The sequence below is a fragment of the Ollibium composti genome (genome assembly GCF_004801285.1).
GTDB lineage: Bacteria > Pseudomonadota > Alphaproteobacteria > Rhizobiales > Rhizobiaceae > Mesorhizobium > Mesorhizobium composti.
The window spans coordinates 1-91,962 of sequence record NZ_SSNY01000014.1; the positions used below are offsets into that span (position 1 = coordinate 1).

At 66.1% G+C, this 91,962-nt stretch carries 90 protein-coding genes; 40 read left to right on the forward strand and 50 right to left on the reverse strand.

Features of this window, described 5'->3' with window-relative positions:
- Nucleotides 1-123: 123 nt before the first annotated feature.
- Nucleotides 124-1,071 (reverse strand): DMT family transporter, encoded by a 948-nt coding sequence (locus tag E6C48_RS19750; protein WP_136359904.1) that lies wholly within the window; start codon nucleotides 1,069-1,071, stop codon nucleotides 124-126.
- 103 nt (nucleotides 1,072-1,174) lie between these two features.
- Between E6C48_RS19750 and E6C48_RS19755 the strand changes: the two genes are divergently transcribed.
- Nucleotides 1,175-2,041 (forward strand): LysR family transcriptional regulator, encoded by an 867-nt coding sequence (locus E6C48_RS19755; protein WP_136359905.1) that lies wholly within the window; start codon nucleotides 1,175-1,177, stop codon nucleotides 2,039-2,041.
- A 67-nt stretch (nucleotides 2,042-2,108) separates the two neighbouring features.
- Here E6C48_RS19755 and E6C48_RS19760 read toward each other — a convergent pair whose 3' ends face one another.
- The 11 genes from E6C48_RS19760 to E6C48_RS19810 all read right to left on the reverse strand — a co-directional run bounded on the left by E6C48_RS19760 (nucleotide 2,109) and on the right by E6C48_RS19810 (nucleotide 12,490).
- Nucleotides 2,109-2,540 carry a hypothetical protein gene (locus tag E6C48_RS19760; RefSeq protein ID WP_136359906.1) on the reverse strand — a complete coding sequence of 144 codons (432 nt, stop codon included), beginning with the start codon at nucleotides 2,538-2,540 and terminating at the stop codon, nucleotides 2,109-2,111.
- A gap of 327 nt (nucleotides 2,541-2,867) precedes the next feature.
- Entirely contained in the window at nucleotides 2,868-3,773 is a 906-nt protein-coding gene (locus tag E6C48_RS19765; RefSeq protein ID WP_136359907.1) for a S1C family serine protease, read from the reverse strand.
- A 90-nt stretch (nucleotides 3,774-3,863) separates the two neighbouring features.
- Entirely contained in the window at nucleotides 3,864-4,751 is an 888-nt protein-coding gene (locus tag E6C48_RS19770; protein ID WP_168734596.1) for an amidohydrolase family protein, read from the reverse strand.
- Nucleotides 4,751-5,932, reverse strand: coding sequence for a vWA domain-containing protein (locus E6C48_RS19775; RefSeq protein WP_136359909.1), 1,182 nt, complete (start codon nucleotides 5,930-5,932; stop codon nucleotides 4,751-4,753). The genes E6C48_RS19770 and E6C48_RS19775 overlap by 1 nt, the downstream gene beginning before the upstream one ends.
- Before the next feature lie 381 nt (nucleotides 5,933-6,313).
- Complete coding sequence (locus E6C48_RS19780) at nucleotides 6,314-7,222, reverse strand: AAA family ATPase (RefSeq protein ID WP_230978878.1); 909 nt, start codon at nucleotides 7,220-7,222, stop codon at nucleotides 6,314-6,316.
- Nucleotides 7,223-7,378: 156 nt separating this feature from the next.
- Nucleotides 7,379-8,383 (reverse strand): xanthine dehydrogenase family protein molybdopterin-binding subunit, encoded by a 1,005-nt coding sequence (locus tag E6C48_RS23065; protein WP_136359910.1) that lies wholly within the window; start codon nucleotides 8,381-8,383, stop codon nucleotides 7,379-7,381.
- Nucleotides 8,384-8,385: 2 nt separating this feature from the next.
- A complete protein-coding gene (locus E6C48_RS23070) occupies nucleotides 8,386-9,753 on the reverse strand; it encodes a xanthine dehydrogenase family protein molybdopterin-binding subunit (protein ID WP_136359911.1) in 1,368 nt (455 codons plus the stop codon).
- A gap of 12 nt (nucleotides 9,754-9,765) precedes the next feature.
- Nucleotides 9,766-10,248 (reverse strand): (2Fe-2S)-binding protein, encoded by a 483-nt coding sequence (locus E6C48_RS19795; protein ID WP_136359912.1) that lies wholly within the window; start codon nucleotides 10,246-10,248, stop codon nucleotides 9,766-9,768.
- Nucleotides 10,249-10,280: 32 nt separating this feature from the next.
- A complete protein-coding gene (locus tag E6C48_RS19800; protein ID WP_136359913.1) occupies nucleotides 10,281-11,078 on the reverse strand; it encodes an FAD binding domain-containing protein in 798 nt (265 codons plus the stop codon).
- Between the two features lie 46 nt (nucleotides 11,079-11,124).
- Nucleotides 11,125-11,568 carry an SRPBCC family protein gene (locus E6C48_RS19805; protein WP_136359914.1) on the reverse strand — a complete coding sequence of 148 codons (444 nt, stop codon included), beginning with the start codon at nucleotides 11,566-11,568 and terminating at the stop codon, nucleotides 11,125-11,127.
- A gap of 100 nt (nucleotides 11,569-11,668) precedes the next feature.
- Nucleotides 11,669-12,490: a helix-turn-helix domain-containing protein gene (locus tag E6C48_RS19810; protein ID WP_136359915.1), complete on the reverse strand. Its 822-nt coding sequence runs from the start codon at nucleotides 12,488-12,490 to the stop codon at nucleotides 11,669-11,671.
- A 181-nt stretch (nucleotides 12,491-12,671) separates the two neighbouring features.
- Here E6C48_RS19810 and E6C48_RS19815 point away from each other — a divergent pair, with 181 nt between their 5' ends.
- Genes E6C48_RS19815 through E6C48_RS19825 form a run of 3 tightly spaced genes read left to right on the forward strand, consistent with a single transcriptional unit; the run spans nucleotide 12,672 to nucleotide 15,703 of the window.
- Complete coding sequence (locus E6C48_RS19815; protein ID WP_136359916.1) at nucleotides 12,672-13,592, forward strand: ribokinase; 921 nt, start codon at nucleotides 12,672-12,674, stop codon at nucleotides 13,590-13,592.
- A gap of 1 nt (nucleotide 13,593) precedes the next feature.
- Entirely contained in the window at nucleotides 13,594-15,075 is a 1,482-nt protein-coding gene (locus E6C48_RS19820) for an amidase (protein ID WP_136359917.1), read from the forward strand.
- Between the two features lie 16 nt (nucleotides 15,076-15,091).
- Complete coding sequence (locus E6C48_RS19825; protein WP_136359918.1) at nucleotides 15,092-15,703, forward strand: LysE family translocator; 612 nt, start codon at nucleotides 15,092-15,094, stop codon at nucleotides 15,701-15,703.
- A gap of 131 nt (nucleotides 15,704-15,834) precedes the next feature.
- On the opposite strand, the gene E6C48_RS19830 is transcribed toward E6C48_RS19825, so the two are convergent.
- The gene (locus E6C48_RS19830; protein ID WP_136359919.1) at nucleotides 15,835-16,788 is read right to left on the reverse strand and encodes a nucleoside hydrolase; all 954 of its coding nucleotides are present in this window, start codon (nucleotides 16,786-16,788) and stop codon (nucleotides 15,835-15,837) included.
- A gap of 154 nt (nucleotides 16,789-16,942) precedes the next feature.
- Between E6C48_RS19830 and E6C48_RS19835 the strand changes: the two genes are divergently transcribed.
- Together E6C48_RS19835 and E6C48_RS19840 are read left to right on the forward strand one after the other, a co-directional pair.
- On the forward strand, nucleotides 16,943-17,368 hold the full coding sequence (locus E6C48_RS19835; protein ID WP_136359920.1) for an Hsp20 family protein: 426 nt from the start codon (nucleotides 16,943-16,945) through the stop codon (nucleotides 17,366-17,368).
- 62 nt (nucleotides 17,369-17,430) lie between these two features.
- The gene (locus tag E6C48_RS19840; protein ID WP_136359921.1) at nucleotides 17,431-17,685 is read left to right on the forward strand and encodes a BQ00720 family protein; all 255 of its coding nucleotides are present in this window, start codon (nucleotides 17,431-17,433) and stop codon (nucleotides 17,683-17,685) included.
- Nucleotides 17,686-17,827: 142 nt separating this feature from the next.
- On the opposite strand, the gene ptsN is transcribed toward E6C48_RS19840, so the two are convergent.
- From ptsN to lptC, 6 genes are all read right to left on the reverse strand, one after another.
- On the reverse strand, nucleotides 17,828-18,292 hold the full coding sequence (gene ptsN, locus E6C48_RS19845) for a PTS IIA-like nitrogen regulatory protein PtsN (protein WP_136359922.1): 465 nt from the start codon (nucleotides 18,290-18,292) through the stop codon (nucleotides 17,828-17,830).
- 58 nt (nucleotides 18,293-18,350) lie between these two features.
- Entirely contained in the window at nucleotides 18,351-18,935 is a 585-nt protein-coding gene (gene hpf, locus E6C48_RS19850) for a ribosome hibernation-promoting factor, HPF/YfiA family (RefSeq protein ID WP_136359923.1), read from the reverse strand.
- A gap of 289 nt (nucleotides 18,936-19,224) precedes the next feature.
- Entirely contained in the window at nucleotides 19,225-20,742 is a 1,518-nt protein-coding gene (rpoN, locus tag E6C48_RS19855) for an RNA polymerase factor sigma-54 (RefSeq protein WP_136359924.1), read from the reverse strand.
- Between the two features lie 301 nt (nucleotides 20,743-21,043).
- Nucleotides 21,044-21,844 (reverse strand): LPS export ABC transporter ATP-binding protein, encoded by an 801-nt coding sequence (gene lptB, locus E6C48_RS19860; RefSeq protein WP_136359925.1) that lies wholly within the window; start codon nucleotides 21,842-21,844, stop codon nucleotides 21,044-21,046.
- Nucleotides 21,845-21,849: 5 nt separating this feature from the next.
- Entirely contained in the window at nucleotides 21,850-22,398 is a 549-nt protein-coding gene (locus tag E6C48_RS19865) for an LptA/OstA family protein (protein WP_136359926.1), read from the reverse strand.
- Nucleotides 22,385-23,098, reverse strand: a complete 714-nt coding sequence (gene lptC / locus E6C48_RS19870; protein WP_136359927.1) for an LPS export ABC transporter periplasmic protein LptC — start codon at nucleotides 23,096-23,098, stop codon at nucleotides 22,385-22,387. Before lptC ends, E6C48_RS19865 begins: the two co-directional genes overlap by 14 nt.
- A 396-nt stretch (nucleotides 23,099-23,494) precedes the next feature.
- Here lptC and sppA point away from each other — a divergent pair, with 396 nt between their 5' ends.
- From sppA to E6C48_RS22640, 5 genes are all read left to right on the forward strand, one after another.
- Nucleotides 23,495-24,445 carry a signal peptide peptidase SppA gene (sppA, locus tag E6C48_RS19875; RefSeq protein ID WP_136359928.1) on the forward strand — a complete coding sequence of 317 codons (951 nt, stop codon included), beginning with the start codon at nucleotides 23,495-23,497 and terminating at the stop codon, nucleotides 24,443-24,445.
- A gap of 76 nt (nucleotides 24,446-24,521) precedes the next feature.
- Nucleotides 24,522-24,806 carry an integration host factor subunit beta gene (locus E6C48_RS19880; protein WP_136359929.1) on the forward strand — a complete coding sequence of 95 codons (285 nt, stop codon included), beginning with the start codon at nucleotides 24,522-24,524 and terminating at the stop codon, nucleotides 24,804-24,806.
- 43 nt (nucleotides 24,807-24,849) lie between these two features.
- Nucleotides 24,850-25,191, forward strand: a complete 342-nt coding sequence (locus E6C48_RS19885; RefSeq protein ID WP_136359930.1) for a DUF1049 domain-containing protein — start codon at nucleotides 24,850-24,852, stop codon at nucleotides 25,189-25,191.
- A 192-nt stretch (nucleotides 25,192-25,383) separates the two neighbouring features.
- Nucleotides 25,384-26,346, forward strand: coding sequence for a bifunctional Delta(1)-pyrroline-2-carboxylate/Delta(1)-piperideine-2-carboxylate reductase (lhpI, locus tag E6C48_RS19890; protein ID WP_136359931.1), 963 nt, complete (start codon nucleotides 25,384-25,386; stop codon nucleotides 26,344-26,346).
- A 233-nt stretch (nucleotides 26,347-26,579) separates the two neighbouring features.
- The gene (locus E6C48_RS22640; RefSeq protein WP_168734592.1) at nucleotides 26,580-26,798 is read left to right on the forward strand and encodes a DUF982 domain-containing protein; all 219 of its coding nucleotides are present in this window, start codon (nucleotides 26,580-26,582) and stop codon (nucleotides 26,796-26,798) included.
- A gap of 16 nt (nucleotides 26,799-26,814) precedes the next feature.
- Here E6C48_RS22640 and E6C48_RS19900 read toward each other — a convergent pair whose 3' ends face one another.
- The 3 genes from E6C48_RS19900 to E6C48_RS19910 are packed head-to-tail and all read right to left on the reverse strand — an operon-like array spanning nucleotide 26,815 to nucleotide 28,381.
- Nucleotides 26,815-27,249 carry an EVE domain-containing protein gene (locus tag E6C48_RS19900; RefSeq protein ID WP_136359933.1) on the reverse strand — a complete coding sequence of 145 codons (435 nt, stop codon included), beginning with the start codon at nucleotides 27,247-27,249 and terminating at the stop codon, nucleotides 26,815-26,817.
- Entirely contained in the window at nucleotides 27,246-27,632 is a 387-nt protein-coding gene (locus E6C48_RS19905; protein WP_136359934.1) for a VOC family protein, read from the reverse strand. The genes E6C48_RS19900 and E6C48_RS19905 overlap by 4 nt, the downstream gene beginning before the upstream one ends.
- A gap of 47 nt (nucleotides 27,633-27,679) precedes the next feature.
- Complete coding sequence (locus tag E6C48_RS19910) at nucleotides 27,680-28,381, reverse strand: helix-turn-helix transcriptional regulator (RefSeq protein WP_136359935.1); 702 nt, start codon at nucleotides 28,379-28,381, stop codon at nucleotides 27,680-27,682.
- A 127-nt stretch (nucleotides 28,382-28,508) separates the two neighbouring features.
- On the opposite strand from E6C48_RS19910, the gene E6C48_RS19915 reads away from it, so the two are divergent.
- The 7 genes from E6C48_RS19915 to E6C48_RS19945 all read left to right on the forward strand — a co-directional run bounded on the left by E6C48_RS19915 (nucleotide 28,509) and on the right by E6C48_RS19945 (nucleotide 36,927).
- Entirely contained in the window at nucleotides 28,509-29,594 is a 1,086-nt protein-coding gene (locus E6C48_RS19915) for a class I SAM-dependent rRNA methyltransferase (protein WP_136359936.1), read from the forward strand.
- Between the two features lie 166 nt (nucleotides 29,595-29,760).
- Nucleotides 29,761-30,615, forward strand: a complete 855-nt coding sequence (locus E6C48_RS19920) for a TrmH family RNA methyltransferase (RefSeq protein WP_136359937.1) — start codon at nucleotides 29,761-29,763, stop codon at nucleotides 30,613-30,615.
- A complete protein-coding gene (lspA, locus tag E6C48_RS19925) occupies nucleotides 30,612-31,094 on the forward strand; it encodes a signal peptidase II (RefSeq protein ID WP_136359938.1) in 483 nt (160 codons plus the stop codon). The genes E6C48_RS19920 and lspA overlap by 4 nt, the downstream gene beginning before the upstream one ends.
- A 50-nt stretch (nucleotides 31,095-31,144) precedes the next feature.
- Entirely contained in the window at nucleotides 31,145-32,137 is a 993-nt protein-coding gene (acuI, locus tag E6C48_RS19930) for an acrylyl-CoA reductase (NADPH) (RefSeq protein ID WP_136359939.1), read from the forward strand.
- 1,099 nt (nucleotides 32,138-33,236) lie between these two features.
- Entirely contained in the window at nucleotides 33,237-35,534 is a 2,298-nt protein-coding gene (locus E6C48_RS19935; protein WP_136359940.1) for a response regulator, read from the forward strand.
- Between the two features lie 169 nt (nucleotides 35,535-35,703).
- Nucleotides 35,704-36,579 carry a GNAT family N-acetyltransferase gene (locus E6C48_RS19940; RefSeq protein ID WP_136359986.1) on the forward strand — a complete coding sequence of 292 codons (876 nt, stop codon included), beginning with the start codon at nucleotides 35,704-35,706 and terminating at the stop codon, nucleotides 36,577-36,579.
- 3 nt (nucleotides 36,580-36,582) lie between these two features.
- Complete coding sequence (locus tag E6C48_RS19945; protein WP_136359941.1) at nucleotides 36,583-36,927, forward strand: MmcQ/YjbR family DNA-binding protein; 345 nt, start codon at nucleotides 36,583-36,585, stop codon at nucleotides 36,925-36,927.
- Nucleotides 36,928-36,952: 25 nt separating this feature from the next.
- Here E6C48_RS19945 and E6C48_RS19950 read toward each other — a convergent pair whose 3' ends face one another.
- Together E6C48_RS19950 and grpE are read right to left on the reverse strand one after the other, a co-directional pair.
- The gene (locus E6C48_RS19950) at nucleotides 36,953-37,585 is read right to left on the reverse strand and encodes a trimeric intracellular cation channel family protein (RefSeq protein WP_136359942.1); all 633 of its coding nucleotides are present in this window, start codon (nucleotides 37,583-37,585) and stop codon (nucleotides 36,953-36,955) included.
- Between the two features lie 249 nt (nucleotides 37,586-37,834).
- The gene (grpE, locus tag E6C48_RS19955) at nucleotides 37,835-38,566 is read right to left on the reverse strand and encodes a nucleotide exchange factor GrpE (protein WP_407941027.1); all 732 of its coding nucleotides are present in this window, start codon (nucleotides 38,564-38,566) and stop codon (nucleotides 37,835-37,837) included.
- A 140-nt stretch (nucleotides 38,567-38,706) separates the two neighbouring features.
- Between grpE and E6C48_RS19960 the strand changes: the two genes are divergently transcribed.
- Nucleotides 38,707-38,907 (forward strand): hypothetical protein, encoded by a 201-nt coding sequence (locus E6C48_RS19960; RefSeq protein WP_136359943.1) that lies wholly within the window; start codon nucleotides 38,707-38,709, stop codon nucleotides 38,905-38,907.
- Between the two features lie 46 nt (nucleotides 38,908-38,953).
- Here the strand turns inward: E6C48_RS19960 and E6C48_RS19965 are convergent, their stop codons facing one another.
- From E6C48_RS19965 to cysG, 3 genes are read right to left on the reverse strand one after another with little or no spacing between them, the layout of a single operon-like run.
- Nucleotides 38,954-39,718, reverse strand: coding sequence for a phosphoadenylyl-sulfate reductase (locus E6C48_RS19965; protein ID WP_136359944.1), 765 nt, complete (start codon nucleotides 39,716-39,718; stop codon nucleotides 38,954-38,956).
- Nucleotides 39,693-40,388, reverse strand: a complete 696-nt coding sequence (locus E6C48_RS19970) for a hypothetical protein (RefSeq protein ID WP_136359945.1) — start codon at nucleotides 40,386-40,388, stop codon at nucleotides 39,693-39,695. The genes E6C48_RS19965 and E6C48_RS19970 overlap by 26 nt, the downstream gene beginning before the upstream one ends.
- Before the next feature lie 13 nt (nucleotides 40,389-40,401).
- Complete coding sequence (gene cysG / locus E6C48_RS19975; protein WP_136359946.1) at nucleotides 40,402-41,901, reverse strand: siroheme synthase CysG; 1,500 nt, start codon at nucleotides 41,899-41,901, stop codon at nucleotides 40,402-40,404.
- A 324-nt stretch (nucleotides 41,902-42,225) separates the two neighbouring features.
- On the opposite strand from cysG, the gene E6C48_RS19980 reads away from it, so the two are divergent.
- A complete protein-coding gene (locus E6C48_RS19980) occupies nucleotides 42,226-42,675 on the forward strand; it encodes a baeRF12 domain-containing protein (protein ID WP_136359947.1) in 450 nt (149 codons plus the stop codon).
- A 22-nt stretch (nucleotides 42,676-42,697) separates the two neighbouring features.
- Here the strand turns inward: E6C48_RS19980 and E6C48_RS19985 are convergent, their stop codons facing one another.
- Nucleotides 42,698-44,944: a transglycosylase domain-containing protein gene (locus tag E6C48_RS19985; protein ID WP_136359948.1), complete on the reverse strand. Its 2,247-nt coding sequence runs from the start codon at nucleotides 44,942-44,944 to the stop codon at nucleotides 42,698-42,700.
- 283 nt (nucleotides 44,945-45,227) lie between these two features.
- On the opposite strand from E6C48_RS19985, the gene E6C48_RS19990 reads away from it, so the two are divergent.
- Both E6C48_RS19990 and E6C48_RS19995 read left to right on the forward strand, forming a co-directional pair.
- Nucleotides 45,228-45,896: a DUF1236 domain-containing protein gene (locus E6C48_RS19990; RefSeq protein WP_136359949.1), complete on the forward strand. Its 669-nt coding sequence runs from the start codon at nucleotides 45,228-45,230 to the stop codon at nucleotides 45,894-45,896.
- Nucleotides 45,897-46,116: 220 nt separating this feature from the next.
- Nucleotides 46,117-46,416: a DUF982 domain-containing protein gene (locus tag E6C48_RS19995; protein WP_136359950.1), complete on the forward strand. Its 300-nt coding sequence runs from the start codon at nucleotides 46,117-46,119 to the stop codon at nucleotides 46,414-46,416.
- 62 nt (nucleotides 46,417-46,478) lie between these two features.
- Here the strand turns inward: E6C48_RS19995 and E6C48_RS22645 are convergent, their stop codons facing one another.
- The 5 genes from E6C48_RS22645 to E6C48_RS20015 form a co-directional block, all read right to left on the reverse strand.
- Nucleotides 46,479-46,625 carry a hypothetical protein gene (locus E6C48_RS22645; protein WP_168734593.1) on the reverse strand — a complete coding sequence of 49 codons (147 nt, stop codon included), beginning with the start codon at nucleotides 46,623-46,625 and terminating at the stop codon, nucleotides 46,479-46,481.
- A 28-nt stretch (nucleotides 46,626-46,653) separates the two neighbouring features.
- The gene (locus tag E6C48_RS20000; protein WP_136359951.1) at nucleotides 46,654-46,908 is read right to left on the reverse strand and encodes a GlsB/YeaQ/YmgE family stress response membrane protein; all 255 of its coding nucleotides are present in this window, start codon (nucleotides 46,906-46,908) and stop codon (nucleotides 46,654-46,656) included.
- Nucleotides 46,909-47,018: 110 nt separating this feature from the next.
- Nucleotides 47,019-47,216 (reverse strand): hypothetical protein, encoded by a 198-nt coding sequence (locus E6C48_RS20005; protein WP_136359952.1) that lies wholly within the window; start codon nucleotides 47,214-47,216, stop codon nucleotides 47,019-47,021.
- A 57-nt stretch (nucleotides 47,217-47,273) separates the two neighbouring features.
- Nucleotides 47,274-47,897, reverse strand: a complete 624-nt coding sequence (locus E6C48_RS20010) for a ribonuclease D (protein WP_136359953.1) — start codon at nucleotides 47,895-47,897, stop codon at nucleotides 47,274-47,276.
- A gap of 10 nt (nucleotides 47,898-47,907) precedes the next feature.
- Entirely contained in the window at nucleotides 47,908-49,293 is a 1,386-nt protein-coding gene (locus tag E6C48_RS20015; RefSeq protein WP_136359954.1) for a M20/M25/M40 family metallo-hydrolase, read from the reverse strand.
- Nucleotides 49,294-49,717: 424 nt separating this feature from the next.
- Between E6C48_RS20015 and polA the strand changes: the two genes are divergently transcribed.
- Nucleotides 49,718-52,708, forward strand: coding sequence for a DNA polymerase I (gene polA, locus E6C48_RS20020; protein ID WP_136359955.1), 2,991 nt, complete (start codon nucleotides 49,718-49,720; stop codon nucleotides 52,706-52,708).
- Nucleotides 52,709-52,772: 64 nt separating this feature from the next.
- Here the strand turns inward: polA and E6C48_RS20025 are convergent, their stop codons facing one another.
- Nucleotides 52,773-53,177 (reverse strand): Fur family transcriptional regulator, encoded by a 405-nt coding sequence (locus E6C48_RS20025; RefSeq protein ID WP_136359956.1) that lies wholly within the window; start codon nucleotides 53,175-53,177, stop codon nucleotides 52,773-52,775.
- Nucleotides 53,178-53,391: 214 nt separating this feature from the next.
- On the opposite strand from E6C48_RS20025, the gene E6C48_RS20030 reads away from it, so the two are divergent.
- The 5 genes from E6C48_RS20030 to amrB all read left to right on the forward strand — a co-directional run bounded on the left by E6C48_RS20030 (nucleotide 53,392) and on the right by amrB (nucleotide 61,543).
- A complete protein-coding gene (locus E6C48_RS20030; protein ID WP_136359957.1) occupies nucleotides 53,392-55,593 on the forward strand; it encodes a caspase family protein in 2,202 nt (733 codons plus the stop codon).
- Between the two features lie 107 nt (nucleotides 55,594-55,700).
- Nucleotides 55,701-56,075, forward strand: a complete 375-nt coding sequence (locus E6C48_RS20035) for a hypothetical protein (RefSeq protein ID WP_136359958.1) — start codon at nucleotides 55,701-55,703, stop codon at nucleotides 56,073-56,075.
- Nucleotides 56,072-56,800 (forward strand): DUF4760 domain-containing protein, encoded by a 729-nt coding sequence (locus E6C48_RS20040; protein ID WP_136359959.1) that lies wholly within the window; start codon nucleotides 56,072-56,074, stop codon nucleotides 56,798-56,800. Before E6C48_RS20035 ends, E6C48_RS20040 begins: the two co-directional genes overlap by 4 nt.
- Before the next feature lie 10 nt (nucleotides 56,801-56,810).
- A complete protein-coding gene (locus tag E6C48_RS20045) occupies nucleotides 56,811-59,819 on the forward strand; it encodes a caspase family protein (protein WP_230978881.1) in 3,009 nt (1,002 codons plus the stop codon).
- Between the two features lie 26 nt (nucleotides 59,820-59,845).
- Complete coding sequence (gene amrB, locus E6C48_RS20050) at nucleotides 59,846-61,543, forward strand: AmmeMemoRadiSam system protein B (protein ID WP_136359961.1); 1,698 nt, start codon at nucleotides 59,846-59,848, stop codon at nucleotides 61,541-61,543.
- Nucleotides 61,544-61,564: 21 nt separating this feature from the next.
- Here amrB and E6C48_RS20055 read toward each other — a convergent pair whose 3' ends face one another.
- The 3 genes from E6C48_RS20055 to E6C48_RS20060 form a co-directional block, all read right to left on the reverse strand.
- Nucleotides 61,565-62,959 carry an MORN repeat-containing protein gene (locus E6C48_RS20055; RefSeq protein ID WP_168734594.1) on the reverse strand — a complete coding sequence of 465 codons (1,395 nt, stop codon included), beginning with the start codon at nucleotides 62,957-62,959 and terminating at the stop codon, nucleotides 61,565-61,567.
- Complete coding sequence (locus tag E6C48_RS22650) at nucleotides 62,910-63,272, reverse strand: hypothetical protein (protein ID WP_168734595.1); 363 nt, start codon at nucleotides 63,270-63,272, stop codon at nucleotides 62,910-62,912. Before E6C48_RS22650 ends, E6C48_RS20055 begins: the two co-directional genes overlap by 50 nt.
- A 314-nt stretch (nucleotides 63,273-63,586) precedes the next feature.
- Nucleotides 63,587-64,705: a trypsin-like serine peptidase gene (locus tag E6C48_RS20060; protein WP_136359962.1), complete on the reverse strand. Its 1,119-nt coding sequence runs from the start codon at nucleotides 64,703-64,705 to the stop codon at nucleotides 63,587-63,589.
- A 315-nt stretch (nucleotides 64,706-65,020) separates the two neighbouring features.
- On the opposite strand from E6C48_RS20060, the gene E6C48_RS20065 reads away from it, so the two are divergent.
- A complete protein-coding gene (locus E6C48_RS20065; RefSeq protein WP_230978882.1) occupies nucleotides 65,021-66,136 on the forward strand; it encodes a S1 family serine peptidase in 1,116 nt (371 codons plus the stop codon).
- 153 nt (nucleotides 66,137-66,289) lie between these two features.
- Here E6C48_RS20065 and mgrA read toward each other — a convergent pair whose 3' ends face one another.
- The 7 genes from mgrA to E6C48_RS20100 all read right to left on the reverse strand — a co-directional run bounded on the left by mgrA (nucleotide 66,290) and on the right by E6C48_RS20100 (nucleotide 73,691).
- Nucleotides 66,290-67,336 (reverse strand): L-glyceraldehyde 3-phosphate reductase, encoded by a 1,047-nt coding sequence (gene mgrA / locus E6C48_RS20070; protein WP_136359963.1) that lies wholly within the window; start codon nucleotides 67,334-67,336, stop codon nucleotides 66,290-66,292.
- Between the two features lie 192 nt (nucleotides 67,337-67,528).
- Nucleotides 67,529-68,668 (reverse strand): Gfo/Idh/MocA family protein, encoded by a 1,140-nt coding sequence (locus E6C48_RS20075; RefSeq protein ID WP_136359964.1) that lies wholly within the window; start codon nucleotides 68,666-68,668, stop codon nucleotides 67,529-67,531.
- A gap of 12 nt (nucleotides 68,669-68,680) precedes the next feature.
- Nucleotides 68,681-69,427 (reverse strand): sugar phosphate isomerase/epimerase family protein, encoded by a 747-nt coding sequence (locus E6C48_RS20080; RefSeq protein WP_136359965.1) that lies wholly within the window; start codon nucleotides 69,425-69,427, stop codon nucleotides 68,681-68,683.
- Nucleotides 69,428-69,458: 31 nt separating this feature from the next.
- Complete coding sequence (locus tag E6C48_RS20085; RefSeq protein ID WP_136359966.1) at nucleotides 69,459-70,562, reverse strand: ABC transporter ATP-binding protein; 1,104 nt, start codon at nucleotides 70,560-70,562, stop codon at nucleotides 69,459-69,461.
- Nucleotides 70,563-70,566: 4 nt separating this feature from the next.
- Nucleotides 70,567-71,481, reverse strand: a complete 915-nt coding sequence (locus tag E6C48_RS20090; protein WP_136359967.1) for a carbohydrate ABC transporter permease — start codon at nucleotides 71,479-71,481, stop codon at nucleotides 70,567-70,569.
- The gene (locus tag E6C48_RS20095) at nucleotides 71,478-72,374 is read right to left on the reverse strand and encodes a carbohydrate ABC transporter permease (protein ID WP_136359968.1); all 897 of its coding nucleotides are present in this window, start codon (nucleotides 72,372-72,374) and stop codon (nucleotides 71,478-71,480) included. Before E6C48_RS20095 ends, E6C48_RS20090 begins: the two co-directional genes overlap by 4 nt.
- Before the next feature lie 72 nt (nucleotides 72,375-72,446).
- A complete protein-coding gene (locus E6C48_RS20100) occupies nucleotides 72,447-73,691 on the reverse strand; it encodes an ABC transporter substrate-binding protein (protein ID WP_136359969.1) in 1,245 nt (414 codons plus the stop codon).
- A 257-nt stretch (nucleotides 73,692-73,948) separates the two neighbouring features.
- On the opposite strand from E6C48_RS20100, the gene E6C48_RS20105 reads away from it, so the two are divergent.
- Together E6C48_RS20105 and E6C48_RS20110 are read left to right on the forward strand one after the other, a co-directional pair.
- Complete coding sequence (locus tag E6C48_RS20105) at nucleotides 73,949-75,001, forward strand: LacI family transcriptional regulator (RefSeq protein ID WP_136359970.1); 1,053 nt, start codon at nucleotides 73,949-73,951, stop codon at nucleotides 74,999-75,001.
- 90 nt (nucleotides 75,002-75,091) lie between these two features.
- Nucleotides 75,092-76,387 (forward strand): amidase, encoded by a 1,296-nt coding sequence (locus tag E6C48_RS20110; protein WP_136359971.1) that lies wholly within the window; start codon nucleotides 75,092-75,094, stop codon nucleotides 76,385-76,387.
- On the opposite strand, the gene E6C48_RS20115 is transcribed toward E6C48_RS20110, so the two are convergent.
- Genes E6C48_RS20115 through E6C48_RS20135 form a run of 5 tightly spaced genes read right to left on the reverse strand, consistent with a single transcriptional unit; the run spans nucleotide 76,384 to nucleotide 80,626 of the window.
- The gene (locus E6C48_RS20115) at nucleotides 76,384-76,752 is read right to left on the reverse strand and encodes a hypothetical protein (protein WP_136359972.1); all 369 of its coding nucleotides are present in this window, start codon (nucleotides 76,750-76,752) and stop codon (nucleotides 76,384-76,386) included. The genes E6C48_RS20110 and E6C48_RS20115 overlap by 4 nt on opposite strands.
- A 39-nt stretch (nucleotides 76,753-76,791) precedes the next feature.
- Complete coding sequence (locus tag E6C48_RS20120; RefSeq protein WP_136359973.1) at nucleotides 76,792-77,772, reverse strand: hydroxyacid dehydrogenase; 981 nt, start codon at nucleotides 77,770-77,772, stop codon at nucleotides 76,792-76,794.
- Between the two features lie 6 nt (nucleotides 77,773-77,778).
- Nucleotides 77,779-78,492, reverse strand: a complete 714-nt coding sequence (locus E6C48_RS20125; protein ID WP_136359974.1) for a FadR/GntR family transcriptional regulator — start codon at nucleotides 78,490-78,492, stop codon at nucleotides 77,779-77,781.
- Nucleotide 78,493: 1 nt separating this feature from the next.
- Complete coding sequence (locus E6C48_RS20130; protein ID WP_136359975.1) at nucleotides 78,494-79,663, reverse strand: mandelate racemase/muconate lactonizing enzyme family protein; 1,170 nt, start codon at nucleotides 79,661-79,663, stop codon at nucleotides 78,494-78,496.
- A gap of 60 nt (nucleotides 79,664-79,723) precedes the next feature.
- Nucleotides 79,724-80,626, reverse strand: coding sequence for a sugar phosphate isomerase/epimerase family protein (locus E6C48_RS20135; RefSeq protein ID WP_136359976.1), 903 nt, complete (start codon nucleotides 80,624-80,626; stop codon nucleotides 79,724-79,726).
- A gap of 377 nt (nucleotides 80,627-81,003) precedes the next feature.
- On the opposite strand from E6C48_RS20135, the gene E6C48_RS20140 reads away from it, so the two are divergent.
- The 3 genes from E6C48_RS20140 (at nucleotide 81,004) to E6C48_RS20150 (ending at nucleotide 84,269) form a co-directional block, all read left to right on the forward strand.
- Entirely contained in the window at nucleotides 81,004-82,059 is a 1,056-nt protein-coding gene (locus E6C48_RS20140; RefSeq protein ID WP_136359977.1) for a sugar phosphate isomerase/epimerase family protein, read from the forward strand.
- A gap of 134 nt (nucleotides 82,060-82,193) precedes the next feature.
- Nucleotides 82,194-83,381: a Gfo/Idh/MocA family protein gene (locus E6C48_RS20145; RefSeq protein ID WP_136359978.1), complete on the forward strand. Its 1,188-nt coding sequence runs from the start codon at nucleotides 82,194-82,196 to the stop codon at nucleotides 83,379-83,381.
- A 36-nt stretch (nucleotides 83,382-83,417) separates the two neighbouring features.
- Complete coding sequence (locus E6C48_RS20150; RefSeq protein ID WP_136359979.1) at nucleotides 83,418-84,269, forward strand: sugar phosphate isomerase/epimerase family protein; 852 nt, start codon at nucleotides 83,418-83,420, stop codon at nucleotides 84,267-84,269.
- Nucleotides 84,270-84,293: 24 nt separating this feature from the next.
- Here E6C48_RS20150 and E6C48_RS20155 read toward each other — a convergent pair whose 3' ends face one another.
- Nucleotides 84,294-85,799 (reverse strand): UxaA family hydrolase, encoded by a 1,506-nt coding sequence (locus E6C48_RS20155; RefSeq protein ID WP_136359980.1) that lies wholly within the window; start codon nucleotides 85,797-85,799, stop codon nucleotides 84,294-84,296.
- A 162-nt stretch (nucleotides 85,800-85,961) separates the two neighbouring features.
- On the opposite strand from E6C48_RS20155, the gene E6C48_RS20160 reads away from it, so the two are divergent.
- The 6 genes from E6C48_RS20160 to gndA all read left to right on the forward strand — a co-directional run bounded on the left by E6C48_RS20160 (nucleotide 85,962) and on the right by gndA (nucleotide 91,651).
- Nucleotides 85,962-86,873, forward strand: coding sequence for a GntR family transcriptional regulator (locus E6C48_RS20160; RefSeq protein WP_136359981.1), 912 nt, complete (start codon nucleotides 85,962-85,964; stop codon nucleotides 86,871-86,873).
- A gap of 162 nt (nucleotides 86,874-87,035) precedes the next feature.
- A complete protein-coding gene (locus E6C48_RS20165; RefSeq protein ID WP_230978885.1) occupies nucleotides 87,036-87,410 on the forward strand; it encodes a DUF2946 family protein in 375 nt (124 codons plus the stop codon).
- Nucleotides 87,411-87,508: 98 nt separating this feature from the next.
- Nucleotides 87,509-88,012 (forward strand): copper chaperone PCu(A)C, encoded by a 504-nt coding sequence (locus tag E6C48_RS20170; RefSeq protein ID WP_136359982.1) that lies wholly within the window; start codon nucleotides 87,509-87,511, stop codon nucleotides 88,010-88,012.
- Nucleotides 88,005-88,529 (forward strand): YcnI family copper-binding membrane protein, encoded by a 525-nt coding sequence (locus E6C48_RS20175; RefSeq protein ID WP_136359983.1) that lies wholly within the window; start codon nucleotides 88,005-88,007, stop codon nucleotides 88,527-88,529. Before E6C48_RS20170 ends, E6C48_RS20175 begins: the two co-directional genes overlap by 8 nt.
- A 10-nt stretch (nucleotides 88,530-88,539) precedes the next feature.
- Entirely contained in the window at nucleotides 88,540-90,144 is a 1,605-nt protein-coding gene (locus E6C48_RS20180; RefSeq protein WP_136359990.1) for a copper resistance CopC/CopD family protein, read from the forward strand.
- A gap of 85 nt (nucleotides 90,145-90,229) precedes the next feature.
- Nucleotides 90,230-91,651, forward strand: coding sequence for an NADP-dependent phosphogluconate dehydrogenase (gene gndA, locus E6C48_RS20185; protein ID WP_136359984.1), 1,422 nt, complete (start codon nucleotides 90,230-90,232; stop codon nucleotides 91,649-91,651).
- The last annotated feature ends 311 nt before the right edge of the window (nucleotides 91,652-91,962 follow it).

The window sequence follows — 91,962 nt, forward strand, 5'->3', positions numbered from 1 at the left end:
ACAGAGGGAAATGCGGCGATATCCGCGCCATCTGGCGCTCGCTCAGCAGAAACAAATCACCCATCACGGTCTCCTTCTCGGAGCCGTGAATCACATCTCAATCCAAATTAATAGGTCCTGAGCCTAGCTGCGGGCGTGCAGGCCGGGCAATTTGCCGCTTGCCAGCAGGATGCCGAAGATGGCGACGGCGACGCCGGCGACCTGCATCGCATCGGGGGTCCGGCCGAAGATGGCGGCGACGACCAGCGCCGAAACCGGCACGAGGTTGAACATCACCGACGTCGCGCCGGGGCCGCGCCGGGCGATCCCCACCTGCCAGAAGATGTAGGCGAGGACCGAGCCGACCAGCGCCATCCACACGACGGACGCCCAGGCGATGGCCGGGGCATGGGCGAAGGTGGCGATCGGCGTTTCCAGCCGCAGGGCGGCAAGGGCGAGCGCCAGCGTGCCGACGAGCATCGTCCATGCCGAGGTTTCGAGCGGCGTCGCGTCCCTGACCCAGCGGCGGCAGCCGATCGTGTAGAGCGCCCATGCAATGCTGCCGAGCAGGATCAGTATGTCGCCGGAAGCGAAATGCGCGCCGGAAAAGGCGCCGACCGTCAGCGCGACGCCGAACAGGCTGATGACCATGCCCACGACGGCGAGCAGCGACGGCAGCCGCCGCAGCAGGATCGAATCGAGCAGGTTGGTGGTGAGCGGGCTGGTTCCCATGATGAGCGCCGCCGTCACCGGGCTCGACGTCTCCATGCCGAGGAACAGGGCGGCGTTGAAGCCGGCGACGCCGATCACGCCCAAGGCCGCATAGGCGAAAAGATTGCGCCGCAGCACGCGCCACGAAATGCCTTTGGTGAGAGCCAGCCACAGCATGATCGCGGCGGCGGCGAGAACGAAGCGACCGGCGGCGGCCGTCCACGGCGGCAGGTCGATGAGGGCGAGGCGCGTCGCCTCGAAATTGGTTCCCCAGAACACGGCGGCCAGGGCGCTCAGGACGAGCGCTCCGCCATCGCCGCGGGCGGCGGGAACAGGCGCAGAAATATGGGCAGGGGCGTGAGTCGGATTCGAAAGAGACATGGCATCCTCTCTGGACGATTGAAGTCCGCCGCAGATAGCCTTATCGGAATTGTAAGGTATATGGATAATGACGGCAATTCGATTTCCAAAAATGGAAAGGCTAATGAGCGCGCTGAACTGGGACGATTGCCGCATCTTCCTCGCCCTGGCGCGGGAGGGAACGCTGTCGGGCGCCGCCAGGCACCTCAAGACCGGCGTGGCGACGGTCTCGCGCCGGATCGAGCGGATGGAGCACGGGCTCGGTTTGCCGCTCTTCCTGCGCACCCAGAACGGCTATGTGCTGACCGATCAGGGCGCGACCATGCTGCCGCGCGCCGAGGCGGTTGAGCTGGCGATGGCTGAAATGCGGCAGGAAGCGCGCGACCACGCGCAAATCCGCGGCGTGGTGCGGCTGACCAGCATAGAAAGCCTCGTCGTGCCGTTCATCGTGCCCGCCCTTGCGCCGCTGCTGAGCGCCAATCCGGGACTGGACGTGGAAATCCTGTTTTCGACGGCGACGATCAACATGCATCGTCACGATGCCGACCTGGCGCTGCGCATGGTCCGGCCGGAACGGGGCAACCTGCGCGTGCGCCAGTTGGCGACGATGGGATTCGGCCTCTACGGCCCGCCGGACGGCCCTGTCCCGCGGCGCGTCGTCGCCTGGCCCGATGCCATGAGCCTCGGAACGCTGCTGCAATGGACCGAGGCGTTCGCCGGGCCGCAGGCGCCGAGACTGGCAGTGAACACATTGCCGGGCCAGATCGAAGCTGTCCGGCTGGGCATCGGCGTCGCCGTGCTGCCGCACTTTCTGGCCCGCGAGGCAGGGCTGCGCCTTCTCGACGACCGCCTGCCCGCCGGCGGCCCGATGCAGCGGCCGATCCTCATCGTCACCCATGCCGATCTCGCCGCCTCGCGCCGGGTGGTGAGCGTGGCCGACGCCGTGAGCGAGGAAATCCTGCGGCAGCGCCACAGCCTTGCGGAACCTTGATCGAACGACAGCCAGGCTCGTGCGCTGCCGTGAAGCGCGCGCAAGGGAAAACAGGATTTCGCGACGATCACTCCGGATCGAGTTCGAAGATGGTGTAGCCGTTGCCGCGCTCCCGCTCGCGAAAACCCAGGATGCGGAACCATTTGGCGACCTCGGGCCGGTCGGACCAGCTGTAGGAATCGATCGGCAGGTTGCCGCACACCGCCTGGATGCGCCTGATGTGCTGCTTGCAGAACCGCACTGACAGTCGCGAAAAGAAGCTGTCATGGGCCGCGAACGCGGTCTGCGCCGCATGCCCGACCTCCCGCCACGCGATGATGGCGACAGGCTTGCCGTCCTGCACCAGCGTGTGGGCCCGGCCTTCCTTCAGGCTCATCAGGAATTCGTCCTTGGCCTCCTCGATGTTGAGCCCGGCGGCCGAATACTGGTCGGCCATGCGCAGGGACAGGTCCCGGAAGATCGCCGCGAGGTCGAGTGATGTCGCTGTTCGGTAATCCATGATCCGCTCCCAAACGTCGAGACACAGGCGCTACCGGCGTGCCGGCCTTCGATGGTGTCACACGCCGGCACTCGGCCGGCCGATCCCGGAATCATTCCGGGAACGCGCGAGCCGGCGTCCGAAACCGTCGGACTGAAGGAATGAACCCGGATGGTTCCGTGCGATTGCGGCCGGCGTCGGGCGCAAGGTCGATATGGCGGCGAGAACAAGCGTCAATGCCCGCTTCCTCGTTTCGGCGCCCCGCCGGTCAGGTAAACACACATGGCGCCGGGCGGCAAGGCACGCCGCCGCAAGCGCCGAAACGCAACGGTTCGGTTGCCGGCAGTGCTATTGCAGCTGCGGGCGCTTGAGGAAATCGTTGCGGTCCGCCGAGCGGATTCGCAGCCAGGCCTCGCGGCCGTCGCGCACCACCCGCATGGGGATCTCGGTGCCGGCCGCGCCGCTGTCCCACACCTTGCGGTAGAAGTCGGCGAGCCCCTCGACCTCCTCGTTGCGGATATCGGAAATGACGTCGCCGCGCCTGAGGCCGGCCTTTTCGGCCGGGCTGCCGTCGGCGACGCTCATCACCACGACCGCCCCATTGCTTTCGGCCGAAAAGGCGCCCAGCCACGGTCGCGGCGGCCGGTCGGCGCGCCCGCGTGTGAGCAGATCGTCGAGGATGGGCACCAGAAGATCGATGGGCACGACCATGTTGATGTCGGCCACCTCGCCGGCCCTCGCCATCTGCAGGCGCAGCGAGCCGATGCCCAGCAGCCTGCCCCTGGCATCGATCAATGCGGCCCCGCCCCAGGAGGGATGCGCCGGCGCGGTGAAGATCGCGTCGTCCAGCAGATATTCCCAGTAGCCCGCGAATTCCTGCCTGGCGACGATCGCCGCCTGCACCGCATGCCCCTGCCCGTCCGCCAGCGTCACGGCGTCGCCTACCCCCGCGGCGGCGGCATCGCCGAGCGGCAGGGCGGGCAGACTAAGGTCGCCGAGCGCCTGCACCAGGCCGAAGCCGGTTTCCTGGTCGTAGGCCAGCGCATGCGCCGGCACCACGCGCCCGGCATGATCGGTCAGCCAGATTTCCTCCGCCTCGGTGATGAGATAGCCGATGGTGAGCACCAGCCCGTCGTCGCGGATGACGACGCCGCTGCCTTCCCGCATCGTGCCGAGAGCCTCCGCGGTGAAGGCATCCTCGGGCACCGAACTGCGGACGGCGACGATGGAACGAAGAAACGGAGCGGCGGTCATGCGGTCATCCCGATAGTGTCAGGGTGGATTACCCCTCTACCTATGACGCGCCGTACCGGATGCAAGACCGCCGGCGGATTTCCCGGCCCCTCACGCCGGCCGATAGACCCTTTCGGCCGTGTGCCGGAACAGGTCCGCCTGCTGGGCGGCGCTGTATTTCGCCGCCGCCGCCCGGTGCGCGGCGATGAGGTCGGCATGCGTCGTCCACAATTTCTCGATCGGGAAGTTCGAGCCGAACATCAGCCGGTCGCTGCCGAGGATTTCAATCGCCACATCGTAGATCAGAGAAACCAGCGCCGGGTCGTTGCGATGGACGAAGGTGCCGAGCCCCGAGAGCTTCGCATAGAGGTTCGGCGCCTGCGCAAGCGTTCGCAGCCCTTCCTTCCAGGCCTCGACCGTGGCCGGGTCCGTTCCCGTCAGCATGCCGCAATGGGTGAGGATGAAGCTCGTTTGCGGATTCTCCGAGACGAGTTCCAGCCCGTCGCGCATCTGCGCCGGGAAAAGCTGCAGGTCGAAGGACAGGCCGTAATCCTTCAGCCGCGCCACGTTCGCCTTCACCGCCGGATCGATCACCTGCCTTGCATCCGGCGCGAAGCGGTATTCCGGCACTTCATGCCAGTGAAGCTGCATGCGCACACCGCGCAGCAGCTTGTATTTCATCAAACGGTCGATCTGCGCCCGCACGTCGTCCACCGTCATGTCGGCATAGCCGACGATGGCGTGCGGCCAGCCGGTCTCGTCCGCCGTCTTCTGCAGGAAGGCCACTTCCTTCTCGAAATCCTCTTTCGCCCAGTTGGTCTGCACGTAGATGCCCTTTTCGACGCCGGAACCGGCCTGATCCTGAAGGAACTCGCCGATCGGATAGTCGCGCCGGATCGGCTCGTACGGGCCGAAAATGCGCGGCACCATCGGCCCCATCAGCCACGGCTGGTCCTTTTGCCGCCAGATATGGAAATGCGAATCGATGATTTTCTGCATCACGCTATTCTCCGCCAGACGGTTGCCGCCGCCGGCGCAGGCCGTGCAAGCGACAGGATGAAAGGAGCGAGCACGGCAACGGACGAGCCGTCCACCAGATCGTCGAGCACCGGCAGGATCGCCTGCAAGGCCGCCGTTCGCGGCGCAAAGCGCGGATCGCCGGCAAGCGGTGTCGCCAGCGACAGCCGGAAGGCGCGCGCGCTGAGCCGCCGCATCGCCAGTTCCATCTCGGCATGGCCGCCGCGCTCCAGCCCGTCGGACAGCACGATCACCGCAGCACCCCGCGCGAAGGCGGCGAAACGCGGGATCGAAAGCAGCGCCAGCAGGGCCGGGCCGATGCGCGTGCCGCCGTCCCAGTCGTCGACAAGGGCGGCCGCCCGCGCCAATGCCTGCTCCGCGTCGCGGATCCGCAGCGCCGCCGTGACGCGCGTCAGCCGCGTGCCGAAGGTGAAGATTTCCGCGCGCGGCGCCGCCTGCACCGCCGCATGCGCGAGCCTGAGGTAGTCTTGCGTATGCTCCTTCATCGAGCCTGAGACGTCGATGAGGATGAGCAGCGGCCGCGCCACCGTCTGCCGCCGCCGCAGCATCGGCGCCGGCACGTCGCCGTCGGCTGCGACCGCAGCGCGCAAGGAGCGGCGCAGGTCAAGCCGGCCGCCCGCATGGGTGCGCACATACCGGAACGAGCGCCGTTGCGGCAAGGCTGCCGGCAAGGCCCGCTGGAAGGCATCGAGCCGCGCGGCATCGGAAACGAAGGTGCGCGTTCCAAGCTGCTCCAGCGCCGAAGCGGCAGCGCCGCTCTCCTCGTCGCGCAGCACCGGCATTTCCTCCTCGCGCACGGCGGCGTCGTCCTTCACCACCGTTTCCTCGTCCTCCTCGCCGCCCTCGACCGTGATCGTTCCCTCGCCGTGGAAGAAGACGCGGAACAGCGCCTCGAAGGCGGCCCGGCGATCCGGCGGCGGCGCCAGCGTCGCCAGCGCCGCCTCGCGAATGTCGCCCATCGAGCGCGGCCCGAGCAGCGTCACCCCGGCCATGAAGGCGCTCACCTGCTCCGGCGCGACGACAAAGCCGTCGGCCCGCAGCAGACGCGCGAAATGCAGGAACGGTGCGGCCGCGCGGGGCAGCGTCTCCTCTCCCCGTTCACGGGGGTGAGAAGCCGGTTTCGAGCGAAGCGAGAAAGTCATGATGCCGGTGACATCATGACAGGCTTCGAACGCCCCGAGCTTGCGAGGGGTCGAGCCGGCACGCAGATGAGGGGCGGCACCGGCATCAGCGACTAGCCTGTTCCAAGGGAAGCCAGATGCTGCCCCCTCATCTACTGGGGCACCTTCTCCTCGCAAGCGGCGGGGTCGTCGCATATGGCGTCCCCCCTCTCCGTCTCGGGCTTCGCCCTCGCCACCTCTCCCCCACTTCGTAGGGGCGAGGATGGGAGCCAGGCTGGACGCCCATCCTCTCCACCCGGGACGGGGGGAGAGGTGGCGCGCGAAGCGCGACGGAGAGGGGGGCAAACGCCGTGTATGAGAGCCCTGATGCAGGCGGAAAGAAGAAAGCAGCCGCTACCATCCTCACCCCAGTGCCTCCTCGACGATCCTCGTCAACTCCGGCGTCAGGTACGAAAGGTCCTCCTCGTCCTTGATGAGCACGCCGATGGCGCGGCGGAAGGCTTCGGGCCACGGGCTACCGCCCTTTTCCAGCACCGTCGCCGCATTCGCCCATTCCACCGCCTCGGCGATGCCCGGCGGCTTGGCCAGCGGCCGGGCGCGGATCTCGCACACCGCCTTCGCCACCGCCTGCGCCGTCGCCTCCGCCACCTCGCCAACCCGCAGCATGATGACGGCGGCCTCGCGCGCGACGTCCGGATAGCCGATCCAGTGGTAGACGCAACGCCGCCTGAGCGCCTCGGCGAGCTCGCGCGTGCGGTTGGAGGTGAGCACCACGACCGGCCGGCTGGCGGCGGCGAGCGTGCCGCGCTCGGGGATGCTGATCTGGAAATCGGACAGGAATTCCAGCAGCAGCGCCTCGAATTCGTGGTCCGACCGGTCGATCTCGTCGACCAGCAGCAGCCGCTTTTCCGGTGCCCTGAGCACCTGCAGCAGCGGCCTGTCGATCAGGAAGCGGTCGCCGTAGATGTCGACCTCCTGCTCGGCGCTCTGGCGGATGGCAAGCAGTTGCCGCTGGTAGTTCCATTCGTAGAGCGCGTGCGCGGCGTCGATGCCTTCGTAGCATTGCAGCCGCACCAAATCGCGGCCGAGCGCGTCGGCCACCGCCTTGGCGGCTTCCGTCTTGCCAACGCCGGGCGCGCCCTCGATCAGCAGCGGCTTGCCGAGCCGGATGGCGAGGAAGATCGCGGTGGCAAGGCTGTCGTCGGCAAGGTAGCGGCTCCGCGCCAGCGCCGCTGCAACGGCTTCGGGGGATGCGAGTGTTTCGGAGTGAGCGATCATGGCGACGGCCTTGCGCTTCCGGAAATGGCGCATCCCCCCTCTCCGTCTCGGCTTCGCCGAGCCACCTCTCCCCCCGTTCCGGGTGGAGAGGATGGGAGCCAAGCTTGACGCCTGTCCTCTCCCTCACGAAGTGGGGGAGAGGTGGCGCCGCGGAGCGGCGACGGAGAGGGGGAATGCGCCATCTGAAATTTACACCCGCCTCTGTTCCTTCAGCGCCCTCAAGATGCGCTCCGGCGTGATAGGTAGATGGTCGATGCGCACGCCGACGGCGTCGAAGATCGCGTTGGCGAGCGCCGGAATCTGCGGATTGGCGCACATCTCGCCCGGCCCCTTGGCGCCGTACGGGCCGTCGGCGGAGGGCCGCTCCAGAACGATGATTTCGGTGTCGGCGAGGTCGCCCGGCCCCGGCATCAGATATTCGTTGAAATCCGACCCACCATGGTCGCGCGCCGGATAATAGGGCTCGGTCGTCTCGTAGAGCGTGTGCGAAATGCCCATCCACGACCCGCCGACCAGCTGCTGCTCGACCATCTTCGGGTTCAGTGCGCGGCCGATCTCGAAGACGTTCTTGACGGTCAGCACCGTCACCTCGCCCGTCTCGTCGTCCACCTCCACCTCGGTCACCGTGCAGGCATGCGCATAGCAGGTCGCCGGCTTCATCGCGCCGGTCTCGGTTTCGGGGAAGGAGCGCGGCACCAGGAACATGCCGCGCCCGGAGATCGAGCGGCCGCGCGTGAAATGCGCCGAAAGTGCCGTGTCAAAGATCGAGATCGCCTTCTGCGGCGCGCCCTTGACGTGGATGTTGCCGGCGCCGTCCGTTTCGAGGTCGGCGGCGTTGACCTCCAGTTCCTCGGCCGCCACCTCCAGCATCACCTGCCGCGCCTCCTTCGCCGCCTGGATGACGGCGTTGCCGATGCGGTGCGTGCCGCGCGAGGCGAAGGTGCCCATGCAGTGCGGCCCGGTGTCGGTGTCGGCGGTGTCGACCACCACCCGGTCGGTCGGCACGCCGATCGTCTCGGCGCAGATCTGCGAGATCACCTGCTTCAGCCCCTGGCCGAGGTCGACCGAGGAGAGCGTCACCATGAAATTGCCGGTCGGGGTGGAATGCACCAGCGCCTGGCTGGGATCGCCGCCGAGGTTCATGCCGGTCGGATAGTTGATGGCGGCGACGCCGCGCCCGCGCCTGACGGCCATGCTCAGCCCTCCCTCGGATGCGACGACAGCGCGAAATATTTCTCCGCCACCGGCCAGTTGGCGGCGCGCGCGGCCTCCTGCATGCACTCGATCAGCGCCGCGCCCTCTGTTGTTTGCCGATGCGCCTTCATGTCGCCGTCGCGATAGGCGTTGATGAAGCGGAATTCCAGCGGGTCCATGCCGATTAGCCGCGCCAGCTTGTCCATCTGCACCTCCAGCGCGAAGTCGGCGATGGTGACGCCGAAGCCGCGCATGGCCGAGGACGGCGTTCGGTTGGTGTAGACGCAGTAGGTGTCGGCCCACACGTTTGGGATCGTATACGGCCCCGGATAGTGCGCCGCGCCCTTCTGCGCGCCGTAGGGCGAATGGCGTGAATAGGCGCCGGCGTCGGTGTAGCCTTTGACGTAGCGTGCGACGATGCGCCCGTCCTTCATGACGCCGTCCTTGATGGTGATCGTCTCGGCCGCGCGCGGCGAGGAAATCTGCATCTCCTCGTGCCGGCTGTAGATGAAGGAGACCGGCCGGCCGGTCAGCTTCGCCGCCAGGATGGCGATCGGCTCGACGATGACGTCGACCTTGCCGCCGAAGCCGCCGCCCGCCGTGCCGCCGACCAGATGCAATTGCGAGCCCGGCATCTGCAAAATGATGGAGGTGTTGTCGAGCGTGAAGAACATCGCCTGCGTGTTGGTGTAGCAGGTGAAGCGGTCGTTGCCATCGGGCACGGCGATGCAACCGGTCGTTTCCATCGGCGCCTGCTCGATCGGCGAGGACGAATAGGTCTGCTCGAGGATATGATCGGCCTCGGCGAAACCCTTCTCGACATCGCCGAAGCGCACCTTGCGGCAGGCGCCGCTGTCGTACATGTAGTAGTTCTGGCCGTGGTGCTCGTTGACCAGCGGCGCACCGGGCTTCAAGGCCGCTTCCATGTCGAGCACGGCCGGCAGCACCTCGTAGTCCACCTTGACCTTGGCGGCCGCTTCCTGCGCGGCGCGCTCGGTCTCGGCCAGCACCGCCACCACCGCCTCGCCCTTCCAGCGCACCTTGTCCTCGGCCAGCACATGTTCGTCTTCCGGGCCGATCTGGATGAGGATCAGGATGGTGTAGGTGTTATGCGGCACGTCCTTGGCGGTCAGCACGCGCACGACGCCCGGATGCTTCTCGGCCTCCGACGTGTCGATCGACCTGATGCGCGCATGGTGATGCGGGCTGCGCACCATCTTCAGGTGCAGCATGCCCGGAAAGTTCCGGTCGGCGAAATAGGTCGTCTTGGCCGTCACGTGACCAGGCACGTCGGCGCGCGGCCGCCCCTGGCCGATCTCGTTGAGGTCGTCCCTGCGCTCGTCGGCGAAGTAGTTTTTCGCAAGCCGCATGATCGTCTCCTCCTATGCCGCGTTGTGCGAATTGGCGCGAGCGGCCGCGAGGATCGCCTGGATGATGGGCTCGTAGCCGGTGCAGCGGCAGACATTGCCGGAGATCGCCTCGACCACGTCCTCGCGCGTCGGGTTCGGCGTGCGGTCGAGTAGCGCCTTGGCGGCCATCAGCATGCCCGGCGTGCAGAAGCCGCATTGCGCCGCGAAACCGTCCATGAAGGCGCGCTGCAAGGGATGCAGCACACCGGCCTCCGCCAGCCCCGCCGTGGTGGTGATCTCCGCACCCTCGCAGGTTTCGGCAAGCGTCAGGCAGGACAGCCTGAGTTCGCCGTCGATCAACACAGAACAGGCGCCGCAGGTGCCCTGATGGCAGCCGCCCTTGGGCGAGGTATCGCCCGCCTTGCCGCGCAGCACGGCAAGCAGCGTCGCGCCGCTGTCGACGAATTCGGCCTTCTCGCTGCCGTTGAGCGAAAATTGCACAGGAACCTTGGCCATCTTTCCTCCCGGACCGCGGCCGTGACGCCGCACTATCGAGCAAGAAGCAGTCTTTTCAGATGCACCGGCAGCACCTCGGCGCGATACCAGGCGCTCGCCACCGCATCGGTCGGCGGCACTGTGCCCTCGCCTGCGACGGCGAGCGCGGCGGCTATCCCGTCCGCCGTCAGCCTGTTGCCGACCAGCGCCTTTTCTGCCGCCTTGGCCCTGATCGGCCGGTCCGCCATGCAGCCGAGGCCGATGCGCGCCGCCGTGACGCGGCCGTCGCCGTCCTCCTCGACGACTGCGGCGATGCTGAGGACCGAAACGCCCTTCGGCTTGACGCGCGACACCTTCAGGAAGCGGAAGCCGCCGTCGCGCGGCATAGCGAAGCTGACGGCGGTGACGATGCCGGTGAAGCCGTCGCGTCCGGCGAGAAACTCTTCCACAGGTATAGCGCCTCCGCCGGCATGAACGGTAGCGTCCAGCGCCAGCAGTGCGACCGTGAAATCGCCGTAGGGCGAGGCGGCGAACAGATTGCCGCCAACGGTGGCCTGGTTGCGGACCGCCGGTCCGCCGACGGCGCGCGCCGCCCTGGCGATCACCGCCAGACCCGGATGGGCGGCGACCGCCGCCATCGTGACGCCGGCGCCGATGGTGGCGCGCGCGCCCTCGACCGCGATGGCCGACAGCGCTGGATCGGTTGCCCGGACCAACGTCGAGAACGACAGGTCGCCCTCGTTGGCGGCGCGCACGGCGAGCGTCCCGCCGCCGAGATAGCGCGTGCCCGACGCCTTCAGCGCGGCGCCGGCATCGGCAATGGTGGAAAAAGTCTGGAGCGTCAGCGGCATCGTGTCCTCCCGCTTGCCACTGCCCGATGTCAGGACTTGCCCGAGATCAGGCCTTTCCCGAGAAATGATCCTTCAGCGCGTTGAAGCCGCCCTGGAAGACATTGGCGCCCATGCCGCTGGCCACCGCGTCGGCCTGGTCGGCCGGCGCTTCGAAATCGGCGCTCCACTCGGCATAGGTGCGCTCGCCGTCGGTGACGCGCCGCAACTGCAGCGTCGCCGTGTGGTTGGAGATCGGCTGCGGCGTCTCGATGATCGAATAGGAAACGCGGAAATCGGCGTCGGAGAAGTCCAGCAGCTTTTCGCGGATGGTGGCGCCGCTCGCCACCTTGAAGTTGCGCACGCAGCCGATGGCCTCGGCGTCCTTGCCGTCTTCGATATGGCTCTCCACCATGCGCGGATGCCACGACGGCAGGCCGTTGAAATCGCGGATGCGTGCCCAGACCTTCTCGACCGGCGCATCGATGACGCTGGAGACTGTGATTGACGCCATGGCTGGGTGCTCCTCGCTGACCAATGGCGAAACAATAGAGCCGGGCAAAAGCCGCCGCTTATCAAGGCGTCTTGGCGCCTTATCGAAGCGTCTGAAAAATTCAGCCTGCCAGCCGGGCCGCCTCGCGATAAAGCGTCGGCGGCACGCCGGCATGATCGCGAAAGAAGCGGGTGAAATTGCCCTGCGTGGTGAAGCCGAGATTGCAGGCCACCGCCGTCAGCGGCTCCTCGCAGCATTGCAACTGGCGCAGCGCCTCCTCCATGCGCAGCGTATTCCAGTAGACGTTGGGCGTCAGGTTCGTCTGCGCCTTGAACAGGGTGAAGAAATGCGGCCTCGACAGGCCGACGCTGCGCGCCACCTCGTCGAGGCTCATGCGCTCGCATATGTTGGCCTTCATCAGGTCCATGGCCTTGCGCACCCGGAAATCGTGGCCCTGCCCGGCCTGCATCGACGCTCTGACCGGGCCTGTGCCGGCGGCATCCAGCAGACTGTCGATCAGCCGCTCGATCTCGTAGGCGATCAGGTCGTCGGCGTCCGGCGCATCCGTCAGCCGCGCGAACAGCCCGGCGGCAGCCTCGCCCAGCCAGGCATCGAGCACGATGGCCGCGTTGCGGAACAGCCGCGCGCCGGCCGGCAGGCCGCGACGCCGCAAGGCCCATTCCGGCCGGATGTAGAAGCACAGGAACAGGCCGGGCAGGCTGCCTTCGGCGAAACTGTGGCTGTGCGGCTCGAAGGAATTGACGCCGGCGGCGACCTGCGGCCCCAGCGCGACGTGGCACTCGCCGACCTGCATGGTGCCCGGCGTGCCGTCCAGCCAGACGATGAGATGGGCTTCGGCATGCGCATGCGTGACCAGGTCGCTGGCCGCATTGAGCACCGACACATGCCCGAACTCGCCCCTGAAGAGCTTGATCGAGGACATTTCTCCTCCTGGACGCTTCTGCGCGCGTCTTGATACGCCAATTCTGGTCCGACCAGATGGCGGCGTCAAGCGGCAGGTCGCCGGCCCACACGGCAGCGCGGGCAGGAGCTTGTCCCGTGGCCCATTTTCAATCCCGTCCGCACAGGCTAGCTTCCCGCATCGGTTCGGAGTCCCGCCCTTCATGATCATCGTCATCGGCTCGATCAACCTCGACCTGATCGCCACCGTCGAGCGGCTGCCGGCGCCGGGCGAGACCGTTCCCGGAAATGGTTTTTCCACCGCGCCCGGCGGCAAGGGCGCCAACCAGGCGCTGGCCGCCGCGCGCGCCGGAGCCAAGGTGCGCATGGTCGGCGCCGTCGGCAAGGACCCCTTCGCCGCGCAGGCGCTGGAATTGCTGAAGGCCGGCGCGGTCGACCTCTCCGGCGTCGCCGAGATGCACGCCTCGACCGGAACCGCGCTCATCCTCGTCGGCGGCGCGGGCGAGAACATGATCGCCGTGGTTCCCGGCGCCAACGCCTCGGTCGTGCCGGGCGACCTCGCCAAGGCGTTTCTCGCGAAGGGCGACGTGGTCCTGCTGCAGCACGAAATCCCGCTGGAGACGGTGGAAGCCGCACTCGACGCCGCGCGAGACGCCGGCGCCGTCACCGTGCTCAACACCGCCCCCTTCCACAGCGGGGTGACGGCCTGGCTCGCCAAGGCGGACCATGTCGTCGCCAACGAGACCGAATTCGACCTCTATGCGGACGCACTGGCGCTGCCGGCAGGCGACAGGCCCACCCGCATGCGCGCCTTCGCGGAGAAGACCGGCCGCGTCGTCATCGTGACGCTCGGCGGCGACGGCGTTCTGGCGGCGTCGCCTGGCGGTTTCCATCAGGTGCCGGCGCTGAAGATCGAGCCGGTCGACACCGTCGGCGCCGGCGACACCTTCTGCGGCTATCTTGCCGCCGGCCTGTCCTCAGGTCTGCCGCTCGAGGATGCGCTGGCGCGCGCCGCGGCGGCCGGTTCGCTCGCCTGCCTGAAACCCGGCGCGCAGCCGTCGATTCCACTCAAGGCGGACGTCGATGCCGCGCTCGCCGCCGCCCTGCCCGACGAAGGACGCTGATATGGACGCCACCCGCCCCCGAAGCCGCCTTGCCGCTCCGCCGGCCGGCGACATATGCCGCCTTTCCGCCGTCGAACTCGCCCGCCGCATCCGCGAGCGCCGGCTCTCGGCGCGCGAGGTGGCCACCGCCTTCCTCGACCGCATCGAGGCCGTCAATCCGCTCGTCAACGCCGTCGTGTCGCTGCGCGAGCGCGCCGACATCCTCAGCGAAGCCGGCGAAGCCGACGCCCGTCTCGCGGCCGGCGCCGAGCCGGGAGCTCTGTTCGGCCTGCCCATCGCCATCAAGGACCTCGCCCTGACAAAGGGGCTCAGGACGACCTTCGGCTCGCCGATCTTCGCCGACCTCGTCCCACAGGAGGACGACCTGTTCGTCACCCGTATGAGGCAGGCCGGCGCGATCGTCATCGGCAAGACCAACGCACCGGAATTCGGCCTCGGCTCCAACACCTACAACCCGGTGTTCGGCGCCACCTTGAACGCCCTCGATCCGGCGCTCACCGCAGGCGGCTCCAGCGGCGGTGCCGCCGTGGCGCTGGCGCTCGACATGGTGCCGCTGGCCGACGGCAGCGATTTCGGCGGCTCGCTGCGCAATCCCGCCGCCTACAACAACGTCTACGGCTTCCGCCCTTCGCAAGGGCTGGTGCCGAGCCTTGGCATCGAGGTCTTTCACGCGCAAATGGGCGTGGAGGGACCGATGGCCCGCACTGTGCGCGACCTTGCCCTGCTGCTCGACGTGCAGGCCGGCTACCATCCGGCAGCGCCCCTGTCCTATGAAAAGCCAGGCTCGTTCCTGGCGGGGCTCGATCAGCCGGCGACACCGGGCCGCATCGGCTGGCTCGGCGATTTCGGCGGCGTCCTGCCGATGGAAAGCGGCATTCTCGACCTGTGCGAAGAAGCGCTCGGCCGCTTCGGCGATCTCGGATTTTCGGTCGAACCCCTGCTGCCCGATTTCGATGCGGAGGCGCTCTGGCAGGCTTTCTGCGTGCTCAGGCAAGCGACCAGCGGCTCGGCGCTGAAGGCGCTGCTCGACGATCCGGCCAATCGCGGCAAGCTGAAGCCCGAGGCGGTGTGGGAAGCCGAAGGCGCCGGTCGTCTCGCCGCTCCGCAAATCCATGCCGCATCGACGGTCCGCACCGCCTGGTATCGGACGCTGCTGGCCCTGTTCGAGCGCTTCGACCTTCTGGCGCTGCCCACCGCGCAGGTCTTCCCCTTCCCCATCGAAACCCACTGGCCGCGCGAGGTCGCGGGCCGGCCGATGGACACCTACCACCGCTGGATGCAGGTTTGCGCTTTCGCCACCATGGGCGGCTGCCCGGCGCTCAACGTGCCGGTCGGCTTCGACGCGCGCGGCCGGCCGATGGGCATGCAACTGATCGGCCGCCCGCGCGGCGACCTCGACGTGCTGCGCGCCGGCGCCGCCTACGAGACGGCGCTGCCCTGGGTCGCCGGCGCGCAAACCGCCCCGGACGGTTCCACGCGTTAACCGGAGGACTGAACCGATGTCGCCTTCCGTCTATGCCGCCTTTCTCGCCGCCTGCGTCGTCATCATCCTGGTGCCGGGCCCGACGGTGACGCTGATCGTCGCCAATTCGATCCGCCACGGCACGCGCGCGGGGCTGGCCAACGTCGCCGGCGGACAGCTTGGGATGGCCATCGTCTTCGCCGTCGTCGGCATCGGTCTTGCTTCGGTGATCGAGGGCATGGGCCACTGGTTCGAGCTGGTGCGGCTGGCCGGAGCCGCCTACCTGGTCTGGATGGGCGTGCAGATGTTGCGCTCGAAAGGCCATCTCAACCCCGACGGCACGGTCCGGCACCCGCGCGGCGGCTTCTTCCTGCAGGGCCTGCTGGTGGCGCTGAGCAATCCCAAGGTGCTGATCTTCTTCGGCGCCTTCCTGCCGCAGTTCCTCGATCCGGCCGGCAACGCGGCGCTGCAACTGGCGCTGATGGGCGTCACTGCGCTGATCCTCGGCGCGCTGTCGGACGCCGCCTATGCGCTCGCCGCTGGCCGCGCCGGCCACATGCTGTCGGCCCGCCGCGTCAAGCTCCTGTCGAAGATAAGCGGCGGCTTCCTCGTCGGCGGCGGGGTCTGGCTGGCCCTGTCGAGGAGGTGACGGCTTCCCTTTCCTCGCCCCGTTTACGGGGAGAGGGTGGCCGCGAAGCGGCCGGGTGAGGGGCAGCGCCGACTCGCGAAAGTTGGCGCCGCCCCTCATCCGCCTGCCGGCACCTTCTCCCCGTAAACGGGCTACAGCCGTCCCAGCCGCTCCGTCAGCAGGGCGAAAAACCCGTCGGCATCAATGTCGCGCATCACCAGGGCGTTCTTCGGCCGGTCGGTGACGCCCCACCAGTCGACCACCGTCATGCCCATGGTGAGCTCCGAAGTCGTCTCGATCTCGACATTGCAGTGGCGGCCCGTGAACAGTTCCGGCCTGAGCAGCCAGGCGATGACGCAGGGATCGTGCAGCGGCCCGCCGTCGGTGCCGTATTTCTCCTCGTCGAAGCGCTCGAAGAAGTCGAGCAGGGCGGCTACCGCGTCGCCGACCTTGCTGCCCAGCTTGCGCATCGCCTCGATTCGCTTATGCGTCGTCAGCGCCTTGTGGGTGACGTCGAGCGGCATGACGATGATCGGCGCGCCCGAGCGGAACACCACCTCAGCGGCGTGCGGATCGACATAGATGTTGAATTCCGCCGTCGGCGTGATGTTGCCGCCCTCGAAGAAGCCGCCGCCCATCAGCACGATCTCCCTGATGCGCGGCGCGATGCGCGGCTCGCGGATCAGCGCCAGCGCGATGTTGGTGAGCGGCCCCAGCGCGCACAACGTGACGGTGCCGGCCTCCTCGCTCATCAGTGTCTCGACGATGAAGTCGACGGCATACTGGTCCTGCAGCTTCATGGCCGGTTCTGGCAGCGCCGGGCCGTCGAGCCCGGTCTTGCCGTGGACGTGCTCGGCGGTGACCAGCGGCCTGACCAGCGGCCGGATGGCGCCCGAATAGACCTTGATGTCGGGCCGTCCGGCGAGCTCGCAGATCTTGCGGGCGTTTATCTCGGTCAGCTTCAGCGGCACGTTGCCGGCGACGGCGGTGATGCCGACGATATCGAGCTCGGCGCTGCCCAGCGCCAGCAGGATGGCGACGGCATCGTCCTGGCCGGGGTCCGTGTCGATGATGATCTTGCGCGCGGCAAGCCGTGAGGCGGTCATGGCATTTCCTTGATCTGAAAAGTCTTTTTGGGCGGGTGCGGGTTGGCGGTGAATCGGCTTGAACTTGGCCCCGGGGCGGACCATATCAAGGCCATCGGGAAAAATGCCAGTCGGGTTTTTCCGGTTTATGTCGCTCCAAGGAGGACGCTGTAACATGACGCGAATGACGCCCTTTTCCAGTCCGTTGCTGCTCGGCTTCGACACGATGGAAAAGACGCTCGAACGCCTGGCCAAGTCCGGCGACGGCTATCCGCCCTACAACATCGAACGCCTGCGTGGAACCGAAGGCAGCACTGAGCGGTTGAGGATCACGCTGGCGGTGGCCGGCTTCGCCGAAAACGACCTCGACGTCACCACCGAGGAGAACCAGTTGGTGGTGCGGGGCCGCCAGAGCGACGACACCGAGCGCGAATACCTGCATCGCGGCATCGCCGCCCGCCAGTTCCAGCGCTGCTTCGTGCTGGCCGACGGCATGCGGGTGATCGGGGCGGAGTTGAAGAACGGCCTCTTGTCGATCGACCTCGACCGGCCGGAAGCCGAAAGGCTGGTACGGAAAATAAACATATCGGTGAAAGACTGACCTTTGCCGATGGCTCTCACGCGGGACGGCCGGGACCGGCGCTCCGCTGAAAGGAGGCTGAAATGACCAGACTAGACGTAACGCCTATGACCACTGGCGAATTCGCCCATCTCGGCGAAGGCCATGTCGCCTATCTGCGCAAGGTCTCCAGCGACGACCTGCGCGGCCGTTTCCCGGCGCTGAGCGAGATCGCACCCGGCCTTGAGCTGTGGGCGCTGTTCGGGGCCAACGGCCAGCCGATCCTGCTGTCGGATGCGCGCGACCGCGCGCTCGCCGGCGCGATCGAGAACGAATTGACCACCGTCGCCCTGCACTGAGCATTTTGCAGCCAGGCTGTTCCGCCTGGCGTCGCACAAATGCGGCGAAACAATCTTAGGCGCGTCGGGGTTCACCGAAACGAAAGGGCCGCCTGAACGGCGGCCCCGCAAGCCTTATTCCAAAAATCTGAAGCGAACTGAACTACGCCGCGTGCGAGGCCGGCGTCTGCGACAGCAGCGCCTGGATCGCCGCCGCGTCGCGCGTGCCCCTGATCTTGGCCAGCGTATCGGCATCGCGCAGCACGCGCGCGATGCGCGACAGCGCCTTGAGATGGTCCGCTCCGGCCCCCTCGGGCGCCAGCAGCAGGAAGACGATGTCGACCGGCTGGTCGTCCAGCGCCTCGAAATCGACGGGCGTCTCCAGCCGCGCGAACACGCCGGTGATGCGCTTCACCCCGGCCAGCTTGCCGTGCGGAATGGCGATGCCGTTGCCGACGCCGGTGGAGCCGAGCCGCTCGCGCTGCAGGATGGTGTCGAACACCTCGCGCTCCGGAATCCCCGAAATGGCCGCCGCCCGCTCGGCCAGAAGCTGCAAAAGCTGCTTCTTGGAGTTAGCCTTCAACGCCGGCATGATAGCCGGAACGTCGATCAGATCACTGAGATCCATGTGAAAATCCTTCGTTTCGCCCGCCGCGACCGGTCCCCACGCCCGTCGCGGCCGGTCGTTATCCCTGCGCGACCTTGGCGGTCGAGGGGTCGATCCAGCCGATGTTGCCGTCCGGCCGGCGATAGACGATGTTGAGATGGTCGTTCCCAGCGTTGCGGAAAACGAAGACGGGACTGTCCTTGGTGTCCAGTTCGATGACGGCGGACGCGACCGACATGGTCCTCAGCGTCACCGTCGATTCGGCGACGACGGCCGGAGCGAAATTCTCCGGTATCTCCTCGTCGTCGTCCGCCAGCGGCTCCATGATCGCATAGGCGACGTCGGTGTCCTTGCCGTTGGCGGCGCCGTAGGTGTGCGACTTCAGCCGCCGATTGTAGCGCCTCAGCCGCGTCTCCAGCCGCTCGGCCGCGGCGTCGAAGGCCATTGCCGGGTCCTGCGCCTCGCCCGTCGCCTGCAACGATGCGCCCGAATCCAGCCGCACCATGCAGTCGGCGCTGTAGCGCGACCCCTTCTTGACCACCGTCACATGGCCCGAGAATCCGCGATCGAAATACTTGCCGATCGCCTCGCCGATGCGGTCGGTGATGCGCGTGCGAAACGCATCGCCGATGTCCATGTGCTTTCCCGATATGCGCAGCGTCATTTCGAAGATCGACCTTCCCTGCTCAGGTTTCACACTGTTCGGGAGTTTATACCCGTGGCCCGTGCGCACAAGCTTTGCGGCGCCCTTTGCGCCGATTTTACATCCGAACCTGCGGCTGATCACAAGCTGCCCGCCGGTCGCCTTTTGGCAACCGTTTCCAGGTGGCACGCCGACGGACCATCCGCACCGGGCCTCGCCCGTCCTCTTGCGGGCGGGCTTCTAGCCACTTCCCCATGGCTTGTCAACGAAGCCACGAAACTGTGGAAATCTTGGGAGAGAAGGCCGGCTCCTAACGTCCAGCCACGGCGAGCGCCCGCTTTTCCCGGCGCCGCTGCACCGAGGACGGGATGTTCATGCCCTCGCGGTACTTGGCGACGGTGCGCCGGGCGATGTCGACGCCGTCCGCTTTCAGGAGATCGACGATGGCGTCGTCGGAAAGCACCGCGTCGGCCGCTTCCGCCTCGATCATGTGGCGCACGCGGTCGCGCACGGCCTCCGAGGAATGCGCCTCGCCGCCCTCGGCCGAGGCGATCGCGGCGGTGAAGAAATAACGCAGCTCGAACACGCCGCGCGGGGTGAGCATGTATTTGTTCGACGTTACCCGGCTGACCGTCGATTCGTGCATGCCGATGGCCTCGGCCACCGTCCTGAGGTTGAGCGGCTTCAGGTGGCGCACGCCATGGACGAGGAAGGCATCCTGCCGGCGCACGATCTCCGACGCCACCTTCAGGATGGTGCGGGCGCGCTGGTCGAGGCTGCGGGTCAGCCAGTTGGCGTTCTGCAGGCATTCGGAGAGGAAGTCCTTCTCCGCCTGGTCCCGCGCCTTTGCCGACACCCGGTTGAAATAGACCTGGTCGACCAGCACGCGCGGCAGCGCGTCGGCGTTGAGTTCGACCGCCCAGCTTCCATCGCTGGCCGCGCGCACCTCGACGTCGGCGACGATGGCGTCGCTGGCGCCGCCCGAAAAGGCCATGCCGGGACGCGGATCGAGCGCACGGATCTCGGCCATCATGTCGAGCAGGTCTTCCTCGTCGACGCCGCACAGGCGCCTGAGCGCCTGGAAGTCGCGACGGGCAAGCAGTTCCAGGTTGGCGAGAAGCGCGCGCATGGCGGGGTCGAGCCGGTCGCGCTGGGCAAGCTGCAAGGACAGGCATTCGGCGAGGTCGCGGGCGAAGATGCCGGCAGGTTCGAACGCCTGGCATTCTACCAGCACCGCCGCCACCGTCGAAGCGTCAGCGCCCAGCCGGCCGGCGATTTCGGTGAAGTCGACGCTGAGATAGCCCGTCTCGTCCAGCCCGTCGGCCAGTTCGCCGGCGATCAGCCGCGCCGCCGGGTCGGCGAAGGTCAGCGCGATCTGTTCGCCGACATGGTCGCGCAGGCTGACGCGTGCGGCCGTCAGGACCTCCAGGTCGACGCCTTCGCCGCTGCCGCCCCCGGCGCCGACCGACTTCCACTGAGCGGCAAGGTCGGGCGCCAGCCGTTCGGTCGTGCCCGGATCGTCGGGAAAGACGTTTTCCAGTGAGGAATCGAGCTTTTCCGACATCGCCTCGGCGCTCCAGGCCGACTCGCTTTCGTCGAACCAGTCGCCCTCGGCGGCATCGGTCCGTTCCGCAGCCGGCGGCTCGGGCTCGCCCGGCTCGTCCTGCGGTTCGGCCCGCTCCAACAGCGGATTGCGCTCCATCTCCTCCTCGATGAAGCGCTCGAGCTCGACATGGGTGAGCTGCAGCAGCCGGATCGACTGCATGAGCTGCGGCGTCATCACCAGCGACTGGGATTGTCTGAGCTGTAGTTTGGCCGCCAGCGCCATGGTCGGGATACGGTTGCCTTCGTCTGCAAAACCGGCCGGATCAAACTGGCCCGGCTTTTGCTTGTCAAGGCAACAGCTAGCAGAACGGCCTTACCGGAACGTTATGGGCGGATCTTTGGAAAGCTGCCGGCGCGGCACCCCCACCCCTGTCCCCTCCCCACAAGGGGGAGGGAGACGGCGACACCGCTATTTTGTCTAAAACCAGCAAGGTTGGCGGGTTGTAGCAACACCGCAAAGTCCCCTCCCCCTTGCGGGGAGGGGTTAGGGATGGGGGTCTGCGCCATATGCGATAGCCTGCGAACTAAAGCGTGAACGCTTCGCCGAGATAAAGCCGGCGCACGTCCGGGTTGGCGACGATCTCTTCGGCGCGGCCGTGGGTCAGCACCTGGCCGGCGTGGATGATATAGGCGCGGTCGATCAGACCCAGCGTCTCGCGCACATTGTGGTCGGTGATCAGCACGCCGATGCCGCGCGCCGTCAGGTGCCGCACCAGTTGCTGGATGTCGGCGACGGCGATCGGGTCGATGCCGGCGAACGGCTCGTCGAGCAGCATGTAGGCCGGCTTGGTGGCGAGCGCCCGCGCGATCTCCAGGCGCCGCCGCTCGCCGCCCGACAGCGACATCGACGGCGCCTTGCGCAGGTGGCCGATGTGGAACTCCTCGAGCAGTTCGTCCAGCGACCTGTCGCGCTCCTTGCGGCTCTTTTCCACCACCTCCAGCACGGCGCGGATGTTGTTTTCGACCGAAAGCCCCCGGAAGATCGAGGCCTCCTGCGGCAGGTAGCCGATGCCCAGCCGCGCCCGCCGGTACATCGGCATGGAGGTGACGTCGAAGCCGTCGATCTCGATGGTGCCCTGGTCGACCGGGACAAGGCCGGTGACCATGTAGAAGCAGGTGGTCTTGCCGGCGCCGTTGGGACCGAGCAGGCCGACCGCCTCGCCGGCGCGCACGCCCAGCGAAACGCCGTTGACCACGGTGCGGCCCTTGTAGGCCTTGGTCAGGCCGCGCGCGATCAGCGTGCCCTTGAGCCTGGCGGTCCTGTCGGCGGACGACAGCGCCGGCGTCGCCGGTTTGCCGGCCTCTCGTCTCGACAACAACGCCATGGAGATCAGGGCTTCTGCGAATCGGGCGTGATCGACATCATCACCCGCCCGCCGGACCCGCCGCCGCTGCCGCAGCCGTCCACCTGGGCGAGCCCGGTGTTCATCTGCACGGTGAGCTTGCAGCCGACCAGCACGTTGGAGCCTTCCGACAGCACCACCTTCTGGCCCGACAGGGTGAAGACCTGGCTTTTCATGTCGAAGGTGCCGCGGTCGCCGGTGGCGACCTGCGTCTCGGTCTTGATGTAGACCTTGCCGTCGACCTCCAGATGGTCGATGTTGGCCGAGCCGGTGGTGGCCGAGCCGCCGCCCTTGACGTAATAGACCGTCATCTTGCCGGCCTTCATCAGCGTGGCGCCCTGCACCACGTTGACGTTGCCGGTGAAGATCGCCAGGTTCTGCTCCTGCTGGACCTCCAGCTTGTCGCTCTCGATCTGGATCGGCTGGTCGTTGGAAAGCTTCAGCCCGGTCATCTTGGCGTCGGACTGCGCCAGCGCCGGGCCGGCCGCGAGCAGCGCCAGCACGGCCGCCAGCTTCATCACCTCATTGCGCCGCATTGGCCTCTCCGCTCCCCTCTTTCGTCTTCGCGGCGGCGGGATCGATGTCGACGCGCACGCGCTTTTCGAAAACCAGTGTCTTGCCGCCGTTGCTCGCCGACATCGTATCCGACCGGATGTGCGAGCCTTCGCGCGTGATGTCGACCGGATCACCGGTCTTCATAGTGCCTTTCCCCATGTCGAGGAAGACGGATTGCAGTTTCATCACCATGCCGTCGCTGGTCGTCACCAGGATGTCCTTGCTGAGCTGCAGCGTGTTGGCGGTGCGGTCGTAGGTGCCGTTCGCCGCCTTCACGGTCGCCGAGGTCGCAGCGTCGACGGGCAGCGTGGCGTCGATGCCCTCCAGCCCGATGACGCTTTCGTTGGCGACGTCCTGGACGGCGCGCGCCGCGCTCATCGAATAGGGCAGGTTCTCGCTGGTCTGGCCCGACAGCTTGGGGTTGGACATCACCAGCTTGCCGTCCGAGAAGGCGGTGTCGTCGGCCTTCACCTCGACGGCGGGCGGCGTCACCAGATAGGAATAGACCGGAAAGGCCAGCGCGATGATGCCGGCCGTCAGCGGCAGCACGAATTTGAGGGCGCGCACGCGCTGCGAATGCCGCTGCGCCCGTCCGAACGCCGCCGCGCGCGCCGCCAGCGGCTCCTGCCGCTCGGCGGCGGGGTCGCTCTCGCTGCCGGTTTCTGTCGTCCGCGCCAACATGCTCGTTCCCGAATTCTTTGCCCGCCGCAGGCTGTCGAAAGGCTATAGGTTGGTTCGGCCGACCGCTCAAGCAAGCAAAAGCGAAGGAAAACCGCAAAAATGTGACGTCTTGCCGCCGCGTCGTCGCAAAGATAGCGGAAGCCGGACGCCGACCAAACCTTGGAACACCGCGGCAGGACCGCCATTTTACGATCGCGCTACTGCTCCGCGCCACGAAGCGCCGTATAACATAGGCGTTCGCGCCGATCTTGCCAATCGCGGCGCTTTCGGCGGCGACGCCCGTCCGCCGCCGCGCCCGAAAGCGGTAGCCCTCGCCCGGCGCTTGCTCTAAAAGCCCCGCTGGGGCCGCACGCAGACCGACCCCAATGAAGGGCTGGCCCGAACGAAGGACTGACCATGACGCTCAGAGCCGACGACCTCATCGACCGCCGCCGCCTGCGGCGCAAGCTCACCTTCTGGCGCGTCGTCGCCTTCGCCGTCGCCGCGCTCGGCATCGCGGCGCTCGCCGCATGGTTCTGGGGCGACGAGGTCGGCACGGCGGCCGACCATATCGCTCGGGTCAAGATCGACGGCACCATCACCGAGGACGAGGACCTCATCGAGCGGCTGGAGAAGATTCGCAAGTCGGACCGCGTCAAGGGCGTCATCCTGTCGATCAATTCTCCCGGCGGCACCACGGCCGGCGGCGAATCCATCTACGACGAGGTGCGCAAGCTCGCCGCCGACAAGCCGGTCGTCGCCCAGGTCGGCACGCTTGCCGCGTCGGCCGGCTACATGATCGCCTCGGCCGCCGATCACATCGTCGCCAGAAAATCCTCCATCGTCGGCTCGATCGGCGTGCTCATCCAGTTCCCGGACGTCACCGGCCTGATGGACAAGATCGGCGTCAAGCTGGAGGAAGTGAAATCCGCGCCGTTGAAGGCCGAGCCCTCGCCCTTCAACGCCACAACCGAAGAAGAGCGCGCCATGGTGCGCAAGCTCATCATGGACAGCTACGACTGGTTCGTCGGCATTGTCTCCGAGCGCCGCCATCTGTCCAGGGACCAGGTGCTGGCGCTGGCCGACGGCTCGATCTTCACCGGCCGGCAGGCGCTCGCCAACAAGCTGATCGACGAGGTCGGCGGCGAGGACGAGGCGGTCGCCTGGCTGGGCACCAAGGGCGTCGACGCCAAGCTCAAGGTGATCGAATGGAAGGACGGGGGGAGCGGCGGCTGGCTGTTCTCCAAGGCGCTGACGCGCACCGTGGCGCGCGCGCTCGGCCTGCCTGAAGAGAGCGGCGCGGTGCTTGAAGAGATCGGCGCCGACCGCTTGTTCCTTGACGGCCTCGTTTCGGTCTGGCACCCTTGAGCGCTTGCCAAATCCTCGAAAAAGCAAATAAAATCATCCGCATACTTTCGCCAGCATTGCCATCAGGGGACATCGCATGATCAAGTCCGAACTTGTGCAGGTCATCGCCGCGCGCAATCCGCATCTGTTCCTGCGCGACGTCGAGAACATCGTCGGCGCCGTGTTCGACGAGATCACCGACGCGCTGGCCGACGGCAATCGGGTGGAATTGCGCGGCTTCGGCGCCTTCTCGGTGAAGAACCGCCCGGCCCGCACCGGCCGCAACCCGCGCACGGGCGAATCGGTCGAGGTCGAGGAGAAGTGGGTGCCGTTCTTCAAGACCGGCAAGGAGCTGCGCGAAAGGCTGAACGGCGGCAGCTGAGCGGCGCGCCGACCCTGCGACGGGAAAGCCCCACGGGAAAATAATGGTCAACCGCTTCCTTCTCATCGTGGTCTTCGTGCCCCTGGCGATCGTGCTGATCGCGCTGGCGGTCGCCAACCGCGAACTGGTCGCCTTCACCCTCGATCCGTTCAATCCCGGCAATCCGGGGCTTACCGTCACGCTGCCCTTCTTCATCTTCCTGTTCGCCGCGCTGGCGCTGGGCATGATCGTCGGCAGCCTGGCGACCTGGATACGGCAGGGCCGCTACCGCAAGCTCGCCCGGCAACGCGGCGTCGAGGCGGAGAACCTGCGCCAGGCGGTCGCCCGCACACCAGCTCCCACGGCGCCTCCGGCCGGGCCGGCCCTGCCGACGCCGTCGAACTGACCCGGATCGTTTCCACGCAATCCCACAGGAAAAGCCGTTTCGCGCTTTTCTCGGGCATGAATTAAAGGCGTCGCGCCGAAAAGGGATGCCGGTTTTCGGCAGGAAGCGATGCGAAAACAAAAGGTACAACAAGCCGCCCGTTTCCGGTATCGGGCGGTTTGCTGTAGCCGCACATTTGCCGGAGGGGTTCCCATGCTTCACATTTCAGCCGCCGACGTCGACCGCGCCCTGACCTTCCCCGGTCTGGTCGAGGTCCTGCGCGACGCCTTCCGCGACGGCGCCGTGCAGCCGGTCCGCCACCATCATGCGGTGGAGCGTCCCGGCAGCGCCGGCTCGACGCTGCTCCTGATGCCGGCGTGGACGGATTTCAAGGCGGCGGATGGCAAGGATGGCCACATCGGCGTCAAGATCGTCACCGTCTCGCCCGACAACAACGCCATCGGCAAACCCGCGGTGATGGGCCTCTACCTGCTGCTCGACGGCGCCACCGGCGAGCCGGAAGCGCTGATCGACGGCCAGCGGCTGACCCAGTGGCGCACGGCCTCGGCCTCGGCGCTCGCCGCGAGCTTTCTGGCGCGCGAGGACGCGTCGCGGCTGCTGGTGATCGGCGCCGGCGCCCTGTCCTCCTTCCTCGCCAAGGCCCATTCGGCGGTGCGGCCGATCAAGGAAATCCGCATCTGGAACCGCACGCCGGCCAACGCCGAGAAGGTCGCCGCCGCCTTGCGCGCCGAAGGTTTCGCCGCCGAGGCGGCGTCCGACCTCGAAGCCGAACTCGGCCAGGCCGATATCGTCTCCTCGGCCACCATTTCGCAGACGCCGCTGGTCAAGGGCGCGCGGCTGAAAGCGGGAGCCCATGTCGATCTCGTCGGCGGCTTCACGCCGGACATGCGCGAGGCCGACGACGATGCGATTTCGCGCGCCCGCGTCTTCGTCGACACCCGCGCCGGCGCCACGAAGGAAGCCGGCGACATCGTCAAGCCGCTGGCCTCCGGCGTGTTGAAGGAAGCCGATATCGTCGCCGAACTGGCCGAACTGGCGCGCGGCCAGAAAAAGGGCCGCGAAAGCGCGGAGGAAATCACCCTGTTCAAGTCGGTCGGGGCCGCGCTGGAGGACCTCGCCGCCGGCATCGCCGTCTACCGTGCTCTGAAACGTTGAGCCTAACAGTCCGGAATGTAACGACAAAGTGACTTCGCCGACTTTGACGGCTAATGCTGTCGGCATTAAGTTGTTGTTGTTTCTACAGCATTTTGCAGCCAGACGGAATCGTCTGGCGTCGCAGAAATGCGGCTGAGATAAAAAGGTGGAGCGGCAGCCCGGATTTGTCCGGGCTTCCCCGCTCCAAGTTTACCGGACGTGGGACAATGTCTGAAGGCTGGTTTACGAAACCTGTGGCGATTGCCGTTGGCATCGTCGGCGACATCCACAATGTCTTGAGCGCCAAGCAGGCGCTGGATGCCCTGAACGGCCGATGGCCGGACGCCGGCGCGCCGAAATTCAGCGAGGCGCGGCGGCTGTGCCAGCGTGTCCTCAACGGCGGCACGACGAGCGAACAGGCACGCGAGGCCTTCGTCGCGGCCGCGCGGGAAGCGCGCATCCTGGTGGAATAGCGCGCCGCGATCCGTTTCAGGCTGCAACTGCCTTGCCCGCCTCCATCGCCTCGGCGATCAAAGCGAAGTCATGCTTGCTGACCTTCAGCACGCCGAAGCGGAGCTGGTAGCCCCAATGCGGCTGGCCGGCGGTGAGGTCGAGCTGGTCGAGCAGCGGCGCGATGGGCGCCTCGACGGCCACCGCCCAGTCCACGTCGCGCCGGAACGGCGTAGACCCGTCGCCCATGACGCCCGCATAGGGCTCGCCTTCCCTGACCCGGCCGATCGCGGTGAAGGATTGGAGCCCGTCCTTCTGGCGATAGACGGTGGTAGGGGAATAGTAGACCACGCCGTCGCCCGGGCTGATGCGCCGCAAAGGCGCGGCCTTGCCGTGATTGACCTGCATGAAACCTTCGGCCCAGCCGCGCCGCACATGCTCAGCCGATGCGACCGCCAGCCAGCACGCGCTCATGGCTGCGCTCCGGCTTCGTCGCTCAGCCAGTAGACGCGCAGGCGATGTCCGTCCGGGTCGAGCGCGACGAAGGTGCGGCCGAAATCCATGTCGCTCGGCGCCTGCGCAATGGCCAGTCCGCGCGCCGCCCAGTCGGCATGGGTGGCGTCGACCGTGGCGGGCGTATCCACGGCGATGACCACTTCTGCGCCGCCGCCGGCCGCCTGCGCCGCCGGCTCGACCGTATGGCGCGACCACAGGCCGAGCTTGAAGCCGTTGTCGAAGACGAACAGAACGAAGGTCGGCGAGGCCTCGACCGGCTGGCGGCCGAGCAGCGCGGCATAGAAAGCGCCGCTCCTTTCAGGGTTGTCGACATAGAGGATGACGAAGTTGGGGGCGGGCATGGGCGTTCTCCTTGGTTTCGATGCGGAGAATCTAAGGCCGACCACTGTCAATTTCTGGCAGCAGCCTTTTGTCCGATGCCCTGACTTTCGCGCCATTCCTTCAGAAGCGCCTGGCGGCGGCGCGGATAGCGATCCTCCGTAACGTCCAGTTCCTCGATGCGGTCGACGCGGAAATGACGGAAATCCTGCCGCGTCTCGCACCATGCGACCAGCACGCGCACCTTGTCGAAGAAACCGAGCGCGAACGGCCAGACCGTGCGCGCCGAACGCGCACCGCCGGCATCCCGATAGGAAAAGCCGAGCTTGCGCTCGCGGCGGATCGCCTGCCGCACCGCGCCGAGGTCGATCCCCTCCGCCGCCTCGGCGCGCGGGCCCACCATCAGCGCGGTGGCGTCCAGCGTCTCGCGCAGGTCCGGCGGCAGCACGGCCGCAACCTTGGCCAGAAGATCGCTCGCGGCCTCGGCCAGCCGCGCGTCCGGCTGCTTCGCCACCCAGCGCGCGCCCAGCACCAGCGCCTCGATCTGCTCGTCGTCGAGCATCAGCGGCGGCAGGAAGAAGCCGGGCTTCAGCACGTAGCCCAGTCCCGCCTCGCCCTCGATCGGCGCGCCCTGCCCCTGCAAGGTGGCGATGTCGCGGTAGAGCGTGCGGATCGAGACGCCGAGTTCGGCGGCCAGCGCCCGCCCGCTCACCGGCCGGCGGTGGCGGCGCAGCGTCTGGACGAGGTCGAGCAGGCGTTCGGAGCGTGACATGGAGCCTCCTCTTCGCAGGATAGGTCGCTCCACGCGCCCTGCAAAGTTCCGGCCTGCAATCGGGTTTTGTTGCGCCGGGCAAGGCGCTATGGCAGAAGCGGCCGACCACTCCGGAGAACGGAACGCCTTGAAATCCCACCGCGACAGGCGGCGCGACGACCGCCAGCCTTCCCCCCGGCAAGATCGGCCGCGGCAGGCCCGGCAGCATGAGGCTGAGGACCGCCCGGCCCGCCAGCAGGAACCGGCGCCGAAGCCTGCCGCCTCGCAGGAAAGGCCGGCGGCGACCCCGCGTGTGCTTTCCCGCCGCGAGGGCGCACTGCCGGCGGAAAAGCTGCCGCTCGTCCTCGAAGTGCAGCCCAACGCCGACTATGCTCTGCTGGACTCAGGCGCCGGCCGCAAGCTGGAGCAATACGGCCCCTACAGGATCGTACGGCCCGAGGGCCAGGCAATCTGGCAGCCGGCATGGCCCGAGAAGGAATGGAACAAGGCCGACGCCATCTTCACCGGCGACACCGACGAGGAAGGCATGGGCCGCTGGCGCTTTCCGAAGGCGCCGCTCGGCGAGACATGGCCGATGAGGCACGATGGCATCGACTATCTCGGCCGCTTCACCTCGTTTCGCCATGTCGGCGTCTTTCCCGAGCAGGCCTCGCACTGGGACCACATGGCCGAGATGATCCTCAATGCGAGACGGCCGGTGAAGGTGCTCAACCTGTTCGGCTATACGGGGCTCGCCTCGCTGGTCGCGGCGAAAGCCGGCGCCGAAGTCACCCACGTCGACGCCTCGAAGAAGGCGATAGGCTGGGCGCGCGAGAACCAGGAAGTCGCGCGCCTCACGGACAAACCGATCCGCTGGATCGTCGAGGACGCGATGAAATTCGCCGAGCGCGAGGAGCGCCGCGGCTCCCGCTACGACATCGTTCTGTTCGATCCGCCCGCCTACGGCCGCGGCCCCAAGGGCGAGGTCTGGCAACTGTTCGAGCACCTGCCGGCGCTGGCCGACCTGTGCCGATCGATCCTGACGCCGAAGCCGCTCGCCGTGGTGCTCACCGCCTATTCCATCCGCGCCTCCTTTTTCGCCACCCATGCGCTGATGCGCGACACCTTCGCCGGCATGGGCGGCAGGATGGAATCGGGCGAACTCGTCATTCGCGAGACCTCGGCCGGCCGGGCACTGTCGACCTCTCTCTTCTCGCGGTGGGTGGCGTCATGAGCGCTTCCCTGACCAACTTCGGCGCCGCCCCTCACCCTTACCCTCTCCCCGTAAACGGGGAGAGGGAGATTGCCGACGGCGCAACTGCCCTCCTCTCCCCGTTTACGGGGAGAGGATGCCGGCAGGCAGGTGAGGGGCAGCACTGCCCGTATGGGGAAACCACCGCATGAGCGAGCACGAGCACCGCCGCGCCGTCGGCCAGGTCAAGGAAGTCACCAGCCTCGCTAACCCGCTGGTCAAGGACATCAAGGCGCTCGCCCTGAAGAAATTCCGCGACCAGCAGCACGCCTTCATGGCCGAGGGGCTGAAACTGGTCATCGACGCGCTCGATCTCGGCTGGCAGATCAGGACGCTGGTCTTCGCCAAGGCAGGGCGCGGCAATCCGGCGGTGGAAAAGGCCGCCGCCCGCACGGTCGCCGCCGGCGGCACGGTGCTGGAAGTGTCGGAAAAAGTGCTGTCGGCCATCACCCGCCGCGACAATCCGCAGATGGTCGTCGGCGTCTTTTCCCAGCGATTCGCCGCCTTGAAGGATATCCGCCCGAAGCCCGGTGACGTCTGGGTGGCGCTCGACCGCGTTCGCGACCCCGGCAACCTCGGCACCGTGCTGCGTACCGTCGATGCGGTCGGCGCCAGGGGCGTCATCCTGGTCGGCGACACCACCGACCCCTTCGCCGTGGAAACGGTGCGCGCCACCATGGGCTCGGTCTTCGCCGTACCGGTGGCGAAGACCACGCAGGGTGAGTTCCTCGCCTGGCGCAAGGGCTTCTCCGGCATCGTCGCCGGCACGCATCTGAAAGGCGCGGTCGACTACCGCAGCGTCGATTTCTCCGGCAGACCGGTGCTGCTCCTGATGGGCAACGAGCAGCAGGGCCTGCCGGACGAACTCGCTGCAAGCTGCGACCGGCTGTTGCGCATCCCGCAGGCGGGCCGCGCCGATTCGCTCAACCTCGCCGTCGCCACCGGCGTCATGCTCTACGAGATCCGCCGCGACGCGCTGACGCTGGAGGCACGCCCTTCGTGAAATCCCTCATTCCCTACGGCCTGCTCTCGGTCGTCGCCATCGCGCTCGACCAGGGGATCAAGGTCCTGGTCGAGGCCAACCTGCCGTGGCAGCAGCCGGTAGACCTTTTGCCGTTCCTGGCGCTCTTCCGCACCTACAACACCGGCATCGCCTTCTCGATGTTGTCCTCGCTCGGCGACACCGGCCTCATCGTCCTGGCGCTCGCCGTCGCCGCCTTCGTCATCTGGCTGGCCGCCCGCACGGAGCCGCGTCAGGTCGCCGCCCGCATCGGCTTTGCGCTCATCGTCGGCGGCGCGCTCGGCAACCTCATCGACCGCGCCGTCTACGGCCATGTCATCGACTACGTGCTGTTCCACACGCCCGTCTGGTCGTTTGCGGTCTTCAACTTGGCCGATGCCTTCATCACGGTCGGCGCGGCGCTCGTCATCCTCGAGGAATTCCTCGGCTGGCGCAGCCAACCGCGACCTTCGGACGATTGACCCGACACGCGGGGAGCCGCAAACTTCGCCGACATGCGCGAGGAGAAAAAATGCCTGACACCTTCAAAGCCATCCTGGTTTCCCGCGACGAGGACAAGAAGCAGTCGGTGGCGGTGAAAGATCTGACCGAGGCCGACCTGATGGAGGGCGACGTCACCGTCGCCGTCGAGGCGACCACGGTCAACTACAAGGACGGGCTCGCCATCACCGGCAAGGCGCCGGTCGTCCGCCGCTGGCCGCTCGTTCCCGGCATCGACTTCGCCGGCACGGTCACGGCCTCCGACCATCCCGACTGGCGGCGCGGTGACAAGGTCATCCTCAACGGCTGGGGCGTCGGCGAAACGCACTACGGCGCCTATTCGGAGCGCGCCCGCGTCAAGGGCGACTGGCTGGTGCCGCTGCCCGAGGGCATGAGCGCGCACGACGCCATGGCGGTCGGCACCGCCGGCTACACGGCGATGCTGTGCGTCATGGCGCTGGAGCGGCACGGCATTGCGCCCGACCGCGGCCCGGTGGTGGTGACCGGGGCTGCCGGCGGCGTCGGCTCGGTCGCCGTCGCCATCCTGTCGAAGCTCGGCTACCACGTCGTCGCCTCGACCGGCCGCGAGGCCGAAAAGGCATATCTCACCGATCTCGGCGCGGCGGAAGTGATCGCGCGCGACGAGCTGACCGGCCCGGTCAAGCCGCTCGCCAAGGAGCGCTGGGCCGGCGGCGTCGACGCGGTCGGCTCCACCACCCTCGCCAACGTGCTCTCCATGACCGCCTATGGCGGCGCCGTCGCCGCCTGCGGCCTGGCCGGCGGCATGGACCTGCCGTCTTCCGTGGCGCCCTTCATCCTGCGCGGCGTCTCGCTGCTCGGCATCGATTCGGTGATGGCGCCGAAGGAGGTGCGCCTGGAAGCCTGGCGGCGCATCGCCACCGACCTCGACGTCGCCAAACTGAAGGCGCTGTCGACGACCATCGGCTTCGACGGCATCCTCGACGCCGCCCGCGCCATCGTCGATGGCAAAATCCGTGGCCGCGTCGTGGTGGATATGGAATAGACCGTCAGCGTCGCACTCCGTCCAGCACCCCTCATCCGTCTCGGCGCTGCGCGCCGATCCACCTTCTCCCACAGGGGGAGAAGGGAGGGCTTGCGCCTACGTCTCTGCAAATCTCCAACATTGACGATTGGTCGCAAGGGCAGCGCCACCTCACCTTCTCCCCTTGTGGGAGAAGGTGGCCGAGCCGAGCGAAGCGAGAGCGAGGTCGGATGAGGGGTGCTGGACGGAGTGCGGTTCCGAAAGATTTTCTCCCAGAATCTATCCCCGTCCTTTCCGCTCGCCCCATACTGCCCGTCATCTCCTGTGCGGGAACGCGGGTCGCGAACCGGGCGCTTGTGGCAGGAGACGGTGCCGGGCTGGTCGTCTACGGTAGGCGGCTGGGCGATGAACCCCCAAGTCCGGGCCTCGACCGAGCCAGCGGGCCGAAAGGCAGCGCCCCTCGGGGAGGCAAGACACCGGCGGGCGCGGGATGCCGCGCCATACTTTAACTTAGCAGGCACGGCCCCGCGCCCGCTTCCCGACCTCAAACGAGGTCCGCTCTTTGACAATGGCCAGGGCCGAAAGGCAGCGTGGCAATGAAGAAACCCACCCAGGGAGAACCCCTCTCCGTCTCGGCTTCGCCGAGCCACCTCTCCCCAGAGGGGCGAGGAACCGAGCTCGCGACCGTCGCACTCTTTGGATGCCCAAGTTCCGCAACAGTTTTCCTATGGTGTCGGCCTCGCAGGACTTGGGTTCCTCGCTCCTCTGGGGAGAGGTGGCTTGGCGAAGCCAAGACGGAGAGGGGTCGTTGGCCGTAGAGCGAGGGCTTCATAACGTCGGAGCGGTGGAAATGACCCCTCCCGACCGGACTTCGAGGGGGGGCACCCGCGCCACGGCCCTGCGCTATCGCTCCCAGCCCTTCGGGCGTTCAAGACCTTCAAAACGTCCACCGGACGTTTTGATCCGTCCGAGGGCGAACCGGTCTTTCACCGTTCGGCACTCGAAAAGCCACGCAATTGGCTTTTCATCCGCTGCGCGGACCGCTTCTCACCCTCAAACCGCTAAAATGCAAGCAATCCGTCAAAACCTTCCCTAATCGCTTTGTGGCAACGATGGCTGCATGAGCGCGCAGCCCGATCTTGCAGCAGCCGAAACACACGACGAGCCCGGTGAAACCGCGTCGCCCGTGCCGAGGCGCATGCGCATCCAGGCGCCGCCGCTGCAGCCGGACCTGCCGCCTGTCACGCGCGGGAACGGCCTCACCTTCCTGGTGTTCGCGGCAACGATAGCGCTCGCGGCCTTCTCCTGGCTGACCGGCGCCGCGCCCTTCATCCCCGCCTGCCTGGTGGTCATCGGCGTGGCCGGGCTTCTGGTGCATCTGCGCAGCGGCCGGGCAGCCAGGCGCGCGGCCTTCGCCTTCGACGACAGCGCCGCGCGCACGCGCGCCGAGATCGAGACGCTCGCCGACCGCATGTGGGAGATGCAGGAAAGCGAGGAACGCGCGCAAGGACTGATCGACGCGCTGGGCGACCTCGTCGTTCACCGCGACCGCAGCGGGCGCATCGTCTACGCCAACAAGGTGTTCGCCGATCTCGTCCGCATGGACCCGCGCGAACTGGACGGCCGCACGCTGGCCGAGATCGGCATCGACGTCGGCCTGATGCCGGACGCAGCCTTCGCCGAGCGCGACTGCCTCAGCTCCACCGACGTGATGATTTCGACGCCGGACGGCCAGCGCTGGTTCTCCTGGATCGAACTGTCGGTGCGCGAAAAGGACAGCGGCGCCGTCTCGCACCGGGCGATCGCCCGCGACATCACCGCCCGCAAGCGCGCCGAAACCTCGCTCATCGGCGCGCGCGAGCGTGCCGAATACGCCAACCAGGCCAAGTCGCGCTTCCTCGCCACCGTCAGCCACGAGATCCGCACGCCGATGAACGGCATCATGGGCATGGCCAAGCTTCTCGCCGACACCCAGCTGACGCCCGAGCAGCGCACCTATGTCGGCGCCGTCTCCACCTCGGCCAGCGCGCTTCTGGCGTTGATCGAGGACCTGCTCGACTATTCCAAGATCGAGGCCGGCCGCTTCGATCCCGAGCCGCAGCCGATGGCGCCGCGCGAGATCGCCGACAACGTGGTCGAACTGCTCGCCGCCCGTGCCTTCGGCAAGGGCATCGGCCTCGGTTGCCACGTCGCGCCGGACGTGCCGCAGCGCATCAGCGCCGATCCGGGGCGCGTGCGCCAGGTGCTGCTGAACCTGATCGGCAACGCCATCAAGTTCACCGGCGAAGGCGGCGTCCTGGTCTCGATTTCGCAGGTGCGCGACGTGGCGGGCGACCGCATCCGCTTCAGCGTCGCCGATACCGGCCCCGGCCTGGACGAGAAGGACAGGGACCGCATCTTCGAGGAATTCGAGCAGGCCGACGGTACCTCGACGCGCGCCTTCGGCGGCGCCGGCCTCGGCCTCGCCATATCGAAGCGGCTGGCCGCCGCCATGGGCGGCAGCCTCTCGGTGACGAGCCGGCTCGGCGAAGGCTCCGAATTCGCCTTCGAGATTCCGGCCGTCGAGGCGAGCGGACCGCCGCCGGGCCGCGAAGGTATCCTGACGGGCCGCCATGTCGCCATCGTCTCCAGGAACCAGGTGGAAGCCGAAGCCATCGCGGCGACCATCCGCGACCACGGCGGCAGCGCCGTCATCGCCTCCAGCGCCGCCGTGGCGGCGCCGCTCGACGGCCATTGCGACATGCTCCTGGTGGACGCGGCGCTGGAAAAGAGCGACGGCCGCCTGCTCCAGCACCTGCGCGAGGCCGGCCTGACCAATTGCGAGGCCGCCATCTTCATCGCGCCGGCCGATCGCGGCATGCTGGGCGAATTTCGCGCCAGCGGCTACGCGACGTTCCTGGCGAGGCCGGTGCGCGGGGAAACGCTGTTGCGCGTGCTTCTGGCGAGCCAGGCCGCCGCCACGGCGCCGGACGCCCCTGCCGCCGACACTCAAGGCACGGCGAACCTTTCCCGCAAGGGCCACCGGGCCTCGGGCCTGTCGGTGCTGATCGCCGAGGACAACGACATCAACGCCATGCTCGCCCGCGCCACGCTGCAGAAGGCGGGGCACCGGGTGGAAGTGGTGGGCAACGGCAAGGCGGCGGTGGAAGCCGTCATCGAGGCGGGGCACCGCCACCGCTACGATGTCGTGCTGATGGACCTGCACATGCCGGTCATGGACGGGCTGGACGCCATCGCCGCCATCCGCCGCCATGAGGAGGAAGCCGGCGTCGCGCCGCTGCCGATCATGGTCCTGTCGGCCGACAGCCAGGAAAAGACCCGGCACACGCTGCTTGCCCACGGCGCCAACGGCTTCGTGACCAAGCCGCTCGACCCGGAAGCGCTTGTGCTGGCCGTGCAGGAACACACCGCCGCCTGAACCGAAGCCAGTCTTGGACCGGCGGTTTTCCCGCTTCGAATCGGTGCTCCTTTCACCGCGCCATTGCCCATCGGAAGCGAACACGGTACTGTCACAATCCTGTTGCACCCCCATCGTATCCCCGCGCCAGGAGGGATGGCTCGAAGGAGACTCGCTCGTGCACACAGCGATGCCGCAAGGTGATTCGCAACCCAATTCCGGCACCGCCAGGCTTGCCGAGCTGAAGATGGAGGGCATCGCTTCGGGCGCCCTGCTCGGCCGTATCGGCAATCTCGAAGTGCGCCTTGCGCGCAACGAGGCCGAGGTGGCCGCCGCCCAGGAAGTGCGCTACCGCGTCTTCTATGACGAGATGGGCGCCCACAAGGGCGCCTTGCAGGCGCTGGACCGCCGCGACGCCGACCGCTTCGATCCCGTCTGCGACCACCTGCTCGTGCTGGATTCCAGCATTTCCGGCCCAGAACATCGCCGTATCGTCGGCACCTACCGGCTGTTGCGTCAGGAAGCGGCGGTCGCCGCCGGCGGTTTCTATTCGCAGGACGAGTTCGACCTGCCCGGCCTCGTCTCCCGCCATCCCGGCGAGCGGTTCCTGGAACTCGGCCGCTCCTGCGTGCTGCCCGAATACCGCTCCAAACGCACCATCGAAGTGCTGTGGCAAGGCATCTGGGCCTACACCAACCATCACCGCATCGGCGTCATGACCGGCTGCGCCTCCTTCCCCGGTGTCGACCCGGCCGCGCACGCCGAATCGCTGAGCTATCTCGCCCACCATTGCCGCGCCGGCGCCGACTGGGACATCCGCGCCGTTCCCGGCCGTTATCAGGCGATGGACCTGATGCCGGCCGAGGCCATCAACGCCAAGAGTGCCATCGCCGGCATGCCGCCGCTGGTGAAAGGCTATCTCAGGCTCGGCGCGCGCATCGGCGACGGCTGCGTCATCGACCACGATTTCCGCACCGTGGACGTCTTCATCATCCTGCCGGTCAGCGAGATCTCCTCGCGCTACGTCAATTACTACGGCGCGGAAGCCCAGCGCTTCTCCACCTGACCGGTGAGCGACGGCGACCTGTCCCAAACGTTCGAGCGGCTGAAACGGGCCGCCGAATGCCTTCCGGGCGTCGTCGAAGGCACGTCCTACGGCACGCCGGCGCTCAAGGTCGGCAAAAAGATGCTGGCCCGTGTCAAGGATGCCGACACCGTCGCCATCCCCTGCCCGCTCGACGAGAAGGAAATGCTGCTTTCAGCAGCGGACGATATCTATTTCGAGACCGACCACTACAAGGGCTGGCCCACTGTGCTGATCCGCATGGCCGCCGTTTCCGATGAGGAACTGCGCCACCGGATCGAACGCTGCTGGCTGGCGCAGGCACCGAAGGCTCTCGTCAAGGCCAGGTAAGTCCGCGCCGTGTAAAGGTGGATGCTTACGGAATGTCTTCGGGCTTACGCCCCGGCCGGCTCTTGTAGGCCGGAAACGACCAGCCGAAACGCAGTGCCCCGCCGCGCACGATAAAGGCGGCGGCAAAACCGATCAGCGCCGAAACCGGTGCCGGCAGGCCCGCCAGGTCGCCGAGCGTATAAAGCGCCGCCCCGGCGAGGGCTGCCGAGACGTAGATTTCGGGCTTCAGCAACACCGACGGCTCGCCGGCCAGCATGTCGCGCAATATGCCGCCGAAGGTGGCCGTCAGCATGCCCATCACCACGGCGATGATGGGTGAGCCCGTGATGGCGAGCCCCTTGGCCGCGCCCATCACCGAAAAGGCGGCGATGCCCACCGCATCCAGCCACAGGAGCAGCTTGTAACGGGATTCCACCCGGTGCGCGCCGAAGAAGACCACCACCGCGACGACCGCGCAGATCGGAACATAGGCCCGGTTGGATACCCAGAACACCGGCACGCCAAGAATCACGTCGCGCAGCGTGCCGCCGCCGATTCCGGTGACGGCGGCCAGGAACAGGAAGCCGATGATGTCGAGTTGCTTGCGCGAGGCGGCAAGGGCGCCCGTAGCCGCGAAAACGGCGACGCCGGCATAGTCGAGGAGAGTGACGAGGGGCATCGGACCTCGGCCAGGCAGTAGGGCAGTAGGGCAGTAGGGCAGTAGGGCAGTAGGGCAGTAGGGCAGTAGGGCAGTAGGGCAGTAGGGCAGTAGGGCAGTAGGGCAGTAGAAACTGATGCCAGCGCACAGGCTCGTGAAGACACAATGGCCTTCAGAGAAGGCAAAGGCGTCCGAAGCGACAGCCCTTACTGCCTTACTGCCTTACTGCCTTACTGCCTTACTGCCTTACTGCCCTATTCCCCTACTCCCTCACGCGTCCTTCTCGGCCTGTTCGTTGACCGGGCCGGGCTCGGCCGGCGCTTCGCTCGGAGCCTGCTTCGGACCGCCCTTGGAAACCCCGACCATGGCGGGCCTCAGCACCCGTTCGCCGATCGAGTAGCCAGACTGCACCACCTGCACGACCGTATTGGCCGGCACGTCGGCGTTGGGCACCTCGAACATCGCCTGGTGGAAATGGGGATCGAACTTCTCACCCAGCGGCTCGAGCTTCTTCACGCCGTGCCGCTCCAACGCCGACAGCATGCCGCGCTCGGTGATCTCGACGCCGTCCACCAGCGCCTTGAAGCCGGCGTCGGCAGCCGCCTTGGCCTCGGCGGGGATGGCATCGATGGCGCGGCGCAGATTGTCCGACACGCCGAGCATGTCGCGCGCGAAATTGGCGATCGCATAGGCGCGCGCGTCCTGCACGTCGCGTGCCGTGCGGCGGCGCAGGTTCTCCATCTCCGCCGCTGCCCTCAGCGCGCGGTCCTTCAATTCCTCGTTCTCCTTCAGCAGCCGCACCAGCGCTTCGTAGTCGCCCTCGACGCTGCCTTCCGCGCGCTCGGCCGCAGCCTCGGCGGTCTCGTTTTCCTCGGGCGCGTGTTCGTCTTTTGCCTGGTCGCTCATCGCGTTTTCCATCATCTCAACGGTTTGGAAGTTGCGCCCGATATCGAGGTTCGGGCACCAAAAATCAAGAGGCGCGGGACAGTTGCCCCGGCTCATGGCCGCCCGAGCGCCTTCCTATGAATCGCTCGAAATTAAGTCAAATTTTACCGTAACGGCCAATCGGGCTTGCGGCCATGGTGCAATGCGGGAACCATCACCGGTGCGGAGGAGTTTCGGAGCCGACCAAGGGAATACAGATGATGGCCCGCAATACCGCAAACCGGCAGGACAAGCTCGCAGCCGACATCCGCCGCCAGATCGGCGACCGGTCGCTGAACCGCTTTCTCGGCGCCATGCCCGCCTACAAGGTGGTGAACGACATTCCCCGCCACATGCAGGACCTGCTCGAGCAGCTTGAAGCCAGCGAACGCCGGCAGGCAGGCCGTTCCGGATCCTGAGGACGGGACCAATCGAACGACAGGCCCGGAAAGAAACGCGGCGACGTTACAGCGCCGCGTCCGTCAGCGACGCTTCCAGCCCCGAAAGGTGGATCCCGCATTCGGTCTTGGCTTGCCCTGCCCAGCGGCCGGCACGCGCGTCCTCGCCCGGCTGCACCGGCCGGGTGCAAGGAAAGCAGCCGATGGACAGATAGCCGTAGGCGACCAGCGGATTTTCCCGCAGCGCGTGCGTGCGCATGTAGTCGGCCTGATCGGCGGTCGTCCAGTGCGCCAGCGGGTTGATGCGGATGCGCCGTCCCACCGCTTCGAACACCGGCAGCGCTGCCCGCGTCGAGGCCTGGAAGCGCTTGCGACCGGTGAACCAGGCTCCAAAGGGCTCGACGCCGCGCGCCATCGGCTCCACCTTGCGCACCGCGCAGCAGGCGTCGGTGTCTGTCTCGTGCAGTTTGCCGGTCGGGTCGATGCGGGCAAGTGCCGCCGCGTCGGGCGCAACCACGCGCACATCGGTCAGGCCGAAATCGGCAACCAGCGCGTCGCGATAGGCGAGCGTCTCCTCGAAATGCTTGCCGGTGTCGAGGAAGACGATGGGCAGGTGCCGGTCGACGCCGGCGATCAGGTGAAGCAGGACGGCCGAATCCGCACCGAAGGACGACACCGCCGCGATCGTGCCGGTAAACAGGTCCATCGCCGCGCGCTCGATGACGGCCTGCGCCGGAAGATGGCCGTACAGCGCATCCAGACCGGCGGCATGGGCAGCGAGGTCGCTGCCCTCCTCTATTACCGCTTCAAGCGGCCTTGGCTTCGTCAACATGGAACGGCTCCCTGGAAGGCTGCGGGGCGGGCTGGCGGCCGGTACCCATTGGGCGGACGGTTGCAAGACCGGCCGAGGCCAGGGCGGCATGCAAGGCCATGAGATCGGCTGGCACCACATACGGCAGGAACAGGGTCTGCTCGTAGCCGACCCGCACTTCGCCCGAGCCGTAACGTTCGGCAAGGTCCGCTACCACCTCAAGTTGCCCGGTCGAGATGGCGCCCGGCATGCCCCCGGCTGCAACGAGCGAAATCGTCACCGCCCCATCATCGCTGAGTTGGCGAGCAGAATTATTATCGGGAAGACCATCGTCAGAAACCTCGACCGCCTGCATCCGAACGGTTGCGAGATCGGTCAGGATGGCGGGAATATCGATCAGCGACGGCCAGTGGAACTCGACGAACCCATGCGCGGTGAAGTGGCAATAGCCCTTGTCGTATCGGCGCGCGACATGGGCGAGCATGCGAAGCTGGCTGGCATCGAGTGCGCCTTCCGGCACGCCTATGCGCAGCCTATAGGAATGCAGTTCCAGCGAAACGCCGTTCGCCCGCCGAAGCGGCCGGAACTGCTCCTCCGTGATCTCACCTGCCAGCCGCCGCTCCACCTGGCCGGCGAACCGGGCGATACTGGCCTGGACCCGATCGCGGTCGAATGTCTCATGACGATCCATCGGTTCGCCCTCCTCAGGCTCTCGGCTCGGCGCCGGCACGGACAGCTTCCGGCAACAGGCTCGCGGGGACGTTTCCGCGCCGCGCCGCCAGCGGCTCGGAGCGCTCGAAACGACCACCGGCGACGGCATCGCCGATGACGGTCATGACCGGGCCGGTCAGGTCGGTTCGTCCTTCGAGCGAAGGCAGGTCGGCCAGCGTGCCGTGGAACCGGCGGCAGTGCGGCAGGCCGGCGTTCTCGGCCACGGCGACAGCCGTGTCCGGCGAAAGCCCGGCCGCGATCAGCCGCCCGGCGACATCGGCCGCCACCGAGCGCCCCATATAGACGGCGACGGTGGCGCCCGAAATGGCGAGCTTCGCCCAATCCGGTAGGCTGCCGCCCTTGAGGTCGTGGCCGGTGGTAAAAACCATCGACGAGGTGACGCCGCGCAGCGTCAGCGGCAGTTCGAAATCGGCGGCGGCGGCAAAGGCGGCGGTGACGCCCGGCACCACCTCATAGGCGATGCCGGCTTCGCGCAGCGCCGCCATCTCCTCTCCGGCGCGGCCGAACACCAGCGGATCGCCGCTCTTCAGCCGCACGACGCGCTTGCCTTCGCGGCCGAGTGAGACCAGCAGGGCGTTGATCTCTCCTTGCGTCTTCGAATGGCAGCCCTTGCGCTTACCCACCGACAGGCGCTCGGCATCGCGCCGGCCCATAGCGACGACCGCCTCCGGCACCAGCGCGTCGTAGAGGATGACGTCGGCTTCCATCAAAAGACGCTGGGCGCGCAGGGTGAGCAGATCCTCCGCGCCCGGTCCGGCGCCGACCAGCGCGACATGGCCGGCGGCGGACGCATCGGCGCCGAGCAGACCGATCGCGGCATCGCGTGCGCCGGCCATGTCGCCGGCAGCGGCGGCGCGCGCCGGCGCACCGGCGAAGAATTCGGCCCAGAAGCGGCGGCGACGATTGCCCCACGGCAGCAGCCGCTCGGCCGTCTCGCGCATGGACGCCGCGAGCGCCGCCAGCGGCCCGAGCGACGGCGAAAGCATGCGGTCGATGCGGGCGCGGATCATCTGGGCGAGCACCGGGCCTGCCCCTTCCGTGCCGATGGCCACGGCGACCGGCGCGCGGTTGACCAGCGCCGGCGTGAAGAAGTCGCACAGTTCCGGCCGATCCACCGCGTTGACGGCGATGCCCAGCCGGCGTGCATCGGCCGAGACGCGGGCGTCCAGCGTTGCCTCGCCACTGGCGGCGAACACCATGACCGCGCCGACGAGGTGGTCCGGCGCATAGCCGGCCGCGACATGCTCCAGCCCGTGATCGGCGACGAAAGCGGCCAGAGCCGGCTCCGTTTCAGCCGCAACGATGCGCAGCGCGGCGCTCGACTGCGCCAGCAGCCGCGCCTTGGCCAGCGCTTCCTCGCCACCGCCAACGATGACGACGAGACGACCTTCCACCCGCATGAAGACGGGGAAGGCGTTCAGTCTGCCGGATCGAGGATGCCCAGCTTGGCCGAGGTTGAATTGATGGTGCATTGCAAAATTCCGCATGGAACGGAATTTCTACCGGCGGGAGCCGACTTTCAGAAGCAACGGACTCGCGCGGACCGGCATCCAGCACAATCGCTTTTCCGATTGCGGGAAAGGCGGAAGAAAAAATTTCCGTGTTCTCGCGCGAGCCTCGATAATGGCTTGCCGTTCGGCAAGAAGACAGGCCACCGGTTCTAATTTCTACTAGATTAGTAGAATTAAACGACTTCACTCATAGCCGCGCATTAATGGCCGGAACCGTGGCCATGTCCGCACGTTTGGCCAATAGCCGTTCACGGCTTGGACAATCCCGATGCGGAAGGAAAAAACATGAACGATGTCATTCTCAAGCGCGGTTTGTGGGTGGTCGTCGCCGACGGTGAAAAGGCATTGTTCCTGAAGAACGAGGGCGACGCGAAATTCCCGGACTTCCAGCTCGTACAGGAAATGGCGCAGGACAATCCGGCCACGCGCGAACAGGGCGCGGAGCGTCCCGGCCGCTACAGCAACGGCCCCTCCCCGCACAACAGCGCCTTCGCCGAAACAGACTGGCACCGGCTGAGCAAGGAGCGCTTCGCCGACGACATCGCCGAACGGCTCTACAAACTCGCGCATGAAGGAAAGTTCGACGCCCTGATACTGATCGCCCCGCCACGGTTGCTGGGCGAAATGCGCAAGAAGCTGCACAAGGAAGTGCTGGACCGGCTCAGCGCCGAAATCCCGAAGACGCTGACCAACCAGCCGGTGTGGGACATCGAGGCGATACTGAAGGCAGCCTGACGAACGCGTCCGTGCCGTACCTTCAGCCGCCGCTCAGGATGTCGAGGATGGAGGTGCTCTTTTTCTTCAGCGGACCGCCGACGTCGCCCGGCGGCACCGGCCGCCTGATCGACGCGGTCGGAGCCGTATCTTCGCCCGGCATGCCGAAGCCGCCGGCATCGACCGTCTCGGTTGCCGGCTGCGACGGTTGTCTCGACGCCGTCGGAACCGCTTGCCGGGCCTGTCCGGTACCCACCGCGGTGGACGGCACCGGTGCTGGGCCGTCGTCCTGGACGATGGCGTCGGCGGGCGCCCGCTTCCAGCCACCGGGCAGCGGCCTGACCGGCACGCCCTCATGCGCGGCCAGCATGAATTCATGCCAGGCCTGCGCCGGCAGCGTGCCGCCGGTCACCTTCTTCATCGGCGAACCGTTGTCGTTGCCGAACCACACGCCGGTGGTGAGGTTTGCGGTGTAGCCGACGAACCAGGCATCGCGCGAATTCTGGCTGGTGCCGGTCTTGCCGGCGGATGGCCAGCCGAAGGCCGCCTTCTTCGCCGTGCCGCCGACCTGGACCGTGCCCGCCATCATCGAGTTCATCATGCCGACGATCTCGGGTTTGACGACGCGCGGCGTGTTGCCGCCGTCATTGGCATAGAGAAGCTTGCCGTCGGCGGTGGTGATGCGGCGGATGAAACGGATTTCAGGTCGGTAACCGCCGTTGGCGAAGGGCACGTAGGCGGCCGTCAGTTCCAGCGGCGTGACTTCCGACGTGCCGAGCGCGATCGAGGTGTTGGCGGTCAGGTCGGACTGGATTCCCATACGGTGCGCCGCCTCGACGACCGCGTTCGGGCCAACCTCCATGGTGAGCTGGGCGGCGACCGAGTTGAGCGACTTCGCCAGCGCCGTCGCCAGCGTCACCTTGCCGTAATACTTGCCGCCGAAATTGGTCGGCGTCCACTTGCCGATCCTGATCGGCGCGTCGTTGCGAACGCTGTCGGGCGTGCGCCCGGCCTCGAGCGCGGCCATGTAGACGAAGGGCTTGAAGGCCGAGCCAGGCTGGCGCTTCGCCTCCGAGGCGCGGTCGAACTGGCTGGTCGAATAATCGTAGCCGCCGACCATGGCGCGCACCGCGCCGGAACTGTCGATGGAAACCAGCGCGCCCTGGCTGACATTGAGCTTCTTGCCGTTCTGGTCGATCAGCTCGCGGATCGATTTCTCGGCGATCTTCTGCAAGGTGAGGTCCACCGTCGTGTCGACGACGATGTCGCCCTGCACCTCGCCGATCAGGTCGGGCAGTTCCTCCATTACCGTGTCGGCGACGTAGTTCTCCGATCCGGTCCAGTAGGAGGGGGCGCGCGTCGCCGGCGCGCTCATGGCCGTCGCCACCTGCTTGGCCGAGACCATGCCCTCGTCCTGCATGGCGGCGAGCACCAGTTGCGCCCGTTCCTCCGCCGCCTTCGGGTCACGCGCCGGCGACAGCCGGGACGGCGCCTTGAGCAGGCCCGCGAGCAATGCCGCTTCCGACAGGGTGACGTCGCGCGCGCTCTTGCCGAAATAGCGCCGCGAGGCGGCTTCCACGCCATAGGCGCCCGAACCGAAATAGACCCGGTTCAGATACATCTGCAGGATCTGGTCCTTGCTGTCCTTGTGCTCCAGCCACAGCGCGAGCAGCACCTCCTGCACCTTGCGCTCCAGCGTCCGGTCGGGCTTGAGGAACAGGTTCTTGGCGAGCTGCTGCGTCAGCGTCGAACCGCCCTGGCTGAAGCGGCCGCCGAGCACGTTGGTGACCATGGCGCGCGTGAGCCCGATCGGATCGATGCCGAAATGCGAATAGAAGCGGCGATCCTCGATGGCGACGACCGCCTCGGGAATGTAGGGCGACATTTCCTTCAGGGTGAGCGCCTCGCCGCCGCTCATGCCGCGATTGGCGATCAGCTTGCCGTCGACCGAGACGATCTTGATGTTGGGGGCGCGGTCGGGGATTTCCCAGGTCGTCGCGGCCGGCATCTTGGCGCCGTAGTAGACGACGATGCCGGCGGCGGCGATGCCGCCCCAGATGGCGAGCACGAAACACCAGTAGACCAGCCGGCCGAAGATGCCGAGCATGCCCCGCCCGGAACGGCCACGGCGGCGCCGGTCCTTCACCTTGGAGGATTTGCGCTTGGGCGCGGCTTTGCGGCGGCTCGGCACGACGCGGTCCTCCTCGCGCACCGAGAACCCGTCCTCCGGCGCCGTACGCGACGGCTCACCGAAACTCGGCTCGATGCGTCTGTCCCTGCGGCCCGCCATGCGCTGCCCTTTCGTCCCCGTGCCGATGGCGTCCCGGTTGAAGGGTAGATGCGGCGGTTTAAGGGCGGGTTAAGGCAACGGTTTACCAGCACTTTGAAATCCTTGACGAATTCTTAAATTCACGATGGCTCTCGCGACTCCAGGCATCGGCCCCGACAGGCTCCGCGCAAGCTTATCGAGGCCCGCGTCGTCATCCAGCCGAGCTTTCTCGCGGAGCCTTAAAGCAGGAACTAAAAAAGGAAGACCTCGTTTACCCGCCGAGGGATCAACAGGAGACGACGTCATGAAAACACTTCTGCTAGCTTCGGCCCTCGGGCTTTCCATGACCTCTTTTGCGCTCGCCGACACTGCTGTGGTCGCGACGACCGATCTCAATCTGCGCGCAGGCCCCGGATCCCAGTACCCGGTCGTCGGCGTCATCGGCGCGGGCCAGTCCACCATGGTCAAGGGCTGCATCAACCAGGGCAAATGGTGCAACGTCAGCACCGGCTCGGAAGACGCCTGGGCCTATTCGGACTATCTCGCCATGGATTCCAACGGAACGCAGGTCGTCCTTACCGACCGCTCCCCCGATGCGGGGATCGCCGTGGTTGAAGCGCCCGCCCGCATAAGCAACGGCGATGCCGGTGCAATGGCCGGTGGCGTGACCGGCGCCATCATCGGCGCGGTGGCCGGCGGCCCGGTTGGCGCCGCCATCGGCGGTGCCGCGGGTACGGTGGCCGGTGGCGCCGCCGGCACGATCACGCCCCCACCCCAAACGGTCCGCACCTATGTCACGGCGCACCGCACGGAACCCGTCTATCTTGACGGTGAGGTCGTTGTCGGCGCCGGGTTGCCCGACACGGTATCGCTGGCCGAAATCCCCGACTACGACTACCGCTATGCCTATATCAACGGCCAGCCGGTGCTCGTGGACGCGCATTCGCGCAGGATCGTCTACGTCGTCAGGTAACCGGCGTTTTCAGGAAAGACCGCCCGCCAGCCGGGCGGTCTTTTTTGTGTCGGCAATTTCCATGGGTGACAAAAATTCGCCGTCAATGACGCGCAAGGAACTCCGTCATTGATGCGACGAAATTTATCGATGCGAGGGGAACCGGATTTATTCCGGCGCGTTGACGGAGCATTAGCGGACAATCTGCGGCCGTCTTTTCGCAGCTTCTGGGAGGAAGTCGATGAATCGCCTGCAATTCTTTTCTCCGGTGCGGCTATCGCGCGGGCATGGACATCCGGTCGAGGAGATCGACAGCGTGGCGGATGCGATGGTGTTCCTGCGCGAATGGCCGAAGGGACGGCGCGGGCCGGTCTATCGTTGCGCCCTGAATTGCTGCACGGCCGCGATGGCATCCCAGATGAGCGCTGAAGAAGCCCGCAAGTCCTTTGCCGGCTTTGCCCGCATCACCGGCCTTCTGGTCGATGGCGGCCCTTCGCCGGTGGTAGCGGAACGGCGCGGGACAATGCGGCACGCCAGCTAACGGGCGTCAGGGTGCAAAGAGCGGGCTCAGCCGCGCGCCGCCTTTGCTGCCGCTTTGGAAAATCAATTCTTCTGAATCGATATGCCGTTGTCGTCGATCTTGAGTTCGACACCTTCGGGCTTGCTTTCCTGGCGCCAGATATAGGCGCCAAGCACGATGACGACGACGACGAGCGCGCCGATGAGGAGGTAAAGCATATTCCGGCTCACGGCGCGCTCCCTGGTCTGCAGGCCGGCGTCAGGCGGATTTCACCAGCCGGATCAGCACCAGCAGGATGATGGCGCCGATCGCGGCATGAATGATCGCCGCCAAGATACCCGAGCCCAGACTGATATTGAGCGCCGGAAACAGCCATCCGGCGATCAGCGCGCCGACGATGCCGACGACGATGTTGCCGAGCAGCCCGAAGCCGTAGCCCTTGACGATGAGGCCGGCGAGCCAGCCGGCGATGGCACCGATGATGAGAAAGACGATGAGGCTTTCAACGCCCATGGTATTCCCTCCTTGTGCGGAGCGGCGTCGGCGCTTGAAGCACCGAATCGCTCTCCGGTTGCAACGATGCCGAACCTATTGAAAAACGTGCCGGCGCGCCAGCGGCCCTCTTACGCGTCATCGTCGGAAGCCGGCCGCCAGCTCGACGGCTCGATCCGTTTCTTGGTGTCGCTGTCGATATAGGTCCACCAGCCGCCGTCCTCCCAGCGCGCCAGCGACTCGCTGGTCACCCCGTCCCCGTCCGTCCACGAGACGGTGACCTGCGAGCCGTCCTTCGGCGCGCTGGCGATCGGTTTGCGCTCGGTCATGGCAATCCCCTCAAATTCATCCGCGCGACACAACGCGGATGCCGCATCCGGGTTCCGTCAGCTATGGGCGAAGATATCTTCCTCGGCCCAACCCATAAGGTCGAGCTTCGCCCGCGTCGGCAGGAAACGGAAGCACGCTTCCGCCTCCTTCGTGCGCCCATCGCGGGCGAGCCGTCCGGCCAGGACGTCGCGCAGCCGGTGCAGGTAGAGCACGTCCGAAGCGGCATATTCGAGCTGCTCGGGCGACAGCGTCTCCGCCGCCCAGTCGGACGACTGCTGCTGCTTCGACAGGCTGACGCCGAGCAGTTCGTTGCAAATATCCTTCAGTCCGTGCCGGTCGGTGTAGGTGCGCGTCAGCCTCGACGCGATCTTGGTGCAGAACACCGGCTCGGCCATGACGCCGAGGGCGTGGTAGAGCACGGCGATGTCGAAACGGCCGTAGTGGAACAGCTTGGTGATCCGGCGGTTGCGCAGCAATGCGGCGAGGTTCGGCGCCCGCCGCTGGCCGGCCGCGATCTGCACCACGTCGGCGCTGCCGTCGCCGGGCGAAAGCTGCACCACGCACAGCCGGTCGCGATGCGGGTTCAGCCCCAGCGTCTCGGTGTCGATGGCGACCGCCTCGACATCGTAGTGCGAAAGATCGGGCAGGTCGCCCTTGTGGAAGCGGATGGTGCTCGTCATCGCCCGGCCCTCACCGTGTCAGAGCGTCGAGGATGCGCGCCCACGAGCGCTGCCCCTTGTGAAAGGAAGCGAGATCGTACTTCTCGTTCGGCGAGTGGATGCGGTCGTCCGACAGCGCGAAGCCGACCAGCAGCGATTCCATGCCGAGATAGGTCTGGAAATCGCCGACCACGGGGATCGAACCGCCGCTGCCCACCGTCACCGCCGGCTTCGACCACTCCTCGGTCAGCGCATTGCGCGCCTTGGTCAGGAACGGCGAATCGTAGGCAAGCTGGATCGCCGGCGATCCGCCATGCTGGTGGAACTCGATACGGCAGTCGGCCGGCAGGCGCTCGGAAGCGAACTGCCGGAAGGCGGTCCGGATTTTCTTCGGGTCCTGGCTGTGGACCAGCCGGAACGACACTTTCGCAGATGCTTGTGCTGCGATCACCGTCTTGAAGCCCTTGCCCTCGTAACCGCCGGAAATGCCGTTGAACTCGGCCGTCGGCCGCGCCCACACCATTTCCAGAACCGAGCGGCCCTTCTCGCCTGCCGGGATGGACAGGCCGATCGGCTCGAGGAAGCTTTCCGCGGTCTCGCCGAGCGATTCCCAGGCCTTAAGCACTTGCGAGGGCGTTTCCTCCACCCCGTCGTAGAAGCCGGGGATGGTGATGCGGCCGGTCTCGTCGTGGATGTCTGCGAGGATCTTCGAAAGGATGCGGATCGGATTGGCCGCCGGGCCGCCATACATGCCCGAATGAAGGTCGCGATTGGCCGCCTTGACGACGACCTCCTCGCCCACCAGCCCGCGCAGCGAGGTGCAGATGGAGGGCGTCTCGCGGTTCCACATGTCGGTGTCGCAGACCAGCGCGAAATCGGCCTTCAATTCCTCGGCATTGGCCTCAAGGAACGGCTTCAGGGATGGCGAACCGCTCTCCTCCTCGCCCTCGAACAGCAGCGTGATCCGGCACGGCAGCGAGCCATGCACCGCCTTCCAGGCGCGGCAGGCCTCGACGAACAGCATGAGCTGCCCCTTGTCGTCGGACGAACCGCGCCCGGTGATGACCTTGCGGCCCGGCTCCATCTCCTTGACCTTCGGATCGAACGGATCGTCCTCCCACAGCTCCAGCGGATCGACCGGCTGCACGTCGTAGTGGCCATAGAACAGGATATGCGGGCTGCCGGCCGGACCGTCGTGATGCGCGACCACCATCGGGTGGCCGGGCGTCACCCTGACCGAAGCGTCGAAGCCGATCGTCTTCAGGTCGGCCACCAGCCATTCGGCGGCGCTCCGGCAATCCGCGGCGAAAGCCGGATCGGTGGAGATCGACTTGATCCGGAGCAGCTTGAAAAGCCGCTCCAGGCTCTGGTCGAGATTCTGGTCGAGTCGGTCGAGGACGGAGGAAATTGCGGACATGAGCAAAAGGCCTTTCAGATTTGCGGCGCAACCCTAATGGGCCAAACCGCAAACGAAAAGCCCGGCGAGATTAGGCCATGACGGAAAAGCAGAGGCGAGGTCTTTTCGAGGCAAAAAAAGACCGCCGTGGCGGAGGGGGAAACCACGGCGGTCCTACTCGAAACGTTGCGGCAGCCCGGAGAGGGGGATAGGCTGCCGCAGGTGTCCGGTATAGGCGGGGGACGGGCCTTGCTCCGGACTTCGGCGAAAACTGCCGATGCCTGCTATCTGTGTCTGGGAACGTGGCGATTCAAGGGCACGAAGATTACATCTTTGTAATATGCCCGTGAGGTCCTGACGGCTCCTGTCAGGACATTGCTGGAACTGTCCGTTGCCGCGCCGTTAGGCGTGGACCGCGCCGCCCAGCCGCGCTATCGGTGACGCCATGAAAAAAGGCGATCACCTCTTCCTCGTCGATGGCTCCGGCTACATCTTCCGCGCCTATCACGCGCTGCCGCCGCTGTCGCGCAAGTCGGACGGCCTGCCGGTGGGCGCCGTCTCCGGCTTCTGCAACATGTTGTGGAAGCTGCTGCGCGAGGCGCGCAACACCGACGTCGGCGTCACGCCGACCCATTTCGCCGTCATCTTCGACTATTCCTCCAAAACCTTCCGCAACGAACTCTATCCTGAATACAAGGCCAACCGCTCGGCCCCGCCGGAAGACCTGATCCCGCAGTTCGGCCTGATCCGCGAAGCCACCCGCGCCTTCGGCCTGCCCTGCGTCGAGATGGAGGGCTTCGAGGCCGACGACCTGATCGCCACCTATTGCCGGCTCGCCTGCGAAGCCGGCGGCGACACCACCATCGTCTCCTCCGACAAGGACCTGATGCAGCTGGTCGGCCCGACCGTCGGCATGTACGACCCGATGAAGGACCGCCAGATCGGCATTCCCGAGGTCATCGAGAAGTGGGGCGTGCCGCCGGAAAAGATGATCGACCTGCAGGCGCTGACCGGCGATTCGGTCGACAACGTGCCTGGCGTGCCGGGCATCGGCCCGAAAACGGCGGCGCAATTGCTGGAACAGTTCGGCAATCTCGACACGTTGCTGGAGCGTGCCGGCGAGATCAAGCAGGACAAGCGCCGCCAGTCGATCATCGACAACGCCGACAAGGCGCGCATCTCGCGCGAACTGGTGACGCTGAAGACCGATGTTCCGACCGCGGCCGGCGAAGGCCTGGACGACTTCGTTCTCGATCCCGCCGACGGGCCGAAGCTGATCGCCTTCCTGAAAGCGATGGAGTTCACGTCGCTGACGCGGCGGGTCGCCGAAGCGACCGGCACCGAGGTCGGCGAGGTCGAGGCCGCGTCGATCGCGGTCGAACGCGCCGACACCGCGCATGGGCCCGATGTGGGCAGCACCTTTACCTCCCCCCTGAGGGGAGGTCGCGCCGAAGGCGCGGGTGGGGGTACTTCGTCGAGCGCCGGCGCGTCGGAACCCCCACCCCTAACCCCTCCCCTCAAGGGGGAGGGGGATTCTCCGTCCCTCCTTTCCGCCCTGCGCGCCGAAGCCGCCGTCGCCGACAAGATCGACGTCAACGCCTATCATTGCATCCGCGACCTGCCGACCTTGCTGCGCTGGGTCGAGGAAGCACGCGAGGCCGGCATCGTCGCCTTCGACACCGAGACCACCTCGCTCGACCCCATGCAGGCGGAACTCTGTGGCTTCTCGCTCGCCATCCGTCCCGGCCAAGCCTGCTATGTGCCGGTCGGCCACAAAAACGGCCAGGACGATCTCCTCGGCGGCGGGCTGGTCGACGGCCAGATACCGATCCGCGAGGCGCTCGCCGCGATCAAGCCGCTGATGGAGGACAGGTCGGTCCTCAAGATCGCGCAGAACCTGAAGTACGACCTCGTCATCATGCAGCGCCACGGCGTCGACGTCGCGCCCTACGACGACACGATGCTGATCTCCTACGTGCTCGACGCCGGCGTCACAGGCGGCCACGGCATGGATTTCCTGGCCGACAAATGGCTCGGCCACAAGACGATCCCCTTCAAGGACGTCGCCGGCTCCGGCAAGAGCTTCATCGGCTTCCATCAGGTGCCGCTCGACAGGGCGACCTGCTACGCCGCCGAGGACGCCGACGTGACGCTACGGCTCTGGATGGTGCTGAAGCCGCGCCTCGCCGCCAAGGGCCTCGTCTCGGTCTACGAGCGGCTGGAGCGGCCGCTAGTGCCGGTGCTGGCGCGCATGGAGCAGCGCGGCATCTCCGTCGACCGGCAAATTCTCTCCCGCCTCTCCGGCGACCTCGCCCAGGGCGCCGCCCGGCTGGAGGAGGACATCTATCAACTGATCGGCGAGCGCATCAACATCGGCTCGCCCAAGCAACTCGGCGACATATTGTTCGGCCGCATGGGCCTGCCGGGCGGCTCCAAGACCAAGTCCGGACAATGGTCCACCTCGGCGCAGCTTCTGGAAGACCTCGCAGCCGAAGGCCACGAACTGCCGCGCCGGATCGTCGACTGGCGACAGCTCACCAAGCTGAAGTCGACCTACACCGATGCCCTGCCGGGCTTCATCAATCCAGAAACGAAACGCGTCCATACGTCTTATGCGCTGGCCGCGACGACGACCGGACGGCTGTCGTCTTCCGATCCGAACCTTCAGAACATTCCGGTGCGCACCGCCGAAGGCCGCAAGATCCGTACCGCCTTCATCGCCGAGCCAGGCCATAAGCTGATCTCGGCCGACTACAGTCAGATCGAGCTTCGCGTGCTGGCGCATGTCGCGGATATCCCGCAGTTGAAGCAGGCTTTCGCGGACGGCGCCGACATCCACGCCATCACCGCTTCCGAGATGTTCGGCGTTCCGGTCGAAGGCATGCCGTCGGAAGTCCGCCGCCGCGCCAAGGCGATCAACTTCGGCATCATCTACGGCATTTCCGCCTTCGGCCTGGCCAACCAGCTCTCCATCCCGCGCGAGGAAGCCGGCGCCTACATCAAGAAATACTTCGAGCGCTTCCCCGGCATCCGCGACTACATGGACGAGACGAAGGCCTTCGCCCGCGAGAACGGCTTTGTCGAGACCGTGTTCGGCCGCCGCATCCACTATCCCGAAATCCGCGCGGCCAACCCATCGCTGCGCGCCTTCAACGAACGCGCCTCGATCAATGCCCGCCTGCAGGGCACCGCGGCCGACATCATCCGCCGCGCAATGATCCGCATGGACGACGCTCTGCTGAAGGCGGGACTCGGCGCCCGCATGCTTCTGCAAGTGCATGACGAGCTGATCTTCGAGACGGTCGAGGCCGAGGTCGATGCGACCATCCCGGTGGTGAAGGCCGTTATGGAGAATGCGGCGATGCCGGCGGTTTCGCTGTCGGTGCCTCTCCAGGTCGACGCCCGCGCCGCCGACAACTGGGACGAGGCGCACTGAGCATGTTGCAGCCGGATGGTCACGTCCGGCGTCGTACAAATGCGACTAAGAGGATCAAGTGCCGTCAGGCGGCCTCGGCCCGGCATTTTCCGCAGGTGCCGCGGAATTCGATCACCGCCTTCTTCGGCACGAAGCCGCCGGCCCGCACCCAGTCGTCAAGCTGGTGGCCGATGGTGTCGTCGGAAAACTCCTGCACTTGCCCGCATGTGTCGCAGATGGCAAAGGCGGTCATGGAATGGCCGTGATCGTGCGGTTCCGAGCAGGCGACGAAGGCATTCAGGCTTTCCAGCCGATGCACGAAACCTTCCTTGATGAGCGCATCCAGCGCCCGGTAGACCTGCAAGGGGGCGCGAAAACCGCGCTCGCGCAACTGGTCGAGCAGCGTGTAGGCGCTGAGCGGCGCGCTCGCCGCCTCCAGCTTTTCCAGCACGTTGAGCTGGTTCTTGGTGAGTGTCGCCCTTGCCGTCATGGTCCAGTTCTCGCTCCGTCGCCGTCAGGATGAGCGACACCGCGTCCCTGACATAGCGATGATCAGGCGATTTTACCACCGCCGTGCCGATCCGCACGCCAGGCGGGTAAGCTCTTTGCCGCTTGCCGAGTGTGAAAACTTCCCAAATACTGCCAAAATCCTTGTCCAAGCTCGAATTGCTTGGGAAGATTGATGGGTTTCGGGGGAAACGATCATGATTGAACTGACGCGGCGTACGCTGCTCGCCGGTTCGGCGGCGGCGGCAATGGCGGGCATGGTGTCATTCCGGGCGCGCGCTGCCGCGCGCACCTACCACGCACTGCTTGTTGCCTGTACCGACTACGACAACCTGCCGAAGAAGGCGTGGCTGATCGGGCCGAAGCACGACGCCGGCCTCGTGCGCGATTATCTTATCAACAACGCTCCGGCGCCGGTGAAATTCGAGGCGGACAACATCACGCTGCTGGCCAAGGACGTCGAGGGCGCCAGCGGCCCGCCCACTCATGCGGCGATCACCGCGGCCTTCACCGATCTCGCCGCCAAGGTGCAGCGCGACGATTTCGTCTATCTCCACCTTTCGGGCCACGGCGCCCAGCAGCCGGAGCGCCAGGCCGGCGACGAGACGGACGGCCTCGACGAGATCTTCCTGCCGGTCGATATCCAGAAATGGGCCGACCGCGCGAGCGGCGTGCCGAACGCACTGGTCGACGACGAAATCCGCGACGCGCTTGATGCCATCCGCGCCAAGGGCGCCTTCGTCTGGGTCGTCTTCGACTGCTGCCATTCCGGCACCGCGACCCGCGCCGTCCTCGTCGACGACGAGATGGAGCGCAAGGTGGAATTCCCCGACCTGGTCGGCGGCGATGAAGCGGCGCGCGCCGCAGCGCAGACGGTCTACGACGAGGCAAGCGCTGCGGCATCGCGCGCACTCGAAGCGGATGGTGGCCGTCAGGTCGGCTTCAACCTGACGCCGACGGGTGCGGAGCCGAGTACCAAGGGCAAGATGGTGGCCTTCTACGCCGCGCAGACGGTGGAGACGACGCCCGAAATGCCGCTGCCCAAGGGCGCCGAGGGCGCCACGCGCTTCGGTCTGTTCACCTTCACAATCATGGCGAAGCTGGCCGAAAACCCGAACATCACCTATCGCCAGCTCGGTCAGGCCGTGCTGCAGCAATACGCCGCCAACGGACGCACCCGCCCGACGCCGTTGTTCGAGGGTGAACTGGACGCGCCGGTCTTCGGCACCGAAAAGACCGATGCCGCCCATCAATGGCCGATCGTGGTCAAGGGCGATGCAGCCACCATCAAGGGCGGCCTGCTGCATCGCCTCAACCCCGGCAGCAAACTCGCGATCCTCCCCTCGGCGCTGTCGCCCATCGCCGATGCGGTCGGCTATCTCGAGGTCACATCGGCCCGGAACCTGGAAAGCAAGATCAAGCCGATCGAGTTCGACGGCAAGCCGGCACTAAAGATCGCCGACATTCCCAACGGCGCTTATGCGCGTGTGGCCGAACTGGCGGTGGACTACACGCTGGCGGTGGCACGGCCGTCGTCGAGCGACGGACTGGACACCGAGACGGCTCTGGTCAATTCCATGCTCGACGAACTGGCGGCGAAGAAGGACAGCGGCTTCAACATCAAGCTGGTAGAGGCTGGCAAGGCCGCCGAGCTGCGGCTGGCGGTGCTGCGCGAGAACGCTATTGCCGGCACCGCGACCGACGCCACCGACAAGCCGGCGCTGTGGTTCCTGCCGGCATCGGGCGACGTGACGACCAGCAACGGTGCCCGGCCGCCGCTCATCATCATCCATGCCGACGAGCGCCAGAAATTGCTGGAGACGACGGCCAAGAACCTCACCACCATCTTCCGCGCCACAGGCCTGTCGCGGCTCGCCGCGGCCAATGACTACCGTCCTGAAGAAGTCGAGGTCCAGTTCCTGATCAAGCGGGAGGGCGCCGACACGCCGGAGCAGCTGGAAGCGTCCGTCGTGCCGCGCGTCTCGCCCGGCGACGAGATGCACGTGAAGGTTGTCAACAAATCAACCGACCTTATCGACCTGAACGTGCTCTATGTCGGCTCCGACTATTCCATCGCCCATATCGTGTCGGAGCGGCTGGCCCCGCAGGCGGCGCTGGAAGAGGGCCTGTTCGCCTTCACCGACACCAGCTTCGGCATGGAACGCATGATCGCCGTGCTGACCGCGGCCCCGCCGCAGAGCGAAAAGGAGGATCTTTCCTTCCTGGCGCAGGACGGCGTTCCGGCAGCCACGCGCGGCACCGGCCTCGCCGGCTTCTCCGAAATGCTGGCCGACATCGGCATGGCGCCGGCAACCCGTTCTGTCATGAAACTGTCGGACAACAAGGGCTCCAAGGGCGCGGTGATGATCTTCCCGGTGGAGACGATGCCCCGCTCCTGACGCTTTCTGTACCGGTCGCCGGTTGCCAAGACCATCGACATCGATATCGGGCCGTTTGCTGGCGCACGCGGCCCTGACAGTGAAACGAGAGGTGCCTTGTGAAAGCCATGCTCCTATCCCGTATGCGCAGCGCCGGCCTCGGCCTTGCCGTGGCGGCCTTCTGCCTGACAGGTGCCAGCGCCGACGAGGCCTGTGGCCTGTGCGCCCAGTCGATCGTCACCAATTCCAGCTTGGCCGACTGCTTCCTGGAACAGTACGACCAGTTGGAAAAGGGTGATGGAGCGGCCGTCGCCGTTGATCTCTCGCAATGCGGATCGCGCGGCATCGTCGAAGCCCTGCCGACGCCCGAGAGCGGAGCGGTCGAGCCCGATACGCAGTTCATGATCTCGCGTGCGCAGCTCGGCTGCCTCAAGAAGAAACTCGAGGAGCCCGGCCTGGTGCTCGACCCCTCGGCCAGGATCGAACTGGGCAGTTGCCAATGAGCGGATCGGGAACGAAGGAAGCAAGGCGGGATGCGGGCAAGCCGTCGAGCGCGTTGGCGCTGACCATGTCCAAGGAGGCAACCGCCAAGCCGGAAGAGCAGCCCGGCGACGTCGCCGCGGAAAAGTCGGCGCATTCGGCGAAGAAGGAAACGCCGTTCAACGACAGCGACTGGCGGATCCGGGTCGATGCCTGGGCCGGCCTGTTCGTACGCATCGGCCTTGTCGTGGGCGCGATCTTCTCGGTCTACCAGTACCTTGCCCAGCGCGAGGAACAGCGTGTCGCGCAGACCATGCGCATGGTCGAACTGTGGGATCAGGGCGACTACCAGAAGGCGCAGCAGGCCATCAGGGCGCGGCTTACCGGATTGAACGAGAAATACGCCAACCTGCTCGGCCAGTCGCCGACCCGGACCGAGCAGTCGATCTATCGCCAGCGCATCGGCATCCAGGCGATGTCGGCGGACGGCGGCGCCCAGCCCCTGGCGGATTTCGCCGCCGACTTCGACCGCATCGTCTATTTCCTCAACCGTCTGTCCTTCTGCGTCGACGGCGGCCTATGCTCGCGCAAGATGGCCGACGCCTATTTCCGCGATTACGCCGTCTCGTTCTGGAGCTACTTCTCCGGCTACGTCGGCAAGCAGCGGAAGACAGGGGCCGCCACCTACGCCCTGCCGATCGAGAGATATGTCAACGAGGAAGAGCCTTCCTCGTTGTTCGGGCTCTGAGGGCCGCGCCGTGGGAGGCTGGCTAAGACGCATCCTGACCATATGCCTTCTGCTGGCGGCCTCGATCCTGCTTGCCGCCGTGCCGGCCCGCGCCGAGGACGGTGCCGATTTCCGTCTCGACCTCGATGCCGGCGGCCACACCGCGCGCATCGCCGATCTCGCCTTCACGCCCGGCGGCGACGAAATCGTCTCAGCCTCCGACGACAAGACCATCCGCATATGGGACTGGCAGAGCGGCGTGACGCTGCGCACCATCCGCGGTTATATGGGACCGGGGCCGGACGGCAAGGTCTACGCGGTTGCCGTCTCGCCGGATGGTAGAACCGTTGCCGCCGGCGGCTATTTCGGCGCCGGTATCGGCGACAAGCCGCCCTACGGCGACGTGCGCCTGTTCGATTTCTCGACCGGGCGCATGGCCGCGGTCCTGAAAGGTCCGCAATACGAAATTTACGACTTGGCCTTCTCCCCTGACGGCCAGAGGCTGGCGGCCGGCGGTGCCGACGGCATGGTCTATCTGTGGCGGCGCGACGACGCAGCCGCAAGCGGGTGGGCCGAGGACAGGACGCTCGACGCCGATTCCTGGCATCTCGACAAGCTGGCCTTCGCTGCCGGCGGAACGCGGCTGGCAGCGTCAACGACCGACAACGGCATCCGCCTGTGGAACCTCGAGGACGGCGAGGAAATCGCCCTTGCCGACGAGGCCGAACCGTTGCGCGACACGCCGGTTATGGCGCTCGCCGTCTCGCAGGACGGCGCGCAGTTCGCCACCGGTTCGGCCGACGGCACGGTGCAGGTCTGGCGCGCGGCGGACGGCACGCTTGCCCGCGCCATGCCGAAGCAGGACTTCTTCATCGGCTCGCTGACGTTCGCCGCCAGGGGAACGCGGCTCGTCGCCTCCTGCGGCTACCGCTGCGCCGACAGGAACCGCTCCGTCGTCTGGAACGTGGAGAACGGCGAACAGGTGCTGACCTATGCCGGCCATGACGGCACCGTCTTCGCCAGCACCGCCAATGCCGACGGCTCGCTGGTGGCCACCGCCGGCGGCACCCGCCATTCGATTCAGATCTGGGACCCGGCGACCGGCGAGCTGAAGGCGGCGCTGCAAGGCAAGGGCCAGCCGGTGACGGCGGTCGGCATCGACGCGGCGGGCAGTACCGTGGCATGGGGCAACGCCAATCCCTGCCCCGACAAGGTCGCCTGCCCTGCCGAACTCGGCACCCTGACTGCGGCCCTGGCGCTACCGAATGCCGATCGATTCTTCGACAGCCCCATGCCGGTGGAGCGGCAGGAGGGCTTCCTGCGCGCGCAAACGACCGTTGGCCAGTGGTCGCTGACGGCGAAGCCCGGCGGCAAGGAAGGGCTGGAAAACGCCGTGCTGGAGATCGGCAACGGCAGCAAGCCAACCCGCCCGATCGAGAACACGCCCCAGAACGGCTATGCGCATGCCGCCTTCACGCTGATCCGCGACGGCCTCGGCCTGATCACCGGCGGCACGGACGGCACGCTGCTCGAATACCGCACGGAGACAGCGCGCGTGTCGGGCGAGTTCACCGGCCATACCGGCGAGATCCATGCCATGGCTGCGGCGGAGAAGGCCGGCCTGCTGGCCACCGGCAGCGCCGACCAGACGCTGCGGCTGTGGAACCTTAAGACTCGCAAGCTGATCGTCTCGATGTTCTTCGCCGGCTCGGAATGGATCGCCTGGACCCCGCAGGGCTATTATTATTCCTCGCCGGACGGCGACAGACTGATCGGCTGGCAAGTCAACCAGGGACGCGACCGCGAAGGCCGCTACATCCGCTGCGACCAGCTCAAGCGCTATCTGTGGAGTCCCGAGATCGTGCGGCGCGCCATCATCCTGCGCAGCGCCGACGATGCCATCAAGGAACTGCGGCCCGGGGTCGACCGCGAGTTGCAGAAGCTCCTGGAACGCAAGCCGCCCGAGTTCCAGGCGCGTCTCGCCGCCGATCAGTCCGGCGTTCGCGACGGCTTCGTCGCCGTCGAGATCACCGGCGCCGGGGAAGGCGGCGCCGACATCGCCGATTTCTCCATCCTGTCCAACAGCCGCAACGTCGGCGCCTTCACCGCGCGCTCGGCCGACGGCGGCGCCACGACCGTCGTCGAGGTGCCGGTCGAGGACGGCGAGAACACTATTCGCATCACCGGCACCAACGAATTCGGCTATCTCACCGAGCGTTCGGTCACCGCGCTCGCCCGCAAGAAGGAAAAGGCGGCCAACAAGGGCAAGCTCTACCTCGCCGTCATCGGCGTCGACAAATATCCGTTCCTCACCGACGCCTGCGGCGGGCGCCCATGCGACCTGCGCTACCCGGTGGACGACGCCACCGGCTTCCTCAAGGTGGTGATGGAAAAGAGCGCGCCGCTCTTTTCCTCGATGGAATCGCTGGTGCTGGTCAACAAGGACGCGACCATCGACAGCGCCGCGCTCGCCGGCAGCGGCGAGGTGCTGGAGCCGGATTCCGACACCATCGACGACCAGCTCGCCGATTTCCTCGACAAGCCCGGCGAGAACGACACGACCATCGTCTTCGTCGCCGGCCATGGCATCAACATCGACGACGACTATTATTTCATCCCCACCGACGGCCGCAAACAGGACGCCGAGCGCTGGAAACGCTCCTCGCTGGTGGACTGGTCGGACATCCAGAAATCGGTCGAGCGTGCCAAGGGCATGCGCTTCATGCTGCTCGACACCTGCCACGCGGCCAATGCCTTCAACCCGAGGCTGGAGAAGGACGCGCAGGACGCCCGCATCGTCGTCTTCTCGGCCACCGCCGCCAACAACACCGCCGCCGAATTGCCGGAACTCAGCCACGGCGTCTTCACCTATTCCGTGCTGGAAGGCCTGCGCGGCAAGGCCAGGACATCCGACAGCGGCGTCACCCTGTTCGGGCTGGCCGACTACATCTCCAAGGAAGTCGTGCGCCTGACCCAATCCCAGCAGAAGCCGTTCTACTATGTCGGCGGCGTGGAGAACATCGTGCTGGCCGAGCCGTGAGCCGTCCCAAGCCCGGCAATCCACGCATGACCGAAAACCGGCTGAACGCAGCCGGGCTGATCGTCCTCTTCCTTGCCCTTCTGTTTCCCTTGCTCGCGAGCGCTGCCCCCACCTGCCCGCCCGCAGCCGGCAACTTCGGCCCTTTCTACGATGACGCAGGCCAGTTCCAGCAGGCCATCGCCGCCGCCGCCGATACGCAGACATCGAACAGGCGGCTCACCGGCATCACCGTGCCGCACCACCTGCTGGCGGCCGACCTCATGGCGCTCGGTATCCATGCCGCCTCCGGCTTTTCCTACAAGCGCATCGTGCTCCTCGCACCCGACCACTTTCACCGTTCCAAAAAGCCGTTCGCCACCACGCAGCATGGTTTCGACACCGTCCTCGGCCCAGTGAGGACGGATCGCGACGCCGTCACCCTGCTGACGCGGCATGCCGACATGGTGGAAGTGTCCTGCCTGTTTTCCGAGGAACATGGCGTGCTGGCCCTGCTGCCTTTCCTGCGGCACTATTTTCCAGACGCCGAAATCGTGCCCGTCGCTATGTCGGCCAAGGCCAAGCGTGCCGACTGGGACAGGCTGGCCGAGGCGCTGAAGCCCATCGTCGACGGCGAAACGCTTGTCGTCGAATCTACCGACTTCTCCCATTTCCTGCCGCAGCACGAGGCCCGCCGCTTCGACCAGCAGACGCTCAACCTGCTCGCCGCCGGCGCGTTCGACGGCATCGCCGCGCTCAACCAGCCAAGCCATGCCGATTCCGTCGGGGCGCTCTATGTCCAGACCAGGTTGCAGGCCGAACTGTTCGGCGCCCGCCCCCTCGTCGTCGCCAACGAGAATTCGCAGGAGCGTTCACCAGCTCATGAGCAACGCACCACCAGCTACATGGTCGTGCTGTTCGGCGCGTTCGACACCGGTTTCAACAATCCGGCGCGACCGCGGGACAGGCTGACCTACCTTGCCGGCGACGTGAATTTCGGCCGCGCCATGAAGAAGGTCCTGCTGCGCGACGGCGTCGCCGATTCCATCGCCGACAGCGTTCTGTCCATCACCGGCGGATGGCCGCTGGTGGTCAATCTCGAAGGCGTCGTTCTGCCCAACGTGCCGGAGGCGATCGATGGCATGACGCTCGCCATGCCGCGGGAATTGACCATCGATTTTCTGAAGCGTCTGAACGTCGTGGGAGTCGGCCTGGCCAACAACCACGCCTTCGACCTCGGCCCATCCGGCTATGCCGAAACCGTCGCCGCGCTCGATGCCGCCGGCCTCGCGCACTTCGGCCAGGGCGAAGCGCTCGCCCTTCCCGATCTCGACGTCATCGGCCTGACCGACATCGACACCAACGGCTCCGCCTTCAAGGAACTCGTCACCCCTGCCCTGTTCGACCGGCTGGTGCGGCCGGACGCCTCCCGCCCGACCGTCGCCTTCGTGCACTGGGGCCGGGAATACGTCACCGAGCCCTCCGCCCGCGAGGTCGCGCTGGCCGATGCGATGCGACTGCGCGGCGTCTCCATCGTCGCCGGCGGCCATCCGCATGTGTCGAGCGGCAGGCTCATATCGCTCGGCGGCGGCGATACGGTGGAAGTCTATTCGCTCGGCAACTTCCTGTTCGACCAGGGCGCCGACCGCGCGTCTGGCGCCATGCTGGAGGTGCGCGTCTTCGCCCAGGGCACGGTCTTTTGCCGGCTCATTTCCTTGCCGAACTATTTCGACATGGGCCGTAACTGACGCGGCTCGGCCAGCCTTTTGTCAGCCGCAACCGCCGATGACGCGGGGCAGATAACAGGCGTCCGGTTCCGCCTTGCTCTCGAAACGGCTTTCCTTCGGACGGAAGTAGAACAGCGTCACCGGCTTGCTTTCGCGCACCGAACCGTCGGCGAATCCGGCGGCAATGGAAAAGCGGTGAATCGACGACATCGACGACCACATCTTCAGCCGCGCCGTATAGGAACTGATGTTGCGGTTGCCCCTCACCGGCATCGGTATGACATAGTCGTGCTTGTCGATGGGAAACTCGACGTCCTGGTAGCGCGTCGCTTCCGGCGCGCCGCCGAAACCGTCGCCGCATTCGGCCACCTCTTCCGGCGTCTCCAGAAAGGCCAGCATGAGCCGCAACTGGAACGGCTCGCTTTGCCGCGTGGTATTGCCGTAGTCGTCCGCCCAGGAATAGTCGAGCGTGCCGGCGCCGGCCAACTCGATGAAGTTCCCTCCACCTCCCACATAGTCGGCAAGCTCGCCGAAATCGATCTTGTTGAGAACCTGGCGCCGGCAAACGTTGAACGCGTCCTGAGAGGGGCATGGGAAGCGCTCCTTCTCCAGCGCCGCCGTATCAACCCCCGCCTGTAGCAGCACATTCTTGATCGAGACATCCGCGCCGTCGCCGACAGTCCCGACGTCGACCGTATAGGTCGGGCTCGGATCGCCGACGAACTCCATGGTTTCCGCGTCTGATTGTCTGAAGCGGATCGACACCTTCATATCCTTGGCTTCGCCCCAACCGTTGTTCACAATGGAGAAGTCGGGCCGGAAACCCACGCAGCCGCTGTGCTCGCTCAGCGACAGCATCGGCTTGCGATAGGCCTTGCTGGAAGCGACCCGCATTTCGAGGTTCTTGAGCTTCACACGACCATTGCCGGCAGTGTCGAGACTGACCTCGGCGAAGGCCCGTTCGTTCTCCCAGTCCGGGCCTTCATAATAGTCCGTGCCGACCTGAACCTCGCCGCCGTTCCACACGTCTTTGTAATATTGCGGATAGATGGCGATATCTTCGTCACGGACGAGCCCCTCATAAGCGATATTCGACTGCTGGTTCATGCGCTCGTCGACGACGACGCCGATCTCGACCTTGCCAGCGTCGCCACCGCCCGCCTGCGCCTTGATGAGGCCGCCGACGCGCGCGTCGGCCAGCACGTCGGGGCGGTTGGCGCCGATCTCGCGTCCCATCACCCATTGTGATTCATAGACGGTGCCGCCCGCAAGCCGCGTCCGGCCCTTGCCGTCCTTGCGGCCATTGACGAACGCCCCCTCGAAAATCTCGCCCGTGCGCGACAGCAACCGGCCCTTGCCGTTCGGCAGGCCTGCGAGGAAGGCGCCTTCATAGCGATTGCCGGCGGTATCGACATGGAGACCCTGGCCGTCGAGCACCGGCGGCCCACTGGCCCTCGAACACCTCGCCGGTGCGGATTTCCAGCCTGCCCTGTCCGTTGGGGCGACCGTCCTTCAGCTCGCCAAAATAGCTCGAATAGACCGTCGCCGGATCGTAGCTGGCCGAGCCGCGCACGCGCCACACCAGCTTGCCCTTGCCGGTGACGGTCCCGTCCGCCGCGACCGTCGCACCGGGCGATGGGCCGGCTGCCGGCTCCCAGACGAAATCGAGGTTCAACTGCGGCTGGAAATCCCACACCCGCACCAGCCTGCGCGCCACCGAGCGCGTTTCGGCGTCGTAGAGAATCTGCACCCTCTCGGCCCACGCGCCTGCGGTGCTCGTTCCTTGTTCTTCGGCGCCCGTGGCCGGTATGGCCAGGCAAAGCAGACACGCCGCCGCAAGTGCCGACCGGAGCCGCATTGCTACCCGTTTCATCCGTCCCCCCGAATGGATGCCCCAAGAATAACCGACCGTAGTCGGCGCCTCGGCGCCGCGCAAGAGCGGCTTTCGATGGAGGCGTCGTCCCGCACTTCAGCCCGCTGCCGATGGGTGCGGGGACGACGGCGGATTGCCCCGCCGCCGTCCTGAAAAGATGGATGAACCGCCTGTTCCGACGGCCATCCGGCCTACTTCCAGAGGCTGTTGATCCACTCGATGTTGACGGCGTTCAGCCGGATAGCGGTATTGGCATCCGGGCTTTCGGCGATGTTCACGCCGGTGATGATGCGCTGCTTGGACTTGTTGTCGTAGGCATAGACCGAACTGCCCGAGGAACCCGGATAGGTATCGCAATCGTAGGCGAAATTCTCCGGTCCGATGTTCTCGGCCATCACGTCGCAGGTGGCGCGCCACATCGTGCCCATCGGCTTATCGCCCGGATAGCCGACAATGTTGGCGGTGAAGTCGCCGAGATCGTCGAAATTGGAATAGCCGAGCCAACCCAAGCTGTTGCCGACGTCCTGCTTCAGCGTGACGATGCCGAGATCCCAAGGCACGACCGAGCCGTAATAGCCCTGATAGTTGTCGATGAAGCCCTGCAGGATATAGGCGCTGTCATAGGTGAAGGAGCCGAACGGCGCGTCGTCGGCGGTGCTGCCGTTGAGCGCCGGCACGAACAGGAACTCGTCCAGCCAGTCCTTGTCCTCGTGGCTGTAAAGGCAGTGCGCGGCGGTGAGAACCGTGCGCGGACCGATCAGCGTCGCCGAGCAGCTGCCGTAGCTGCCCGTCTTGGGCGACTTGGCTTCCAGATAACCGATGGCGCTGAACGGATAGACCTTGGTGTTCTTGATCTGGACGCGATCGTCATCGCCGAACACCTGGCGGTTCGCCTCGTCGCCCTCGTTCAGTGCCGGATCTTCGGTCTTCTGCGGCCCGGATGCCGCATCGTCGCCGGATTGCCCCCCGTCGGCCGGTGCGTTCATCTCCTCGATCACGAGGTTGCGGATCGCCTCGCTCGGCGCTTCCCTGATGGCCTTGCCGTCGGACGACTTGCCAACGACGCCGTAGGACTTCACCGCCGTCTCCTCGTCGGTCAGCGGCGCGGCGCGGCTGGCTTCGTCCTCGCTCAGCTTCGGCGGCGCGATCGGTTTGGCCCGGCCCGGCTTGAAGTCGTCCGAGCCGACGTCACGCATGCTTTCGCTGTTGCCGGCATTGGCGCTGCCGGCCTGCTGCGCCGAGGCAGGCAACGCCCACATGGCCGTCGACACAAGCGCGGACGCAATGATGGTCTTTGTCAGTTTTGTCACGTTGAGACTCTCCCAAAAGTCAGCAAAGGCTGGATCAGAACAGAACAATGTTGTCGAGATCGTGGTGGCATTCGAAGATGCCGGCGCCCTCGCGATCCCCCTTATCGCGGCCGTATCTTCACCCCCGGCGCGCCTTCGCAGTCTGCCCAAAATATTCCCATTTTGGAAACGACAAATCGCTTCCACGTAGCCCGCGGGGGGCTATAGGGTCCGCAACGGGCAGGGCACGGACATCCATGGATTCCAGCGACGAGGCGCGCCGCAGCGAACGGCACGCCGCCTGCCTTGGGGAACAACCGTCTCAGGAGGACACAGGTGACTTTCATTAATCGGATGGGCATCAATCGAGTGGGCATCGACCGGGCTTCATCACTCGCCGCCGCGTCGCTGCTGGCGCTCGCAGCCACGGCAGCGGTCGGTGGCGCCGCATATGCCGACGCCGCCAAACCGGAAGCGGCGGTATCGCCGATGAAGCGCGTCGCCGAGGCGCGCGACAAGGCAAAGGCCGAAAATCCCGACGGCGCCGATCGCGTCTTCGGCGGCAAGGAGGCCGAGAAAGGGCAGTACCCGTTCCAGGTCGCGCTGCTGACCAGCGAGCGGCTGGATGAGAGCGCCGACTCGCAACCCAACGCCCAGTTCTGCGGCGGCAGCCTGATCGCCCCGCAATGGGTGCTGACGGCGGCGCACTGCCTGTCCGACAACGGCGAGGCGATCGATCCGGCTTCGGTGACCATCCTGATCGGCGCCACCCATCTCGCCGAAGGCAAACGGGCCAAGGTCAGCGAGGTCGTCGTCCACGAGGGCTATTCGACCGAGACGCTCGACAACGACCTCGGCCTGTTGCGGCTCGCTGAACCCGTCGACGCGCCGATCATCAGGATCAGCGCCACCGCCGCGCCCGATAGCGGCAAGACCACCGTGACCGGCTGGGGCATGATGGAGGACGGCACCTTCCCCAACGACCTGATGGTCGCCGACCTCGACCTGGAGCCGAACGCGGCCTGCAACAGCGGCATCAAGCAGATCTACGCCAGCGATCTCAGGATGGCGCTCGGCCAGCTTGCCGGCCGCATGCGCTATTCGGAAAAAGGCATCGAGGCGGGCGCCGAGGCCATCGCTTCCGACATGCGCGATCCGCTGACGGCCAACATGATCTGCGCCGGCACCACCAGCGGCCAGCGCGACGCCTGCAACGGCGACAGCGGCGGCCCGCTGTTCGTCGACGGCAAGGATGGGCCGGAGCAGATCGGCGTCGTCTCCTGGGGCGAAGGCCCGGCTGACGGCACCGCCGCCTGTGGCCACAAGAACGCATACGGCGTCTACACCCGCCTCGGCAACTACGTGTCCTGGGTCGAGGCCAGGATGCAGATGCCGGCCCCTGCGCCGGAAAAGGCGCCGGGCAACGGCATCGCGCAGAAGCCTAAGACGTAGGGCTTTTTTAGAACAGGTTTCGGGCGGCGGGAGAAATCCCGCCGCTTCCGTCTTGATTGCCTAGAGCATTTTGCAGCCAGACGGTATCGTTGGCGTCGCACAAATGCGGCCAAAACAAAGAGATAGATCGTTTCACCGTTTCCGTGAAACGATCTATTTCCGCGGCGGTCCCTTGCGTTCGGCCGAGGCGGCCCAAAGGTTGATGTCGGCCTCGCGCGCATAACGGTCGATCTCGACCAGTTCCGCCTCGCTGAAATCGAGATTTTTCAACGCGCCGATGCAGTCTTCGACCTGACTTGGCCGGCTGGCGCCGATCAGCGCCGAGGTGACGCGCCCGCCACGCAGCACCCAGGCCAACGCCATTTGCGCCAGGCTCTGGCCGCGCTTACCGGCGATATCGTTCAGCGCCTTGATATTGGCGACGGTCCGCTCGTTGATGAAGGCGGTTCTGAGCGACTTGCCCTGGCTGGCCCTGCTACCCTCGGGGATGCCGCCGAGATACTTGTCCGTCAGCATGCCTTGCGCCAGCGGCGAAAACACGATCGAGCCGACGCCGAGCCCCTCCAACGTGTCGAGCAGCCCGTCCTCCTCGACCCAGCGGTTGAGCATCGAATAGCTCGGCTGGTGGATCAGGCAGGGTGTGCCCAGCCGGTGCAGGATGTCAGCCGCCTCGCGCGTGCGCTGCGAATTGTAGGAGGAGATGCCGGCGTAGAGCGCCTTGCCGGAGCGCACCGCATGATCGAGTGCCCCCATCGTCTCCTCCAGCGGGGTGTCAGGATCGAAACGGTGGGAATAGAAGATGTCGACATAGTCGAGCCCCATGCGCTTCAGGCTCTGGTCGAGGCTGGCAAGCAGGTATTTGCGGCTGCCCCATTCGCCATAGGGGCCGGCCCACATCTCGTAGCCGGCCTTGGTCGAGATGATCAGCTCGTCGCGATAGCCGGCGAGATCGGTGCGCAGGATTTCGCCGAAGGCCCGCTCGGCCGAGCCGGGCGGCGGGCCGTAATTGTTGGCGAGGTCGAAATGGGTGATGCCGAGGTCAAACGCCTTGTGCACGATCGCCTGCTTGGTGCGATGCGGCGTGTCGTCACCAAAGTTATGCCAAAGCCCGAGCGAGATCGCCGGCAGTTTCAGGCCCGAGCGCCCGCAGCGATTGTAGAGCATGGAAGAATAGCGGTTCTCGGCAGGGGTATAGGGCATGAGATACTTCCAGTTGAAAAATTACGGGTGCGTCCTTCGAGGTTCGCTCCGCTCACACCTCAGGATGAGGGAGGTCGTGAGCAAACGCTGACCACGGAGGTCGCACCAAACGGTCCTCATCCTGAGGTGCGAGCGGAGCGAGCCTCGAAGGACGCACCTGCAATTCAACCTGTTCGAGATAAAACGGCAAGGCTACTTCTTCGCCAAGAGCCCCTTTGCTTCCTTCACCCCAAGCGCCGCCGGCCGTTCGCAAGTGGTCTGCATGGCGACAAACTTACCCGTTTCGCCGGACTTGAGGATGCCCGTCATAACGTCCACCGCGTGCAGCGCCAGTTCCATCGAGCAGCGATGCGGCCGGCCTTCCATGATCGCCAGCGCCATGTCGGCAAGGCCGGCGGTGCGGTAATTGGCCATCATGCCGTGCGGATGCTTCTCGTTGGCAACGGCGAAGGGATGGTCCCATTTCGGCAGCGCCTTCACCGCCGATTCGCCCTTGGTGTAGCTGACCGTACCGCCGAAGAAATTCGGGTCCGGCACGAAGACGGTGCCGGCCTCGCCGTAGAGTTCCATCGGCGCGTGGCCATGGCGCCAGACATCCCAGCTCGTATTCAGCGTCACCACAGCGCCGCTCTCGAACTGGAGAATCGCATGGATGGTTGTCGGCGTGTTGACGGGGATTCTCTCGCCTCGACGCGGTTTCGACAGGATCGTGCGCTCCTTCGCCGGCGTGGTGGCGACGGCGGCAACCTGGCGTATCGGGCCGATCAGCTGGATCAGGTCGGTGACGTAGTAGGGACCGATATCGAGCATCGGCCCTGCCCCCGGCTGGAAGAAGAAATCCGGGTTGGGATGCCAGTGCTCCATGCCGTGGCTCATCACGTAGCAGGTGCCGCTGGTGATTTTTCCGACCTTGCCGGTGTCGATCAGGTTTCGCACCAGCTGATGTGCGCCGCCCAGGAAAGTGTCCGGCGCCGAGCCGATGCGCAGGCCGTTTTTCCCGGCCCGCTTCTTCAGGTCGAGCCCTTCCTTGACCGAAAGGACGAAGGGCTTTTCCGAATAGACGTGCTTGCCGGCGTCGAGCACACGCTTCGACACCTCGTAGTGCACCGCCGGAATGGTGAGGTTGACGACGATGTCGATGTCCTTCGCCGAGAGCAGATCGTCCACCGTCTCGGCGCGCAGTTTGAACTCCTTCGCCCGCGCCTTCGCCGCCTCCATATTGATATCCGCGCAAGCCCGCATCTCGATGCCGCGAAACAGCGACGCCAGACGGAAATAGGCGGCCGAGATGTTGCCGCAGCCGATGACGCCGATCCCGAGTCTTTTCGCCATGGTCCCCTCCGCTCACCAGGCCTTGGCCGATGCGATCGAGCGGCGCGCGAAACGGCCGATGTCGTTCGGGTTATCCTGCTCCATGACGTAATATTCGGCAGCGGTCTTCGAACGCAGCGCCTTGAACAGGCCGGGCCAGTCGAGCGTGCCGTGGCCAACGTCCGACCAGCCGTCCTCGTCCAGCCCCTCGCCTGCCCTGGCGATGTCCTTCACGTGCACGGCGGCAATCCGCTTGCCGTGCCTCTCGATCCACGGCAGGGGATCGGTTCCGTTGCGCACCACCCAGGCGACATCCATCTCCCAACCGATGCCGGGTGCGGCCGACAGGATATGGTCCATCGGCACGGAGCCGCCGGGCAGCGCCTGGAACTCGAAATCGTGGTTGTGCCAGGCGAAGCCATAGCCGGCCGCCTTCGCCTTCTCGCCGGCCTTCGCCAGCCGCTCGGCGAAACCGCGCCAACCGGCGGCATCGGTCGGCCGTGCTTCGGCGACGAGATAGGGGCAGATCAACAGCTTCATGCCGAGCACCTCGGCGAGCCGGCGCACGCCGTCGAAATCATTATCCAGCGCCTCGATGGAAAAATGCCCGGTCGGCATGGTGAGGCCGTTCCTGTCCAGTTCGGCGCGCAAGGCCTTCGGATCGTCGTAGACGCCGCCGAAGCCCTCGACCTGGGTATAGCCCGCCTCGCCGAGCATTTTCAGCACGGCGTCCCACGGCTGGAAGTTGCGGGCGCTGTAGAGTTGGAATGACCAGTTCATCGTTTCTGTCCGTTTGCTGGGAGGAAAATTCTCAAATCCGCTTGCCGGCCTCGCCGTCGAACAGGGAGGCCCGCATCGGATCGAAGCCGATCGTCACCGTCTCGCCGGCGGCGGGAGCCCGCTCGGCGCCGACGCGCACACTGAATTTTTGACCGGCGACGAGCAGCCAGACCAGTGTGTCTGAGCCCATCGGCTCGACCACCTCGACCGTTGCCGTCATCGAGAACGGCCAGTCCTCGCCGCTGTTCAGCGCGACATGCTCCGGCCGGATGCCGAATGCCGCCGATCCAGCCACGGGGTTCCGCTCGAAACCGTAGGTCGACAGCGGAATCGAGATACCGTCGGCGGCGAAATGCCAGCCGCCTTTCCCGTCTTCCAGCCGCCCTTCGAGAAAGTTCATGCCCGGCGAACCGAGGAAACCGGCGACGAAACGATTGACCGGCCGGTTGTAGATGACCGGCGGCGCGTCGAACTGCTGGATGACGCCGCCGCGCATGACGGCGATACGGTCGGCCAGCGTCATCGCCTCGATCTGGTCGTGGGTGACGTAGATCATCGTGTTCTTCAGCTTCCGGTGCAGGAGCTTGATCTCCACGCGCAGTTCCGAGCGCAACTTGGCGTCGAGGTTCGATAGCGGCTCGTCGAACAGGAAGACGTCGACGTCGCGCACCAGCGCCCGGCCGATGGCGACACGTTGGCGCTGGCCGCCGGAAAGCGCCGCCGGCTTGCGTTGCAGCAGCGGTTCGATCTGCAGGATTTCGGCCGCGCGGGCGATGCGCCGGGCGATCTCGTCCTTCGGCGTGCCGGCGACGCGCAAGCCGAAGGACAGGTTCTTCTCCACCGTCATCTGCGGATAGAGCGCGTAGGACTGGAACACCATGCCGATGCCGCGCTCGGCCGGCTCCTGCCAGGTGACGTTCTTGCCCTTGATGAAGATACGGCCGTCGGAAATATCGAGCAGGCCGGCGATGCAGTTGAGCAGCGTGGACTTGCCGCAGCCGGATGGACCGAGCAGCACCACGAACTCGCCGTCGGCAATGTCGAGGTTGAGCGATTTCAGCACTGAGACGGCGCCGAAATCGAGCGACAGGCCCTGCACGGACACGCTGGCGCTGGAGGGGACGGTCAGGTTCATGCGCTCACCCCTTCACCGCGCCGGCGGCGATGCCGCGCACGAACAGTTTTCCCGAAACGAAGTAGACCAGGAGCGGCACCAGGCCGGTCAGCAGCGTCGCCGCCATGTTGACGTTGTATTCCTTCACCCCCTGCACGGAGTTGACGATGTTGTTGAGCTGCACCGTCATCGGATAGAGGTCGGGCTTGGTGTAGACGACGCCGAACAGGAAGTCGTTCCAGATGCCGGTGATCTGGATGATGACGGCGACGACGAAGATCGGCAGTGACATCGGCAGCATGATGCGCAGATAAATGCCCCAGAAGCCGGCACCATCGACGCGCGCGGCCTTGAACAGTTCCTCCGGCAGCGAAGCGAAATAGTTCCGGAACAGAAGCGTCAGGATCGGCATGCCGAAGATCGAGTGCACCAGCACCAGCCCCGTCAGCGTGCCGTAGAGGCCTATCTCGCGAAGGATGATGACGATTGGATAGAGCATCACCTGGTAGGGAATGAAGGCGCCGACGATGAGGATGGTGAAGAACACCTCCGCCCCCTTGAAACGCCAGTTGGCGAGCGCATAGCCGTTCACCGAGGCGATCGCGATCGACAGGATCACCGACGGCACGGTGATGCGCACAGAATTCCAGAAGCCACGCGAGAGACCGTCGCAGTTGAGACCCGTGCACGCCTCGGCCCACGCCTTCACCCACGGCTGGAAGGTGATCTCGACCGGCGGCGCGAAGATGTGGCCGAGCCGGATTTCCGGCATGCCCTTCAAGGAGGTTACGACCATCACGTAGAGCGGCAACAGATAATAGACTGCGACGACGAACAGCGTGCCGTAGAGGATGATGTTGCGGCGCGACAGCGTTCGGCGCGGCTTCCGACCACGCGGCCCGTCGGCAGCGGAAGTGGTATCGGCTGTCGCAACGCTCATCGCCGCCCTCGCCGTCCGAATTCCAGATAGGCCCACGGCACGATGACGATGACCACCGAAAGCAGCATCATCGTCGAGGCAGCAAAGCCCTGGCCGAGATTCTGGCCGAGGAACATGTAGTCGTAGACATACTTTGCCGGCACTTCCGACGCATGGCCGGGCCCACCACCGGTCTGCGCCACCACCAGGTCGTAGACCTTGACGATGGCCGAAGCGATGATGACCAGCGTGGTGACGAAAACGGGCCGCAGCATCGGGATGACGATGAACAGATACGTCTTCCATACCGGGATGCCGTCCACCCGCGCCGCCTTCCAGATGTCCTCGTCGATGCTGCGCAACCCGGCCAGCATCAGGCACATGATCAGCCCCGTGCCCTGCCAGAGCGCCGCGATCAGGATGCCGTAGATGACCAATTCGCGGTCGTAGAGCGGGTTGAAGGTGAAGCTCTCCCAGCCCAGCGAGCGCACCACGTGCTGCACGCCGAAATCGGGATTGAGCAGCCATTGCCAGACCAGCCCGGTGACGATGAAGGACAGCGCGAACGGATAGAGGAAGATGGTGCGGAACGTATCCTCGAAGCGGATCTTGCGGTCGAGCATCGCCGCCAGAAGGAAGCCGATGACGAAGGAAAAGACCAGCGACAGCGCGCCGTAGATGAACAGATTCTCGATCGAAACCAGCCAGCGCGGCGTCGACCAAAGCCGCTCATACTGGTCAAGGCCGACGAACTTCCAGCGCGGCAGAAGCTTGGAGTTGGTGAAGGAATAGAGGACCGTCCAGGCCGTGCCGCCGACGAAAACCACGAGCGCGGTCAGCACCATCGGGATCGAGGCGATCTTCGCGTTGAGATTGCGAAAGAGAGGGTTAGGGCGTTCGCTCTGGCTGCGCATCGCTGTCTTCGCTGCGTAACAGGGATGGCCCGGTCCCGCTGGGCGGAACCGGGCGGGTTTCCTGGCGCCGTCCTAGTCGGCCGAGCCGATGATGTCGGCGAAGCGCTTCTGCGCGTCCTCAACGCTCATGTCCTGCTTGGCGAAGAATTCCGCCATCAGGTCGTTGAACTGCGTGTTGGTGTCGGGGCTGATCAACTCGTCCGTGCTCTTGATGACGTTGCCGGCCTTCAGCACCTCGAGGCCCTTCTTCATGCAGTCGTTGGCGGTGGTGAGGTCCACATCGCCGCGCACCGGCATCGACCCCTTCTTGAGGTTGAAGGCCACCTGCGTCTTCGGAGACAGCATGACCGAGGCCAGCTCTTCCTGCGCCTTCGACTTTGCTTCGTCGGCCAGCTTGGGGAAATAGAAACTGTCGCCGCCGGTGGTGATGGTGGCGTTCGGCATGCCGAGCCCGACGAGGCAGCTATAATCCTTGCCGGCCACCTGCCCCGCCACCTGGAATTCGCCCTGTGCCCAATCGCCCATCGACTGGCCGCCGGCCTTGCCGGTGATGACCAGGTTGGTGGCCTGGTTCCAGTCCTGGACATTGGAGTTCTTGGCCATCTTGCGGGCGTCGTCGGCGGCCTTGAAGACCTTCGCCATCTCCGCCCCGCCGGCGGCTTCGGCATCCTTGTCCTGATAGACCTTCAGGTAGAGGTCCTTGCCGCCGATCGCGAGAAGGAGGTTGTTGAACAGGCCACCTTCCTGCCAGCCCTGCTTGCCGAGGGCGAGCGGCGTGATGCCGGCCTTCTCAAGTGCGGGTGCTGCGGCCACGAACTCGTTCCAGTTGGTCGGAACCTTCACGCCGGCATCGGCGAAGGCCTTGTTGGATAGCCATAGCCACTGCCAGGCATGGATGTTGACCGGCACGCAATAGACATGGCCGTCGAGCATGCAGCCTTCGAGCAACGAAGGTGGGTTGATGACGCCCTTCCAGTTCTCCTTCGCCGCGACGGCGTCGAGGTTGCGCATCAGTCCGGCCTCGACCAGTTCCTCCGCCTGGCGGCCATGGTTGAACTGCGTCGCCCCCATCGGATCGCCACCGGTGATGCGGCTGACCATGATCGGCCGCGCCGTGTCGCCAGAGCCTGCGATGGCGCCATCCACCCAGTGGTTGCCGGTGGCGTCGAAGGCCTTGGCGAGTTCGGCGACGGCAGCCGCCTCACCACCGGAGGTCCACCAGTGGGTCACCTCCAGGTCCGTCGCGCCCGCGCTGCCGGCGAAGGCAAGGGCGGCGGCGCTCGCCGCCAGCATGGCGGTGACGCTTCTGTATCGCATTTCGCTTTCCTCCCAGAAATCTGAAACGTTACAGATTTTCGATACGGCAAAAAGCCACCCGGTGCAACCCTCCCGTCGAAATGGTCGGAAATCGCTTTTCCAAACTGCCAGCAAAGCATTGTTTTCTTTCACCTCTAGAGAAATCTGAAGCGAAATGATTGCATACCTGTAACGTTTCAGAATAAACATGCCTATTCATCGCCGCGACAATTGCGGAGCGGCGGTGCGGCTGCTATGCGCCTTGCAGGGCGGAAGCGATGGATCGGGACGACCACACCAGCGAAACGGACGAGACGGAGACGGCCGGCCGGCCGACGCTGAAGACGCTCGCCTTCATGACCGGGCTCGGCGTCACAACCGTTTCGCGCGCGCTGAAGGACGCGCCGGAGATCGGCGCCGAGACTAGGAAACGCGTGCAACTCGTCGCCCGGCAGATCGGCTACCGGCCGAACCGCGCCGGCGTGCGGCTGCGCACCGGCAAGACCAACGTCATCTCGCTGGTGCTCGATACAGAGGAGCAGATCGGCGGCTTCGTCTCCGACATGATCTACGGCATCTCGGAGACGCTGGCGCCGACGCCCTATCACCTCATCGTCACGCCCTATTCGCGCAACAACGATCCGCTGGAGCCGGTGCGCTACGTGGTCGAAACGGCATCCGCCGACGGCATCATCATTTCGCGCACCGAGCCCGACGACAAGCGCGTGCGCTACATGACCGAGCGCGGCTTTCCCTTCGCCACGCACGGCCGCACCGCCATGGGCATCGAGCACCCCTATCACGACTTCGACAATACGGCTTTCGCCGCCCAGGCGGTGGAAAGATTGGCGGCGCTCGGCCGCACGCGGCTTGCGCTTCTGGCGCCCCCCGCCAACCTCAGCTACTTCCACCACATGCGCGACGGCTTCGCCGAGGCGCTGGCCGAGCACGGCCTGACGGAGGTGCCGCTGACCGGCGTCACCGTCGACCATTCGATCGAGGCGATCCGCGCCCGCACGGCCGAGCTGATGCGCCGCAAGGTGCGGCCGGACGGCATCGTCAGCGGCGCGGGTGCGGCCACCTTCGCGCTGGTCGCCGGCATCGAGGACGCCGGCTTTCGCCTCGGCGCCGACATCGACATCGTTTCCAAGCAGGCTTCGCGCCTGCTGCACCTGCTGCGCCCGCAGATTCACGTCGTCAACGAAAACGTGCGGCTGGCCGGCTCCGAACTGGCGCGCGCCGTCATGGCCCGCATCGATGGCAAGCCGGTCGCCGCGCTGCAAAGCCTGAGCCGGCCAAATGCGGTTGAGGCCTTCGGAGAGGACGGATAAGTCCTCCGGATCGATGGGCCAGCTAGGTCAACGAGGATGGCACGCCCCGGCAGCCCTGCTATAGAGGTGGCTGGAATCCGGAGTGCTGCCTTGTCGTCGTCCCGCGACCGTCTCGAAGAAATCCTTAACCGCCTGCAAGCCCGAGCAGGCGACGAGCGCGTCTTCACGAGACTTTATATCGAAGCCGCCCGCGCGGCGGCCGACGCCGCCGACGCGCGCCGCAAGACCGGTATCTCGTTGGGACCGCTGGACGGCGTGATCGTCTCGATCAAGGACCTGTTTGACGTCGCCGGCGAACCGACGCTGGCCGGTTCCGTGCTGCGACGCACTGCACCGCCGGCGGAAGCCGACGCGGCAATCGTCATGCGGTTGCGAAGGGCCGGCGCCGTCATCATCGGTAAGACGGCGATGACGGAATTCGCCTTCACCGCTATCGGCGACAATCCGCACACCGGCACACCCGGCAACGCGGCCGACGCCAGCCTCATTCCCGGCGGATCGTCGTCCGGCGCCGGCGTTTCGGCCGCCGAAGGCACCAGCGAAATCGCCATCGGTTCCGATACCGGCGGTTCGGTGCGCATTCCGGCGGCCTTGAACGGTGTCGTCGGTTTCAAGCCAACGGCGCGGCGCGTGCCGCTTTCCGGCGCCTTCCCACTATCGCCGACGCTGGATTCGATCGGTCCGCTGGCTCACAGCGTAGCCGATTGCGCAGCCGCGGACGCCGTCATGGCCAGCGAGGAATGGACGCCCCTGCCGGCGCTGTCCCTCTCCGGCTTGCGCATCGGCATCCCGCGCGGAACGCTTTTCGACGGTACCGAGGACGAAATCGCTGCCGCCTTTGAAGATGTAATGAGTAAGCTTGAACTTACAGGATCGCACATCGCCGATTTCGACATCGAAGACCTGCTGGCCGAGATGAAGGCAATGCGCAAGCATGGCTCGCTCGCGGCGCTGGAAGGTGCGGAAATCCATGCCGACTGGCTGTCGGCGGGCGCTAGCGTACCGGTCGATCCGCATATGGCGGAACCGCTGGAGCGAGCCGCCGCCGTGCCGACGCCTTTCTACATCCGCGCCCTGCGCCGGCGCGCCGAACTGGCGGCCGCCATGGACGAGCGCCTTGCCGGCCTCGACGCGCTCATGCTGCCGACCGTGCCGCTTTTCGCAGCGCCGATCGCCGCCATGGCGGCCGACGAGCGGCTGCGCGACCATACCGAGGGCCTTTTGCTGAGAAACACGCAGGTCGCCAACCAGTTCGACCTCTGCGCCGTCACGCTACCAATGCCCGGAACTCGCTTGCCGGCAGGGTTGATGCTGGTGGCGCGGAACGGTCACGACCGGCGGCTGCTGGCAATCGCCGCCGCGGTAGAGCGGCTGCTTGGCGCCTAGCGCGCCTTGCAGCGTGCCGTCTCGCCCGCCGTCGCCTTTCGCTCGATTGCGGTGGCAACGAGATAAGGCAGCTCGTACGCCTTACCCGTATAGGTCACAGTCCGCCGCTCGATGACTCCGCGCAGCACCAACTTTCCGGCATAGAGCAGATCGGCCGCCCGGTCCTTTTCAGGCAGGCGCTTCGTATCGATCGACACCCCCTTGATGATTGCACCGGTCTTGAGATCGAGCGCGTTGTTCGACCGGCACGGCGCTTTCACGCAGCGCAACCCGTTGTCGCAGTAGACGTAGAGGCCGGGAACCGCATAGGCCGAACCGGCGGCAAGGAAAAGAGGCACGGCGGCCAGGAGCTTGAAAGTCACCATGACGCAACCCTGGCTTGCGATTGCGGCGAAAACCGGCCGTCAGTCGGCGGCCGGGAACCGCTGCTGATAGCGCTCGACGACTTCGGGGTTGCGCAGGTTGACCGGAAGCTCGCCGGCGAGCACGCGCAGCGCCTCGCCCGCCGCCCCCGTTCCCATGCGCATCATCGATTCCTCCGTGATACCGGCCATGTGCGGGGTGACAATGACGTTATCGAGAGAGAAATAGGGATGGTCCGGCGGCAGCGGCTGGGTCGAAAAGACGTCCAGCGCCGCACCGCCGAGGCGGCCCTCGCCTAGCGCCGCAATCAGCGCCGCATCGTCCACCACCGGGCCGCGCGATACGTTGATCAGCAGCGCGCCGCGCTTCATGCGTGCGATGCGCGCAGCATTCATCAGGCCGCGCGTTTCCGGCGTCAGTGGGCAGCAGAGCACCAAGACATCGCTCTCGGCGACCAATTCGTCGATCGGCACGAAGCGCGCACCCTCCGGTGCGGCACGCGCGCTGCGCGTCGTCGCCAGCACGCTGAGGCCGAAACCGTGCGCGGCGATGCGGCCGACCTCCTGCCCCACCGCGCCGAGGCCGACAATCCCGATGGTACGACCCGCCAGTTCGTGGTTGAGGTCCGCATGCGCGCGGCCGGCCAGCCAGCCGTCCCGGCGCAGGTCGCGGTCCATCATGCGGAAGCGCCGCAGAAGCGCCAGTGCTGTGAAGATGACATGCTCGGCGACGGAGCGCGCATTGACGGCCGGCACGTTCGCCACCAGCACGCCGGCGGCGGTCGCCGCCTCCATCGGGATCATGTCGAGCCCGGCGCCGTGGCGGATCGCCGCCTTGAGCCGCCCGGCACCGGCAAACAGGGCTTCCGGCAGCGGCGCCCGCACGATGACGATGTCGGCGTCGGCCGCTTCGCGGGCCAATGTGGCGCCGTCGAGCGCCGAGGCAATCGCCAGCTCGCCCGCGCCGGCGAGCATCTCTGACGCGCGCGGATGCAGCGGGTGGGTTGAATAGATTTTCGGCATCGGAGGCTATGCCCGTTCCAGCGCCGGTTCGCCGGGCACACCGGCGCCGCCGATCAGCCCCTTCCAGTAGCTTTCGGCGCCTTGCAGATGCGCGCTCATCAGCGCCTGCGCCAGGTTGCCGTCGCGCCTCAGCAGCGCCTCGTAGATCTGGATATGTTCGGCATGCGATTTGCGGCCGCGCTCCGGATCGTTGAAATAGACCGGCAGGCGCTTCTCGCCCATGACGTAGTAGACCGAACAGACGCGATAAAAGACGCTGTTCTTGGTCGCGCGCACGATCTCAAGATGGAAGTCACGGTCCTGTTTCGCCAGTCCGCGGCCGGCGTCCAGCTGCTCCTCGGATTCCTTGAGGATTTCGCGCAGCCGCTCGAAATTCTCCTCCGTCGCGCGCACACAGGCGAGTTCGGCCGCCTTGATCTCGTGGATCTTCCTCAGCTCCACCGTTTCGTAGATCTGCACCGGATCGAGCGGCAGGCCGGCGCGCGCGAACAGCGCCATCGCTTCGACGCTGGCCTGCTTTGTGTCGATATATATGCCTGATTTGGCGCGGCGCTCGACGATGCGCATCGCTTCCAGGATGGCCAGCGCCTCGCGAATCTGGCCGCGGCTCACCGAAAAGTGCTCGGCCAGTTCCCGTTCGGAGGGCGTGCGGCCGCTCTCGCTGTCGCAATGGGCGAAAAGGTAGGCCGCCAGTTCGGCGAGAAGGTTTTTCTCTTTCATCTCAACAGCGTTGCGCGTGCGCCTCCAGAAAACGCTCGGAGACGGTGAAGCCAAGCCCCGGCGATTCCGGGATCGCTATCATACCGTCCTTCGCTTCGACAGTCTCTTCGACAAGATCGTGGATCATCGGATTGGCGCCCAGCGAATACTCCACGATAAAGGAGGCGGGCGAGGCCGCGCAGACATGCAGGCCGGCGAAGAAGCACGGCGCCCCTGCCCACAGATGCGGTGCAAAGCGCAGGTTGAAGGCGCTGGCCAGCGTGCCGATGCGCATGGCCTCCGTGATGCCGCCGCAGAAGCCCGGATCCGGCTGGAAGATATCGGCGGCCTTCATCACGGCAAGGTCGCGGAAGGCGTAGCGCGTCGCCTCGCTCTCGCCGGTCGCGATTGGCACCGGACTGCCGGCGCGCAATTCGGCCAGCCCCGGCTTGTCATCGGCGATCACCGGTTCCTCGAACCAGGCGAGGTCCTGGTCGGCGACGAGATGGATGAACCGCTTGGCTTCCGCCACCGTATAGGTGCCGTGGGCGTCGACCATCAGGTCGACAGCGGGGCCGAGCGCCTGCCGCGCCGCCTTGACGCGCCCTGCCGAGATATGCGCAGCGCCGTCCATGGCCCCGACACGCATTTTCACAGCCTTGAAGCCGCCCTTGTCGATGTAGGAGCGGAGCTGCTCGCCCACCCCTGCTGCGTCGGCCCAGCCGCCGGAGGCGTAAGCCGGCAGCCGGTCGGCCTTGCGCCCGCCGAGAAGCCGCCAGACCGGCTGGCCGAGCGACTTGCCCAGAATATCCCACAGGGCGATGTCGACGGCGCTGATGGCGGCAACGCTCAGGCCCCGCCGCGCCAGTTGCGGCATGGCATGGCCTTGCGCCGCTGCCATCTGGTGGCGCGAGCCGTTGTAGAGCATCTCCCAGATGATCGCGATGTCGGCCGGATCGCGGCCGACAAGCTGCGGCCCGACCTCGTGGTTGAGCATGTGGACGAGCGCGCCGTAGCTGCCGGCGCTGCCGGCCGCGTTCTTGCCCTCGCCCCAGCCGACCAGCCCGTCGTCGGTCTCGATGCGCAGGATGGCGGCGTCGAAGGTCGTCACCTGGCCGAAGTCGCTGCGGTGCTGCCGCGCGGCCTCGATCGGGATGCGGACCCACCAGGCTTGGACCGTCTTGATGCGCATGATCGTCGTCTCGAACCTCTGGCGGGATGGAGCCTGGGAATGGCCGGACGGCGGGCCCTGTCAGGCCGGCATCGTCTTGCCGATCAGCGGCAGGATCGTCTCCGCCGTGATGCGCATCTGGTCGGTGTAGAATTTCTCCGTCAGCAGGCTGGAGCCATGATCCTGGATGAACTTCAGCTGTTCGGGCGAGATGTCGACCGGGTTGCGCTCGACCATTTCCGGATAACGGTTGGCCGGCGTGCGATCGACCGGAGCGACGAACTCGTTGGTCAGTGCGCCTTCGTAGCCGATCTCCTTCAGCGTGCCGACAATCTTCTTCCAGTCGATGGTGCCGATGCCGGCGGCGAAGCGGTTGTTGTCGGCAACGTGGAAGTCGAACAGCCGCTTGCCGGCCTTGCGGATGGCCTCGGTAACGTCGAACTCCTCCATGTGGATGTGGTAGGCGTCGAGGCAGATGCCGCATTCTGGCGAGACAGCATCGGCCAGCGCCATCGCCTGCTCGCCGCGGTTGAACAGATAGGTCTCGAACCGGTTGAGCGGTTCGACGGCGATCCTGACGCCGACCTTCTTGGCGTGGGTGAAGCATTCGCGCGTAGCGTCGACCACCCACTTCCACTCCTCCTCCTCGGTGCCGTCCGGCACCACTTTGCCGACGGTCGCGGGCACCAGCGTGATGATCTCACCGTCGAGTTCGCTGATCATGGTCAGCACGTCCTTGACGTATTGGACCGAACGTTCGCGCTGGCCCTGATCCCGGGCCGCGAGGTTACGCTCGCCCAGCATCAGCGTCACCGCGCCCCAGCAGCGGATGCCGTATTCCTTCAGAAGCGCACGCGTTTCCCTGGTCTTGTACTGCTCGGGCTCGCCGGAAATCTCGATCGATTCGTAGCCGAACTTCTTGATGCGCTTGAGCGTGACTTCGAGCGGCTCTGCCCGCATCCAGTTGTGCGTCGAAAGATGCATGATCGGTTCCTTCCCGGATTTGCCTGTAACTGTCCGTTCAGTCGGCCATGCACGAACGCACGGCCGGCTCCCCCACCGGTCTCAGTTTTTCAAACTGGTTAGACCAATTGAGCTTTCGATGACCTCTACAGCAATTTCTCCGGCACGGCAAGGAGTGAGCGCCGATTGTGCATTTCGAGATACAAAATATTGATTTTCAACATATAATATCGATTTATATCACTCCAAAAAGACGACGAAACCACAGCGCCGCCTTGACCTCATCGACATATTTGGTCATACCAGAATAAAGGGTGGAGAAAACGCCCCGACCGTTTCGAAGCGAGTAGCCGGACTTCGCGAAAACGTTATGCTGCGCCGGCACAGGGGAGGACACGATGCCGACGACGATGAAGGGGCCTGCCATTTTCCTGGCGCAGTTCGCGGGCGACGCAGCGCCCTTCAACTCGCTGCCGTCGATCGCCAAATGGGCGGCGGGCCTGGGCTACAAGGGCATCCAGATCCCGACCTGGGACGGACGCCTGATCGACCTGGAGAAGGCGGCGTCCTCCAAGGCCTACTGCGACGAGATCAAGGGCATCTGCAAGGACGCGGGCGTCGAGATCACCGAACTGTCGACGCATCTTCAGGGGCAGCTGATCGCCGTCCACCCAGCCTATGATGCGCAGATGGACGGCTTCGCCCCGGCCAAGGTGCACAACAATCCGAAGGCCCGGCAGAAATGGGCGGTCGAGCAGCTCAAGGCCGGCGCCAAGGCATCACGCAATCTCGAGTTGGACGTCACCGTCTCCTTCAGCGGCTCGCTGGCCTTTCCCTATCTCTATCCCTTCCCGCAGCGTCCGGCCGGCCTGATCGAAGAGGCCTTCAAGGAACTCGCCAAGCGCTGGAAACCGATCCTCGATGTCTACGAGGACTACGGCGTCGACATCGGCTACGAAATCCACCCCAGCGAGGACGTGTTCGACGGCGCCACCTTCGAGATGTTCCTCGATGCGCTCGGCGGCCACAAGCGCTGCGCCATCAACTACGATCCGTCGCACTTCCTGCTGCAGCAGATGGATTATCTGGCCTTCATCGACATCTACCACGAGCGGATAAAAGCCTTCCACGTCAAGGACGCCGAGTTCAACCCGGACGGCCGCCAGGGCGTCTATTCCGGCTACCAGAGCTGGCTGAACCGCGCCGGCCGCTTCCGTTCGCTGGGCGACGGACAGGTCGATTTCGGCGGCATCTTCTCCAAGCTCGCACAGTACAATTACGATTCCTGGGCCGTTCTGGAATGGGAATGCTGCCTCAAGCATCCCGAAGACGGCGCGGCCGAGGGCGCGCCCTTCATCCAGCATCACATCATCCGCGTGACGGAAAAGGCTTTCGACGACTTCGCCGCCGGCAGGGAAGACAAGAAGCTGCTCAAGGCGATGATGGGCATCTAGACTAGGGCAGTAGGGCGGCAAGGCGGTAGGGCACTAGGACCGCCGATCGCCTGTTTTTCCCTTTCACTGCCCTATTGCCATACTGCCTTATTGCCTGTGGCCGCGGATGGCGGCGAGATGTGGAGGAGAAAAACATGGTCGGCGCATCGAAGGCGGAAGCGGGAGGCGGCCCGATCCGTCTCGGCATGGTGGGCGGCGGACAGGGCGCCTTCATCGGCGCGGTGCACCGCATCGCCGCGCGTATGGACGGCGAGTTCGAACTGGTGGCCGGCGCCCTGTCGTCGGATGCCGAGCGCGCCATGGCATCCGCCGCCGAACTCGGCCTCGATCCGGCACGCAGCTACGGCTCCTTCGCCGAAATGGCCAAGGCAGAGGCAAAAAGGCCGGACGGCATCGAGGCGGTGGCCATCGTCACGCCCAACAACGTCCATTTCCCGGCGGCGAAAGCCTTCCTCGAAGCCGGCATCCACGTCATTTGCGACAAGCCGCTGACGTCCAATCTGGCCGACGCGAAGAAGCTGGCGGCACTGGTCGCCAGGACCGGCAAGGTCTTCGTGCTCACCCACAACTACACCGGCTATCCGATGGTGCGGCAGGCGCGCGAGATGGTCGCCAAGGGCCAGTTGGGCGACATCCGCGTCGTGCAGGCCGAGTACCCGCAGGACTGGCTGACCGAAGCCGTCGAGGCCACCGGGCAGAAGCAGGCGTCCTGGCGGGTCGATCCCAAGCAGTCCGGCGTCGGCGGCGCGCTGGGCGACATCGGTACCCACGCCTATAACCTCGCCCGTTTCGTCTCAGGGCTGGAACTGGATCAGCTTGCGGCCGACATCGACGCCTTCGTGCCCGGCCGCGTGCTGGACGACAACGCCAACGTCATGCTGCGCTTCAAGGCGAAGGGAAAGGCGCCGGGCGCCAAGGGCATGATCTGGGCGAGCCAGGTGGCGCCGGGCAACGAAAACGGCCTGAAGCTGCGCATCTACGGCACCAAGGGCGGGCTGGAGTGGACGCAGGCCGACCCGAACTACCTCTGGTACACGCCCTTCGGTCAGCCCAAACAGTTGCTCACCCGCGCCGGCGCCGGCGCCATGCCGGTTGCGGGCCGCGTCAGCCGCGTGCCGTCCGGCCATCCGGAAGGCTATCTGGAAGGCTTCGCCAACATCTACCAGGAAGCCGCCCGCGCCATCCGGGCGGCACGCCGCAAGGGCGGCAAGCCCGGCAAGGACGTAGTCTACCCGACCGTTGAGGACGGCGTCGAGGGCGTCGCCTTCGTCGAGGCCTGCGTGAAGTCGTCGAAGAAGAACGGCGCCTGGACGAAGCTGTAGGTCCATCGAAGAGAAGAACAGGATCAGGGGGCGCCAATGAAAATCGGCATGTGCATGTTCCTGTGGACCACCAATGTCACGAAGAAGCACGAGCCGCTTCTAAAGGACATCAAGGCGGCTGGTTTCGACGGCGTCGAGATCCCGATCTTCGAGGGCACGCCGGACGACTATGCGCGGCTGGGCGAAATGCTCGACCGCATCGGACTCCAGCGCACCGCAGTCTCGGCCATGGGCGATCCGGCGATGAATCTGATCTCTTCCGATCCCGCCACGCGCAAGGCCGGCATCGCCTTCATGAAGAACGCCATCGATTGCGCGGCGGCACTCGGGGCGCATACGCTCTCCGGCCCGCTGCATTCGACGCTGGGCCTGTTTTCCGGCGCCGGCCCGACGGCGGCGGAATTCAAGCGCTCGCTCTCCTCCCAGCGTGCCATTGGCGACCACGCCGGCAAGAAGGGCGTCACCATCGGGCTGGAGGCGCTGAACCGCTTCGAATGCTACCTGTTCAACACCATGGACGCGCTTTGCGCGCATATCGACGAGGTCGACCGGCCGCATATCCGCGCCATGTACGACACCTTCCACGCCAATATCGAGGAAGCCGACCCGATCGGCGCCTATACGCGCAACAGGAAGAACATCGTCCACGTCCATATTTCCGAGAACGACCGCGGCGTCCCCGGCCGCGGCAATATCCCATGGAAGGAAACCTTCGCGGCGATCCGCAAGAGCGGCTACGACGACTGGCTGACCATCGAGGCCTTCGGCCGAGGCCTGAAGGATCTTGCCGCCGCCACGAAGGTCTGGCGCGATTTCTCCGAAGGACCGGAAGCCGTCTACCGCGACGGCTGCAAGCACATCAGGAACGGCTGGAAGAAGGCTGCCTGAACCGGCCGGCTGGCCGTCCCACTCTCAGAGCGTCGCGCCGAGATGCCACGGCACGAATTCGTTGTCGCCGTAGCCGAACAATTCGCTCTTGGTCTTGCGGCCCGAGGCCGTCTCGACGATCAGCTCGAAGATTTCGCGGCCCATCTCGGCGATGCTCCTGTCGCCCGAGGCGATGACGCCGCAATTGACGTCCATGTCCTCTTCCATGGCGTTGTAGAGCGCCGTGTTGGTCGCGACCTTGATCGACGGCGTCGGCCGGCAGCCGAAGCAGGAGCCCCGTCCGGTGGTGAAGACGATGACGTTTGCGCCGCCCGCCACCTGGCCGGTGGCCGAGACGGGGTCGTAGCCGGGTGTGTCCATGAACACCAGTCCATGGCCGGTGACCTTCTCGGCATAGTTGAAGACGCCGTTGAGCGGCGTCTGCCCGCCCTTGGCGACCGCCCCCAGCGACTTTTCCAGAATGGTCGTCAGCCCGCCGCGCTTGTTGCCGGGCGAAGGATTGTTGTCGATGGAAGCGCCGTGCCTGGCCGTGTGGTCCTCCCACCACTTGATCAACCCGTCGAGCTTGCCGGCGATCTCCGGTGTCGCCGCACGGGCACCGAGCAGGTGCTCGGCACCGTAGATTTCGGTGGTCTCCGACAGGATGCCGACGCCGCCGACGTCGGCCAAAATATCCACGGCGACGCCCAGCGCCGGATTGGCTGTGATGCCCGACATGCCGTCGGAGCCGCCGCATTGCAGGCCGACGACGATCTCCGAAACCGGGATCGGCTCACGCTTCAGGCCGCCCACCTCCTCGGCGATCTCGGCCAGCACGCCCATAGCCTTCTCCACCGATTTGCGCGATCCGCCGGCCTCCTGGATGTTGAAGTGCCGCTTGCCGGCAGCCACGCCCTTCTGGCCGTAGAGCGTCAGCTGATTGACCTCACAGCCGAGGCCGACCATCAGCACGCCGCCGAAATTGGGATGGCGGGCATAGCCGGCCAGCGTTCGGTGCAGCACCATCATGCCGTCGCCGGTCGCGCTCATGCCGCAGCCCTGACCATGGACGATGGGCACGAACTCGTCGATGCCGGGATGGTTCGGCAGGAGCCGGCGGTTGGCCTCGTCGGCGATGGCGTGGCAGACGGTGGCCGAACAGTTCACGCTGGCGATGATACCGATGAAGTTGCGCGTGCCGGCGCGCCCGTCGGCGCGGCGATAGCCCATGAAGGTACGGGCCTTGTCGGTCTCGGTGGCATGCGCGGCCTCGCCGGGCGGCACCACCGGAAGGCGGCCGGATTCGAAGGCCAGGTTGTGCGAATGCACATGCTCGCCGGCCGCGATGTCGCGGGTCGCGCGGCCGATCGCCTGCGCATACTTGACGACGGCCTCACCCGTCGCGATAGGCTTGATCGCCACCTTGTGACCAGGCTCGATCGGCTGGCTCGCCGCAGCGCCACCCGGCAGGACGGCGCCCGCCTCCACCTTGCCGTTGGCGACGGCGACATTGTCCGCGGGAGACAAAAGAATGGTGCTGGCGGCTGGCAAGGCATTGATCCTGAAGGGTTCGGGATGATGATCCTGAATGCGGCCGGTTGACTGCAGCCGCTTCACGATTATTGTCTTTTATCTGGAAAAAACAATTTTGCGTCAACTCATTTCTTGGGTCATTCGATCGATGGCAGGGCTGCGGTTCCGGAGGCGCTAGGGATGGCCAAGGGCAACAACGTCTACAAGGACGCCTACAACCGCTGCCTCGGCCTGCTCGAAGCCGCCGGCAGCCTTCCTTCCGAACCCGAACTGGGCGCGACGCTGGGCGTCAGCCGCACCACGGTCCGCTCGGTTCTGGCGCGCATGGCCGAAACCGGGCTGATCGCCTGGAACAAGCGCGACAAGAAGGCGCTGCGCAAGCCGTGCCCGGACGACTTCTTTCCGGTGGCGGAGACCGACTCGCCTTCCGAGATCATCGAACGCTCCTTCGTGCGCCGCCTACTCGGCGCCGGCGCCGAAGCCGGAACGCAGATCAACGAACTGGAACTGGCGCGCGAGCTCGGCGTCGGCACCACGAGCGTGCGCGAATTTCTGATCCGCTTCAGCCGCTTCGGACTGATCGAGAAGCGCCGGAACAGCCACTGGGTGCTCAAGGGTTTCACCCGCGACTTCGCGCTGGAGCTGACGGAAATCCGCGAGATGTTCGAACTGCGTTCGGCCGCCGCCTTCGCCGCCTTGCCGCAGGACGATCCGGCATGGGCCGAACTCGACAGGCTGGAAAGCGAACACCACGCGCTTGCCCGCGCCATCGCCACCCGCTTCAACGAATTCTCCGAGCTGGACGAGCGCTTCCACCGGCTCATCCACCGCGCTTCGCTGAACCGCTTCATCGTCGACTTCTACGACGTCATCGCCATGATCTTTCACTACCACTACCAATGGAACAAGGCCGACGAGCGCCAGCGCAACGAGACCGCCTTGCAGGAACATCTCGCCTACATCGCGGCCCTCAGGTCTCGCGACCCGGCCAAGGTCGACGCTGCCTGCCGCCGGCACCTGAATTCGGCGCGCCAGACGCTGCTGATCTCCATGCCCGAGACGGCCGGCGATGCGGAAATTCCCGCAGAATAATACGGCTTGCATGCGCTGGAACAAACTTCCGGCAACCGGGATCGTGTAGACAGGATCCGGACAGTGCCCGCGCAGGATGCCGCAGCCGCCTTTTGGCGATTTCGCGGCACGCATCGGCGTGATAGGTCTTGGACAAGGAAGCGGGAGACGAACGTGACCGCGATGAGGCGCAGACGATTGAGCATGACGGTGGCGTTCGTCGCTGCCTATGTGCTCGTCCTGCAATCGTTGCTCGCAACCTTCGCGCTTGGCGCCGACAGTGCCGCCGCACAGCTCGATGCCTTCGGCAACGTCATCTGCACCCATGCCGGCGCGGCCGAACAGCCTTCGGGCGATCCGCAAAACCACCAGCCGTCCTGCTGCACGCTTGGCTGTGCCCTGTCGTCGCTGGGCTTGGGTGCGCCGCCCGACACCGCCGTCGCGCTGGAAACGGCTTTTGCCGAAACGGCCGTCGTTACTCCGGCGACAGTGGAGCGGCCTCTTTTCAGCCGCCACCGCTGGCAGGCCAATCCGCGCGCGCCACCGCTTCTCGCCTGAGCGCGCATCCGCGCCGGAACATCTTCCCGTCAATCTCATCCAAATCATCAGTCGCCGTGGCCGCAGGCCCGGCACGGCATCGACCTCATGGAGACCCCATGTCGAACTTCCATATCTTCCGGCCGACCGGCCGAACCGCCGCAGCTGCCCTGGTCGCTGCCCTCCTCGTCTGCGGCCCTGCCCTGGCGCACGAATTCAAGCTGGGCGATCTCGAGATCGGCCATCCCTGGTCGCGCGCAACGCCACCCGGCGCCAAGGTGGCCGGCGGCTATTTCACCGTCACCAACCACGGCGGCGCAGCCGACCGGCTGGTGTCCGTCACCTCCGACATCTCGGCCAAGGCCGAGGTGCATGAAATGGCCGTCAAGGACGGCGTCATGACCATGCGCCCGGTCGAAGGCGGGCTGGAAATCCCCGCCGGTGGCAAGCTGGAGCTGAAGCCCAACGGCTATCACCTGATGCTGATGGGCCTGAAACGCCCGGCCAAGGAAGGCGAAAGCTTTCCCGCCACGCTGACGTTCGAGAAGGCCGGCAGTGTCACGGTCGAGTTCCAGGTCGAAGGCATGAATGCCGGCGGCGGCATGGAGATGGACCATGACTAAGCATCGCCTCCTCACCTGCGCCACGGCACTGTTCCTCACCACCGGCACGGCGCTCGCCCATGTCACGCTCGAAACCGGGGAAGCGGCCGTCGGTTCCACATATAAGGCGGTGCTGCGCGTGCCGCACGGATGCGAAGGCAAGGCCACGACTGCCGTGCGCGTGAAACTGCCGGAAGGCTTCATCGCCGCCAAGCCGATGCCCAAAGCCGGGTGGGAGCTGAGGACGGTGAAGGGCAAATACGCCAAGAGCTACGAGCTGTGGGGCGAGAAGGTCACCGAGGGCGTGCAGGAAGTCGACTGGACCGGCGGCAACCTGCCGGACGCCTACTATGACGAGTTCGTCCTGCGCGGCACCTTCGCGGGCGATCTCGTTGCCGGCGAAACGGCCTACTTCCCGGTGGTGCAGGAATGCGAAGGCGGCACGGTCGAACGCTGGATCCAGATCCCGCAGGCAGGCCAGAGCGAGGACGACCTCGAAACGCCGGCGCCGGGCGTCAAGCTGCTGCCGAAGAAGTGAGCGCATGCCGATGACGAAGCATCGGCTTGTCGGTGGGGCTGGCGGCGTTTTCGCCAGCCTCCTCCTCGCCTTCCTGCTGTGGCTCGCCCTGCCGGCCGTTGCCTTCGCCCATGCGGCGTTGATTTCCGCCGAGCCGGCCGACAACGCGATCCTCGCCGAAAGTCCGGTGCGTTTCACGCTCACCTTCAACGAGCCGGTTTCACCGCTCAAGCTGACGCTGGTCCGCCCCGACGGCACCCCGGTCGGGCTTTCGGATTTCCATGTCGACGGCGGGACCGTCGCCATCGATGCGCCGGGCAGGCTCGGGCAAGGCACACATGTGCTGAGCTGGCGCGTCGTGTCGGCGGACGGGCATCCCGTCGCCGGCTCGCTGCTGTTCTCCGTCGGCGCGCCGAGCGCCGCGCCCCCGGCAACCGAACCGATCGACTGGCCGCTCGATATCGCCATCTGGATCGGCAAGGTCGCGCTCTATGCCGGGCTGTTCCTCGGCATCGGCGGCGCCTTCGCGCTGGCCTGGATGGCGCGCGGCCGCGACGGCTTCCACGCCACCGCTCTGTTCCTCATTGCCGGCCTTGCCGCCGCGCCACTGTCGCTCGGCCTGCAAGGGCTCGACGCGCTCGGCGCACCTCTGGCCCGCTTCGCCGATCCGGCCGTCTGGCAGGCAGCGCAGTCAACCAGCTTCGCCTGGACCGTCCTGGCCGCCATCGCCGCGCTCGGCCTCGGCCTCCTGTCGCTCGTCCTGCCCGGCCGCCGGCTCCTCTCGCTTGCCGCCCTGGCCGGCACCGGGATCGCCCTTGCGGCCAGCGGCCATGCAAGTGCCGCCGAGCCGCAATGGCTCACGCGGCCGCTGGTTTTCCTGCACGGCGCCGCCATCGCCTTCTGGGCCGGGGCGCTGCCGCCGCTGGGCCTCGCGCTGAAACGGCGGAAAGCCGATGCACCGGCCTTCCTCGCCCGCTTCTCGCGCACAATCCTGCCCGTCGTCGCCGTCCTGGTTCTCTCCGGCACCGTGCTGGCCATCGTCCAGGTGCAGGAGCCGAGTGCCCTGCTGTCGACCGCCTACGGCCGCCTGCTGACGGCCAAGCTTGCGCTGCTCATCGTCCTGTTCGGCCTCGCAGCATTCAATCGCTGGCGGCTGACCGCCCCGGCTGAAGCCGGCGAAGGGCGCGCGTCCGCGCGGCTCGCCCGCTCCATTGCAATCGAAATCGCCCTCGTCGTCGCCATTTTCGGCATCGCCGCCGGCTGGCGCTTCACGCCGCCGCCGCGCGCCCTGGCGATTGCCGCCGCAGAACCCGCCGCGATGCACATCCACACCGAAAAGGCGATGGCCGACCTGTCCGTTACACCCGGCCATGCCGGCCCCGTCTCCGCGTCCATCACCATCATGACCGGCGATTTCGGCCCGCTCGACGCCAAGGCGGTGACGCTGGTCCTGTCCAAGCCCGATTCCGGCATCGAGCCGCTGAAGCGCGACGCGACGAAGCCGGGCGACGGAACGTGGCGCGTCGATGGTCTCGTCATCCCCGTCGCCGGCCGCTGGAGCGCCCGCCTCGATATCCTCGTTTCCGACTTCGATATGGTGCAGATCGAGGCGCCGATCGACATCCGGCCGCAATAACTGGCTCCAAGTCGATTGAAGTGCTAGCTGCGCACATGCCATCATCATGGCCTCCGAGCATTCGCCGCAGTTGAAGGACGCACCAATGGAAAAAGCCGAAATCGGCCTGATCGGCCTTGGCACGATGGGCTCCAACCTGGCGCTCAACATCGCCGAGAAGGGCCACCGCATCGCCGTCTTCAACCGCACCGTCTCGCGCGTCGACGAGTTCAAGGCCAATGCCGGGGAATTGGCCGACCGCATCGTGCCCTGCCACAGCCTGGCCGAACTCGCTGAGGCCATCCGCCCGCCGCGCCCGGTCATCATCATGGTGTTGGCCGGCAAGCCGGTGGACGAGCAGATCGCCGCACTTCGTGGCGAATTGGAAGCCAACGACATCCTCATCGACGCCGGCAACGCCAACTTCCACGACACGGTGCGCCGCTTCCGCGAACTGGAAGGCTCCGGCCTCACCTTCATCGGCATGGGCGTGTCCGGCGGCGAGGAAGGCGCGCGCCACGGCCCTTCCATCATGGTCGGCGGCACCGAGGAAAGCTGGAAGCGCGTGGAAGGCGTGCTCACCGCCATTTCCGCCAAGTTCAAGGGCGAGCCCTGCGCCGCATGGCTGGGGCCGGACGGCGCCGGCCATTTCGTCAAAACCATCCACAACGGCATCGAATATGCCGACATGCAGATGATCGCCGAGATCTACGGCATATTGCGCGACGGCTTGAGCATGGGTGCGAAGGAGATCGCGCCGGTGTTCGGGACCTGGAACAAGGGCCGGCTGAACTCCTACCTGATCGAGATCACCGCCAAGGTGCTGGCCGCCGACGACGCGAAGACCGGCAAGCCGGTGGTCGACGTCATCCTCGACCGCGCCGGCCAGAAGGGCACCGGCAAATGGTCGGTCATCGAGGCGCAGCAGCTCGGCATTCCCGCCACGGCCATCGAGGCGGCGGTGGCTGCGCGCGTGTTGTCCTCGCTGAAGGACGAGCGACAGGCCGCCGAAAAAGCCTATGGCGCGCTCGCCGTGGAGAAAATCGATGCGCCGAGGGACGCGCTGCTGAAGGACCTCGAACTCGCCCTGTTCGCCGGCAAGATCGCCGCCTATGCGCAGGGCTTCGCGGTGATGGCAGGCGCCTCGAATGAATTCGGCTGGAAACTGCCGATGCCGACGATCGCGAAAATCTGGCGTGCCGGCTGCATCATTCGCTCGGAAATGCTCGATACGATGGCCGAGGCTTTTTCCAGCGGCGGCGCGGAGAAGAACCTGCTGATGGCGCCGGCCTTCGTCACGCTGATGAAGGGGGCACATCCCTCGCTGCGCCGCATCGTCGCCCGCGCGGCAGAGGCCGGCCTGCCGGTGCCGGCGCTGTCTTCCGCGCTCGGCTACTTCGACGCCTACCGGCAGGGCCGAGGCACCTCCAACCTCATCCAGGGCCAGCGCGACTTCTTCGGCGCCCACGGCTTCGAACGGATCGGCGAGCAAGGCGCGTTCCACGGGCCGTGGAACAGTGCCGACTGATCCCTCCTCCTTGAGGAGGTGAGGAAGCGGAACCCGCGAACGTCGTGCTCTGCGAGTATCGAGGCATCGCGCAGTTCCACATGGCGCCGGCCCAACAAGACTTGGGTTCCTCGCCCCTTTTAGGGGAGAGGTGGCTCGGCGAAGCCGAGACGGAGAGGGGTTCTCCAGCGCAAACTTCTTCATTGCCACGCCCGGAATCTCTTCCGTCTGGCCATTGTCAAAGAACAGACCTCGGTGAGTTGAGGTCGGGAAGACGGCGGTCGTCGAAACGCTGCCGAATGTTTGGTAACTGCGATCCGAAGACCGCCGCC

What these genes read in the sequence shown, in the direction of transcription:
- E6C48_RS19750 (WP_136359904.1), bottom strand. Translation starts at nt 1,071, where the DNA reads ATGTCTCTTTCGAATCCGACTCACGCCCCTGCCCATATTTCTGCGCCT.
- E6C48_RS19755 (WP_136359905.1), top strand. Translation starts at nt 1,175, where the DNA reads ATGAGCGCGCTGAACTGGGACGATTGCCGCATCTTCCTCGCCCTGGCG.
- E6C48_RS19760 (WP_136359906.1), bottom strand. Translation starts at nt 2,540, where the DNA reads ATGGATTACCGAACAGCGACATCACTCGACCTCGCGGCGATCTTCCGG.
- E6C48_RS19765 (WP_136359907.1), bottom strand. Translation starts at nt 3,773, where the DNA reads ATGACCGCCGCTCCGTTTCTTCGTTCCATCGTCGCCGTCCGCAGTTCG.
- E6C48_RS19770 (WP_168734596.1), bottom strand. Translation starts at nt 4,751, where the DNA reads ATGCAGAAAATCATCGATTCGCATTTCCATATCTGGCGGCAAAAGGAC.
- E6C48_RS19775 (WP_136359909.1), bottom strand. Translation starts at nt 5,932, where the DNA reads ATGACTTTCTCGCTTCGCTCGAAACCGGCTTCTCACCCCCGTGAACGG.
- E6C48_RS19780 (WP_230978878.1), bottom strand. Translation starts at nt 7,222, where the DNA reads ATGCGCCATTTCCGGAAGCGCAAGGCCGTCGCCATGATCGCTCACTCC.
- E6C48_RS23065 (WP_136359910.1), bottom strand. Translation starts at nt 8,383, where the DNA reads ATGGCCGTCAGGCGCGGGCGCGGCGTCGCCGCCATCAACTATCCGACC.
- E6C48_RS23070 (WP_136359911.1), bottom strand. Translation starts at nt 9,753, where the DNA reads ATGCGGCTTGCGAAAAACTACTTCGCCGACGAGCGCAGGGACGACCTC.
- E6C48_RS19795 (WP_136359912.1), bottom strand. Translation starts at nt 10,248, where the DNA reads ATGGCCAAGGTTCCTGTGCAATTTTCGCTCAACGGCAGCGAGAAGGCC.
- E6C48_RS19800 (WP_136359913.1), bottom strand. Translation starts at nt 11,078, where the DNA reads ATGCCGCTGACGCTCCAGACTTTTTCCACCATTGCCGATGCCGGCGCC.
- E6C48_RS19805 (WP_136359914.1), bottom strand. Translation starts at nt 11,568, where the DNA reads ATGGCGTCAATCACAGTCTCCAGCGTCATCGATGCGCCGGTCGAGAAG.
- E6C48_RS19810 (WP_136359915.1), bottom strand. Translation starts at nt 12,490, where the DNA reads ATGTCCTCGATCAAGCTCTTCAGGGGCGAGTTCGGGCATGTGTCGGTG.
- E6C48_RS19815 (WP_136359916.1), top strand. Translation starts at nt 12,672, where the DNA reads ATGATCATCGTCATCGGCTCGATCAACCTCGACCTGATCGCCACCGTC.
- E6C48_RS19820 (WP_136359917.1), top strand. Translation starts at nt 13,594, where the DNA reads ATGGACGCCACCCGCCCCCGAAGCCGCCTTGCCGCTCCGCCGGCCGGC.
- E6C48_RS19825 (WP_136359918.1), top strand. Translation starts at nt 15,092, where the DNA reads ATGTCGCCTTCCGTCTATGCCGCCTTTCTCGCCGCCTGCGTCGTCATC.
- E6C48_RS19830 (WP_136359919.1), bottom strand. Translation starts at nt 16,788, where the DNA reads ATGACCGCCTCACGGCTTGCCGCGCGCAAGATCATCATCGACACGGAC.
- E6C48_RS19835 (WP_136359920.1), top strand. Translation starts at nt 16,943, where the DNA reads ATGACGCGAATGACGCCCTTTTCCAGTCCGTTGCTGCTCGGCTTCGAC.
- E6C48_RS19840 (WP_136359921.1), top strand. Translation starts at nt 17,431, where the DNA reads ATGACCAGACTAGACGTAACGCCTATGACCACTGGCGAATTCGCCCAT.
- ptsN (WP_136359922.1), bottom strand. Translation starts at nt 18,292, where the DNA reads ATGGATCTCAGTGATCTGATCGACGTTCCGGCTATCATGCCGGCGTTG.
- hpf (WP_136359923.1), bottom strand. Translation starts at nt 18,935, where the DNA reads ATGACGCTGCGCATATCGGGAAAGCACATGGACATCGGCGATGCGTTT.
- rpoN (WP_136359924.1), bottom strand. Translation starts at nt 20,742, where the DNA reads ATGGCGCTGGCGGCCAAACTACAGCTCAGACAATCCCAGTCGCTGGTG.
- lptB (WP_136359925.1), bottom strand. Translation starts at nt 21,844, where the DNA reads ATGGCGTTGTTGTCGAGACGAGAGGCCGGCAAACCGGCGACGCCGGCG.
- E6C48_RS19865 (WP_136359926.1), bottom strand. Translation starts at nt 22,398, where the DNA reads ATGCGGCGCAATGAGGTGATGAAGCTGGCGGCCGTGCTGGCGCTGCTC.
- lptC (WP_136359927.1), bottom strand. Translation starts at nt 23,098, where the DNA reads ATGTTGGCGCGGACGACAGAAACCGGCAGCGAGAGCGACCCCGCCGCC.
- sppA (WP_136359928.1), top strand. Translation starts at nt 23,495, where the DNA reads ATGACGCTCAGAGCCGACGACCTCATCGACCGCCGCCGCCTGCGGCGC.
- E6C48_RS19880 (WP_136359929.1), top strand. Translation starts at nt 24,522, where the DNA reads ATGATCAAGTCCGAACTTGTGCAGGTCATCGCCGCGCGCAATCCGCAT.
- E6C48_RS19885 (WP_136359930.1), top strand. Translation starts at nt 24,850, where the DNA reads ATGGTCAACCGCTTCCTTCTCATCGTGGTCTTCGTGCCCCTGGCGATC.
- lhpI (WP_136359931.1), top strand. Translation starts at nt 25,384, where the DNA reads ATGCTTCACATTTCAGCCGCCGACGTCGACCGCGCCCTGACCTTCCCC.
- E6C48_RS19900 (WP_136359933.1), bottom strand. Translation starts at nt 27,249, where the DNA reads ATGAGCGCGTGCTGGCTGGCGGTCGCATCGGCTGAGCATGTGCGGCGC.
- E6C48_RS19905 (WP_136359934.1), bottom strand. Translation starts at nt 27,632, where the DNA reads ATGCCCGCCCCCAACTTCGTCATCCTCTATGTCGACAACCCTGAAAGG.
- E6C48_RS19910 (WP_136359935.1), bottom strand. Translation starts at nt 28,381, where the DNA reads ATGTCACGCTCCGAACGCCTGCTCGACCTCGTCCAGACGCTGCGCCGC.
- E6C48_RS19920 (WP_136359937.1), top strand. Translation starts at nt 29,761, where the DNA reads ATGAGCGAGCACGAGCACCGCCGCGCCGTCGGCCAGGTCAAGGAAGTC.
- acuI (WP_136359939.1), top strand. Translation starts at nt 31,145, where the DNA reads ATGCCTGACACCTTCAAAGCCATCCTGGTTTCCCGCGACGAGGACAAG.
- E6C48_RS19935 (WP_136359940.1), top strand. Translation starts at nt 33,237, where the DNA reads ATGAGCGCGCAGCCCGATCTTGCAGCAGCCGAAACACACGACGAGCCC.
- E6C48_RS19940 (WP_136359986.1), top strand. Translation starts at nt 35,704, where the DNA reads ATGCCGCAAGGTGATTCGCAACCCAATTCCGGCACCGCCAGGCTTGCC.
- E6C48_RS19950 (WP_136359942.1), bottom strand. Translation starts at nt 37,585, where the DNA reads ATGCCCCTCGTCACTCTCCTCGACTATGCCGGCGTCGCCGTTTTCGCG.
- grpE (WP_407941027.1), bottom strand. Translation starts at nt 38,566, where the DNA reads ATGAGCCGGGGCAACTGTCCCGCGCCTCTTGATTTTTGGTGCCCGAAC.
- E6C48_RS19960 (WP_136359943.1), top strand. Translation starts at nt 38,707, where the DNA reads ATGATGGCCCGCAATACCGCAAACCGGCAGGACAAGCTCGCAGCCGAC.
- E6C48_RS19965 (WP_136359944.1), bottom strand. Translation starts at nt 39,718, where the DNA reads ATGTTGACGAAGCCAAGGCCGCTTGAAGCGGTAATAGAGGAGGGCAGC.
- E6C48_RS19970 (WP_136359945.1), bottom strand. Translation starts at nt 40,388, where the DNA reads ATGGATCGTCATGAGACATTCGACCGCGATCGGGTCCAGGCCAGTATC.
- cysG (WP_136359946.1), bottom strand. Translation starts at nt 41,901, where the DNA reads ATGCACCATCAATTCAACCTCGGCCAAGCTGGGCATCCTCGATCCGGC.
- E6C48_RS19980 (WP_136359947.1), top strand. Translation starts at nt 42,226, where the DNA reads ATGAACGATGTCATTCTCAAGCGCGGTTTGTGGGTGGTCGTCGCCGAC.
- E6C48_RS19985 (WP_136359948.1), bottom strand. Translation starts at nt 44,944, where the DNA reads ATGGCGGGCCGCAGGGACAGACGCATCGAGCCGAGTTTCGGTGAGCCG.
- E6C48_RS19990 (WP_136359949.1), top strand. Translation starts at nt 45,228, where the DNA reads ATGAAAACACTTCTGCTAGCTTCGGCCCTCGGGCTTTCCATGACCTCT.
- E6C48_RS19995 (WP_136359950.1), top strand. Translation starts at nt 46,117, where the DNA reads ATGAATCGCCTGCAATTCTTTTCTCCGGTGCGGCTATCGCGCGGGCAT.
- E6C48_RS20000 (WP_136359951.1), bottom strand. Translation starts at nt 46,908, where the DNA reads ATGGGCGTTGAAAGCCTCATCGTCTTTCTCATCATCGGTGCCATCGCC.
- E6C48_RS20005 (WP_136359952.1), bottom strand. Translation starts at nt 47,216, where the DNA reads ATGACCGAGCGCAAACCGATCGCCAGCGCGCCGAAGGACGGCTCGCAG.
- E6C48_RS20010 (WP_136359953.1), bottom strand. Translation starts at nt 47,897, where the DNA reads ATGACGAGCACCATCCGCTTCCACAAGGGCGACCTGCCCGATCTTTCG.
- E6C48_RS20015 (WP_136359954.1), bottom strand. Translation starts at nt 49,293, where the DNA reads ATGTCCGCAATTTCCTCCGTCCTCGACCGACTCGACCAGAATCTCGAC.
- polA (WP_136359955.1), top strand. Translation starts at nt 49,718, where the DNA reads ATGAAAAAAGGCGATCACCTCTTCCTCGTCGATGGCTCCGGCTACATC.
- E6C48_RS20025 (WP_136359956.1), bottom strand. Translation starts at nt 53,177, where the DNA reads ATGACGGCAAGGGCGACACTCACCAAGAACCAGCTCAACGTGCTGGAA.
- E6C48_RS20030 (WP_136359957.1), top strand. Translation starts at nt 53,392, where the DNA reads ATGATTGAACTGACGCGGCGTACGCTGCTCGCCGGTTCGGCGGCGGCG.
- E6C48_RS20035 (WP_136359958.1), top strand. Translation starts at nt 55,701, where the DNA reads ATGCTCCTATCCCGTATGCGCAGCGCCGGCCTCGGCCTTGCCGTGGCG.
- E6C48_RS20040 (WP_136359959.1), top strand. Translation starts at nt 56,072, where the DNA reads ATGAGCGGATCGGGAACGAAGGAAGCAAGGCGGGATGCGGGCAAGCCG.
- amrB (WP_136359961.1), top strand. Translation starts at nt 59,846, where the DNA reads ATGACCGAAAACCGGCTGAACGCAGCCGGGCTGATCGTCCTCTTCCTT.
- mgrA (WP_136359963.1), bottom strand. Translation starts at nt 67,336, where the DNA reads ATGCCCTATACCCCTGCCGAGAACCGCTATTCTTCCATGCTCTACAAT.
- E6C48_RS20075 (WP_136359964.1), bottom strand. Translation starts at nt 68,668, where the DNA reads ATGGCGAAAAGACTCGGGATCGGCGTCATCGGCTGCGGCAACATCTCG.
- E6C48_RS20080 (WP_136359965.1), bottom strand. Translation starts at nt 69,427, where the DNA reads ATGAACTGGTCATTCCAACTCTACAGCGCCCGCAACTTCCAGCCGTGG.
- E6C48_RS20085 (WP_136359966.1), bottom strand. Translation starts at nt 70,562, where the DNA reads ATGAACCTGACCGTCCCCTCCAGCGCCAGCGTGTCCGTGCAGGGCCTG.
- E6C48_RS20090 (WP_136359967.1), bottom strand. Translation starts at nt 71,481, where the DNA reads ATGAGCGTTGCGACAGCCGATACCACTTCCGCTGCCGACGGGCCGCGT.
- E6C48_RS20095 (WP_136359968.1), bottom strand. Translation starts at nt 72,374, where the DNA reads ATGCGCAGCCAGAGCGAACGCCCTAACCCTCTCTTTCGCAATCTCAAC.
- E6C48_RS20100 (WP_136359969.1), bottom strand. Translation starts at nt 73,691, where the DNA reads ATGCGATACAGAAGCGTCACCGCCATGCTGGCGGCGAGCGCCGCCGCC.
- E6C48_RS20105 (WP_136359970.1), top strand. Translation starts at nt 73,949, where the DNA reads ATGGATCGGGACGACCACACCAGCGAAACGGACGAGACGGAGACGGCC.
- E6C48_RS20115 (WP_136359972.1), bottom strand. Translation starts at nt 76,752, where the DNA reads ATGGTGACTTTCAAGCTCCTGGCCGCCGTGCCTCTTTTCCTTGCCGCC.
- E6C48_RS20120 (WP_136359973.1), bottom strand. Translation starts at nt 77,772, where the DNA reads ATGCCGAAAATCTATTCAACCCACCCGCTGCATCCGCGCGCGTCAGAG.
- E6C48_RS20125 (WP_136359974.1), bottom strand. Translation starts at nt 78,492, where the DNA reads ATGAAAGAGAAAAACCTTCTCGCCGAACTGGCGGCCTACCTTTTCGCC.
- E6C48_RS20130 (WP_136359975.1), bottom strand. Translation starts at nt 79,663, where the DNA reads ATGCGCATCAAGACGGTCCAAGCCTGGTGGGTCCGCATCCCGATCGAG.
- E6C48_RS20135 (WP_136359976.1), bottom strand. Translation starts at nt 80,626, where the DNA reads ATGCATCTTTCGACGCACAACTGGATGCGGGCAGAGCCGCTCGAAGTC.
- E6C48_RS20140 (WP_136359977.1), top strand. Translation starts at nt 81,004, where the DNA reads ATGCCGACGACGATGAAGGGGCCTGCCATTTTCCTGGCGCAGTTCGCG.
- E6C48_RS20145 (WP_136359978.1), top strand. Translation starts at nt 82,194, where the DNA reads ATGGTCGGCGCATCGAAGGCGGAAGCGGGAGGCGGCCCGATCCGTCTC.
- E6C48_RS20150 (WP_136359979.1), top strand. Translation starts at nt 83,418, where the DNA reads ATGAAAATCGGCATGTGCATGTTCCTGTGGACCACCAATGTCACGAAG.
- E6C48_RS20160 (WP_136359981.1), top strand. Translation starts at nt 85,962, where the DNA reads ATGGCCAAGGGCAACAACGTCTACAAGGACGCCTACAACCGCTGCCTC.
- E6C48_RS20165 (WP_230978885.1), top strand. Translation starts at nt 87,036, where the DNA reads ATGAGGCGCAGACGATTGAGCATGACGGTGGCGTTCGTCGCTGCCTAT.
- E6C48_RS20170 (WP_136359982.1), top strand. Translation starts at nt 87,509, where the DNA reads ATGTCGAACTTCCATATCTTCCGGCCGACCGGCCGAACCGCCGCAGCT.
- E6C48_RS20175 (WP_136359983.1), top strand. Translation starts at nt 88,005, where the DNA reads ATGACTAAGCATCGCCTCCTCACCTGCGCCACGGCACTGTTCCTCACC.
- E6C48_RS20180 (WP_136359990.1), top strand. Translation starts at nt 88,540, where the DNA reads ATGACGAAGCATCGGCTTGTCGGTGGGGCTGGCGGCGTTTTCGCCAGC.
- gndA (WP_136359984.1), top strand. Translation starts at nt 90,230, where the DNA reads ATGGAAAAAGCCGAAATCGGCCTGATCGGCCTTGGCACGATGGGCTCC.